This is a genomic window from Varibaculum sp. GTC20041, assembly GCF_055387755.1.
Window position 1 is genome coordinate 1,441,790 of the sequence record NZ_AP041144.1, and the last position, 115,343, is coordinate 1,557,132.

Genomic DNA, 115,343 nt, shown 5'->3' on the forward strand with positions numbered 1-115,343 from the left:
AGATTTCGTGGCAATCGGTTTGAGCGATGTTAACACTAATCTTCCCTTGATACAGTCGTGGCGTAACAACGGAACCAAGGTAATTGCCGACATTGGTTGGCAAGATACCCAGAACCCGGAACTATGCACCCGAGTGGGAGACGTTGATATCTTCGTCCCTAATGCCGAAGAAGCTTGTCTTCTTAGCGGCTGCCCTAACCCGGCTCTGGCAGCGAAAAAGCTGGCTAGCGCGGGAACGGACGTACTGGTTACCTTGGGGAATGAAGGAGCTTATGCCCACCTGAGTAATGGCAATACTTTTAGTGTGCCTGCCCCCCAGGTCACCGTGAAAGACACCACCGGAGCTGGCGATACTTTTACTGCTGGACTTATCTGTGCTCTAAGCGCAAATCTGGATCTACTTCCGGCGACGATCCTCGCTACTCATGCTGCTAGTTTGCAAGCAAGTAGGGCAGGATCTTCCGTTGCCACGCCCACTTTCCAAGAACTAAAAATCTTCTACCAAAAAATGACCCAATAATAAAATAGAAATTGAAAGGAAATGCAATGAAGCATTGGCAACGAACTGTAGCAATAACTGCGATGGCAGCACTCAGTATTGGAGCCCTTGGCGGCTGCGCTCCCCAAAAGAGTAGCGAATCTAGTGATCAGAAGACTACCGAAATAGTCACTGATATATCCAAGCTACCTGAGCAAACTTTGACAGTCTGGGATCAAGAAAGCCGCGGCGGACAAAATGAACAAATAGAAAAACTCAATAAAGAATTCCAAGAAAAGTATCCAAATATCAAAATTAAGCGAGTATCAAAATCATACGATGATCTGACTACTACACTTGCTCTTGCGCTATCGGGTGAAGATGGCCCGGACGTTGCGCAAACAGATAATGCCCGTTCAATGATGGGTAAGTTCGTTAGCGCAAAACAATTAGTCTCCCTAGAACCCTGGGAAAAAGCCTATGAATGGGATAAGAATTATTCCAAAGATATCTTGAACTACGCTCGATACTCTGCCGATGGCAAAGACTTCGGCACGGGAAATCTATACGGCCTGCCCCAGGTAGGAGAATCTGTCGGCATCTACTACGCACCCTCTGAACTTAAAAAATACGGTTTAGACACGCCCAAAACCTGGGAGGAATTCACCGAAGATTTACAGACCATTAAAGACAAAGGTGGTACTCCCCTCATGTTGGGCAACGTGGAACAATGGCCTGGAATTCATGTCTGGGGAGTTGTTCAAGGAGCCAATGAAAACGCCGACACCGTCCGCACGCTAGGATTTGGAAACCAAGGAACAAGCTGGAAGAGTGAAGGAAACAAAAAGGCTGCTGAAACTTTGGAGACCTGGGCAAAGAATGGCTATTTCAACGAAGGATTCAACGGCTTAGATTATGACTCAGTTTGGCAGTCTTTCAGCAAAAAAGAGGGAGTATTCCTGATCGCAGGTTCCTGGCTAGCTCCTGACCTACAGGCTGCTATGAAAGACGATGTGAAGTTCATGCTTCCACCCATGAGCAAAAACCTGGACAAGGTACAGACCACAGGAGGAACTGGTCTACCTTTCACTATCTCTAGCAAGGCAAAAGATAAGAACGTGGCTGCTGCCTATATAGATTTCATTACCAACAAAGATGCTATGAAGATATTGGCAGAAACCGGTAACGTCCCCATCAATGACACTGCCAGTTATGTTGGCAACAAAACCGATGTTACCGCGGATGTCCTTACTGCTTTTGAGGAGCTAACCACCAAGGGAAATGTTCTTCCCTATATGAACTATGCCTCCCCCACTATGGATAAAGATCTAGGAGCAGCTTTACAACGCCTGCTAGCTGGCGAAAGCAACCCGGACAAATTCATTGAAACTATGGAGGGGCACTACACCAAAGCCATACAACGCTAAATTCGTTTATTAGGCTCGGGAGCCGCGACCTACCGGCTCCCGAGCATGATATCCCTCTAGGAGATGATTTCCAGTGAAGCAATATCACCGGGAGAAAAGACGAGCAAGACGCAGAACAGGTTTGAGCGCCTGGGCACTTTTAGCTGCTCCGATTATTCTCTATAGCCTTTTCATGCTCTACCCCATATTCCGGGTATTCGGGTTTTCTCTTTATGAATGGGATGGCCTTTCCGATCCGCATTGGGCAGGTTTCGGCAATTATCGCACCTTGTTTTCTAACCCCGTACTACTATCTTCCTTTGGGCACGCGGTGGTATTAATTATCTTCTACGCCATAATCCCCTTGGCTCTTGGAATGGTACTAGCAGCTCTATTAATCCGAGCAAAAGCTCCAGGTACCGGTTTTTTCCGAACCGTTGTGTTCTTGCCACAAGTGATAGCTATGGTGGTTCTAGCCATAGCCTGGCGCCAACTCTATGCGCCAAACGGACTTATCAACTCCGCCTTACGCCTAATAGGCTTAGGGAGCATTACTCGCGGTTGGCTCGGTGATTTTAATACTGCTCTGATTGCTGTAGGTTTTATTGGCACCTGGGTATCCACTGGACTAGTTACAGTACTGCTAATGTCGGGGATGACGCGGATCCCAGAAGACTATTACGAGGCCGCCCGTATTGATGGCGCTGGCCCTATTCGCCAGTTCTTTTATATAACGCTTCCGGGAATACGCGCAGAAATCGTTGTCTCTCTAACGTTGACAATTATCGCAGCTTTAAAGACCTTCGACCTCGTGTACATCACAACTTCAGGCGGTCCAGGTTCTTCTACCTCTGTCCCCTCTTATGAGGTTTACAACCACGCCTTCCGGTTAGGAGAAGTAGGAGTAGCTTCTTCTCTAGCTGTTGTATTGACCCTTATTATTTTCTTGATCAACCTAGGTGTAAACCTTATTGGAGAGCGAGAATAACTATGCGTTCTACGAAACAAAGAGTAATCGCCTTCGCGTTGCTGTTGCAAGCAACCGTGTTGACCCTAACCCCCATCCTCTATGTCGTATACCTCGCTTTATCAGCCGAAAAAGTAGGAGATACTACCTGGTTCCATCCTGAGAACTTTGTAAGCGCCTGGCACCGCGGTCATTTCTCCGAATACATGTGGAATTCATTCCGGATTGCTGTGGTAGTTGTTTTTATCGCATTAGTTCTGTCAATAATGAGTGGTTATGCCCTAGCCATTTTGAAACCTCGTGGGGAAAAAATCATCTTCTTTGTATTCCTACTAGGACTGATGATTCCTACAGAAGCCATTGTTTTGCCGTTATATTATGATTTTCGTTCGCTTGGATTGACCGATACCATTTGGGCGATCGCTTTGCCACAAATCGCGCAGTCGCTTGCTTTTGGAACTTTTTGGATGCGGGCATTCTTTCGAAACTTCAATCCGGGAATAATAGAGGCAGCACGTATCGACGGCGCTGGGAATCTACGTATCTTGCGTTCCATTCTGGTTCCTTTAGCAGTACCACCTTTAATTACGTTGATCCTTCTTACCTTCATGTGGACTTGGAACGACTTCTTGATCCCCTTAATAATGTCACCGTCAGGACAAGTGATGACGGCTCCCCTGGGACTAGCGTTCTTCCAAGGACAGTACACCCAAGGATCTACCCTTCTAGCAGCAGGTGCAGTCTGGGTAGCACTACCGATGGTAATTTTGTATTTCTGTCTCCAGCGGTTCTTCATATCCGGGATGACTGAAGGAGCAGTTAAAGGCTAACTTTTCACTCTTCTGCATCGAGAGTTATATAAAAGCGACAGGATCTAGGTAGGTTTTTTGATCTCGAGATCTATCTAATCAACCGATGGATGCAGGTTGAGTACAGTGCGCCAAAAAGATCCGGCTTGTTGCGCCAAAAAGATTGGACTACCCGAAGAATCCGTTAAAGCATATATGTTTCCTGGTGAAGAGATTTTCTCGAGATTAATACCAAGATCGTGCGCAAGCTGAGAGTCAATTCTCGGGCGCTGGCCATAGCCTAAAGCGGTGATAACTTCGGGGGTTACCTGGCAACAGGGGAACAGATGCTGGCAGATCTGATCCAGGCTCACTACCGGCAGTTCCCCGCCTGCCGTTACCAACCCAGATAACTCAGCCAGGCTATAAGCGTTAAAAGGCGCATCGGATCTGGCAGCGCCGCTAACGCTAAAGGAGCCAACTTTAAGACGCCGCAGCGCCACCAAATGCGCCCCTACCCCCAATTGGTTTCCCAGATCCCTTCCGAGGGCGCGAACATAGGTACCTGCCGAACAGGTAACTTCCAGGTCCTGATAAACCACCGGTGTACCTGCCAGTTCACCCGCTTTCGGCTCGCCCAGGCTAAGTAGTTCATAGATAGTAATCGGGCGGGGCTCCATCCGGACTTCTTCCCCGGCGCGGACTCGATCCGCTGCCCGTTTACCGCGGATCTTCAGAGCAGAAAAAGCGCTCGGCACCTGCATAACTTGTCCCCGCCAAGAGGAAAGCGCGCTTTCCAGATTGTCCAGATCCGCTAGAGTAGCTCCCCGGGTCGCGGTAATGGTACCTTCGGCGTCCTCGCTATCGGTTTCTACCCCGAAGCACACCCGGGTAACATAAGTTTTCTTTTGCCCTTGCAGGTATTGCAAGAGTTTGGTTCCCCGCCCAATCCCGGCCACTAATACTCCCGAGGCCGCCGGATCTAGGGTTCCGGCATGTCCCACCTTGCGAGTTCCCGCCAAGCGGCGCAGGCGCGCCACTACATCATGACTGGTAACCCCCAGGGGTTTATCAACCGCAATTACCCCGGCAGGGGCAGCATTATCGGCACGCGGAACTTGCAGATCTGCGCCGGCGGGAGCAAAACCTGGAGCCTGATTAAGCACGTCTAGCACCTGGGTTTACTTAACTTTCTAAGTCGGAATCTTCTGGGAAATCTTTAGTCCCGTTATCCGGATATTCCGCAGCCTCAGCGGTTGTTTCTCCCGCAGCTGCGTCCTCATCGCCAAGCGTAAACTCGGTGAAAGTAGGCACCGGTGATTCCGGTTCGTAAACTTTCTTCTGCCGTGGCTTGCGATAAGGGTCAGCTTCCCCGGCATAGGAGGCCGTCTGAGAAGTTCCCCGCAGCTGCTGGTCAGACTGCAAGGCACTAGCCAGTTTCTCCTCGAAACTAGCAGCTTGTTCCGGCAGCGCGTCAAGGGCGAATTCAATAGTGGGGGTAAGCCGAATCCCCAGCGCCTTACCTACCTCCGAGCGGATCAAGCCTTTCGCGCTATTTAACGCACGCGCGGTTTTCTTACGGTCGTCCTCGTCTCCGAAAACCGTATAAAAAACGGTGGCATGTTGCAGATCCCCGGTGACTTTACAATCCGTGATGGTAATGAAACCGATGCGTGGATCTTTGATACGCCGCTCTAAAAGCCGCGCCACCGTATTTTGAATCCGCTCTTCTACTTTGCGTCTGCGAGCCTGATCAGCCATGAAAACTCCTTTACCTAATGCGGTTTTCCGGACGCCCCATCCCGGCGTCCGGAAAACCGACCAGTAATGCTAATCGCGCGGTTTCTCCACCATTTCCCAGGTTTCGATTTGATCTCCGACCTTGATTTCTTTGAATCCGAGCGAAATACCACATTCGAAGCCTTCGCGAACTTCGGTGACATCGTCTTTTTCGCGCCGCAAAGAAGAAATCTGCAGTTCCGGTTCCACTACCACGCCGTCACGCACCAAGCGAGCTTTCGCGCCGCGCTTGATCAGACCCTCACGCACCACCGAACCGGCGATATTACCGAACTTGGAAGAGCGGAACACTTGCAAGATTTCTGCCATACCCATCTGCTTTTCCTCATAAATGGGTTTGAGCATACCTTTCATAGCGCTCTCGACATCTTCAATCGCCTGGTAAATAACGTTGTAGAACCGCATATCAACGCCTTCAGAATCAGCGTATTCGGCTACGCGCTGTGCCGGGCGAACGTTGAAGCCGATAACTACCGCGTTGTCCACGCTGGCCAGGTTGATATCGTTTTGGGTGATAGCGCCCACGCCGCGGTGAATAATCCGCAACTGCACTTCCTCGCCCACATCGATCTTGAGCAGCGAGTCTTCCAAAGCTTCGACCGCACCAGAGACATCGCCCTTCAAAATCAGGTTCAAAGTATCTACCTTGCCCTGCTCCAAAGCAGCATTGAAATCTTCCAGCGAAATCCGCTTGCGGCGTTTGCCCAGTTGAGCAGCACGTTGCTGTGCCTGACGTTTATCGGCAATCTGGCGGGCAGTACGTTCATCTTCGGCTACCAGCAGGGAGTCGCCTGCTCCCGGAACGCTGGTAAGTCCCAGTACTGCCGTGGGGAAGGACGGGCCGGCTTCCTCGACTTGGTTACCGTATTCGTCGAGCATAGCGCGCACGCGTCCATGAGACGAGCCCACCACGATCGAATCGCCCACGCGCAGGGTACCACGCTGCACCAAAATGGTGGCCACCGCGCCGCGTCCTTTATCCAGGCGAGTTTCGATCGCTACCCCGCGTGCCGCGGCATCCGGATTAGCTTTCAGCTCTAAAGCAGCATCGGCAGTCAGCAGCACCGCTTCTAACAATTCGTGGATGCCTTTACGCTGTTTAGCTGAAACATCCACGAACATTACGTCGCCGCCGTATTCCTCAGACACCAAACCGTATTCGGTCAGTTGTCCCCGGACTTTATCCGGGTTGGCTTCCGGCTTATCAACCTTGTTGACCGCGACCACAATCGGCACATTCGCGGCCTGAGCGTGGTTGATTGCCTCCACTGTCTGAGGCATTACCCCGTCATCCGCAGCTACCACCAAAATCGCGATATCGGTCACTTCCGCCCCGCGCGCACGCATAGCGGTGAACGCTTCGTGACCGGGGGTGTCGATGAAGGTAATCGCGCGGCGAGTATCATCCATATCAATGTTTACCTGGTAAGCACCAATATGCTGAGTGATCCCGCCGTGCTCTCCGCCCACCACGTCGGTATCGCGAATCGCGTCCAAAAGCTTGGTTTTACCGTGGTCAACGTGACCCATAACCGTAACCACCGGAGGACGCGGCAAGGCGTCCTCTTCATCGCTTTGCTCTTCTTCTTTCAGGTCAATATCAAAGGATTCCAGCAGTTCGCGGTCTTCGTCCTCGGGGGAAACTACCTGTACTTGATAGCCCAGTTCCGAACCGAGGGTCATCAAAGTATCCTCGTCCAAAGACTGGTTAGAGGTAGCCATCTCCCCCAAGGTCATCAGCACGGTAACCAAGGATGCGGGATCACAATCGATCCGATCGGCCATATCCGCTAGTGAAGCCCCCGAACGCAGACGCAAAGGCGTAGAGCCATCCCCGTGAGGAACCTGCACGCCGCCAATCTTGGGAGCGGTTTGTTGCTCGTACTCGGCGCGTTTCGCGCGTTTGGACTTACGGCGTTTAGCTTTCGAGGATCCGCCGCGACCGAATGCCCCTTGAGTTGCACCGAAACCGCCGCGACCACGGTTATTCATCTTGTGACCGCCGGGACGACCTGGACCGCCCGAACCACCAGGACCGCCTTGCCCGCCTCCGCCGCGGCGCTGACCACGGGAGGGAGCCGGTTGATCCATCATCGGAGCCGTCGCGGAATGCGCCGGCATCACATTCGGAGTGGCACTGGAGCCACGCCGATTTCCCCGCCCGGGACGACCCCGACCAGCGTTCTTCCGTTGCCCAGAGCTGCCGCCGGGACGCGGCATTCCCTGTGAAGAGGCGAAAGGATTATTGCCTGGGCGCGGACCGCCCGGTCGTGGCATTCCTTGCGCTGAAGCAAAAGGATTATTACCCGGGCGCGGACCGCCCGGACGCGGAGCTGGTTTAGGACCAGGTTTAGCGCCTGTCTTACCGGGTTTAGGCCCGGGACGCGCCGACTTCTCTGATGCCTTCACCTTGGCTGGTTTCGCAGCCGGCTTAGCGGCCGGCTTCGGCCCTGGTTTAGGCGCCGCGCTAGTGGCAGGTTTTTTAGCAGGTGCAGGCGCTTCCGTCTTATTCTCCGGCTGTGCCTTATCCGCCTCACTTTCCGGCTCGACCCGATCCGCCGGTTTGGGGGCAGCTGGTTTCGCATCCTTTGCCGCCCGCGCCTTCGCGACTTTGGTTTTAGCGGCGGAACTAGCGACTTTCTTCTTTGCCGCTTTCACCTTGGGTGCTGCCGTTTCGACCTCTTCCGCTAGCTTGGCAAAATGCTCTCGCATTTTCCGCGCCACCGGAGCCTCAATAGTCGAGGACGCGCTTTTAACGAACTCCCCCGACTCTTTTAGTGCCTGCAGCACAATTTTCGAAGTGGTTCCGAGCTCTTTCGCTAACTCATGAACTCTAAGTTTTGCCACAATTCTCCTTGCTGGCCTGCCCAGCATGGAGCAGGCTATTGCTTAAATTGGCAGATCATCGCTGGTTGCTCATCGGGTGACCATCAGCTTCCAACCCTGCTTTCCTGTATCGGGCATCCACTGGGGGTAGATGCCGGTAACCTTACTTAAACGACCCTAGCCTAGCCACAAGAAAGCACCGGTCAGGCAAGGCCTAGAACCGGTGCGTCCATTGCAACCAAAGTTAGGTTCCGATATCTATACTAGCGCCTTGACTGCAATAAGCCGAAGCCACCTACAGTAGGGCGAGCACATAGAAATCGGCTATTGCACTTCCTCACTGGCGGTTTCAAGATCCATATCAGACCTAATATCAATCTTCGCTCCCGTTAAACGAGCAGCTAGACGCGCGTTTTGTCCTTCTTTGCCGATAGCTAAAGATAGCTGGAAATCTGGAACCACCACATGTGCCAATACATGCTCGGCAGGTTCTACCGTGACAGACGTAACATGCGCAGGTGAGAGCGCATTAGCGACGAAAGTAGCCACGTCCTCGGAATAGTCGACAATGTCGATTTTTTCGTGGTTAAGCTCATTCATCACGGCTCGTACCCGCCGTCCCATCGGCCCGATACAAGCCCCTTTAGCATTGATATTAGGACGAGTAGAACGCACCGCAATCTTGGTACGGTAGCCAGCTTCTCGCGCCACCGACTCGATCACCACATCACCCGAGGTAATCTCGGGGACTTCCCGAGAAAATAGCCCCCGCACCAGATCCGGGTGGCGACGCGAAACCTCGATCCGTGCCCCTTTTTCACCCATCATAGTTTTTACTACTACTGCCCGGATCCACTGCCCGTGGCGATATTGCTCGCCTGGAACCTGCTCGGCTTTCGGCAAAACCGCCTCGAATTCGCCAACTTTTACCACCACGATATCTTTATCTCGGCTCTGCTGGATAATCCCGGAAACCACTTCGCCCTTTTTATCCCTAAAAGAGCCCAGTACCTGCTCGTCCTCGGCTTCCCGCAGCCGCTGCATAATAATGGAGCGGGCAGTGGTAGTAGCGATCCGTCCGAACCCCGAAGGAGTGTCATCGAATTCGCCGATCTTATTGCCGTCTTCATCGATTTCCGCTGCCATCACCATTACATGGCCATTTTTGCGATCGACTTCTACTCGCGCGTCCTCAAGTGCTCCCGGGGCATTGTGGTACGCCTTTAGTAAAGCGTCTTCGATAGCAGCCATAAGGGTATCGAGACTGACGCCCTTCTCCGCCTCTACCATCCGTAAAGCGGCCATATCAATATCCATGATGCTCCTTACGAGCCTTAGAACTGCACCACCATTTGGGCGTGCGTAATATCTGTTAGAGCGATAGTGCGCCGGCCAGTGGCAGTTTCCAATTCGATGTCTTCAGTTGTTGTATCCACCAGCTTACCCTCTTCGCGGGTACCATCACATATTTTCACTTTTACCCGATGTCCAATTGCCCTAGAAAATTGGCGTTCCTCCTTTAAGGGCCGCTCGATTCCCGGGGTAGAGACCTCCAGGTTATAGGTTCCTTTAATCGGGTCAACTTCATCTAAATGCCGGGAAATCTCCAAAGTTACTTGTGATAGCTGTTCTTCATTCACCGCGCCCGATCCGCGCGGTAAATCTACCGTTACCACCAGGCGGGTGTATTTCCCGGCGCGCTTTAACGATACTTCCTCTAGGTAAAGGCCGACCGCTTCGCAATCTGGGCGCAGCAGATCAACAAGTTTATTTTCCAACTTGGTTCTAGGTTTCGTCATTTTTCCTCGTCTCTTGTTCGCCTTACCGTTTTATCATTTCAAAAAACATGTTACCCGTGGCAAACTTAACTTTGATGAAGAAAACCTGGATTATTCCCCTTACTGGGCTATTAGTTGCTTCGCTGAGCCTTTCTGGCTGCGGGGTGCGGATTGATGATGGTTCCAGCGACGCAGTGAACGCAAGCCTAACCCAGATGGCACGCTATCGTGCCAGTTACTGTCAAGAAGCGATTGCTAGTGGCATCGAAACTGTTTTTGGCTCTGACCCAAAGTTAGCGGCTTTTAAAAATCACTTCACAGCCCGCAGTAAAGTCCTGGGGCAACGCTGGCCCACCCAGGAAGTGAAACTTTCGGGCAGAGAAAAACCAGAGACCCTGCCAGAGCCTGCCGACTATCGCGTCCCCGGAAATGGGCAAGCTTTAGTCCATAAACTGGCTAATTGCCAGGCTGATATCTTAAATGACGCCGGGGCACTTACTTTACTGTCGCGCCAGCAGCTAGCAGCTAGTGAGGGCGACAAGGAGGATACCGCGCGTGCTAAGGAAACCGAGGACTTAGCAAAAGTGCTATTCGCTACCGGGGTGGCGATGGAGCGAGAAAATAAGCAGATCGCGGCAGCTTCTTCTCTTACGCTACCGCCTGCCAAAACCACCCCGCTGGAGGCGAAAAGCTACCGGGAAGGAAAGTGGCACCGCGCCACACCAGCCGCCAAAACCCCACAGAAGCGGGCCAATACACCCTTAAGTCAGCAGGAAAAAAACCAGATTTCCCGCAGTATTAAACAACTAGATTCCCTGCGATTTAATATCGAGAAAAACGTTGCGCATAGCCAGGATGTGCAGTTAAAAAACCTGGTTTCTAACGTGGTCACTCCCCTGCTGCTGCGCCAGATACAACAACTAGTTGCCCAGTTAGATTCTGATCCGCGTGAAGCGGCTTATCAGCCCTACTCCGGTTTTAGCGGTGCCGATAAGTCCGCAATTGCGAAAGGGTTAGGGCTTGCCTGCCAGGTGCAGATGGGTTTACTTCCCCTGGTTCCGGATGTGCAAGAAGCTCTACTATCTCCCACCCTGGCTAGTTTGGTTGATTTACAAGCCCAATTAGGGCATGATGCGGGGCCGCTGCCGGGCTTGGACGCGAAAGAAGCGAAGGTAAAGATCAGCCCGGCCTCAGCCGGTAACTAGGTTAGCTGCCTATTTAACGGTACTAAATAGCGTGAGAGTTCACACGCTGCTGCGCCCGGACAAAACCCTGGGTCACCACTTCGGTTATCGCTTGTCCAGCGCGCTCTAAAGCCTCGTTAAGGGATCCTTGTTCCCCGCGGGGAAAACGGGAAAGCACATAGTCAGCGGGATCTTGCCTCGGATGAGGACGACCGATCCCGATCCGCAGGCGTGCATAGTCTTTAGTTCCCAGGTTCTGACTGATGGAGCGCAGACCGTTGTGTCCGCCTTCACCTCCTCCGCGTTTAAGCCGTAAATCGTAAGCCACTAAATCGAGTTCATCGTGGACTACCAGCAGATTTTGGGTAGGATCGATTCCAAAAAAATTCACCAGTTTAGCGGTGGGAATTCCTGAGGTATTCATATAGGAATCCAGCTTCGCCAGATGCACCGTAGGTCCAGGACTGCCTGGTATGCCCAGATGTAAGCTTGCTACCTGGCAACCAGTTTTATGGCGTCGTAGCTGTTCTCCTTGGGATTGCGTCAAGTGGTCAATCGTCAGATGACCGGCATTATGGCGGGTTCCCGCGTATTTTTCTCCTGGATTACCCAGGCCAATCACCAGCCAAGATGACTCCATTTCAACCCCCAAATTAACGTCCTACCCCACTAAATTGGTTTCGGGGAGGGCTACCGCCCTCCCCGAACCATAAAAGCAGTGGTTACTCTTCGGATTCTTCCTTAGCTTCTTCCTCAGCAGCCTCTTCGCCTTCTTCGCCCGCTTCCGCAGCCGGCTCCTCCGGCATTTCTTCGGGCAGAGTAATCGAGAGTACGTCGTGATCGTCGTCCAACGTGGTGACTACGTCTGCAGGCAGCTCTAGCTCGCCAGCGCGTAGTACGTGGCCTTCTTCCCAGCCTTCGACGTTGATAACGATTTCTTCGGGAATCTCCAGCGGAGATACCTGTACCGGCAGGTCGAAGATTTCCAGGTTGACCACGGTGCCCGGGGCGGGCTCGCCCGTAACCGTAACCGGAACTTCCACTTCCACTTTTTCGTCGCGGCTTACCGCTAGCAGGTCAATGTGCAGAATATCGCGGCGTACCGGGTGACGCTGGATTTCCTTTAACAGTACCAGGTGTTTTTCCCCGTCAATGTCTAGGTTAATAATCGCGTTCGGGTTATCTTTTACGATCAGGAAAGTGTCGTGTCCCGGCAGGTTAAGGTGCAGGTTTTCTTCTACGGTGTGCCCATAGAGTACCGCCGGAATCTGGCCGGCGCGACGAGCACGACGCGCTGCGCCTTTACCGGTTTCATTACGTAGTTGTGCAGATAGCTCTGAAGCCATATTTACGCTCCTCCTTAGGATTACAGATATTTGCGGAACCCCGGAGGACGTGGGTTTCCCCACGGCCACGTCGATAACGGCGCAGATGCGCCCTCGCCGAGGCAACCTAGCTTTAGGATATAGTCCACAACCGGTCAGGTAAACTCGGAGGCTCTAAAGGTTTGGCAACTCACATTTATTGCCAAAGGATTTCTATTCTTGATCGAAGAGGGCGGTTACGGAGCCATCATCGAACACGGTGCGAATCGCGCTAGCTAACAGGGGCGCGATTGGCAGGATCGTTAGCTGCGGGAAACGCTTATCTGCTGAAATCGGCAGGGTGTCGGTAACAATAATTTCACGAGCCCCACAGGTAGAAAGACGCTCGGCAGCGGGCGGAGAAAGTACCCCGTGAGTGGCCGCTACAATCACGTCTTTCGCCCCGGAATGCAGTAACACTTTCACTGCTTCCGCGATAGTACCGCCGGTATCAATCAGGTCATCAACCAGAACGCAGGTGCGACCCTCAACCGTACCTACCACCCGGTGGGCGACTGCCACATTGGGACGGGTGGTATCCCGAGTCTTATGTACGAAAGCTAGTTCGCAGCCTCCGAGTTTATTTGCCCATTTTTCTGCCACCCGAATTCGGCCGGCATCGGGGGAAACAATCGTCAAATTGGTTTGGTCTACCCGCCTTTTTACATAATCAATCAGTACCGGCTGCGCATAAAGGTGATCCCAGGGGCCGTCAAAGAATCCCTGTTCCTGGGCGGCGTGCAGGTCGACACTCATCAACCGATCAGCACCAGCAGTTTTAAACAGATCGGCGATTAGACGAGCAGAGATCGGTTCACGCCCCTGGTGTTTTTTATCTTGCCGCGCGTAGGGGAAGAAGGGCGCTACTACAGTGATGCGCGCTGCCGATGCCCGTTTGAGGGCATCCACCATAATCATCTGTTCCATTACCCACTTGTTCAAAGGTGCAGTATGGGATTGCACCACGTAGCAGTCCGCCCCCCGGACTGACTCCGAGAAGCGTACGTAAATCTCGCCATTGGCAAAGTCATAGGCAACGGTCGGTAGCACTTCAGTATGGAGCTCTTCAGCAATTCCTTGGGCAAGTTCGGGGTATGCCCGTCCCGGCACAATCAAAAGGTGTTTTTGACCTGCAGATTTAATCCCCGTCATTGCGTGTTACCTTTCATTTTCGGCTAAAATCGCCATACCGTTATTTTGATTGTACAAGTCCTCATGCGTCTTAGAGATTGGTTTCGCATGTGTGGTTGGAACCGCTGGCAAGATTTACCGTCCGTAAATCGCACCTACGCACCCGCGCGCCCTCCCCAACTTTTACATCGGTGAGGGAAGTAAACGGCCCAATCTCCGCTCCGGGAGCAATCACCGTGTTTCCATGCAAATCGCATCCGGGCAAAACCAGGGCATCGGCAGCAATCTTGACGCTTTTTTCAATCCAAGTGGTTTCGGGGTCAACGATGCTCACCCCCGCTTTCATCAGTTGGCCCAGGATCCGCCGGTTATATTCGCGGTGCAATCCTGCGAGCTGAGCCCGGTCATTACAACCCTCGGCCTGCATATAGTCAGTGATCAGATAGGCTCCCGCCCGCCCGTTACTAGCCGCCAGGGCGATGGTGTCAGTCAGGTACACCTCGCCCTGATCATTATCGGTACCGAGGCCAGAAAGTGCCTGGTTTAAGAATTGGGCGTCAAAGGCATAGATCCCGGCATTAATTTCTCGGATACTGCGTTGGTCTTCATTGCAGTCACGATCCTCGATAATGGCGGTTACTGCGCCCGAATCGGAACGGATTACCCTCCCGTATCCGCTGGGGTCTGGTACCTGGGTGGTTAGCACCGTCACCTGATTACCGGATAGCTGGTGGCTTTCCAGCAATTTTTCCAGGGTAGAACTTTCTAGCAGGGGCACATCACCCGAAGTGATAACCACGGTACCTGTTAGTTCACCCTGCTGCGCCAGTTTATCGATAGCGCATTGCACCGCCCGTCCGGTTCCCGGAATTTCATCTTGATCAGCTAAGACTGCCTGTGGATAATACTGGTTAACATACTGGGCAACTGCTTGCCGTTCATGGCGGATTACAACACATAATGAGGTGGGATCCAAGGCAGCAACTGCATCCAAAGCATGCCCCAATAGTGCTTTACCTGCCAAGGGGTGCAAAACTTTAGGACGAGCAGATTTCATCCGAGTACCTTTACCAGCTGCTAAAACAATCGCTGCAGACGGCGTATTTTCCACGATTTGACCCCTTACAGGTAGCCGGATTGGAAATAGTAGGCACTCGAAATGCCAGTTCCGCCCCCAGGATTCGAACCCGGCTCTCAAGGCACCAAAAGCCCGCGTGTTACCTATACACCAGGGCGGAATACTTCCTCTATCTTACACATTCGAAAAAGTTTCCTAAAACCGCGCCCCTTCCCCTGCAGTTGTTCCGAATTATTTTGCCGACCTTTCTGCCACCCCAGTTCCGGGAAGTAACTCCACGCCAACAGGAAAAGCGAGAGCTAACCGGCATTAGAACCCCAGGGAGTAAAAATAAAAAATACGACAAAAGCACACATTTTCTGTGTCCAGATCCATATTTTAGGTAAACCTAACTTCGTGACCATATTCATGACAATCAGACATAGACCATTGTCTCGACTTCAAGTAAACTTAGCTTGTGATTTCACAGAATAATTCCTCCGATGCCACTGACGAAGTCGACCGTATCGTCCTTGCTTGGCAGATTGAACGTCCCGATCTGGATGTATCTCCTATGGAGGTTTATTCGCGAGTTGCGCGTTTGGCTCGCCACTTGGATTTGGCGCGTAAAGAAGCCTTCAATACTCAAGGTATGGAACCGTGGGAGTTCGATGTTTTGTCGGTGCTGCGCCGCGCCGCCGCCCCCTATTCTTTAACCCCGGGCACCTTGTTGCAGGAACTCTTGGTTTCTTCCGGCACGATGACTAACCGGATTGACCGCTTAGAAAAAAAGGGGCTAGTCAAACGCACCCCTTCCCCGCATGATCGCCGGGCAGTGCTGGTAACTCTTACCGAAGAGGGGGTTACGCGGGTCGATTCGGCGCTCAAGGAACTGCTGCAGCGCGAGTCAGAGTTAGTAGCTCCTTTGGACGAGGACGAAAGAAAAGAATTATCTAGCCTGTTGCGGCGATTATTGCTACCTTTCGAGGGCACCCCGGTGCGCCCTCTGCGCTAAGCCGGCGACTTTTCAACTACCTCTCCCCCTACGGGCTGTTTTTAGCTACCAGCCGGGGCACCCGGGACAACCCCGGCTTATTCCAAAGTTTCTGACAGGCGCAACCAGGCCTCTTCCAGCTCTTCGGCTTCGCTGACCAATTGGCCGCGGCGCTGATTAAGTTTTTGCAGGTGCGCTAATCCCTCCGGGGAAGTATCGGCTGCCCCTTCGCTTAACTCATGATCTAATTGTTGGAGCTGTTGTTGCAGCTTATCCAGTTTCTTTTCAATCGCCGAAAGCTCTTTGCGTACCCGATAAATCTCAGCCCCGCTTTTTTGCGCCTGCTTGTTAGTTGTCTCGCTATCCTGACCGCTGGTCTTATTGGCGTTAGTCCCCTTACCTGCGCCTGCGGTTTTCTGGGCGGTGGCTCGCAGCTGCAAATACTGTTCCACCCCGCCGGGCAGCGCCGCTAAAGTACCGTCTGCCAGCAGCGCCACTTGGGAATCGGTCAACCTCTGCAGCAGGTAGCGATCGTGGCTAACCACCACCAGGGTGCCGGGGAAAGAATCGAGCAGATCCTCTAGCTGCGCCAAAGTATCGGTATCCAGGTCGTTAGTGGGCTCATCCAGGATTAGTACATTAGGTTCTGCCAGCAGCTGGGAAGCAATCTGCAACCGCCGCATTTCCCCACCGGAGAGATCACTTACCCGCGTCCAGGCGCGCTCTTTACTAAACCCTAGTTTTTCTACCAGTTTGGCGGCAGTTATTTCTTGTTCCCCCCACTGGATTCGCTCTTTAATCTGGGAAATTGCTTCCACTACTCGTAAATCGGGATTCATACCAGGGATTTCGGGAGTTTGCTCTAAGGTGGCCAACTGTACGGTTTTTCCGCGTTTAACCTTGCCGGCGCTAGGGGTAAGTTCTCCGCTCATTATCCCCAGCAAAGTGGATTTACCCGCGCCGTTAACCCCGATTACGCCTACTCGCCCTCCGGGATTTAGTCGCCAAGTAACTTGATTCAAGATTTTTCGCTTTGATCCGGGATAGGAAAAAGATACGTCCTCTAGTTCGATCACTCGCTTACCCAAGCGTGCGGAGGCCAAGCGCACTAACTCTACGCTGTCACGCAAAGGGGGAACATCGCTAATCAAGGCTTCAGCAGCGTCAATGCGAAACTTCGGTTTCGAGGTACGCGCCGGGGCTCCCCGCCGCAACCAGGCAAGTTCCTTGCGCAACTGGTTTTGGCGTTTTTCTTCCGCCACTTGGGCTTGTCTTGCCCGTTCCATTCGGGCAAGCACATAGGCAGCATAGGAGCCTTCATATTCCTCCACGTGGCCGGGAATCTGCTCCCGGCCATATCCGGGATCAACTCCGGGAACTACCTCCCAAATCCGGTTACAAACTGCATCCAAGAACCACCGGTCGTGGGTAACCACCACTAGTGCCCCGTTTGCGGATCCGACCCGGTTATTGAGGTAGTCAGCTAGCCAAGCTACCCCCTCTACATCTAAATGGTTAGTGGGTTCATCTAAAGCCAAAATGAGGGCATCTTTGCCCAGGGTACGTGCCAAGGCTACCCGGCGTTCTTGTCCCCCAGACAATTCCCCACATTTGGTCTCCAGATCTATATCCGGCAGGATTCCCTCATCGATTTGCCGCAAATGCGGCTTAGATGCCCACTGGTAGTCGGGTATATTGCCGTGAACTGCTTGTTTCACTGTAAGAGCGGGATCGAGCCTCTGCTGTTGAGAAAGGCTCGCAAAACTTACCTCAGGGGCATAGGTAACACTGCCACTATCGGGTTCTTGAGTTCCGCTAAGCAGACGCAATAGCGTCGATTTTCCCGCTCCATTAGGGCCTAGAATCCCGATGCGATCCCCGGGAGACAAGCTGACAGTTATTCCCTCCAGGAGACGTCGCGGTCCGGCGAGGGCGCCGGCTTCATGGGTTCCGGCTAGAAAAACGCTCACGCTAACCACTGCTTTCCAGCTATATCGGGGTCACCAGCGCTAAAAGCCAGCGGCAAGGCATAGGCAACCTGCTCTAGCTGCGCCAGTGAGGTCGCCAATTTAGTTGCCTGATCTGCGGTTTCTACCAGACAGGCCACGCTGGGGCCGGAACCAGAGATAAAGGGCAACGCCCCTTGCTCTTTCGCCGCCTCTAAAGTTGCGGTTAACTCGGGAAGCAGTTTCAACGCCGGCAGTTGCAGATCGTTGAAAACTAACTCGCTTAAAGCCGCAAAGTCCCCGGTATAAACTGCCGTTAGCAGCGCAGCTAAATCCGCTAGTTTTGGAAGCGAAGCGCGCGCCGCTTCCTGCTGGTCAAATTGTTTAAAAACTTGCGGGGTAGGCAGAGTTTGTGGGGAAACCGCGACCACTAGGTGTAAGGGTTTTGCGGGCGGCAAGGGGGTAATCCGATCCCCATGACGATCCCCAAAACAAGTTCCCCCATAAAGACCAAAGGGCACGTCCGCTCCCAGGCTTGCTCCTAGTTCGGCTAATTCCTTTCGGTTAAGTCCGGCTTGCAGTACCTGGTTAGCGGCCAGCAATGCCGCTGCCCCATCAGCAGATCCGCCCGCCATACCGGCTGCTACCGGTACCTGTTTTGTCACCTGGATTCGAGCTCCCCCTTGGTAACCACAACGGGAGGCTACCAGCAAAAACGCCCGGGTTGCGAGATTGTTAAGCGGATCTAAGTCCGCAAGCGCCTCTTGATCACGAGCACTGTCATAACCCACCGCCCCAGGGGGCGCGCTAAAAAACGTCTGCAACTCAATATCGCGGGGCCGCAAAGTAATCTTCACGGTTTCTCGCAGGTTCACCGCTTGGAATACCGTTGCGAGGTCGTGGTAGCCATCTAGAGACTTGCCGCAAGCCAAAGCCAGATTGATTTTACCGTTCGCGCTGGCAATGCCGGTTTTCCCTTTGGCGTTAGCGTCGCAATTAGGCGTGTCATCAGGCGCGGTTACTGCTTCTGTAGGGATTTGCTCGCCGGGAGTTGCCACGCTCTCCGCTAGATTTTCAAAACCTGCAAGTAGCGCCTTCCGCAGCCGGGCAAGTGCCGCAAAATCCTTGATCTCCAGGTTTTCTGCGCGCTGGGTAGGATCGATTCCCCCGGCTTTTAGCAGGGGAACCGCCGCTAAAGGCTGAGCCCAAGTTTTGAGTCCTGCCCGCAGCATCTTGCGCCGGGAGGCAAATGCCTGGTCAATCAGATTGAAAACTGGTTCCCGCTCAGTTGCTTGTGGCGCTGTTGCCCCCGCCTGTGTCCCTAATGCTGCCTCACTTGACACGTCCTCGGTCTTATTCACTCCTGGGGAGGGCAAGCCGGGTTGGGTTTTTCGAGTAATTTCTACCAGCGCCGAATCCACGTTCGGTTGCGGATAAAAAACGCGCCGAGAAATATCGGATCCCATCCGTGCCCTACCGTACCAGGCGATTTTCACGCTCGGCACCCCGTAGATCTTTGTGCCGGGGCGGGCACAAAGACGCTGGGCTACCTCTTTTTGCACCATCACTAAAGCGCGTTCAATGCTGGGGAAAGACGCAAATAAATGCAGCAATACGGGCACTGCTACGTTATAGGGCAGATTAGATACCAAAACCTGCGGGGAAAAATCTCTACTTGCGGTGGAGGATGCAACCGAGATGCTGTCCCCGTCCTCATTCCCAGCCTCCTCAGCGTCCTCGGCAATACTAGCTAATCCCGCTAAATCTGCCGGGACTAGTTTTAATGCATCTTTTTGAATCAAGTACAGGTTATTGGCAGCGCCCGCGGCGTGAGCGCGAATAGTTGCCGGTAAAAAACTGGCGAGCCGCGAATCGATCTCGCAGGCCACTACCTGGGCTTCGGCTTCTAGCAGACCTAAAGTTAGCGATCCTAACCCCGGGCCAACTTCCAGCACCTGGTCGCCAGGCTGGATGCCCGCTTCCCGCACGATCTTACGGATAGCGCTAGGCTCAGTAACAAAGTTTTGTCCCAGCTGTTTGGTTGGACGGATATTAAGCTTGTGGCACAGCTGATGGATCACGCTGGCGGTCAGCAAGTTAACTGGGAGGTTTTTTTCCACTCCTCTAGCTTACTAGTACCAGTTGACCCGTTCTGAATGCTGCCAGGCACCGCAGGGGTCACCGTAGCGTCCCGCGATATAACCTAGTCCCCACTCGATCTGGGTGGCGGCGTTCGTACGCCAATCGGCACCGGCAGAAGCCATTTTGCCCGCTGGCAGAGCCTGGGGAATCCCATAGGCACCGGAACTGGGATTTCGCGCGGCCGCATTCCATCCCGATTCCCGGTTCCATAGCTTAACTAGGCAGGTAAACTGCCCTTCAGACCATCCGCGAGCAATTACCTTTTCATGGGCGATCTCTTGTGCCTGACCTGCAGGTACTACCGGTCCATAGTCAGCTTCTTCTGAGGTAGAAGTATCTGCCGGCCCCACCCGCACGATCTTCGGTTCGGCTTTAACCAGGGTAGTTACTTGCTCTGGCGATTGGAAAGCCACCGCACCATCAACTTTTTCGACAAAAGTACTTTTCGAAGTGACTTCTTCTTTGCCTTCATCCTCTACGATTTTGGTTCCGGGCGCTAAGGTTTCATCTGCTACTTCTTTAACGGGAGGAGCTGAAACCTTTTCCTGCTTAGTGATCCCGCGCTCCACGCGAGAAACCTTGATAGTGGCTGCATCAGAGCGGGTTTCCTCCACGACTACCCGATCCAGAGCGGCTAATTCAATCCCGGCGGCCTGCGCTGCTACCCGCGGATCTGCGCCCTCTTGGTAGGTACCGTTAACTTCCTTGCCGTCAACCCGGAAAGTTGCCTTTAGCTTGGGAGCATCGTGGTCGTCTACTCCCCAATCAATCTTCGCGTCCTTGGTTCCTTGTAACACCACCGGACGAGCATGGACAATTTTGATCTTTTGGTTACGAGACATCTGAGTATCGAGGGCGGGTACCACCTGGTCGTATTGACCAACTTTGATTCCCATATCCGAAACCACCTGTTCCACAGTCCGATTCATGGTTTGTACTTGGCGGCTAGCCCCATCAACCGTAACCGTGACCGTCTTGTATTCGCTGGCCACGGCGACACCCCCACCCAAGACGATGACGGCGGCGATACCAGCAAAGATCGCCGTCATTTTCGCGCTGGTGCGTCGATGTTTCCTGCTCACGTGGTTCCTCACTGTGTCGCTGGTACCGAGGACTCGGTAATATCTCTAACTTCCCTCTAACTGTAACCTGATCGTTATAAAATTACTACCTGTTTGTGACCTACAGCTATCGGAATACCAGCACTTATTTTAATACCTAAACCCAGGTTTGTGAAGATGCTTTAATCGTCCCCTAATCAGCGAAATCCGTGACCGCCCCTCCATAAACCTCGCGGGTATTATTTAGCAGCTGCTGTGCCATATCGATTTCCGTAGAACCAGTGATTTCTGCCAATTTGCGCACCGTCCACACCGTCATATAGGAGGCATTCGGCTGCCCGCGATGCGGATGGGGCGTTAAATAGGGAGCATCGGTTTCTACCAGCAAAAGCGAAGAAGGCATCGCCCGCGCCGCCTCGCGCAGCCACTCATTGGCGTTATAGGTAACCGGTCCGGCAATCGAGGCATACCAACCATTGTCCGCTAGCACCTGCGCCATCTCACTATCTCCGCTAAAGCAGTGAAACACCGTCCGTTCCGGGGCGCCTTCCTCGAGCAGAATCCGAATAGTATCCGCGTGCGCCTCCCGGTCATGAATCTGCAAGGGCAATCCCAGTTCTTTCGCTAAAGAAATATGCATTCGAAAACCCTGTTGTTGCGCCTGCCTGCCCTGCGGGGAAGTACGGAAATAATCTAGCCCGCTCTCCCCTATAGCTACCGTTTTAGTTGAAGAAGTTGCGGCCTCATATACCTGCTCAACCGCTTCTTCAAGGGAATATTGTTCGTGCCAAGGCTGCAGCTGATAAGTTTGCCCATCGGGGGCGGTAGCTACCACCTCCGCATGTAAAGCCGCCTCATTAGGGTGAATTGCCAAGGCGCAAAACACCTGGGGATGATCCTGACTCACCCGAATGGTAGGAGCTAGCTCATCTACCTGACAGCCTGAGGTGATCAGGGCGCTTACCCCAACTTTTTGCGCCCGCTCCAGTTGTTCTGCCAGACTCAGCCGCACCCCCTCTACCAGGGGAATCTGCTCTTCCCACAGGGGCAAATGGGTGTGGTTATCTACAACTTTGCCCGCCAAAGGCGCGGGCAGCTGGGGCCAGCCCCGTCGTTTACGTGATTTTCCCATCTAATTAACCGCCTCCTGAACTAGGGCGTGGATATGAACCTGGGTACCTTGTTCGGGACAACTCCACTCAATAGTGCCTTTCAAATTACCGCGCACCAAAGTGCGTACAATCGACGTCCCAAGTCCGTTTAGAGGCTCATCCCCCAGACCGCATCCATCATCTCGCACCCACGCATCCAGTTGGTTTCCATCTCGTTTAGCCTCCAAGGTTACTTTGCCACCGCGCTGGCCTAAGCCGTGTTCTACCGCGTTGGCCACCAACTCGGAAATCACCACCGCTAACGCCGAGGCCGCATCGGCATCCACCATCCCAAAACTGCCGGTAAAAGCAGTTTCCACTGCTTGGTCGGTAGTCGCCATGGCGGCCGCCATCCGCAACAGTCGAGAGATCATATTGTCAAACTCGACGGTTTCATCCACGGTTTGCGATAGTTCTTCATGTACGCGGGCAATCGCCGCCACCCGCCGTTCAGCCTCCCCCAGTGCAGCTTGCACCTCTGAGGATTCCGAACGTCTAATCTGCATACGCAAAAGTGCAGAAACCGTCTGGAGATTATTCTTGACGCGATGATGAATCTCGCGAATAGTGGCATCCTTAGTCATCAACTCACGTTCGCGGCGACGCATCTCCGTTACGTCCCGACACAGCAATAGTGCGCCGATCCGTTTACCATCCTGTTCTAGCGGCAACGCCCGAAAAGAGATAATCCCGGAAAAAGATTCTACTTCTGATACCCAAGACGCTTTCCCCATAACCACCACGGGTAGAGCCTCATCTACCTCAGTCTGCTCTTGAATCACTTCGGTGATTAGTTCCGCCAGAACCGCCCCATTAACCTCTTCACGTACCCCCAGGCGGCGCAGACAGGATCGGGCATTCGGGGTAAGATCCAGCACCCGCCCTTCAGCATCCAAATTAATGGCACCATCGATTAAGCGTGGCATCCCGTGAGTCGTAGCCGGCGGAATAGCAGTGTTAGGGAAAACTCCATCAGAAATCATTTCACACAAGAGATTCGCGGTTCTGTGAAACCACTGTTCTTGCTGTTCAAAAACCCGCAAAGATTGAATGTTTACCTCTTGAGTAAGTGCCGCCACCACTCGCCCGTTATGGCGTACCGGAAGGGCGCTGGCAATCACCGAATAGGATCCCGCCCACCGAACTTCGGGCACCGTTGGCCCAGAATTAGGGGCAAAAGCTGCAGCTAGCATCGCTGAACGTTTCGGAGAAGCTGATAGCCCCACCACATCATCAAGATGGATAGTAAACCCCGATCCGGGTCGAGCATGTGCAATCGCTACAAAACGCCCCTGGTCATCAGGTATCCATAAAATCAGGTCAGCACTGCCAATGTCAGAGAGTACCTGCCAGTCCCCAACCAACATATGTAGATGGTCGATATCGCTTTCTGATAGATCCTTACCGTATTGGCGGATCAATTCTCGCATCCCACTCACGACTACCAGTCTATGCTAGGTGCCCGCTTACGGAATCCGGGAGCTATTTGTTAAGCCTTTAAGCTGACTGAAAGCCTCTTAGCCAGCGTTATTAGCCAGCCAAAGTCGCGCAGCTGCTTCTTCTCCCCCAGAAAAAATTTGCAGATGCGACAGAAGTTCCCGTTCGACTTTCCCCCCGATAAGCGGCATATTCACCTGGAGCGTTCCGGAAATCTTTCGCAAGGTTTTCTCCGCCTCCTGCGGGGAAGCCTCCAGAAGACTCTTGGCTTTTACCTGCACCGGAACCTTGCCGAAGCGCACTTCAAAGTCGCCGTGAGCAATACGGTCGGGGCAGGGGCTGCTAAGCCAGTTCTCCACCACTTCGATCTCTAGCTGGTCGGGAAGTAACCGCGCGTAGGCAGCTGGAGTTTTTAGCTCCGCCAGGTCAACTTTTGCTCGGGACACAAAAGTTTCACTACCGGCCTGTTCCACCTGGACTTCACATTTAACCTGCGAGATTTGCCTCCAGCGAAACTCCAAGAACTGCGGATCAGTGAGCATTTGACAAACCCTTGCTGGCGAGGCCGGATACTCAACTTCTAGCTCGAAATCCCGCAAGCGTTCTTCCTTTCTACGGTACCTAATTTGCATTCAGGCTCGCCACGTCCCTCACAGGCGACTACCCTAAATAACCATAAGCTATTTCAATCGTATCCGCTTCAACTACTAAGTTATCCAGGAGAACCCCTAGATGTTTGATTTTAAAACTCCCCAGTTTTTTCGCTCCGAGAATCGCGTCTCCCAAAAACAGCTGGCGGCGGCGCTGCGCGAGTCGGTGACCAAAGTTCGTCACGCCTCTAGTTTTGGGGAAGTAGTGGATGCAGTCCTCGACATTCCTGGTGAACATGTTGACCACAAATTGTTACAACTAGCCAAGGCTAATCCGCAGGCAGATGCCGGTGATCTGGAAAAGATATTAACGAAGCAATACATTAAACGCACCGCCTACGCTTCCTCTGCAGTGGGAGCAGGAGCGGCTCTGCCGGGGGGTGGCACCGGGGTGGCGTTGGGGCTTACTGCCGGGGAACTAGCGGCCTACGCCGTGCAGACCACCATCTATATTTTGGGGGTCTCCCGCCTGCACGGAGTGCGTCCTGCCGATCGGGAACAACGCCGAGCCCTAGTGCTATCTAGCCTGCTAGGTGAAGAGGGCGCCGCGATTGTTTCCGATCAGTTGGGACTCAGCACTCTAGCTTGGGCACGCACCTCCCTGAAGAACCTCTCCTCCCCCACCTTGGGGCAGGTAAACAAAGCCCTGATGAAATACGCATCTAAGAAACTATACCGGCGCACTGCCGGCCGGATCGCCGGACGCCTAATTCCTTTCGGGATTGGTGCCGGGGTAGGTTATCTGTCCGGCAAGGCGGTAGCGCGGCGAACTGCCGAGGGTCTGAAGGCCGCCTTAGGACCGGTACGCGATATATCCGCCCAGGATCTAATGGTAGAGCTGGCACCGGTGATAGATCTAACTTCAGATCCTGCTACTTCCTCCAGTAAAAAAATAGATTTCTTCGCTGATTAAAGCGGTATTGTCTTAGGGATTGCCTGTTCGCCTCGTTCCCGCCTCCCAATAGCCCTAGCGCGAGATTGCCTAGTAACCGGCTAGAATATGGACAAACAACTAGCGAAAGGTAAGGGCGTGGCAGATAGACAATACGAGGACTTACTGGCCAAAATCCTAGATTCTGGCAACGAGAAAGCAGATCGCACCGGAACTGGCACCCGCTCACTTTTCGGAGCCCAGCTGCGCTACAACTTGGCGGATTCCTTCCCCCTGATTACCACTAAAAGGGTATTTATGCGCGGAGTTGCGGAGGAACTGTTCTGGTTCTTATCCGGAACTTCTAATGTCCGTCCTCTGCAGGAAAAAAAGGTTCACATCTGGGATGATTGGGCGGATGCCGAGGGCGAGCTAGGGCCAGTTTACGGAGTGCAGTGGCGTTCTTGGCCCAGCCCGAAAGGCAATATCGACCAGATCGAAAACCTGCTTTCTACCATTAAGAACGACCCGTCCTCGCGCCGGTTGCTGGTATCTGCTTGGAATGTTTCTGAGCTGGACAAAATGGCATTAGCCCCCTGCCACCTGCTATTCCAAGCCTACGTAGCCGGCGGACGCCTGTCCTTGCAGGTATATCAGCGGTCCTGCGATATGTTCCTGGGGGTTCCCTTTAATATCGCTTCCTATTCTTTACTCACCCATATGCTCGCTCAACAAAGCGGGCTGGAAGTCGGGGATCTGATTTGGACGGGCGGGGATTGCCATATTTACAACAATCATATGGAGCAGGTGCGCGAGCAGCTATCCCGTGAGCCCTACCCCTTCCCCACTTTACATTTGCGTCCGGCCGACAATCTTTATGCCTATAAGTGGGAAGATGTCGAGATTGAGAACTACCGCCACCACCCGACTATTAAAGCGCCAATCGCGGTTTAGGAGGCAAAATGAAGATCGGCATGATCTGGGCGCAGGCCGCGCACCGCGTAATCGGCAATGGTAAGGAAATGCTCTGGCACGTTCCGGCTGACTTTAAACATTTCAAAGCCACCACTATCGGAAGCCCGATTATTATGGGGCGCCGCTCCTTTGAGGCTTTAGGGAAACGAGCCCTGCCGGGGCGATTAAACATTGTGCTAACTAGCCGCGAGAATTACCAGGCCAGCGGAGCAAAAACTGCGACCTCTATTCCGCAAGCACTCGCCCTCTCCCAAGCAACGGGCGCACAAAAATGTTGGATCACCGGGGGCGCTCGCCTCTATGAGGAAGGAATGGAGATAGCTGACGAGCTAGTCGTCACCTACCTGGATTTAGATGTGGGAGACGACCCCAGCTACGCCCATGCCCCCATTATTTCTCCGCAGCTATGGGCAGTAGATCCAGATCGTTCCGATAGTCAGTTCCGTCCTATTTCCGGGGACTGTCGCTGGAAGGTTATTTACTATCAGAAAACCGAAAATACCGATAGTTAACGCCGCAAGCACGCCAACATATCGTAAGTGGTCAGATAAAAGGTGAGTCCAGAAAAATCGGAGGCACAATGGGGAAGAAATACCGTTGGAACACTCTTTCCAACATAGTGGTGATTCTCGGTATCCTGGTGATCCCGTTGATGTATTCCGGCCTGTTTACCTGGGCATACGAGGATCCAATGCAGCGGGTCAACCTGCTGAAAGCCGCAGTGGTAAACCTGGATCAACCAGCCGACGCCATCGGCGCTAATGGGGACAAAACTCTGAAACTGGGTGAAAGCCTAGAAAAAGAACTCTATAAAGATGATGCTCCCGGCTTCGACTGGACCAAAGCATCTCTGCCGCAAGCTAAATCCGGGCTAAAGGATGGCACCTATAAGGCGCTACTGCTCATCCCCAATAATCTTTCTAGTACTTATGCAAAACTCGCTGACCCCGAAAATAAAGTCCCCGCAAAAAAGGCTCAATTAGAGCTGCGAACCGATGACTCGGTGAACTATTTGCAAGGCACGATGGCCACCTCGGCAGCATTAGCTCTCCAAGCGGCGCTATCTAATGAGGGCGCTGCCGGATATATCGATCAGCTGTTGCTTTCTACCGGTTCGCTTAAAGAGGGGTTCCTCGATGCGGCCTCTGGCGCCGGGCAACTTAGCGAGGGCGGAGATCAGTTAGGGAGTGGTGCCGATACCCTGGTAGTGGGACTAGGAGAACTAGCTGATGGCAGCGTTAAAATTCGTAACGGTTCCCTGAAACTAAGGGATGGAATCACCGCCTATACTGGCGGAGTTTCCAGCCTCAATTCCGGTTTGGGGCAGCTAAATCACAATATGCCGAAGCTAGCTGCCGGAGCCAAACAAGTTGACGGCGGAGTAGCCCAGATTCACCAGCAGATAGCCGCTATGCAACCGGAAGTTAGCAAACTGGCTAAAAGCGGAAACGACCTGGTTGACCTGTTAACCCCGCTTTCGCAAGCCAATATCGACACCGCCAAAATCAATGAGTTGTTGAATGAATTAAAGCAGGCGGCGGACAAATGCGCACAGGTTCCCCCGGCGGCGCTTCCTACCTTCCCCCAATGCCAGCTGCTCAGTGAACTGGCCAAGAAACAAGGCATATCCCTTAAAGAACTGTCCGAAAATATCAGCAAAGGTCAAGGCCTACTGACCATGGCGGACAAACTTTCCCAGGTTGATCCGCAAGAGTTAAAGCACAAATTGAACGCCGCTGACCAGGGAGTAAAGGAACTGAGTAGGCAAACGGCTCTGACTACAAAAACGAAGAGCGGACAGCAAAAGCCTACCTTACGAGATGGTACATTCGCCCTCGCCAACGGATTAGAACAGGCACAACAAGGGATACAAAAGCTTTCTGCCGGAGCCGCTACCCTAGACAAAAACTCCGCGCAGCTGCGTACGGGAGTCAACGCTCTCAGCGGCGGATTGGATTCCCTAACCGCCGGAGCTGGAAAAGCCGCCGATGGCGGAAAACAGTTAGCGGGCGGAATCGACCAGTTAACCACCGGTGCTTCTAACCTAAAAGAGGGATTACGCGATGGTGCCGAGCAAGTACCCACCGTAGACCAGACACAGGCTAAAAAAGTCTCTGAAGCGGCAAGCGGAGTTGCTGATGTGGAATCGGTACGGCAAAACCCGGTACGCCATAACGGTGCCGGATTCGCCCCCTTCTTTATGGCGCTATGTCTGTGGATCGGCGGGATCGCCATCTTCTTGATCTTCCCCGCCCTAGATTTGCGGCGCCACCCCGAAGAAAGCTTCTGGAGTTGCGGTTTCCGCTCCATGTCCATAGGGACACTCTTCGGTACTCTGCAAGCGATTACGGTAGTAACTGGCATGCAACTATTCCTAAAGCTAGATGCCCAAAATTTCGGGGCATTATTGCTAATAGCAGTATTAGCCTCTATCGGATTCGTAGCGATCAACCAAGCCTGCGTAGCCGCTCTCGGATATCGAGGACGCGCCCTTTCAGTAATCCTGCTGTGCCTGCAAATCACCTCCACCGGTGCAACTTTCCCGGTAGAAACCGCTCCGAAGTTCTTCCAGTTCCTCAGCCCCCTGCTGCCCATGACCCATGTGGCACGCACTATCCGCGCCGCGATTGCCGGCGGAGAACTACATTTCGGCAAAGCATTACTGGTGCTAGCGATCTGGACGCTCCTGGCCTGGGTGGCAACCGTCATTTCCACCGCGCGCCGCAAAGGCCAGCGCCCCATGCCCTACGATCCGGCCTTGACTTTCAAGAAGGTTCCCCTGGTTTCCTCCCCGTTGGGGGGAAATTCTGTCAACAGCGTGGAGGATTACGACCAACGCACTCGCCAAGCCAAAGAAAACCTGCCTAGCTGATTGTGCGGCGGCGCGGGGCTGGACGTGGGGAGCCTAGCAGGGCGCGGGGAGCCTGGGTTTTTCCTCCCGCCCAAGAAATTCGGAAAACGTAGCGGCGTTTTCCGAATTCTTATGCCCACCGCACCCACTCGGATAAAACCCAGCCTCCCCGCGATGTTACCGCCAGTGCCCAGCCGCACCCCGCTCCCACCTGGCACATCATCTCGCTTCAGCTATACCTTTCACACGGTTCTATAGCTAGCCGAGCGCGCTGGGCGCGTAGGTATTAAGCGGGACAAAATACCGGTTCCTGTACAACTTGCCCACCCCACCCCTATGCGCGGGAATAAGTTTTATCCGAGTCGGCTAGGCGGGCGTTAAATCCGAAAAGGCAATGCCTTTTCGGATTTTGGGCGGGAGGAAAAACTTATTCCCGCGCTGGACTTAGGGAGGAAAAATCTAGCCTGCCCGCTCACTCAACTTTGGCTACATGACTTTCGTTTTTTCAATCTTCTGGGCGGTTTCGTGGATCCGTCCGGCAATCGTATGCCGCGAAACCACCCCGAGAGCCAGGTTTGGAACTAGGAATATCAGGATTATCAGCAGGTTATAGGCAAAGTCCCCTGCATAAATCCCAGCGATAGCCGAACGCATCAGGTTAATCGCATAAGTGGCGGGCAGCAAGGGGCTGATGTTTTGAAACCATTGCGGCAAAAGTTCCAGCGGATAGGCTCCGCCAGCCGCAGAAATCTGTAGTACCAACAGTAAGACTGCTAAGGCTTTACCGGCATTGGCAAGTGCTACCACCAGGGTATAAACGATATTGGTAAAGACGGTAGAAATTACCCATCCCGCCATAATCAGCAGGAAGGGGTGCGCTGGTTCGATTTCCACGAATACAATCAGCCCGAGCATAAGCAATGTGGATTGAGCCATCCCAATCATCCAGAACATAAAGTAACGTCCCAAGTACTCTTGAGCTCCGGTGAATAGAGGTTTTCTTGCGGTGGCTTTCGTGGTCGCTTTCGCACCCGAAGTCGGTTCTGGTTCGTCAGGTTTCGTGTCTGCCTCTTCTGAGCGAGACGATTCGCCCTCATCCGTTTCTGGATCATCGGAAGTATCTGCAGGTTTTCGGGCTGCAGTCGTGTCCAGGTAGCGTTTACCTACATTCGTAGAAACGTCAGTGCGCAGAAAAACCCCGGCTAGGAGCGCCCCAACCCACAGGGCGATCACGGTAAAGAGTGGAGTCATACCCACCCCAAAAGTGGCGACTGGGAACACCGCCTTACGTTCTAGCGCTACGGGGGAAGAAATCAAACGGGCAAAACCTTCCGGGTCAGCTCCCAAGGTGGTGGCTATTTGGTTCAAGCCTCCTTTTGCCTGGGCGGACGTAATCTGCTCATGCGCTTGGTTCAAGCGACTGGCACCGTCCCGCATCTTTTTAGCGGTATTGTCCAAGGTTTTTTGGGAGCGGCGCATAGTCTCGATCATCCCGTCTGAACTTTCCGACAGGTCGGCTTGCACCGCCTGCAGATGCGAACGGAAAACCTCCACATTCTCTCCGGCAGATTCTAGGTTCTCCCGTAGGCTTTTTATTTTTGGCTGCAAGTTTTTCTCATAATTGGATCGAGCGGTGTCAATAGCCTGTTTTGCTTCTGCTATGGAACGTTTAGCCGTCTGCCTCAGCTCCCAATCACGAGTTCCTCCTCGACGCAGGTCAGCGGCTATAGCGCCCAGCTGTTCCGAAAGTACTTGTTGGCGCGCAATCGCCGCGTCCATATCTGCCAGCAACCGGTCAACCGCAGGCTTGTCCCCCTGCCAATCTGCCCCTCCTGGCCTCAGTACCTGCTCAAGGGCGTCCCGCGTACGTTGGAAGCCAGCGATTTGTTTATCTAGCAGAGTCTGCAACTCTTCGATGGTGGCAGCACTGCTTTGGGTGGTGCTATTGGCGGAATCCAGCAATTTATCCAACTGTTTTTGCAGGTTGGCAAGATTACTTCCTGCCAACTTCACCGCATCATCCAGCTCAGAGGAGATGGCCGCGAAGGGATTGGCGCTGCCCTGGGCACTTTTGCCCCCGGAATCGAGGGTGGATCCTATTGCCCCCTCGAAAGAGTCTTGTACCCCCGCAGCCAGTTGTTTGGCTCCGGTAGCTAGCGGCACTGCCGAACCTATCAAGGTGGACAAAGAACTGAATGTGTTCGCCCCCGAATTTAACTGTGCAGAAAGGGTTTCGAGGTGGTTGCTCAACCGATCCAGAGCTACCTGAGTGTCGGCAGTCTCTAGGTAATCGGACACGTCCTCAGCGATTCCTACGGTTACTTCAGCCAAGGTTTGCGAAAAAGTTGTGTTAATTTTCGCGGTGACGCCTTGCGCGCCTTGGTTGGTGAGATTTGCTGAAAGCGGGTTCTTCTTTTCGTTGGTGTACAGCGTGATATTTGCGGGGGCAGCCCCACCGGCATAGAACGTGAACATGGAGTGAGAAAAATCCTTGGGCAATACAATTGCCGCGTAATACTCCCCCGAGCGTGCCCCTTCCAATGCCTTATCTTCGCTGGTTAATACCCAATCAAACTGGTCATTTACCGCCAGTTCCTTGAGGACGGTGTCTCCCACATTGACTTTTACGTTCAGGATTTTGCTGGTGTAACCCTCATCGGTGCTGGCAACGGCAATCTGCAATCTTCCCGAGTTTGAGAAGGGATTCCAGGTGGCTAGCACGTTGAACCAGGTGAAGAACAAAGGCACGGTAATCAATAGAACTATGGAAATCCGAACCATGATACTGCTGCGAATCTGACGGAAGTCGTCACGAATGATAAAAAATATTTCGTTCATCGTGTCTCCTCGCTACTTGCCGAGGCATCGGTTTCGCTCGCCGACCTGTCTCCGCTTTGATCCGTCGTTTCTGCCGCTGGTGTTGCTCTTATGAGGCGATGTTCCCCGCTACCCCAGTTTTTTCCGCCGCTCAGACCCTTGGAGCTACCCGCAGTTTTGCTTGCGTTTACTTGTCGCTGGCGAGCCAGAGATTCGAACAGTTCATCTTGCGTCAAATGCGACAGCCTCTCTGCTCGTTCTAGGGAGCTTTTCAGCACGGCTATGCCAACTAAGGTTCCAATAATAGCGACTCCCCAAATAGCTAGTATTCCCAGGAGCACGGACTTACTGGCGGAGGTTATCCAGGAAATCATACCTAGTACTACCAGTCCTAATATCCCCACGATACTCAGCCCATTAATCAAAGCGGGATAACGGGCATTGAACCCCTCTTGACGCAGCTTAATCCGGGTGGAAAACTCTTTCCGGTTAGCCAGAAGTGCAATGATGTTACTCAAACGGTAACCGCGACTTTGCAGCTGAACGTCTTCATTCACTACCAGTTCAGTGCGAGCCAAATCGTCGTAGAACAATTGGGTGAAGTAACCGAAACGCCGCCTGCCCAAATACCCCAAGAGGAACATCGTGACGCTCATGAGTAATAGAACGGATATAACATGCCAGTAACGCCCGTGATAGAACCCGCCGATAGTTTCTCGGATTGCATCAATGCCGTAAGAAAATGGGAGTATCGGGGAAAGCTGGCGGAAGAATCTGGGCATGAGCTCGATCGGATAAATACCCGAGGCACCGGGAATCTGCAACACTACCAGCAAGATTGCCAGCGCTCGCCCCACGTGACTGAATGCAGCGGCCAAGGCATAGATAATTGCCAAATAACACGGCCCAATCAGCATGGAGGTAGCAATGAAAGCGGGAGCGCTGGCCGCTTTCACTCCCAACAGTAAACTGCCCACGCTAACAATCAACCCCTGCCCGATAGACAACGCACCGGAGAGCATAAATCGTCCCAGATAAGCCGAGCGCAAACTCAACCAGTCAAAGCCGTCTTTATCGACTTCTACTCGGAAAATAATGACCAGAATAAGTGCACCAATCCACATAGAAAGATTGATGAACATAGCTGCCATTCCCGAGCCATAAGAGTTGATGGGGAACAGTGTCTTTTGGTCGAATTTCACCGGCGCGGTCAGGTAGCGCCCAATATTAGTTGAATCCAGGCCGATAACTGTTTTCAAAGTGCCTGTCCGGAGGGCGGTTGCCAGCGCGGCCACATCGGTTTGCGCTCCGCGAGCCGTAGTAGACAACCCGTTTAGGTCCCCCTGCACCTGGTCAAGCACATTTTGCGTGTTAACAATCTGCTCATCAACGCCGCGGGTCAGCGCCGAAATCTCTCTAAGAGAAATCCGCGCAACACTCACCGCGGATTTAATGGCTCCCAGCTGTTGTGACAGCTGCGTCACCCGGGCATTTAGCGCAGAGGCGGCCTTAGCGGACTGTTCACGTAGACCAGTGGCGTTGCGTTGCGCATCGGATAGAGACTGGTCAAAGGATTTCATCAGCGTTTTTAAATCCTCGGCGGTCGTTGCCGCATCTGACCCGGTTTTCCCGACCACAGCGAGCAGATTCTCCATCTCATCCAGCTGGCTTTTCAGCTTGGTAGCAAGCTTTTGCGTCTGCGGGAATCTTTCCAAAACCGCAATCTGATCACGCATTTTCGTTATTGAATCATTCGCCCTCTTAATTCCTGACTGCAGCTGCGAATCCATTTCGGTGAGTTTATTCGCTGCATTAGACACCGCTGAATTAGCCGCCGCCGAGGACACAGTGAGCGCCTTTTGAGCGTTAATACTGGCTTGTCCCGCCTTTACAGCAAATTCGGAAGCATCGGATACCACCGTTCCTAGAATGCCTTGGGCATCCTGCAAAGCCGCCGAAACATCAGCCAATGCCGGATCAGCTGCAGAAAGCGCAGACCGGACTTTTTTCATAGTCTGTAAGGAACCCGCCAAAGAGGTATTGGCGGAGTCCAAGGCACCTTGCGCATCATTGAGATCCCGGTTGATACCGCCCAAGGCATCCAGAGTGCTTCCTTCAGCGCCAAGAATACTCGCGTCGATCTCTAAACCACCCTCACGCAGAGCCTGCGCAATGGCCTCGCCCACTTTTCCCCGGAAAGCTGAGGTGACTTGAATATCGAGTTCGTTTGCTCCGGCGTCGGTAATTTTGGGCGCAATAGCGCCTTTCTTTTCATTAACGCGGTATTCGACAGTCGGCTGCTTACGTTTGCCGCTAAAAATATCGACTAAGTCTTTGCTAAAGGTTTTCGGGATAACGAAAGTTGCATACACTTCCCCGGTTCTGATTTTGTGATCGGCAGTGTCTTGATCGGTAAATTGCCAGCCGAGCTGGTCATTGTCTGATAATTGTTCGACTACGAGGTCACCAACATTGAGCTTACCGGTCAGCGCAGAGGAGGCTCCCGCATCGTTATTCACTACCGCAATAGGCAGATTTCCCGTTTCCACATAGGGGTTCCAAAAAGCCAAAATGTTCAGCCAGGTATAAAGGGCTGGGGTAACCAAGATACCGAATACGATAATCAGGGAAAGCGGAACCGCAATAATCCGCTTCAAGTCCCGAGTGAACACCCGCCAACTATCTCTCACCGTCTAATCATAACCTCACGTTAGAATTCTGGCAGTTCCCGCTGCGCCCCTTAGTATTCGCCCCTGGAAGAATCCCGGTGCCACAGAGTTTTGCGCGTTCACCACCAGATTTAGGTCAGTAAACCTGCCCGATTTTAGAGTCCTAAAAACTCTTTGACCTTTGGGAGTTCACTTTGCATCTGCTGGTAGCCAGCGGAAAAATTCTCTTCCAGCTTGGCGGGATTATCTTCAAAATTCGCCACCCCCATATGCTGCGGATAAAACACATAAGCTTTACCTTCCGATTCCAACCTCTCTAGTTCGGCTCGGGTCCGGTTGTAATTGATAGGGCGTTCAATGACCGCCTTAGCAGCCTTCGGGTAACGAGTTAGCAAGCAGCGGTATGCCAAATCAGGTAAGCGGTTTTCTTTAACATATTCCCGCGGACGGGTCAGCAGAACCAGGAACTTTTCGTATCCATCTGCCTGCGCCACGTCCAAAGGAATTCCGCCACTGGGACCTATTGCCCCGTCCATGCAGGCCTCACCGGCAATATAAGTAACTCGGGTAGCTATAGGCATCGATCCCGAGGCCTTGCATACGTGGGTCAGCTTTTGCTCCGAATCCACCTGATTGCGTGAGAAATATAGTTCCTCTCCACGCTGCGCGTTATATACCCCTACCCGCCATTCGGCGGGATTTGCTGTAAAACGCCCGTAGTCCAGCTCGAGCATTCCCCCAGGTTCGGTCAGGTCGTAGTACATGTGGTGAGTGTCGAAAACCCCTTTACCTTTTATTGCTGTTTTCCATCCGCCAAAATCGGGGTCGGTGCTAATATCAATGAAGCAGCGTTTAGAACGCTGTGGAAGACGCGCCAAATAGTTCACCAAGTTGGTAGCACCTGCGGAAATTCCGGCGACATAATTCAAGTAGATTCCTGACTCCAAGAGCATATTTATTGCCCCCGCAGTGTAACTACCCCGCATTCCCCCACCTTCGAGCAGCAATGCAGTGTCAAAGACATTATTCTCAAACTGTTCCATACCGTCTCACCCCAATTTCAATCATACGGATTGACATAGTACTAGGCTCAGGTAACTTCAGCTCCCCAGTTTGCCTAAGTTTTATCTGAGCAGGTGCGATGGGCATAAGAATTCGGCAAACGGCACAAGGTTTCCCGAATTCTTGGGCAGGACGAAAAAAATTTCCGCGCTAGCAATGTCAGCAAGTAACGCTGCGGGCGCGGCCGATAAAAGATACGAGAGGGGCTTGACCTGCGTAGCAGGTCATGGGGTCCCCGGAGTGCTTTTATCGAGCCAGCCCGGCTCGTGGCAGTGACGCAATTACTGTCCTACGGGGCGGAGGGTTTGCAGCATGCGCTGCGCCCACTGGGCATTCGGCTCCACTTTAGAGCGCACTTTCGAGGCCGCCAGTTCATCACTGGCGAGCTGAGCTGCCACCTGTGCATCTAGGTGCTGAACCTTCATGGTGGCAGTGCCGGGTACCAAATCTAGGCGCACCCCTGCCAGTCCCAGATGCCGCTGCAGGGGACCGGCACTGGTAGTCACCGATTGTGCCCTTTCATGTGGGGCAAGGGTAACTTTGCGCCGTAGCCACCCATCGCGGTAGATTAGCACGGTGTCGGTGGCCGCGAAGGCGCGGCGAGTACGGGCAAAAGGATCTAGTATCTGGGCTTTTTTAGCAATGGCAGTGAAAAATCCAACCGCTTCCGAATCCGAGTTCGTACCGTCAAAAGCCTCCTGCAGCAGCTTTTCCCTTTCTGCGTCCTCGTTAATCCCTAGATCTCGAATCGCCATGTCTAAAATTATTTTTGCTTGCTCCAAAGTTCCTACTGGTAACAGCAGGTTATCGGCAGCTTGCTTCTTTTGGTCGCCACTGGTTTCCACCCCATGCCCGGCGAGGGTAACTTCGGCTTGCCACCAGCCGAAGGGTCGCCACAGTAGCGGTTGGATAAACCGGATGGCGTGAATCCGCCCCGGCGGCAAGGTCTGGGATTTGAGAGCGAGCAGACCCGAGGTGACCCGGATACCGTCGTGCGTAATATTGGCACTGAAATTGAAACCGGAGTTAAAACGCGACCAGGCATAAGACAGTATCATCAGGGGAATAATTCCAATGGAAATAATGGTGGGGATAATGCTTCCCGCGACTAGCCCCTGCACAGTTAGATCCGCCATGATGAACAGTACGATGGCGCCAACCGCCACGATCAGCGCCATTAGTAGCAACCAGACTGTTTGGGAAGTCAACAGCACAGAGGCGATCAGGCGTCCTGGGGAAACCCGATAAACTTCATACTCGTCCTGGTCTAGATGGTAATCGTCCTCGGCAAAAAGCGCAGTCCCCGCCAAACCTTGGCCACGCTGCTGTGGGGAATGCTCATTAGGGAGGGTGCGCCCCGCGATCCGGGCTACTACTTCCCGGCGTGCCCGATCTAAATATTTGTTCGCCAGGAACTGGATTTCTACCCGCGAGCCTTGCCCCCCTGCCGATTCTACACGCAGAGCTCCCAAGCCAAAAATGCGAGCAGCTAGCGGACGGTAGACGTCGACAGATTGCACGCGATCTAGGGGAATCTTCCGGTGCTTTTTAAAGAAAATCCCGCGGCGATACTGCACATCGGTAGCGGTTACTATCCAAGAGGTTGCTCGCCAGGCGAAATACAGGTAGATGATTAACAGCGCTAGCATCGCCAACGGCACCGTGATCACTAACAGCAATATTCCCGGATGCCCCGGCACGTTTTCCCGGAGGTTCTTGATCAGCATGATCACGTTATTAAGCGACTGGGTTAGGACGACTACCACTATGATCACCAAAGCCTGCCACACTTGCAGCAGCGGGGTGAGCCAGTGTACTCGCCGCCAAGCAGATTCTGCTACCCGAGCATCCCGGGCACTAACAGCATCGGCCACGGTCAGGGAATACTGTCTGTCAGCAGTTGTAGCAGCGGTCTCCTCGGAATATCCCGAAGAGTTTTCATTTGTTACTTCGTGGTATTGATCGCCCATCTAAATACCCTCAAGATTGGTTTCAGCAAGTTCCGAAATTTCTTCCCGCAATTGCGCGGCCTGTTCGCGAGGAATTCCCGGCAATTCTGCGTCCGTCGATGCGGAGGCAGTATGCAGTTTTACCTGTGCTATCCCGAAATGACGAGCAACCGGTCCTTCTTCTACGTCCACATATTGCAGCCTGCCCAAGGGAACCACAGTTAAGGACTTGAACATTATCCCCTTGCGAATCTGCAAGTCAGTTCCGGTAACTGCCCAGCCCATAGCGCGCACTTGTCGCGGAATTAGCCATAGCAGCCAAAGGGCTATTCCCAGCACCAGTGCGATCACCACCAGACCGATCCATTTTTCGGGGAGGGCTAAAAATAGAATTATCGCTACTGCTGCGAAGCAAAGTAGGAAGAATGCGACCGCTGCCAGACGTACCTTAATAAGTTCCAGGGAAACCGGACGAAACTTCACCCCTGCCGGTGCGAATGGATCTAACTGAGAGGAAACCATCTAATGTCCTTTTTTGCTTTTATCCTATCAGCACCATTCTCAGCACTCAGAGCGGGGGCATTAGTCTCTCCCATTGACACGGAGCCAGCGCCCCCTTTGACACTTGCCCTCGCAGAAGACCTATAGACAGCGACAGGCTATTGCCCATTTGTTAAGGACTACTGTCCTTTTTAGTGTCTGCTTATTTTGAACACATTTTTGGGCACAAAAAACCCCGGGCAGTTGAGGGATGCCCGGGGTTTTTTCAGGTAGTAAGAGGATCTACCCGATCATAAAGGAACGTGTAAGGCTGATAGCACCGGCTGCACCGATGCCACCCAAGATAACGATTCCGGCGAGGGAACCGGCGCCGCCCATGCGGTCAATCGCGGAGAGATTGTTGGCCGCATAAGCCGTAGCATCAACATCGTTAGCGGTTAGGTTGCCGCTAACTTCGGTCGTACGAGCCTGAATCTGAACGGTGGTCTGAACGCCCTCATTGGACAGCCCCTCGGCAGCCTGTGCGGTCAGCACGCCAGCAGGAATCAACGCTGCCGCAGCGATTCCGCAAGCGGCCATCTTCTTGATCGAAGTTCCCTTGTTCATTTCAGTCTCCCTCACGACCTGAATTCTTTCTTGTTGGTATTAATATTACCACCCGGTCAAATGAAAGCAAGCTAATTGCCCCCATTTATGCGTGATCTACGTCACGATTCGCAAAAACTTATGTAGTGGAAAGTAGGTCAGTTTTCGAATTAATGTTTCTACCAGCAGCTATAGACACTTTATGGATTGCAACAACCTGATAACGTCAATACTTACCATCCGGTAAATATTGACAATTTTCAGGGTTTCCTCCCTAAAAATCATTGAACTGTGACCTAGATTTAATAACTTTTTCATCACTTCAAATCTTTTAGTGCCCGCGCTCACATAAAGTGTTCTATGCACCTACCGCATTACTTCCACCAGAAGAGCTACCCCCGCCCAGGCTCCTAAGTACATCCTCTCGGGATTAGCTCTCTACGTATATATAGAGAGCGCAGAAAACCGAGCTTGCCCGGCTACTTCAACCCACAAGCGCGGCATAGTTGATAATCTAAAACCGTGAATGACATGGATAATTTCCTTCCCTTAGCTGCAATGGCCGCTGCCGCGCTACCCGAAACTGACTTCGTTTCGCTATGCTCGCCTCGATTTGAAACCGAAGATCTGCGCGTATGCGCAGTCAAAGATACCGCTGAACGCAAGTGGCTAGTAACCTGTCCTACCACTGAACACGCGGACAAGCAGCTACTAACCCAAACCCAGATTATGCAGGAGCTGTCCCACGACGGCGCGCGCCTGCCCTTCCACCTCCCCTGGCCATCCCACACAGTGCGAATAGTGGGAGGAAAACATGCCCTCGTCCATCCCGCTTTCTCCGGAAGGCCTGCTCGATCAGAAGATTTTACGGTTTCCGATAAACTCGCCGCCTCCCTAGGGGAAGCGCTAGCTGCGCTGCACGAGCTACCCGCCCGGGTTTTACAAGCCGCTGAGCGTCCCACCTTTTCTGCCGACCAGATTCGCCGGCGTTGGCTAAGCCTACTCGATGAAGCTGCCCCTACCCAGGCCGTACCGCCCCGGCTGTGGCAACGTTGGGAGGAACGCTTAGAAGATATTTCCCTCTGGCGTTTCGCTAGTGCCTTTATCCACGCAGATTTGCAAGAAAGCTACCTATATATAGATAAAGAAACTATCAGTGGCATCACCGGGTTCGGACAGGCTCGATTTGGTGATCCTGCCCGTGACTTAGCCTGGGTGGTTTCCTCATCCTCCGATGAGTTCGCCAAAGCAGTCCTAGAGCAGTATCGAAAACTCCGGCTTTACGAAGACCCGGAACTTAACACGCGAATTGAGCTTAATTCGGAGTTAGTACTCTTGGAATGGCTAATGCACGGGGTACACCAAAACAGTAAAGAAATCATCACTGATGCCCGCGAGTTAATTACCCAGTTAGCAGACACCCTAGATAGTACCGGGCTGCTACCCGCCCTCCGCGATGACTCTACCCAGAAGCATCATGACTCCCGCGAAGAAGGCGCCACCGCTAATCCGGGAGATTTCTCTGCCAGCGAGCCACTAGCGACTAGGGAAGAATCCGTAGCCGAGGACGAGGACGGGATAGTCACTGATAACTCAGTAGCTAACGAGGACGCGTAGGTATCGAAAGTACCTAGACCAGATGTGGGAATAGCTCTTCAAGTTTTTGGGGAAGGCTTAGGCGCTCACTCCATTCGTCCAGGTTGCATACTAAGTCATAGCGCACAAAATAAAGTGCCGCCTCTACCTCTTCCAAGTTCAGTCCCAGCGAATCGGCGTAAACCAGGCGATAAGTATTGATTTGGCGCATATAGTTCGCTACCGCATCTTCGTTTTCTGCGCTTATATTGCCGGAACTATCAAAGGTTAAGGCATCGGTTTTCCAGTCAATAATCGTAGGCTTGCCAGTAGCGGGATTGCGCATAATCGCATCGATGCGTGCCACTAATTTGGTCGCCATCGGCGCCGCGAATTCAATTTCGGACTCCAGATACTCCCAACCGCGATCAGGGTGCACGATTCCAGATTTCCATTTTTGCTGTAGTCTCTGCAGCGATTTAAGCAGCCCTTTATCTAGATCCTGAGGAACCGAATACACACAACCGCGCAGTTCTTGATCAACCCACTGGTGGAACAAGGTACCTACCGTAGCGCCTCCGGAAGGAAATGCTGGCAGTGGACGCCGTTGGCTCAACGCAAACCCCTCCGGATCCTCCTGTAATTTGCGCACCCGCGTAACCCCACTTGAAACCGGGAGCTCCACTTGACCCTGCTTTTCCTTTTCCACTTGTTCATCCCGAGTTAGCTGTACTGCTTGAAGCATCCAATCGGAATGTTTATCTGCGATAGTTAATAGTTCTTCGGGATCTTCGGCAGACAATAAACTATGGAGCCAGCGATCATCTTGCGCGCCTCCTATTAGCGTCCTCAGCTCATTTGCGGCACTGGAAAGTCGCGATAACTGTACAGATGGAGGCGTCGGCCAGAGGACTTCGCTGGGGACTGGCATCCAGTCATCCTCTTCCGCCGGTTCCCGGTTCCGCAATTCCCGCATTTTCCCACTGGAATCTATCTCCACTAAGAACTGGGAGGGTACCCGTTCAGTGCTGGTGGTAGCGGTGTGTGCGCTGCCGCCAATTAGTAGTTCTGACTCTGCGCGAGTAAAAGCCACATAGGCCAGGCGCCGGTCAGCTAACTGCGAGGTAAATCCCAAAGCACATTTATAGCTTTCTATAACTTTGGGATTATCGGAATAGGCCTGTTCTGCAAAGTCATAACCGCTTTTTTCCAGACCGCGCTCGATAGTTGGTAGTACTTCCTTATCTGGGCGTAAGTCATAGGGAATCATCGCGACATCGGTAATCCAAGATGATTCACTGCATTTACCGTTCCCCGCTTTAAAGGGAGCTTTGGGAAGGTTTCCCTGGTGGGTGCGGCTTTCATCTAGGCCCGGAATTGCGACCCAAGTCCATTCCAGGCCTTTGGCGGCGTGAATAGTCATTAGTTGAATAGCGTTGGGATCAGGCTCCTGTAAGGGCATGTCGAGGCCAGAGCCTTGTTCATCCGCGAGCCGGAGCCAGTCTAAAAAGCTGTGCAGATTCGCGCTGACTCCACTGGATTCATATTCGCGGGCGATTTTGACAAAGCTTTCTAGGCAACGCTCGGACACTCCCCCGTCTGGGCGGATTTTTACATCCAAGTCCAGGCGTAAAGCAAAAATCGTGCGTTGTACTAGCAAACCGAGGGGGTCATGGATATGACGACGCACAGTAGCCAACTGGGTGCGGAGAATACTCAGGCGCCGATGCGCTTCGGCGCTAAAGGCGCTGCCAGCTCCCGGGCACGTCCATCCCACTTCCGGGAGATTATCTAGCGCATCCATTAGGAAGGCTTGGGGATTAATATCGGGGTTTTCATCAGGATTGGCCAAATGCCTTGCCCATCTCCACAGCAGGTCAATATCTGCCGGGCTTATGCCGCACCCGGTAATTAGCCGCATCAGGTAATCCCCTTGTCCGGCATCTGCGGATACTTGCAGTGCCGCAATCACGTCGGCAACTGCCGGATCATAGATGAGTCCTGCCACCCCGGTGACCTCTACTGGAAGTCCCCGTCGGCGTAGCGCCTGAGTGATTAGCGGACCTTGGGAATGCTTGCGCAGTAACACTGCCCCCGTAGGCAGGCTTTCCTGCTTTTGCGGTGGAAGCTGCTTATTTTTGAGAGCTATCTCGTCGCGCTTCCTCCAGCGCTCAGCAAAAAAATCCGCCACCAGTTCGGCTTCTTCTTCGCAGTCTTTTGCAAAGTAGAGATGGACTTTTCCGGCCTCGTCCCGCTTTTGCGGACAGGTAAGGAGTTCTTTAGCTTTTACCGAGGACGCGGGAGCGGCAAAAACATCAGGAGCAGGAGCGGGATCTAGCTTATATTCCGGGTTAGGAACCTGAGTCAAGAAGCGGATTTGCTGCTCAACTTGCTGGGCGCTTTCTCCGTCCGCAAGTTTCTTTAAAGGCAGTACCACCTGATTTGCTACCTTTAAAACCTCTTCCCGGTTGCGATAGGTGACCGGCATATCCTGGATATGATTGGCCATTTCTTGAGGGGCAACCCCGAATTCGGTTAAGAAATTTTGCATTGAAAGCTCAGAGGCACCCCGCCAGTCGTAGATAGCCTGGTTAGGGTCACCTACTGCCATCGCGCCTTTACCAGTAAAAATAGTAGAAAATAGTTTTAGCTGCGCTACGGAAGTATCTTGAAACTCGTCCAGCAATATCACGTCATAGCGTTGGCGCAGCGCACCCCGTATATCGGGGAAACGGGAAACTAACATAGCCGCATAGTAGATTTGATCAGCATATTCGAGATAACCGTTTTCTTTTTTGTATTCCTCGTAGCTTTCAAAAATATTTAGTAGCTCACTGCGATGAGTTAATGAATCCAAGAATTCTTGCATCTTAGCATTCGGTTTCTGCGACCTTCCTTTCGGCTTGCCTAAGCTATAAAGTTCCCGCATCTGCTTTAACCCGGCTCGCACCTTTGCGATGTTTAATAGCTGGTCACGTACCTGGGAACCGATAGCTAAAGCCCTACCCGCCGTAGTGGCCACAGTTTTATCAGTAGTTAAATCTCCCGGCCAGGTACTGACAATTTCGTACATAATCTGCCAGCGACGCGCCTCATCTAATAGCATGCTTGCCGGAGAAATCCCCAAACGCGAACCATATTGGCGCACAATCTGGTTCGCAAAGGCATTATAGGTAGAGGTTACCGGCAGGATCGTCCCGCCGGTCTCCGGATCGGTTAATACCTCTGCTACCTCAGAAAAGTCGGGGTTAGCTGCTAAGACCTGCAGGTTATCTCGCAGGCGGCTAGCCAGTTCTGCATCCGCCTTATTTGAAAAGGTAAGCCCCAGCACCCGATCGGGAGCGACTAAGCCGTTGGCCACCAGATATACTACTCGAAACGCCATGGTGGCAGTTTTTCCGGCACCGGCACCAGCAATAGCCATCATTGGTTGATCAACAGGGGCAGTAATAACTTTTTCTTGATCTTCATTCGGCGAATACTGCCCAATGGCTGCCGCAATCTGCGCTGGAGAGTAGCGAATATTTGGGGTATCACTCATAGCACTTGTTCTCCTTCAGCCTTTAGGGGACAACTAGAACGCAGGGAGCAACGATCACATCGTGGGTTTTCCACCGCCCGAAATACCGACCCGGAAACCACTTTTGCCGCCTGGATAATATTGTCGAGCAATAATCCTTTTTGCTCATCAGTTAACGGCGATTGCACCATTTCTTTCGCGATTTCTTCATAGTCAGTTTCTCCCCTAGCTTTCCGTTTATGCTTGGAAAGATAGATCAAACTTGCGCTTTGAATCTGCTCTGGTGACCTGGCTAGCACTGGTGCCAGCATCTGGCGGGACCGGCTATCTCCACCTAGCAGCGCAGCTTCTAAAACCAATTGGTAGCAGGCAAGCTGCAAATGTTCCGCTAGCTCTTTTTCACTAGGAACCGTCTTGCCCGTCTTAAAATCGACTATTCTTATCCCGTCCTCGCCAGCTTCTAAACGATCTAGTCGGGCGGCCACCATCGCTGCGTCGGATACCACCGCATAGGAGCTAATTTCGGTTACCGCCGGCATTTTATGATCATCTAGATAGCGGCTGAGGCGGCGCACTATTTCTTCTCTTTTTTTCCCGTCTTGGCGCGAAAAGAAGGCTTCTGTTTCTTGTGGCCAGTGGGCGTAGAAGAACGCCAAACGCTCTGACAAGCTACTGTCTGTCATTTCTTCAGCAATCTGGTGCACGAGAGTTCCCCAAGCGGCGTGACCGGTAGCCTCGACTTTTTCCCCTCCCCGCCGCGAGAGCAGCCAGCGGAATTCGCATTCGTTCAGATTTTCTAAAGCAGAGGGCGATATTACTGCCCGGCTATCGGCAGATTTTAGTCCGGCGGGATTCGTCCACCAGTCACTATCTATTCCTACCTGACGCCAAGTATCAGGATTGGCGAACCGAGCTCCTTTAGAAGCTAGAAACGCTAAAGTTTCCACTGCTTTTTGGCGAGTTTCCCCATCCGTGTTACTGGCGAGTACTCCCCTTAGGTGTCCCACCAGGGAACGCAATGAAGGGAATAACTGATGATCACCGCGGTTTTCGGTTTGCAGATTCCCGCCGGCTCCCAGCTGTTGATCCCAATCACTGCCCAGGTATTGCGCGACAGAAAAATTGCTAGTTTCCAAGCGGGCATGCAGATTATCAAAAAATATTGAAGGGTTTTCCTCAGCGTCGCTGCGCACGGTAACCAACATTTTGCTGCGAGCTCGACTGAGGGCGGATCTTGCCAGGCATCGTTCCCTCTCTAAGGCACGACTGCGAGATTCCCCAGGAGCAAACTGTAGCTTTCCAGTGGGACTAAGCAGAGCGGTGGCATGGAGCAGATCCGAGATTTCCCCAGAGCGCAGCAGGGAACCGCGCTCGGAAATAGCTGGCCATTGCCCGTCCTGCATTCCAATGATTGCACAGGTATCCCAGGTGCGTCCGGCCGCAGAAAACACGGTTTCCAAAGCTACCGCCGCTCCTATCCCATGAGTGCCGGTTAGCACGTCCTCGGCTTGGGTTTGTCGCAAGAGCACCTGGCAGTATGCCCGCATATCGGCATTTAAGTGGCGCTGTGACCAAATCTCGGCGTGACGAACCAAGGCAATAACCGCATCTAAGGCTTGATCAGCAAACTCGTCGCCAGAAAGGGCGCGCTGACACCAAGAATCTTCAAGATTCAGCAAATCCCAAATTTTTTCTAGAACCACTAGCGGAGGCTCTTCCAACTTGGATAATGCTGCAGTTAAAACTTGGTGACAGAGAATAAAGATCTGTCCGCCCTCTACCATTTCCACCTGGGTAAGTGGGAAACGGGGGGTTCCGATGGTGGAATAAAAGTCTTCTATTTTTGCTTCTACAGCGATATCGGCGCCCACTAACGTGCGTTCCAAGCGCAGCATCTGCAGGGAATCCAAAGCGAAAAGCGGCGAGCGCAACAGGTGTCGAATTGCTTTACCTCGCGGAGAAACTAGCTTGTCATCAAGTAGATATTGCGAGGTGGTCCAAGAGATTTGCTCGGAGCTGGAAGGAGTGGGGTTATCTTTACTCCACTGTTTTGCGAGCTCGCTTTGTCCCGGCAAAGTAAACAGTGACAATATGGCGCCCGTAACTTGGTTCGCTTTGAAAAGTATCGGCCTTTGCCGCTCATTTACGGGAATCTCCAAGCCCCGTAAAAGCGAAACTATTTCGTCTAGCTGGGAGCGGTTCCGCGCAATAATCGCCATATCTGCCCACGGGACTTGCCGAATTAGGTGCTGATAGCGGAGATATTCCGCGATCGCCCGAGCTTGGGAGGAAACGGTAGAAAACTCCGCAAATTTTTGTTCGCGCTTACTATCGCAGTCCGCCTTAGCGCTGAGGGGATCTAAAAGCTGCAACCCTCCCGAAGTTTCCCGGAAAGACTCTTCTAGCGTGACCAGAGGGCATTTCAGCTGCTCGGCCAGGTAACTACCGCCGTGGGGGTAACCCCCACGGAAGGTTTCCACCGCCACCTCCGGATTGTAGAGGGCAAAAACTTTCGTGCCTCTCTTTCCCATTTCTGTTAGCAGACGCACAGTAGAGGCCGGGCAATCTTGCAGGTCGTCAACTACCACCCAGTCAGGAAGCTGGGGCGGTGATAGTAATGCGGCGTCGCGTTCCCAGCCGTTTAAGACTTGACCAGCGCGATCTTGCATCCGCGCCGCATCCCAGCTGTTGTCTTTATAAGAGGGCTCGTATTGACTAAGCAATACCGCCGCCGCCTGCCACTCGGCAACCGCGAGTTCGCTACCTAACTCATCTAGACGTTGCGCGCTGATTCCCCAATGGGCACAGGTGGCAAACAGGGCACGCATTTCTGAACAGAAATAATCAGTTTGCCTGACCTCAGGGGTGATATATTCCGGCCAAGGCGCATCTACCTGCTTTAATAGTTCCTGAATCCGGGCGTCTTCTTGTGATCCGGTCAGCAATACCGGTTCGGGGAGTTGTTCGCGCCGCGCGCTAGCAAAATCTGTAAGTACCTGGAAAGCCAAGGCAGTAGGGGTAATGAATGGACGAGAGATAGGAAGTTTTCGACTCGCCCGCGCGGTATTTAAGTATTCTGCTCTCGCGCGGGAAGGAGCTATTCCTATTATCTGTTTGTGGTGGCGGTGAAGTAACTCCATAGCTGCCAGAGCCAAAATGGTTTTCCCGCTGCCAGCTGGCCCCCGCACTATTAGCGAACTAGGCGATTGCAGCTGTTCGAGTAACTGTTTTTCCTTTTCTTCTAGCTTCGGAATCTCCAATTCGGCAGGGAAGGGAACGGCGTGCAGGCTAAAAGACATACAAATAATTATAGGAAAAACTTCAGTTCCGGTAGTGGTTTGGTTGCTCTGGCGCGATTTCCCGCTACCCGATTCGGATCCACTGCAGGTACCCCGGAAACTCGCCCTCAACTCCCAACACGCAGGCAGGATTTTGCGTAGTAGGTGGCAGCTAGGATTGGAAAACGTATCGAAAGCTTTAGCTATTAGCTAGCAAGCGGGCAGCGCCCGGTGGCAAGCAGGTAGGATAAGGCTAGACGATTGTAAAACGGAGGAAAACGTGAATATCTCACTGGGACTTAAAGGTGTAGCTAAAACTTTAGAGCTGGAAGTAGCTATGGATGCTGACCAGATTAAAACCACTTTACAGGCAGCTTTAGATAAGCCCGAAGAATTGCTATCGCTAACTAATAAGCAGGGTCAGCAGGTACTGATCAACCCGCGTCTAATCGCCTATTGCCAGATAAGCGAAGCGCAACCGCAGCGGGTGGGTTTCGGAATCGGCTAAACACCCGACCTGCCCGGGCGTTATATTTCTGCAGCTATCAAGCCTTCAGTCCGGTACGCTCCATCCGAGCCCGGTGATGTTCCTTGATCGCCTCGGGAATATCTTCCCCGTCCTCAGCCGTTAATTCGGGATAGCCCACAATGGCCTGACGGAAAGTAGAACGCACATCTCCGAGCACCCGCCGTCCCCACAGAGACAGCCTGGCCGGTACCGTCACCTGAGTAGCACACGCCTGAGTGATTACCGGCGCCGCCCAAGCTTCTTGCCCGCAGTCCCAGGAGACCTCGGAAAGCTCTGCTTGTGCTGGCGAAGAGAGTCCCGCAGTTAAGCTACGGTTAAAATCGGACATGGCTCCAATCGTTACGTAACTTTTGACGAGGCGTTCATACCAGTCAGTAGGACGCAAACGTTCCTCTAGCTGGACGGTCAGTCCCATATATTGCTTCATCTCTTCTGGTAGATCAACCCCGAGGTTTTGGCTAACCTGGGCTACTTTTTGATAGTTTTCCCAAGCCCGAGCCGACATGCCCCCTAAGGCGATTTCTTGATCCACCGTGGGGCATAGCGAAGCGTCTTTTGCTAGCCGCTGCTGCATAGCCAGGGTGAAGTATCCGATAAGTCCCAGTCTCTGTGCGTCACTCACCCTCTTAGACTAACGCGCCTTGGGGTTTGATTCTCGCTTTTGAACAGGCTCCAGTCGCTTCTAGCGTTCAAAGTTGCTTCTAAATAACTGTAAGTTGCGTTACCCATATTGTTTCCCCTCCCAGACGGTGGGTTAGGATGGAAGAGAAGAAGACGGGTTGACCGATCGTTTTCGTAAACGAAGTATTTTTAATAGGGAATCTCGCCCCGGCCTCTCATGTGCAGAGCTAAGATTTTTTGCGATCGGCTACCTCCATAGTTCCAGGGGACAATCCCCGTGAAAGGTATTCGATTGACAACTGAAGAAAATACACAAGCAACCAGTGGAATTGCTGACACTTCCGCAGCACACGAGCCACAGATTGAGCAGGCGCAAGCCGATGTGGTGGGCGATTCCTCTATGGATCTTTCCGAAAAAACTTTTGCTGATTTCGGGGTCTCTGCTCCGCAATGCCAGGCTCTTGAAGATGCCGGAATCATCCACCCCTTCCCGATTCAAGCCCTCACTTTGCCGGTGGCGCTCGAGCGCCACGATATTATCGGCCAAGCTAAGACCGGTACTGGTAAAACTTTGGGGTTTGCGCTCCCGGTTTTGGAGGACGTGGTGGCTCCAGATGAGGACGGTTACGAAGACCTGCTAGATCCTGGCCATCCGCAAGCCTTAATCGTCTTGCCCACCCGGGAGCTCGCCATCCAGGTAGCGAGGGAAACCGCGCAGGCAGCTGCCCGCCGCAAAGTGCGTATTTGCGAAATCTATGGGGGACGGGCTTTCGAGCCCCAAATCGCGGATCTGAAACGAGGAGTCGAAATTGTAGTCGGCACCCCCGGTCGCCTGATTGACCTCATGAAACAAGGGCATCTGAACTTGTCGTCAGTGCGCACTATGGTGCTAGATGAAGCCGATGAAATGCTAGATTTGGGATTCCTTCCCGACGTAGAGGTACTCCTTTCGCGCACCCCCGCCAATCGCCACACGATGCTGTTTTCCGCCACTATGCCCGGAGAAGTTGTGGCGCTAGCCCGCCGCTATATGGAGCATCCCACCCATATTCGGGCGCAAGATCCCGATGACCAGGGCGCCACGGTGAAAACCACTCGGCAAGTGATTTACCGTTGCCACGCCCTTAATAAAGTTGAGGTACTGGCACGGATTTTGCAGGCTCGCGAACGCGGCCTCACCATTATTTTCACGCGCACTAAACGCACTGCTGCCCGGGTAGCAGAAGATCTTGGCAAACGCGGCTTCGCAACCGCAGCCTTACATGGCGATTTAGGGCAAGGTGCTCGCGAACAGGCGCTGCGAGCTTTTAGACACGAGAAAGTCGATGTCCTGGTAGCCACCGATGTGGCAGCGCGCGGCATTGATGTTGATGATGTCACCCACGTAATCAACTATCAGTGCCCTGAGGACGCCAAGATTTATATTCACCGCATCGGGCGCACTGGACGCGCCGGGAATTCGGGAACCGCGATCACGTTCGTGGACTGGGATGACGTTCCCCGCTGGAAGCTGATCAACAAAGAGTTATCGCTGGGGGCAGAAGAACCGGTGGAAACCTATCACACCAGCCCGCACCTTTATACCGATTTGGATATTCCCGAGGATGCCGGCGGACGCTTACCGCGTTCGATGCGTAAACGCGCCGGACTGGCCGCCGAAAAACTTGAAGATCTCGGGGAAACCGGAGGTCGTGGGCGCGGTCGCGGACGTTCAGGGCGCGGAAGTAATTCTCGCGGACGCTCAGGAGGCGGACGGGGCAAAGGCTCTCGGGGCGGACGGGATCGGCGTCGGGAACACGATAGCCATCAGGGCGCCGGTACGCAGCGTCAGCCGCGTCCGCGGCGTGCGCGCCGGCGTCGTCGCAAAGGCAGTGAAGACTAAGATTTTTTAAACAACCACGAAGGAGAAATAGATGAGCCACGTGCAACGAGGTGATTGGGATCAGTGGTGGCGTAGTGCCGCCATCTATCAGATTTATCCCCGTTCTTTTTCCGATTCCAATGGGGATGGGATTGGCGATCTGGCCGGGGTCTTAGACAAAATCGACTACCTAGAAAAACTGGGAATCGATGCCGTCTGGTTTTCCCCTTTCTACCCTTCACCCCAGCACGATACCGGTTATGATGTAGCCGACTACCTGGATATTAATCCCGAATATGGCGACTTAGAGACTTTCGATAAAGTTCTCGCCGAGCTCCATTCCCGGGGAATGAAAGCCATCATCGATGTGGTTCCTAACCATTCCTCTTGGGATCATCCTCTGTTTAAGCAGGCGCTAGCCGCCCAGCCCGGGGATCCGGCACGCGATATGTACATGTTCCGCAAATGCGCGGATACCACTCCCAATAACTGGGGGTCTATGTTCGGCGGATCTGCCTGGTCAAAAGTCGAGCCTCTAAGTGGCAAAGCTAGCGACCGCGACTGGTGGTATCTACATATTTTCGACGCCTCCCAACCTGACTTCAACTGGGAAAACCCGAAAGTTCACGAATTTTTCCGCTCCTACCTGCGTTTTTGGTTAGATCGCGGGGTGGATGGTTTCCGGGTAGATGTGGCACACGGCCTGGTCAAGGATCCCGCGCTACCAGATGACTTGGTGGGACCGGATCGTCTTAACTATGAAGGCCCTAATAGTGACAATGGCCGCGCCCTCGATGTGGGACCGTTCTTTAACCAGCCGGGAGTCCACGATATTTATCGCGAATGGCGCCAGGTGTTAGATGAATACGGTCGTGACCGGATGCTAGTAGCCGAGGCCTGGGTGAATACCCCAGAACAAGAAGCTATGTATGTGCGCGAGGACGAAATGTCCCAGGCCTTCAATTTCTCGGTGGTCAACTGCCAGTGGGAGCCAGCCGCTCTGCGGAAAGTAATCCGCCGTACCCAGGAGGCCTCGGCCTCGGTAGGCGCTCCCCCCACTTGGGTGCTGTCAAACCACGATAAAGTTCGCCACGCCAGCCGTTTCGGTTACCCCAACGGGGCTAATACCGAAAACGGGATTGGGGCAAGTGACCCGCAACCAGATAGAGAAATCGGCCTGACCCGAGCCTTATCAGCAACCGCTTTCCTAGCGGGACTACCCGGCTCTATCTACCTGTATAACGGGGAAGAATTGGGACTACCCGATGCCACCAAGCTGCCAGATGAGGCACGACAAGATCCCACCTGGCAGCGTTCAGGATTTAGAGTACGAGGACGCGACGGCTGCCGGGTACCGCTCCCCTGGTCTAATGACTCCCGCTCTAACTTCGGTTTTTCCCCAGTGGACGCCAGCCCCGCCTGGCTGCCACAACCAGATAATTGGGGTGAAATCTCGGTTAAAACACAAGAGGCTGATCCCGACTCGCCGCTAAACTTTTACCGCAAAATGCTTGCCCTTCGCCGCGACCTCGGCCTGGGGATGGGCGAATCTACCTGGTTAGAAAGCGATCCGGAGGTACTGGCTTTACAGGTTACCGGAGCGAACGGGCGTCAAGTAGTGGTAGTAACCAACCTGGGGGCAGGTTCGCGTCCCTTACCGGAGGTCGCAGTAACAGATTCGGCAAAAACCCTCCTGTCAACCCCAGGAATCGGTTCCTCCCATAACTTGGGTGACAGTAGCGAAGATAAAATCGCGCCCGAACAAACTCTCTGGATCGAAATCTAAGGGTTTTCTGGACTTAACTGCGCCGACTCCCCCGAAAAGCTGGGAAAACCGGGTCATTTATCCGCATGAAACCGGTGTAACTAATGCCACTGCCAAATTAGTGGATTTAAGTCGGTCATTTTCCGTTTAACCGATAGCCTTGGAATCGTAAGCCTTGTAAGGAGATTGAATATGGCAGACAACCTTACCCATTCTTTAGGTTCATTTACCCGTTCTATTTCTGGTCGTCGCGCCGAAGACTCCACCCCTATGGAGTTTTGGACAGGAATGTCGCAAGCGGTTGTAGAACGTATCGCAGAAAACTGGGAAGCAACCACAAAAAAGTATGCCGCGGGACGCCAAGAGCATTACTTCTCGGCGGAGTTCCTAATGGGCAGAGCCCTGCTCAACAACCTGGATAACCTGGAACTGCTAGAACAGGCGAAAGATGCCACAAACGCCTTCGGTATGAATCTCACCGACGTGCTGGAAGCCGAACACGATGCCTCCCTCGGTAATGGAGGCTTGGGACGCCTAGCTGCCTGTTTCCTAGATTCTTGCGCCACTATGAACCTGCCAGTGCGCGGATACGGAATCTTGTACCGCTACGGTCTATTTAAGCAGGCCTTTGAAAACGGTAACCAGCGTGAGCATCCGGATCCCTGGATGGAGGAAGGCTACCCTTTCGTTATTCGCCGCGAGGAAGAGCCCCGCTTTATTAACTTCGCAGATATGCAAGTGCGGGCGATTCCCTACGATATGCCGATTACGGGCTACGGCACCGATAACGTAAATACTTTGCGTTTGTGGAAGTCAGAACCGATGGAAGAGTTCGACTATGAGGCTTTCAATTCTCAGCGGTTCACCGATGCGATTATTGAGCGGGAACGGGTGGCTGACCTGTGCCGGGTTCTGTATCCCAATGACACTACTTTCGAAGGCAAAGTGTTGCGGGTACGTCAACAGTACTTCTTTGTATCTGCCTCTCTGCAGGACATGGTAGAAAACTACATCAACCATCACGGTGATGACCTGCGTGATTTCGCGAAATACAATTGTATCCAGCTAAATGACACCCACCCGGTATTGGCGATTCCGGAATTGATGCGGATTCTGCTTGACGATCACGGGATGGATTGGGAAGATGCCTGGCAAATCGTACAGAACACTTTTGCCTACACCAACCACACGGTGCTCGCTGAAGCTCTAGAAACCTGGGAATACGCAATTTTCCAGCGCCTATTCCCCCGGATCCTGGAGATCGTAGCCGAGATTGACCGTCGTTTCCGAATGGAACTAGAGGCACTGGGCTTTGACGCTGCCCGGATTGACTATATGTCTCCGATTCATGGTGGCCGTATCCATATGGCTTGGATTGCCTGCTACGCAGCATTTTCGATTAACGGGGTGGCTGCCCTGCACACCGAAATCATTAAGCGGCAGACCTTGAAAGACTGGTACGAGATTTGGCCACAAAAGTTTAATAACAAGACTAATGGGGTTACGCCCCGGCGTTGGCTTAAGCAGTGTAATCCTCGTCTAGCTAACCTGCTTACTGAAAAGCTGGGTTCTACTGATTGGGTTACCGATATGGATCAGCTCAAGAGCCTACGTAAGCTGGCTGATGACTCGGATCTAATGGCGCAGCTACTGGGGGTAAAGGCCGATAATAAACGGGACTTTGCCCAGTGGCTGGAGCAACGCTCTGGACAAAAGATTGATCCGTCTGCGATTTTCGATGTGCAGATCAAGCGGTTGCACGAATATAAACGGCAGCTGTTAAACGCGTTATATATTTTAGATCTGTATTTCCGGATCAAAGATAATCCACAAAAGCCTTGGCCACATCGAGTATTCATTTTCGGGGCTAAGGCTGCTCCCGGATATGTGCGAGCCAAAGCGATTATTAAACTGATCAACACTATTGGGGAACTGGTCGCTAGTGACCCTGAGGTTTCTAAAGTTATCCAAGTAGTGTTTGTCGAAAACTACAATGTTTCCCCGGCGGAACATATTATTCCTGCTGCCGATATTCACGAACAGATTTCTACTGCTGGTAAAGAGGCATCGGGAACTTCCAATATGAAGTTCATGATGAACGGAGCACTTTGCCTGGGTACTCTAGACGGTGCGAATGTAGAGATCGTGGATTCAGTGGGGGAAGAAAACGCCTATATTTTCGGCGCCAAGGAAGAGGAACTACCGGAGCTGCGACGCACTTACGATCCGCGCAAGCTCTATGAAACCGTGCCGGGACTAAAACGGACTCTGGATGCGTTTGTTGATGGCACTTTAGATGATGGCGGTACCGGCCTGTTCCATGATCTTTTGGGTTCACTACTAGATTCCAACGGCTACGAACCTGCGGACGTCTACTACGTACTGGGTGATTTCGCTGATTACCGGGAAGTGCGTGATCGCGCCGCCCTCGAATACGCTGACCAAATTGAATGGGCGCGTAAATGCTGGATCAACATCTGTGAATCCGGACGCTTCAGCGCTGATCGTACCATAGCTGATTACGCTAAAGACGTTTGGAAGATACAGGCGCAAAACATCTAGTTTGACCGCTAGTGCTACCTCCTGATAGCTCGTACTAGCTGCGATGGCTAGATTCGCGATGATAGCTTCAAATGGACGGATTTCTAGTCTGCTCGGAAACGAAAACTAGCTGACGAAGCGGATTATTGGCGATAAGTCAATAGCTAATGGTCGCGGGGTGGAAGAAAGATTCTTCCACCCCGCGACTATTTTTCTATCCGGTTTTCCTAGGACAAATCCGCTGCCCTGCCACGCGGTTTCACCCTGGCATTCGGCTCCACTAACCCGCTAGGCAGGAGCTTGCACCAACCGATACAACAGCCCGGAATGTACGGTAGGCCATGCTGCCAAAACGGAACCTTTCTGGCGCACATCCATGCTGGTACCATCAAAGCGGGACACTATGCATCCACTTTCCCGACAGATTAAAGTCGCGGCCGCTATATCCCAGGGGGATACCCACAGATGAATGAATCCCCCTGCCCTACCGGCTGCTACTTCCACCATTTCTAATGCGGCAGAACCGTATCGGCGATGTCCCCGCGATTCCTCTAAAACTTGAGCTAAGCGAGGAAGCGCTCGGATTTCCTTTAAATCGGTTAGCAGAACTACCTGGCGGTAATCTATATCCGAATTCACCGCCTCTAAGGGAAGATCGTTGCAATAAGCCCCTCCCCCTAAAGTCGCGGTATAGGTCTTATCAGCCACCACATCTTGCACTACTGCCAGAACCGGGACTCCGTTTTCACATAATGCCAAGGAAATTGCGTAATCTCGCTTGGTTTCTATGTAATTCATCGTCCCATCAATGGGATCTACCAGCCATACCCGTCCCTCGAAAGAATCAACCTGGTGTCCTTCCTCTCCGAGCACTGGGTAGCCACTAAATTCCAGTAGTTGATTCGCAATAAATTGCTCTATTGCTTTATCAACATCGGTAACTAAATCATTACGGCTGCTTTTAGCGGTAATATTTAGTTCCATTCCCGGTTCAAGCGCCATAGCTGCGGCTTTTTTAACGGTAGCTACTGCATAATCCAATAGTTTCAGTAATTCCGGCTTTTCCATGTTCCTCACCTAGTTCTGGCAGTTACTTAGCCCAGCGTCTATCAAAGTTTGAGCAATCTCAGGGGTAAGATAGTCAAAAATTAGCACCTGCGCCCTTTGCTTGCATCTAGCTTCGCCCTTGGTATAAATATCTAAAATCCACGGATTTAGCTGAGCAGCATAGGCATCGGGGAATCCTAACTGTCCATTGGTAGCGCTAATATGATTCAAACGTAGCTCACCAGTTCCAGATTGTTCCCCTAGTTGCAAGATTGCCTGCTGTTTAGCTTCTAGACTGGGACCATCCCATAAGTCTTGTAGCCGTATTTTCTCGGCTTCATGCCAGGGATATGCCCAAACACAGTCTGGTAAATACGTCGATTCATACTGGCTGGGGGCACATTCCAATGCCAGGATTTTTCCGCGTAACTGCCCCAAAGTTAGCTCACTGATGGGAATCTGATTTTCTTTCTTCCATAGGAAGAATAAATCTCTGTTTTCGGCAATCAGTTTCGTAATTTGCTGGCAATACTGCGGAAAATCATCCTTATTTTCATTTGCGTTTTGGAATCTAACCAAGAGGAACTCTTGTGGATGATTCTTGAGAAACTCTCGGATAGTTTGCAATATCTCCGTAGCTTTAATCGTGCTTATCCACTCGCGGTGAGCTGCAACCAGGCTAGAGCGAATCCGCAAATCTAAAAACCTGACCCCTATATCTAATTGTTCTGCAAGCAGGAGAGTCTGAGTTTTATAGTATCTTTGCGGACAAGTTGCGGTCATAGAATCATGAGTTCCCGGGATAGTCAGGTTACCGATGGGAACTGACTCTGGATGATGAGCCATCCAATCTGCTTGTTTAACAGCTGCTTTCATTTTGCCCTCAGTTCATTTGTTTTTGGCGGCGCTGCATTTTCACCATGAGGTGTGACATTACCGCTGCAACCAGAGCTAAAGCTGCCAATCCTAAGAATGCAGACCCCAGTACATTAGTAGAAGTTAGCACTTCGGTTATTACTTTTCCGTTGCTATCAGTAATGGAGGGGGTAATCAGACCACCGAGCACGATGGGAGCTAATAACGCCGGGATATATCCGACAGTGATTGCGAAAGACATAGCAGCTGAAGAGTTTTTCTTGGCAATGCCGAACTCTCCGATGGGAGCGTAGTAGACACCTCGAATCATAAAGGTGGTGGCAGATGCCAAGAGCATCATCACGATTAGCGCCCAGAACATTCCACTAGAAATCAGGTTCCCCGGTACTTGACCAGCTGGATAAGAGCTGATAGCTGGGCTGTTGGTGAAGAAGATTACCGCAATCAGCGACAGTAGAACTACCAGAACTATCTCCATAGTTCTCATGAACTTTACCGTTGATTTAAATACTTTTTCTACCAGAATCGTTGAAACCAGTGGCAACATACGCAAGCCGATTACGGTAGTTGCAAACACGGCGGCAGCCACGGCCGAAGTTCCGTATCCGGCTTGTAAGAAGCGAGCAAAATAAGTTCCGGCAGCTACGAAAGTGCCATAGATACAAAAAACGTTGATACCGGTGAGCCAGACTATCGGCAGTTTAGCTACTTTCCCAACCCCTTTGATTGCCTCTACAGTGTTAGCTGCTTGGGTGTCTTCACTGCCGACTTTTTGCCCTTTTGGTACCGCCCAGAACACCATTAACCCGGCTACCAGGACGATTATCGAGGAAGTGTACATGATGGTTCGAGCACTGGCTCCCGATGCCAGCATCAAGGTCCAAAGCAAAGAAACCAGGAACGCGAGCAGACCGCGTCCAAACTCAAAAAAGCCAAATGCAGTGCCTTGATGTTCTTCAGTGGTTGAGAGACTAACTGCTTTGAAGTTGGCTGGTTTGAATAATACCTCGGTAAACAGCAGCATCAAGAAGAAGCATACGAGCAGCGTCCCCAGGGAGAGATTAGGTGAGAATACGGTGATGAATAGGGAAATCCCTCCCGCACCCAGAGAAGAAATCAGCATGATAGTACGAATCGCGAAACGATCGCCTACCCAGCCCAAGGCAATGGTTCCCAGGATAATAACTAAACCTTGCATTGAATATAGGTTCCCTGCCTGAGCGTCGGTTACCCCCATGGCGGTAGGAAAATCTTTGGGAATGGTGTTCCTAATGTCCCAAAAAGCATAAATTAACTGCGCATTTACTGTGATTAGCACCAGCGACAGGAATGAAGTCGCCGTGAATCCCAGGTTATTCAACTTTGAACGCATATTCGTAGCTCCTTTGCTGCAAATAATTCCTAGATGTGCTTTAGCACATAGCCCTACAATAAAATATCCCTCACATTAAGTCAAACGTTTGAATGCGTGTTATCAGGAATCTTAATTTCCAAAGGAGTACAAAAGCGCTATTTTTAGATTTTTTTGCTTTAACGTTTTAACATCTTTTCCCCTCCTAGTTCTGCAGGAAGAAAGCTGTACCGGTAGAGCGCCTAATTACCAAAGAACTCTCCACAGTGAGCTCTTGTGCCGCTACCACCTGACCGGAAGCTCTTCTAATCGCCAGCGAAGTCACGTGCTCAGCAACTTTCGCCGTCCCCCTATCCACAGTGGTTAAATTAAAAGCCAGGGAGGACGCCCCCAGAGAGTTATCGAACCCGCTCACCGAAATATCAGCGGGAATAGAAAAACCAGCTCGATATAAAGCCACCATAGCCCCCTGCGCCACCTGATCGTTATAACAAGCCAGCGCGGTGACCCCCAATAAAGCAACCCGGGTTAAATCATTACGAGATTTTTGGCAACTCCAAGAATCAGTCAAAAGTTGCTGCACGACTTTAAAGCCATCATCGACAGTGTTACCTGCCAAAATCGGATGGACTTTTAAGCCCGCTTCCTCGCCAGCTCGCATTAATGCCTGGCGACGAATTTTAGATGAATAGCTTTTTGGACCATCCAAGTAAGTTATTTCTGCATGACCTAAAGATTTTAAATGCAAAACCAGTTCATGCAGCCCGCTATAGTTGGAAGAACGCACCAAGTCAGCGCCCGCCAGAGCGCTTTGCCCCACCACTACTGCGGGAGTTAAGTTTGCCGGGAGTTCCTCGCCGCTAAAAACAGGATTAATCGCTACACAAGTGTTAATCCGCAGCTGAGACAGAGCCTCTAATCCCTGCCGATAATCATTAAATAGGGAAGCGTTTTGAGTGATCGTACGATAGCCAGCTTCTTGGGCGCAACGGTTAATATTCTCGACATATTTGTTATGTAACTCTTGATCTAGCTGGGCAACTATTCCAATTATCTTAGGTTTAGAACTGCGAAGCATCGCCCCCGACAAATCCACTTGATACCCCAAACGGTGGGCAACTTCCTTAACCCGTTCACGCACCGGTTCGGAGATTCGCGAGTCATTGCGCAACGCAAGCGAAACTGAAGATATTGATAACTCAGTTTCTCGTGCAACATCTTTTAACGTAACTCTTTTGCGCTGCGCCATTTCGTCCTCCTACTAGCGTCTAACCCTATTTTCTCACGTTCAACCTCGGTAACGGGAAAACCGGAAATCTTAACCTTAGCCGCTAGCAATCCTTTCCGAGTTAGCAGGTGTGAAATAATGGAAGGGACTTTATCTAGCCAACGATGGAAAAGTCCTACCAAAGGAGATCTACATGCATATTGCGATTACCCCCACCCCCGAAGATGCCTCTAAGCTAGCGGCAAAAATTATTATTCCCCAAGTAAAATCGGGATTTAGGTTGGGGGTAGCAACTGGCTCTACCCCGGAAGGACTATACGCTGAGCTACGCGCCGCCCACGCGCAAGGACAATTTAGCCTGGAAGAATGCACCGCCTGGGCTTTAGATGAATATGTCGGAATCGCTCCCGAACATCCCGAACGCTACCGTAACGTATTGCGCCGCGAACTGGTTGGAAGCGAAAAGACCGGGCTAAAGGACGAAAATTTACACACCCCGGCTGGTACTGGTTCCGAGCCTCACCAGGCTGCACGCACCTACGAGGAAGAAATAGCTCCCGGAGTTGATTTACAGATTCTAGGTATCGGCGCCGATGGACATATTGGTTTTAATGAACCGACCGGCTGTCTGGCTAACCCCACAACTGTGGTGACCTTGACTGCCCAAACTATTGCCGACAATGCGCGTTTCTTTGATAACGATGAAGCTAAAGTCCCCAAGCAGGCAGTCACGCAGGGGCTATCCACCATCATGAAATCACGCCAAGCGGTTTTGTTGGCTTTCGGCACCCAAAAAGCCGATGCCATCGCCGCAACGGTAGAGGGTCCGGTCAGCGCTTTCTGGCCCGCCTCCATTTTGCAGTACCACCTAAATGCGATCATCATTGCTGATGAAGCTGCCGCCAGCAAATTGCAACTTACCGATTACTATCGGCAAACTTGGCAAGCTGAATACCCGGATTTGCCGCTCAGCTACTAAGCGACATACCTAACTGCCGTCCTGCCCAAAACCTAGACACTTCCCTGTCTAGGTTTTGGGCAGTTTTCACATCTAACAGGGTGCAACTTGTAGTATCTGGCTATGACTATAAAAGTGGCAATTAATGGATATGGCAATCTAGGACGCGCGGTTGAAAGAGCAGTTAATACCGCTGAAGATATGCAGGCGGTGGCGGTATTTACTCGCCGAGATCCTAAAGATTTAGAAACTGCCGGCACCCCGGTTTATTCTGTCTCGCAGATGGCGGATTTTTCTGGAGAAGTTGATGTGTGCATTTGTTGTGGAGGCAGCGCCACGGATTTGCGCACCCAAGGACCGGCAGCGGTTAAATACTTTAACACTGTTGATTCTTTTGATACTCACGCCGATATTCCCGCCTATTTTGCCGATATGGACGCTGCCGCCAAGGAAGCGGGACATTCTGCCCTGATTTCTACCGGCTGGGATCCGGGTCTGTTCTCGATTGCGCGCACCCTCACCGAGGCGGTGCTCCCGGCGGGCTATACCCAAACTTTCTGGGGGCGCGGAGTATCTCAAGGACACTCGGACGCGATTCGCCGGATCGAAGGGGTCGAGGGCGCAGTGCAATACACTGTCCCCAACCAAGCGGCAATCAAGGCGGTAGAAAGCGGAGAAAACCCCCAGCTGAGCACGGCAGATAAGCACTCGCGCCTGTGCTATGTTGTTGCCGCTGAAGGCGCCGATAAAGAGCGGATTACCCGCGAAATTAAAGAAATGCCGAAATATTTTGCGGACTATGAAACCACCGTCAACTTTATTTCTGCCCAGGAACTGGCACGCGATCACGCCGGCATGCCCCACGGAGGGCAAGTCCTCCGTCTCGGTCACACTCAAGAGGGCGTTAAACATCTAGTGCGCTTCCAGCTGCAACTGGACTCTAACCCCGATTTCACCGGGTCTATGGTGGCTGCTAGTGCCCGCGCGCTAGTTCGCCTACACCAGCATGGACATCGCGGAGCTGCCAGCGTCCTGGATCTTCCTCCCGCTTGGTATTCCCCGTCCTCCCCTGAGGACTTGCGTGCCCAATTGTTGTAGATTCAGGCAGCAAATTATTTGCAGTCAGCTTTGCGGGCAGCACTGTTAAGTGGTGCTGCCCGCCGCGATACCACATCACTTCCGCTGCGGGCAGGAGCCGGCTGCTAGTTTTGGGTTAACTGGCGACGGCGATTTTCTAAGCTCATTAATTCGGCAAAAAACTGTTGATAGCGCTCATCTTGAGGATCACAGCGTTGTAGTCGCGCCTTAATATCGGCAATTTGGCGGGCAAGATCACCGCGAATCATCGCCCCCCACACCCCGCGGGCATAGTCATTTAGACGTGCCGCGTCATCTTGCGGAAGAGGCGAAACTACCAGCGCTGACACCAAACTTTTTAGTTGCGCAGAGACATTCGATCCTACAAGCTCCACCCACCGTTTATTGGCAAGCAAGATCGCCCGTTGCCCTTTGAGCCCCAATTCGTCCTCGGCACCCCGCCAAAGCTCCGCATATTGGTCTAATCCACCCAAGGAAGAAAGCGCCGAAAACAGGGCGCTAAACATGGGTACTCGAAAAGCAGCAGGAGACACCGTTTCTACCCCGAGCCCAAAAAGGCTGGCTGGCAGTTGTAATAAGCACTCCAGAGCTTGTCTTTCCAGATTGGCAACTGGATCAGAGCTGTCCGGCAAGCCAATTACCCCGGGCACACCGGGGGCGACAGAGTCGCCGCCCGCTCCCGATCTGGCGGCTCCGCTGACCCCATAGGGGCTGGCAGCAGCGCCATTTCCTGCTCCTTGAGGGCTTCTAGGTTGAGCCCGGGAAGCATTATGCACAATCTGGCGCACCTCATTCTCTGGCATCCCCACCCACCCAGCTAGGCGGCGAGTATATTCCGACCGCAATGCCACATCCCGGATCCGTCCCACTATCGGGGCTGCCGCCCGCAAACCGGCCACTCGCCCTTCAGAAGTATCCAAGTTATGGGCTTTCAAAGTGGTGCGCAAAACAAACTCAAAAAGGGGACGCCGCGAATCCACCAGGGCTCGCACCGCACCGGCTCCCTGTGCTTGCCACAAATCGCAAGGATCTTTCCCCGAAGGTTCAATCGCCACGAAAGTTTGGGAAGCGAAAGCCTGGTCTTCCCCAAACGCATGCAGAGCCGCTTTTTGCCCCGCCTCATCACCATCGAAAGTAAAAATCACTTCCCCGCCGCGTGCCTTGCCCGAAGACAGCAACACCCCGGCTGCCGGATCAGCATTATCTCCTAGCAGGCGGCGCACAATCTGCACATGATCAGAGCTAAAAGCAGTACCACAGGTCGCAACCGCGCATTCGACTCCCGCGAGGTGAGCAGCCATCACATCGGTGTAGCCTTCGACCACCACAATCCGGCGCTGCTTGCTGATTGCTTTCTTTGCTCTATCGATCCCGTACAGCACTTTCGATTTCTTATAGACCGCAGTTTCGGGAGTATTCAGATACTTCGGTCCTTTATCGTCCTCACCTAGCCGACGCGCCCCAAAACCTACTACTTCGCCCGTCAGATTGGAGATAGGCCAGATCAACCGACCGCGAAAACGATCATAGGGGCCGCGCTGTCCCCTAGAAAATAGTCCCGATGCCGCCAATTCGGGCTCGGTGAAACCCCGTTTACGCAAAAAAGATAGCAGCGCATCCCAGGAGGCGGGCGCGTATCCCAACGAGAACCTGGCTGCTACGTCGGCATCGAAACCGCGGGCACTCAAAAACTTTTGTGCTCCGACTGCCTCTTCACTACCCAGCTGGGAACGGAAAAACTGGGCGGCGTTACGATTGGCTTCCAATATCCGCGAGCGCGAAACCCGGTTCGGATCCTTCTTTTCTGCAGCTCCGGTGTCTTCGTAATGCAAGGTGACGCCGGTTTTATCTGCCAGGTACTGCACCGCTTCGGTGAAAGAAAGGTGATGAACATCTTCAACGAACTTAATCACGTCCCCACCTTGACCGCATCCAAAGCAGTGATAGTACCCCTGGGCGGGGCGCACATGAAAAGAGGGGGTGCGTTCATCATGGAACGGGCAAAGCCCCTTTAGGGCGCCGACCCCGGCGGGGCGCAATGCTACCTGTTCGCCCACGATTTCATCAATGCGGGCACGCTCGCGCACCTGATCGATATCTTCGCGTCGAATTAACCCAGCCATGTCTTAATCATAGGCGAGGGCGGCGCGGTCGGGATACGGGTTCCGAATCTTACAGCGAACGGAACATGCCGCACAGGCGGGCATGCCACTGGTTAGCAGTAGTGTCGGTCAAAGAAGCGATTTGATCAACTAGCGCTCGCAACCGGCCGTCATCTCCCGAGGCTTCCCGCCAAGTACTGCGATGTGGTTCTTCCAGCTCCTCTGGGCGTTCCCAGAGGGCGTCGGCAAGTTCATAGATAGTGGTACGTTGCGCTAGATAAATAGGTTCGGTTTCTCGCGGCGCCATCATGTAGGCGGCAGCTATCCCCTTCAAAAGTTTAATTTCGGCGAGGGTCGCATCCGGAATAACTAAATCAGCATCATAGCGGCGCAAGGGACCGGTTCCTGCCGCTTGCAAAGTAGCGGACGAAACCGCAGAACAGAAACGCCCGATCAATTGGGACGTCATATTCTTTAGCCGCGCCATATCCCGATAGGAACCATCGAAACTAGCTAGCCACTGGGGCAGGGAACGAATCCGTTCCCAGGCGTCTTGAAGCTCATTGCCCGGGGCATCTCCGTACCAGTTAACTGTAGTTTCAAACACCAGCTCTAAAGATTTATTTTCCCCCAAGGTGGCCGGATCTAGCTCTCCGGTTTGGACACCGTCCTCGATGTCATGCACGGAATAAGCGATGTCATCGGAAATATCCATGATTTGTGCCTCTAGGCAGCGTTGATGCGGGGGAGAAAATTTGCGCATCCAGTTAAAGACCGGGGCATCTTCGCGGTAGCAATTGTATTTTTTACGCGAATATTCACTGTTCGCGCCCTGTCCTTTTAGCCAGGGATATTTACACACCGCATCCAAAGTGGCACGGGTCAGATTTAGTCCCAGAGGGCGCCCCTCGGTGCTCATAACTTTAGGTTCTAAGCGGGTCAGCAACCGGAAGGTTTGGGCGTTCCCCTCGAAACCGCCAATATCTTGGGCAACTTCATCGAGGGCGCGCTCCCCGTTATGCCCAAAAGGGGGATGCCCCAGATCATGGGCTTGACAAGCGGCATCTACAATATCGGGGTCACATCCCATTTCTTGCGCGATTGACCTGCCTACCTGGGAAACCTCTATCGAATGGGTCAGGCGGGTACGAATAAAAGAATCGGTGGCCGGCCCGAGCACCTGGGTTTTAGCCCCCAGACGCCGCAGCGCCGAAGAATACATTATCCGGGCGCGATCCCGAGCAAATTCGGTGCGATGCGATGATTTGGGCGGCTCTTCCTGACAGCGTTCGCGGTCACGGGGAGAATAGGGCGCGGTTTTCATATATTTCACTCTAGCCTGTGCGCAGGTATTTGCGTTTAATATCCGCCCTGATCTAGAGAAGTATCGAGCTTGGCTGCCTGGAGGACGCGGGCAGCCGCCGCATCTACCTCTCGGGTAGCTAACCACCCTTCCGGCAAATGAGTTTTGCGGGGGTTACCTCGCCGCCCGCGTTTGCCCTCGGCGGCCGGGGGGTAAGGCAAAGACGGATCCAGGGTAGAAAACAATTGGTCTAGCTCTTGCAGACTATTAGCACTGGTGAGGGCGCGGCGGAAGTCACCTCCGACAGCGAAGCCTCTAAAATACCAACCCAAGTGTTTACGCATATCCCGTAGGGCACGTTCTTGGTTACCCATCCAAGAACTAAGCATCTGCGTGTGCCGCAGCGCCATTTCACATACCTGTCCCAGGTTAGGGCGAGCGCGATTAGCTGAGCCGTTAAGCGCACTGGCCAGGTCATAGAATAGCCACGGCCTCCCTTGGCAACCACGCCCAATCTCTACCCCCGCACAATCGGTTTGCGCCAGCATTGCTAGGGCGTCCTCGGCAGAAAAAATATCTCCGTTACCCCAAACCGGGATTTCTAAATCTTGTCGCAACTGGGCAATGGCTTGCCAATTGGCGCTGCCCGAATAGTATTGGTTAGCGCTGCGACCATGCAGCACCACGGCACTCGCCCCCACTTTTTGCGCCAGTTTGCCGGCTTCCCGATAGGTTTCGTGTTCGGCGTCGATCCCGATGCGGATCTTGGCGGTCACCGGCACAGGGGTATCGCGCGGAGAATCTTTTTCGCCGGCCTCAGCTCCAGCGACCACTGCCGCCACTATCTGTCCAAAACGCTCTATTTTCCAAGGTAGCGCCGCCCCGGCACCTTTGCGGGTCACTTTAGGCACCGGACACCCGAAGTTAATATCCAAGTGATCTGCCAGGCTCTGACGCACCAACATCCGGGCACCTTGATACATAGTTTCCGGGTCTACCCCGTGCAGCTGAACCGAACGAAAGGTCTCTTCCGGGTCTGGTTTGATCAAATCTAGAGTGCGCGAATTGCCTTCCACCAGGGCGCGGGCTGTAATCATTTCGCAAACATAGAGCCCACTGGCTGCTCCGCTCGTGGGGGTGATCCTTAAGTCCTTTAACGCCTGAACGGCCTGCTCACGACACAGGCGCCGAAAGGGAGCGTTAGTTACCCCCGCCATCGGCGCCAGGGCGATGGGGGTGCCAACCGTTACTTCCCCTAGTTTAGTTGGCATCCCGACCGCCTCCTTTAAGCGTTGTTGTTATCGTATCCTCCTCTACTAGATGCGCACCTACCTGCTCATCTAACTTTAGATTTTCCGCGGAAGCAGAGTGAGACCCCAGGGACGGGGAGGAAGTCCGCACAAATTTTACGAGGAAGGTCCCCACCGCCGTAGTGGCGGGAATCGCCAACACTAATCCGATCGAGGCCACCAGAGTGCGCACGATTTCCTCGGCAATCTGGGAAACTGTTAGCAGCTCCAGGAAAGGACGCTGCGATAACATCGCCAAAATCAAAGTTGGTAGCGCCGTGCCCACATAGGCGAAAGCCAGAGTGTAAACCGTAGACGCAATATGGTCACGCCCAATCCGCATCGCCCGTGAAAACAGTTTTCTTCGCGGCATTTGCGGATCAGTCTCATCAAGTTCCCAAACGGCAGAAGCCTGCGTAATGGTCACATCATTTAAAGCCCCCAAACCGGCTACCACGATCCCGCAAATAAATAACGAGGGCAGCCCCAGGGCGGGTAGCTGGGTACCCAAAATCAGGGCATCCTCGTCACTAGCTCCGCTTAGCCCAGCTGCCCGAGTACCGGCATAGGCGAGTAACACCGTCACTATCAGCCCTAAAAGCGTGCCCAAAAGCGCGGTAGTCGTGCGGATAGTAATCCCATGCGCTAAGTAGACCGAGAGGAACATTATCGCCCCTACCCCCACTAAGGTCACCAACATGGGCGGTTTTCCGGCCATTAGGGATGGGAGGATAAAGAATACGATTACCAGTGTCGAGGCCGCCAGCCCCAATAGCGCTAGGAAGCCACGTTTGCCTGCCACCGCTACCACGATGATCACATAGAGCAGCCCCATAATAGCTAAGGCGTTCCCCCGTTTTATATCGGTAAACAAGAACGGGGTACCAGTAGCCATGGCATCGGTGTCATAGATCATCCACACCGCGGTGCCGATTCGGATCGCAGATCTAGACTCTTCGGGAACTCTAACGGGGACAACCTTGCCCTTCCACTGTCCTTCCAGCACTTTTACGCACACCAAAGGTTGGCGTTCTGGTAAGCCATTAGTGGGATCAGCAGACCCTTTGGGCATTTTCAGTCCCGCAATCAGACATTTTTCCCCGTTCAAGCCCGTCACCTGACCGCTCAAACGGTTAGGTGCTTGCTCAGACCAATCCTGCTGGGCATCCCCTATAGGTTTCGGGCTGTAAAGAGCGAAAATACCGATAATAATCGCCAGAAAAACTGGTACTATCAGCGCGGTTAAAATGCGTCTAGCCCGACGTAGGGCTCGCGAGTCCGGGCGAGCTCTACGCGAAGAACTTAGGTGCTGATGCAAACGCGTCCTGCCTTAGCAGCCCACCAAGCGGGTCGCCAAGTAGGAGGTTAGCTCGCTGATCTTTACCCGTTCTTGCTCCATCGAGTCCCGTTCACGCACAGTCACGCACTGGTCATCACCGGATTGGAAGTCATAGGTGATACAGAACGGCGTGCCGATTTCATCCTGACGGCGATATCTGCGGCCAACCTGTCCTGCCTGGTCATACTCGATATTCCAGTTCGCCCGCAGTTCTTGGGCAATTTCTTGCGCCGGGCCGGTCAGTTCGTCTTTACGTGAAAGTGGCAACACCGCAGCCTTAACGGGAGCGAGGCGCGGATCTAGGCGCAGTACCGTCCGCTTGTCGACTCCTCCCTTGGCGTTGGGAGCTTCGTCCTCGTTATAGGCCTCTACCATGAAGGCCATTAGCGAGCGAGTAAGTCCCGCAGAGGGCTCTACCACGTAGGGCGTCCAGCGCTCACCTTTTGATTGATCAAAGTAATCCAAATTCTTGCCCGAAGCCTGCTGGTGAACACCCAGGTCATAGTCGGTACGGTTAGCGATCCCCTCAAGTTCGCCCCACTTCGATCCCTGGAAGCCGAAGGCATACTCGATATCGACAGTGCGCTTGGAGTAATGAGAAAGCTTTTCTTGCGGATGCTCATATAGGCGCAGGTTATCTTCGCTTATCCCCAAGTCCTGATACCAAGCTAGGCGTTCATCAATCCAGTACTGGTGCCATTGTTCATCGGTTCCCGGTTCTACGAAGAACTCTAGTTCCATCTGTTCGAACTCGCGGGTACGGAAAATAAAGTTTCCGGGGGTGATTTCGTTACGGAAAGATTTCCCGATCTGTCCGATCCCGAAGGGCGGTTTCATCCGGGCAGAGGACATCACATTCGCGAAGTTGATGAAAATACCTTGCGCGGTTTCTGGACGCAGGAAGTGCAATCCTTTTTCATCATCGACTGGCCCTAAGAAAGTCTTGAGTAGCCCGGAGAAGGCGCGCGGCTCCGTCCACTGTCCGCGTTTGCCGCAAGCCGGACAAGGAACATCCTCCATGGATACCTCATCAGCGGAGGGTAATTGATGTTTTTCCGCGTACGCTTCCTGCAGGTCATCTTCACGGTGACGGGTATGGCAAGCGGTGCATTCGATCAACGGGTCAGTAAAAGCCTTCAGATGCCCGGAGGCTTCCCAGACTTTTGGCGGCAAGATGACCGAAGAATCCAGGCCGACCACGTCGGAGCGTGAGCGCACTACCCGGTTCCACCACTGCCGTTTAATGTTTTCTTTCAGCTCTACCCCTAACGGGCCGTAATCCCAGGCAGAACGGGTTCCACCGTAGATTTCCCCACAGGGGTAAACAAAGCCGCGTCGCTTTGCTAGATTGATGACACTATCCAACTTCGAGGGCGTTTCAGCCACTGTATTTCTCCTTAAGCTCAACTTGCTGCGCCAAGGCGCTACCACCCCAGATTCTACCGGGTTGCCTACACTTTCCAGAACCGGAGCGCTAGAGCGTGACTTACAACTCTAAAAGCTAGATTAATCCGCCGAAAAATCCCAGAAATTTGCTTTTACCTGGAGTTTTTAGCACTCTAGGCTATCTTCGCGCACCTTGGTCTTGAGAACGGTTATCGTTTATATTATGAGCTATGCAGCAAAGAATGAAAAAAATAGTTTGCGCCGCAGCGATTGCCGCTCTAGCTCTGGGCGGATGTTCCACGAGCGCAAAAAGCGGGAAAGAGGACGGCGGGAAAGTCGAGGCCGTAGCCTCCTTTTACCCCCTGGCTTACGTAACCAGCCAAGTTGGTGGAGAGCAAGTGGACGTAACCAACCTGACGCCCTCGGGTGAAGCCCACGAAGTAGAGCTATCCGCGAAAGACCTCACCACCATCTCGCAGGCGGATGCCCTAATCTACCTATCGGGATTCCAAGCCGCCGTTGACGACGCGGTAAAGGAAGCAGCCCCGAAGAACACTTTGGATGTAGCCAAGGCCGCCAAGCTGAAGAAACTATCTGCCGAAGAAGCGGCGGAACACGAAGCAGAACACGAAGCAGAACACGATCACGAGGGCGAACATAAAGAAGCCGCTCACGACCATCATCACGGCGGTTTCGACCCTCACTTCTGGCTAGATCCTCAGCGGCTATCCCAAGTGGTACCGCAAGTAGTTGCCACCCTTACTCAGGCCGATCCGGATCATGGCGACACTTTCCAGAAAAACGGGAAAGCGCTGCAAGACAAACTAGCTGACCTGGATAAAAAATATCGCGCTGGCCTGAATAAATGCGCCACCCCTACCGCAGTTACCGCTCACGAAGCCTACGGCTATCTGGCAGATCGCTACGGATTCGAACAAGTAGGGGTAAAAGGGGTGGATCCGGAAGCGGAAACCTCGCTGACTCGCCTACAGGAAGTGGCAAATATTGCCAAGGACAAGAAAGTCAACGTATTGTTTTCGGAGAGCGCCCTCGGAGATAAAGACACTAAGACTTTAGCCGAGCAACTCGGGATCAAATCTGAAGTACTCGACCCCTTGGAAATCCAAGTAGATAAGAACCGAGATTACCTGCAGGCAATGCAGGATAACCTGGAAAAATTGAGCAAAGCGATGAAATGTCAGTAACTGAGACCAATACATCTCTACCTTTTAGGGCGACGGATTTATCCGTCGCCCTACAGGGCAATTTGATCCTGGAAAATATCAATTTGCAGATCACCCCCGGCACTACCGTGGCGCTGTGCGGGGAAAACGGCTCCGGAAAATCCACTTTGGTGCGCGCCGCAGTGGGACTGAATCCAGTCAGCTCGGGGAGCTTAGAGATTTTTGGTGCCCGAGTGGGCGATAAAAACTATGCGAAAGCCCTCGCAAAAGTGGGGTACGTTCCTCAACGCAAAAGCGCCCTCGGTACCGTTCCGGCTACTGCCCTAGAAGTAGTCCGCTCCGGGCTATTGCGAAAAGGACGAGTAGGCCCCAAACGCTCCGACCGGGAACGCGCCCGCCAGGCGCTAGCAAAAGTGGGGTTAGCCGGATCGGAGAACAAAAAGTTTCAGTTTATGTCGGGCGGCCAGCAGCAACGGGTTTTAATTGCCCGCGCCCTAGTGCGCGATCCGGAGTTTTTAATTATGGATGAGCCCTTGGCCGGGATTGACCGGCAAAGTGCAAAGAGTCTAGCTGCAACCATTGCGGAGGCAAAAACAGCCGGGAAGACTATGTTGATTGTGCTGCATGAACATGGATCCTTAGCTCCCTTGATCGACCGCACCATAACTTTAGTTTCCGGACAGATCGCCAGCGATAACCCCAGAGAGGCTCTGTCTCCGCTTCCGGGAGCAGAGGGGAACGAAGAATGATTACTGCCACCACCAGTATTTCTTACCCGGCTCTAGCTACCTCCAGCCTGCAACTTAGTTTCGCGCCCTCCCCTAGCCAGCTTGCGTCCTCCGCTAGCCGCGGCGCTCTCGCGCCCTTACCGAGCTTTGAAGCCGATTGGGCAAGTCTATTGGCCTCTCCTTTCTTTCTCCGTTCCCTAATCGTGGCCGTACTGGTGGGACTGAGCGCCCCCATTATCGGCACCTACCTGGTGCAACGCCGCCTGTCACTACTGGGAGATGGAATCGGACACGTAGCTCTTACCGGAGTGGCGCTAGGTTGGGTAGTTGGTAATCTAACGGAAATTGCGGGCGGAGATACTTTAGCGATCCCGGGGGCAGTTATCGCCTCAATCGCAGGCGCGGTGATTATTGAATTGGTACGTGCCAAAGGTGGAGCCAGCGGAGACGTGGCGATGGCTTTACTTTTTTATGGAGGGATCGCTTCCGGGGTGCTGGTCATTTCCCTGGCCGGGGGCACCACCAATCAACTAAATTCCTACCTATTTGGCTCAATCGCCGCCGTTTCTTGGTCAGACGTTTACCTGACGATCGCCCTGTCGCTGCTGATCCTAGTGTTTGGCCTGGGGATGCGCCGAGAACTTTTCTCTATCTGCAACGATGAGGAGTTCGCCCTCGCTTCCGGGATTCCGGTAAGGCTGCTGACCATCTGCTTAGCGGTAGTTAGCGCCCTGACGGTATCGACTGCGATGCGGGTAGTGGGAGTGCTCCTAGTTTCCGCGCTAATGATTGTGCCCGTAGCCATCACCCAAATTTATGCTCGCTCTTTCAGCGCCACTATGGGATGGGCAATGCTGCTGGGGGTAGTGATGTGTATTGCGGGGTTAGTCTTTTCTTACTTCACGGCCGCCGCCTCTGGATCGGCGATCGTGATGGGGCTGATAATCCTGTACGCACTGGCGGCAGCGCTGCGTCCCCTGGTATATCGCCGCCATCTTCAAACCCCGCAAGAACCCGCTGACTGTGGACATCATTAGTCCTGCCAGGTCAATACCTGGGATCTAAACTAGTTTCCACCTTGAGCCGGCACCGGAGTTACTTCCAATAAATCCGCTGCGGCCTCTAAAACATCTAAAGAATTTATTCCTGTTTGCAGCGCTTGAAAAGCTGCCACCAGCCCCGGGCGATTAGGGTCTACTGCTAGCAATAGTCGATCTGGCCCAGCGATTTGCGGAATAATTTCCCAATCGGCTCCCGGCAGCACCTGCCCGATTACCCGGGAGATTCCAGCCAGTAAAGCGGGATTCTCCCAGCTGGGAACCCAGGTATCTGCACAGGCCAAAGCATTTAGCAGTGGGCGCGGTAACAGGTAAGTTTCATCTAGCAGCATTCTTCCGGGAGAATCAAGCGCAGCAATAGCGAGGGCGCGGGCGCCCACTGGTAGCGGTCGTGGCAGATTCTCCGCGCCCGCCGAGGGGTCGAGTTTGCTCCCCAAACCCGCAGCCACGGCCTCATTCATAGCTGCAAGCGACGAATAAACGGGAACTGCCAGCGCAGCGGAGGTACCTTTTAGGTGAATCTGGGGCAGCTGCCCGCTGGGGCAATCGCCCTCCGAAGAGGCTGTATGGGGTAATACTGGCAAGATTACGCGTCCATCCCCTAAAGCCGCCGCTATTGCTACCAGGCGCTGCCTTAGACCGCTAAGCTTCAAAGCCGCGGCCATAGCCGGTTCTATCTCGCCTTTATCGGCGGAATTATTATTACGAGCCAGGGCACGTAAAATCGCGTTTTCTTGTTTGGCGGGCAGAGATTTGCTGCCGCTAGATTCCGCGTTGGCGCGGCCTGTAAGCTCCAAGCTAGGCTCTCCCGCTAGCAACCGCCAGGGCTTGTTCTATGGTGAACTGCCCGGAATAAAGCGCTTTGCCTACAATCGCGCCCTCCACCCCGATACCGGTGAGCTCGCGCAAAGTACGTAAATCATCCAGGGTGCTCACTCCCCCACTGGCTACCACTTTCGCGGAAGTTGCCTCGCACACTTCGCGCAGCAATTGGGTATTCGGGCCGGTCAAGGTGCCATCGCGCATTACATCGGTGACTACGTAGCGGGTGCAACCAGCCTCATCTAGCCGCGCAATCATGTCAAAGAGGTCACCGGCGTCTTTGGTCCAGCCATGAGTCGACAGCGTATGTCCGCGCACATCCAGCCCCACCGCAATCTGGTCACCGTATTTGGAGATCACCTGACAGGTCCACTCGGGGTTTTCAATCGCGGCGGTTCCTAGATTTACCCGGCGGGCTCCCGCCGAAAGTACCCGTTCTAAGGACTCGTCGTCACGGATCCCCCCGGATACTTCTACCTGCAGATTTACCTGTTCAACGATTTCTTGCACCACTTGGGTGTTATTCCCCCGCCCAAAGGCAGCGTCTAAATCCACCAGGTGTAGCCAGCGGGCTCCGGCCTCTTCGAATGTGCGGGCAGCTTCTAAGGGCACCCCATAAACTTTTTCGCTACCCGCTTTGCCTTGATGCAGGCGTACGGCTTGGCCAGAAACTATATCTACTGCCGGTAAAAGTTCTAGCATTTTTCTCCCCTTAGAAGCTTTGTGTCCAGTTACGAAGCAGTTCCATGCCGGCGTCGCCGGATTTTTCGGGATGGAACTGAGTAGCCGAAAGAGGACCGTTTTCAACCGCGGCGATAAAAGGGGTTCCGTGGGTGCCCCAAGAAAAAATCGGGGGTTTCATCCGCGAGGATTGCCGATAATGCCCGGAAGGATCAGCCGTTACCCCGTAGGAGTGCACGAAGTAAAAACGCTCATCTGCGATCCCGGAAAAAAGCTGCGAACCCTGCCCTACCTGGATTTTAGACCAGCCCATATGAGGCAGAATCGGGGCGCGTAGTTTTTCTACGATTCCTGGCCATTCCCCCATCCCGGCGGTGTCTTCGCCGTGCTCAAGGCCGCGTTCAAATAGTATTTGCATCCCCACACAGATTCCGAGCACCGGACGCCCGCCCGCTAAGCGCCGGTCAATTAGGGTGTCACCGCGGCGAGCATGCAGATCCTTCATCACTGCCGCAAATGCCCCTACCCCGGGAACCAGTAGCCCATCAGCTTCCAGACAGGTGGAAAAGTCACTGGTCAGTTCGACGTCGACCCCGACGCGTTTTAAGGCGTTAACCGCCGAGCGCACATTACCGGAGCCGTAGTCGAACACCGCTACCTGTTTAGTCACCGCCCTTAGCCTCCCGCTTATCGGGGTCTTCCCCGCGATTAGTGTCTTCTTGCAGTCCCCGTAATTGTCGCAACAAAATCCCCGGTAAATCGCGCAGGCGGGGAGGGCGAATCTCGGGATAATCTTCGGGGGAAGTTCGCCCGAGTAGCAGATCTTCTACCCGCTCATCAGCGCAAGAAACTAGCGGGCCGGCTGGAATAGTACGGTCAAACCGTCCGTCATAGTACACGCGCGCGGTAATCTGCCCCTGTACCCCCGGGTCATCATCGCGATCCGAACGCAAAGTAGAAACAAACAGCACTGCCCCATAGGGGGTAATTTTTGAAACCGCGAAGGCGAGTTCCTCCGCCTCTGGGCAAACTGGCCGCTCCTCCCCTAGGAGCGCTTCTAACTCATCATCGGGAGTAGGAGTCAGGCGTTTCCACACTACACACCCGGATTCGGTTTCCACGATCCGGGCATCAATCTCGTGAGCGGCCATCATCGTGGCTAGCGGTACTGCCTCTAGCAGGTTGGTGAGCACCAGCGCCACATCTCCGGCCTCCGGAGGGAGCGCCTCTAAATGCTGCCAGGCCTGCAGATCCTGGTCAACTTCTTCGCTGAACCCATCGAGCTCTTCCCCACTAATGCCCGATTGCGCGATTACCTGGTCAAAGTAATCCTCTGGCTTAGAGGAGGATTCATTATCGCCCGCCAAGTTTTCCTCGCGGGGTTCTTTATCGCGCGGATCCTCCTGATCGGGAAAGTTCGCGGCGTTCACAGCGCACCCTTAGTGGAAGGAATACCGCTAACCCGCGGATCGGTTTCTACCGCGCCTCGCAGTGCCCGCGCTACAGCTTTGAACTGTGCTTCTACAATATGGTGCGGGTCGCGCCCCGCAAGTACCTCCACATGTAGACAGATGCCGGCGTTATAGGCAAAAGACTCCCACACATGCCGGGTCATCGAACCGGTGAAATGTCCGCCAATCAGGTGATATTCCTGGCCAGCTGGCTCTCCGCGGTGCACACAGTAAGGGCGTCCCGCCACGTCAACCACTGCCCGCGCTAGCGCTTCATCCAGCGGTACGGTGGCATCAGCGAAACGGCGAATCCCCGCTTTATCCCCCAGAGCCTCGCGCAGAGCTATTCCCAGGCAAATAGCGGTATCTTCCACCGTGTGATGCACATCCACCTCAATATCGCCGCGAGCAGCAATATTCATATCGATCAAGGAATGCTTGGAAAGCGCGGTGAGCATATGGTCATAGAAAGGCACGCCGGTACTAATCTGACTTTTTCCAGTGCCATCTAGTTTTATTTCTACCGTGATATCTGATTCCGCGGTTTTCCGGGTGACTTTCCCGCTGCGGCTCATTTGGTTACCTCCTCGAATGCTTCACGAAATGCTTGATCTTCTGTGGCGGTGCCAATACTTACCCGCAAGAATCCTGCCGGACCTACCTCGCGGATCAACACCCCGCGCTCCAATAAATCACTGAACACTTGATGTCGATCCGGGAAGGGACCAAATAGCACAAAGTTAGCCTGGGTTTTAGGTACCGTGTAGCCTTTACCCTCTAGCCAGGACGCCAAGTTATCGCGGCGCTCACGCAACTGTGCTAACTGTTGGAGCTGTTCTTCGGCATGCCCCAAGGCCGCAATCGCCGCCGCCTGAGTAAGCGCAGACAGGTGATAGGGCAAACGCACCCGCATAATATCGGCGATTACTTCCTTGGCCGCCACCAGGTAGCCTAGGCGCAGCCCCGCCATCCCGAAGGATTTCGACATAGTACGGGATACCGCCAGGTGTGGGAATTTTTCTAAGAGGGCGAGGGCGCTGGGCTGATCCGGATCCCGGAACTCCCCGTAGGCCTCGTCAATTACCACCACGGTAGCAGTGGATCTACCGGAAATCACCGGCCCGGTTTCTTTAGCTTGCTGCAAAATCTGCACTAGTTCAGCTTGGCTACTGGCAGTCCCGGTCGGATTATTGGGATTCGCCAGCAGTAATACGCTAGGACGGACTTCTCGCAGTCCCTGAAACAGGGCAGCAACATCAATATTCCAATCACTTTGCCGGGGAACCGTCACATATTTCGAGTGTGCACCCCGCACATATTCCGGATACATCGAGTAGGAATAATCGGTTCCCAACACTGTGCGCCCAGGCCCCGCATAGGCTCCCAGCAGCTGCGACATCACTTCATTGGAGCCATTAGCAGCCCAGATTTGCTCTACCGGAAAATCCAGACCAGATTCGCGCTTTACATAGCCGCCTAGAGCTTTCCGCAGGGCAGTGAAATCCCGATCGGGGTAACGGTTGAGACCCGTCGCCGCTTCGCTAACCGCGCGAGAAATATCGGCGATCATCTTAGAACTGGGAGGATAGGGATTTTCGTTTACGTTTAACCGGGCAGCCACATCCAATTGCGGCGCCCCATACGGGGTTACCTGCACAAGTTCTTCCCGCAGCGGCAGCAAGGGAGCCTGTTCCATAAATAATCGTTCCTTTCTGGCTCCCATTCTAAAGGCAATACCCAGATAATGCTTTGCCCTCGCCGATTAGCTGATTTCGTTTTCTAAGGACGAAACCGACCAAAAACGGCGAGGGCAACATAGACACTTACTTAGTCAGAGGCCGAAACCATGGTTTCGGCGGTGGCCATGGCTTTACCTTTTTCATTACCCAGCGAGCCGCCCGCCAGCCTATTCACCACTATGGCGATCGCGCCATCCCCGGTCACGTTAGTGGCAGTACCGATCGAGTCAATTGCCACGTACAGCGCAACCATCAGCGAATACAGTTCGGGAGAGAATCCCAAGAAGCCCATTAAAACGCCTTGCGCAGCCGCGATTGCGCCGCCGGGAACCCCCGGTGCCGCCACCATGGTAATCCCCAAGATAATGATGGCCATTGCCATTTTGCCGAAGGAAATAGGCTGCCCCGTCATCTGCATAACTGCCAGAGCAAAAGCGGTGATTTTAACCGTGGAACCACCCAGGTGGATGGTGGCGCACAGCGGAATCGTGAAACCAGCGATTTCTTCGGAGACCCCGTTGTTGCGGGCACACTGATAGGTCACCGGAATAGTGGCTGCCGAAGAGGCAGTACCCAGCGCGGTGAAATAGGCTTTCGCCATCCTACCTAGCGCCGTAAAGGGGTTAATCTTCGCAATCGCACCTGCTATCGCATATTGGATTAGCAGTAGCACCACGGTCAGAATCACCGACACCAGAATCACTTTGATCATCACTTTGATAACCAAGGCAATCTGCCCCGAATAGGACATGTTTAGGAAGGTGCCGAAAATAAATAGTGGTAGCAGCGGAACAATCGCCCGTTTAATCATCAACATGGTAATGTCCCGGAACTCCGCGTAGGCGCGATGCAAAGTGGGAGTGTTCAGAGCCGCCATGCAAATACCAAGAATAAACGCCAAAATCAACGCACCGGTAACGTCTAGCACCGGGGTAATGTTCAGGTTATCGCCTAGCAGGGATCCTACCGCGTTCTTAGGTTCTTTTAGTTCAGGAGCCGATTCGGTCAGGATCCGCGGGAAAACCACCGACGCAATCCCGTAGGTGCCGAACCCCGCAAAAAGAGTTGAGCCGTAGGCGATCGCGACTGTGGCCAGCAGCCATTTACCGGCTCCCCGCCCCAGGTCTGCTAAAGCCGGCCCCACCAGCCCCAAAATGATCAAAGGAATACAAAAACTCAAGAATTTACCAAAAATATCGTTAAAAGTGGCGAAAGGAGAAATAAATCCTTTAGGAAGTCCCGGGATCAGACCGATCAACGCCCCGGCCACGATCGCCACCAACACCCAAAACAGCAGTTGTTTAAACACGCTGGGGATACGTTCTTTAGAGTCAGCCATACTTGTTCCTATCTTTTTTAACTAAATCGGCAGTTCACAGCTTCTTCGTGTGCCGGAAGATCTTCGGCGTCCGCAAAGGCAGTCAAGGGACGTGCCATGGTTTCTAGCGCGGCGCGCTGGTATTCAATTTGTTGCACCGGCTTGAGATACGCCATTACTGACAATCCACCCTCATAACGGGCAGTACCTCCGGTGGGGAGTACGTGATTGGAGCCTGCCAGGTAGTCTCCGAGGGGAACCGGGGTATAGGGACCGACAAAAATCGCGCCGGCGTTACGGATTTTTTCCGCTACTACCTTTGCTTCTACAGTATGAATCTCTAGATGTTCAGGCGCATAGGCATTGACTGCGGCAATCGCGCTATCGATATCGGCTACCAGCACGATTCCCGATTGGGATCCGCTTAGGGCTTGGCAAACCCGCTGCGAATGTTTAGTCCGCTGCGCGGCCGGAATAATCTCTTTTTCTACGGCACTAGCCAGCTGGGGCGAGTCAGTAAACAGCACGGAAGCAGCGTTAGGATCATGCTCGGCCTGCGAAATCATATCTGCCGCCACCAAGGTAGCATTGGCGCTTTGATCGGCGATAATTCCGATCTCCGTGGGGCCGGCTTCGGCATCTATTCCGCAAACTGCGCGCACTAGTCGTTTCGCAGCCGCCACATAAATATTCCCCGGTCCGGTAATCACATCTACTGGCTGGCAAAGCGGATCGGGATCTACGCCCTCTTCCCCGCTAGCCCCATAGGCAAACATGGCGATCGCTTGCGCCCCGCCCACCGCGTAAACCTCTTTAACTCCTAGCAGCTGACAGGCAGCTAAAATAGTGGGATGTACCTTACCCCCGAAACGAGTTTGCGGCGGGGAAGCTACTGCAATCTGGCTTACTCCGGCCTCCTGGGCGGTTACTACATTCATTATTACCGAGGACGGATAGACAGCTAACCCGCCAGGAACGTAAAGACCTACCCGCTCAACTGGGATCCAACGCTGCCTAACGATCCCGCCAGGCATTATTTCGGTCACTCGCTCACTGGGAACCTGAGCGCGATGACCGGCGCGATTGTGGGCGATAGAAATATCCATCGCTTCACGTACGGCAGGATCTAGCTGTTCCAACGCTTGGGCGAGCTCTTCTGCTGGCACGCGCAGATTCTTTGGCCTAACCCCATCGAACTGTTCAGAAAGCTCCCGCAGGGCAGCGGCTCCGCGCGTTTTCACGGCCTGCATAACGGGACGAATCTTTTCTGCCGCGTCCTCAATATTCATTTGGGCGCGAGGTAGCGCCTGCCGCAGTTCCATCCCGGTAGGCATGGTCGTGCGGAAATCAGTAATTGACAGCATGGGGATATGTTATTAGTTTTGCGAAAATAAACCGCAGACTAGTCCAGTAAATAAAACCTATTGACTTATATAATGAAATTACTTCCGGTGCTTCTTCTGCAAGTTACCCATTACCCAATCCCGGAAACCGCGATAGGTCAAGTACAGGAGTACCGCACTGACCAGCCACAGCACCCAGGGATACCAGCCAGGAATCGGGGACACCAGATATAGGGAGGCAGCTACCACGATCAGCCCAGCTAAGAAGCCACAAACCACCCCCAGCAGGGTGCTGGTAAGGAAGGCGTTCGACTTTTCTTGGGCGTCCCCTTGATACCAAGTCACCAGAATCAGGGCGATCACCATCGCGATCAGCGAACCGATCCGCAGCCACATCGACATTCCGAAACCGTTGAAAACCATTACTCCGGCCAAGGACAAGGCCATCAAGGCATCCAACCACCACGGTGTCAAGGCCTGCTGCTGCAAAGATTGCTGAATCTCTGCAGCAGAGACCCGGGAATCATCTTCCGCACTTACGCTTCCCGCACCGGTTTTAACCGGCACGGCGTCCTCATTCGCGGACGCGGGAAGCGGATTCTCACTGGCAGCCTGCGGAACCGTTGCCTCTTCAGAAAGCGGAGCTGTTTGCGCCTGCACAGGTTGCACCGGTGCTGCCGCCTGCGGGAACTGCTGATTATATTGGGGAACCTCTGGCGCCTTGGGTGCACTAGGAGCCGGGAAAGCCGGTTGCGGCTGGGATCCAACCGGCTGGCCGACCGGTTGTGCCTGCTCAGATCTTAGAAAAGGCCAGTTTGCTCCGCTTTGCTGGTCTCCTTGCGGGAATCCGTGCGGTTCGGGGTTGCTCATCTAGCTCCTCCAACGTGCGTCAATAAAGTCATACTGCTAACAGTTTAGTATCATTTATCGCGTGGCAGATAATAACAGCGTGTCTTTACCGACGATTCCAGTGCGAGGAACCATAAAGCTAGGACAGTTCCTGAAACTAGCGAACCTGGTAGAGGACGGCGCCGAGGCGCGCATGCTCATCCAAGCCGGTGAAGTAACGGTCAATGGCGAGGTAGAAACCCGACGTGGCAGTGCCCTCTCCCCTGGTGATATCGTGCAAATAGATCTGCCCACCGGTACTACCGGAGCCCAAGTCTCCCGTTAATCTTCCCCGCAGATGTCGGGTTGTGGCCGGTAAAAGCGCTCGGGGGACCCCAGTGAGCCTTGCTTCGCTCGGCTCAAGCCCCCTCTCGCATCTTTTACCGCCCCCAACCCGTAAGCGGGAGCCATTTCCGCATCACCTTGAAAAAAGACTATTCAGTGGGTCACCTGTTTGGTGAGTATCCGATGCTCTCAGTTATGAGTTCTTGTTTCTCCTTCAGCACAAATCCGCCCCTGCACGCTCAGTACGTACCTTACGGGACTCTGGTACCAGCTGTACCCCTTTGCGTGAGGGAGAAGTTTTATCCGAGCAGGTTAGGTGGGGATCTGGCGGTTCTTGTCCCCGCTGAGGTGTTTACGCAGATGATACCAGCGAGCGGGGAGGCTGGGTTTTATCCGAGTAGGTACGGTGGGCATAAGAATTCGGGAAACGTCGCTACGTTTTCCGAATTCTTGGGCGGGAGGAAAAACCCAGGATCCGCGCGGGAACCACAGGAAAAACTTCTCCCCCGCGCCCGCCCGCGCAAACGGAAGTTATTTGCGCTTTTCTAGGCAGTGCAGGCCGAGCAGGGTTTTTAGCTGCCCTGCCAAACCGGATCCGCGATTCACCCGCAAATCATCACCCAGCTGCACGATAGTTATGCCCTTGGGGCCGCGCAGATGCATCCGAACTTCGCTTTGTCCCGGACTGGAACCCAGGATGTCTCGCAATTGCTCCGCTATATCTTCGGTAAGGCGATTGGCAGCGATATAGATATTTAACGGTCCGTTGGAGACTTGGCTGATATCGGGCAGCGTCATTTCTTGCGCATAGAGGGAAGCTTCTTCGTCACGAATTCGCACCCGCCCGCGCACACTCACGATTTCATCCGTCACCAAATCTTGGGAATACTTCTGGTAGGTCTGCGGGAAAAAGAGCACATCGGTGGAACCAGAAATATCTTCGATAGTGGCGATCGCCCACAGGTTCCCGTCTCGCTTGGTGGTTTTACTTTGCACCGCAGTAATCAGGCCACATATTTGAATCTGTTGGCCATCCCGTACCCCATCTTCGGTAGAAAGATCCACGATTTCAGTGTCGCTATTGTGGGCAAGAATCGTCTCCATCCCCTGCAAGGGGTGGTCAGAAACATAAAGCCCCAACATGTCGCGTTCAAATTTTAGTTTTTGTTGTTTATCCCATTCGGGAAGATCGGGGATTTGCACGGTGAAAGTAACTCCTTCATCGGCATCCATCATCCCGAAGAGGTCTTCTTGCCCCATGGCAGCGTTGCGTTTCACGTCAATTACGGAGTCTACGGCCTCGATATGGATAGCTTCGAGCGGACGGCGAGCGTGCCCTAAGGAATCGAAAGCTCCGGCTTTAATCAAGGATTCCACTACCCGTTTATTGCAAACCTCGATGGGTACTTTGTCCAGGAAATCGTGGAAGGAAGTGTAGTCACCTTTTTCTTTACGGGTTTTCACGATTTCAGCTACCACGTTGATACCGACGTTGCGCACCGCTGATAGACCGAAACGGATTGATTCGCCAACCGCAGTGAAATCTGAGGCGGAGGCATTTACGTCCGGCGGGAGGACTGCAATATTCATGCGGCGACATTCCCGCAGATACAGGGCTAGTTTATCTTTATTGTCTTTGGTGGAAGTCAGCAGCGCCGCCATATATTCGGTGGGATAGTTGGCTTTTAGATACGCCGTCCAATAGGAGACTAACCCGTAGGCAGCCGAGTGCGATTTATTGAACGCGTAGGAGGAGAATGGCACCAGGATTTCCCATAGTTTACTGACCGCGTCCTCGGGGTATCCGCGCTCGATCATCCCATCGTGGAAGCGCGAATATTGTTTATCCATCTCCTTTTTCTTTTTCTTCCCCATGGCGCGGCGCAAAATATCTGCCTGTCCCAGGGAATATCCGGCGACTTTTTGGGCGATTGCCATTACCTGTTCTTGGTAGACGATGAGGCCGTAGGTTTCGTCCAAAATATCGGCGAGGGCTTCGGAGAGGGCGGGGTGAATAGGCTCGATTTCTTGGCGGCCATTTTTTCGCAAAGCATAGTTGGTGTGTGAGTTCGCCCCCATAGGGCCAGGCCGGTAGAGGGCGCCGACCGCGGAAATATCGGAGAACTCGGTGGGTTTCATCAGCCGCATCAGCGACCGCATCCCCGCAGAATCCAGTTGGAATACCCCCAGGGTTTCTGCCCGGGAAAGCAGCTCGTAAGTGGGGCGGTTATCCAGGGGAACTTGCTCTAAATCCAGGGGTTCTTTCCCATTATCCACGATATTGTCGAGGGCGTCCGAGATGACGGTCAGGTTACGCAGCCCCAGGAAATCCATTTTCAACAGTCCCAAGGTTTCGCAGGTGGGATAGTCAAATTGGGTGATGATTGCCCCGTCAGCCAGGCGTTTCATCATCGGCACGATATCGGTTAAATCATGACTGGACATGATCACCGCGCAGGCATGCACTCCCCATTGCCGGGTGATACCCTCTAGGCCTTGCGCCATTTTGATAACTGGCTTTACTTCGCCTGCGTTATCGGAAACGTATTGACGAAATTCACTGGCTTCCCCGTAGCGTGGATGCTTCTCATCGTAGATTCCCGAGAGCGGAATGTCTTTACCCATAATCGCGGGCGGCATTTTCTTGGTGAGCTGATCTCCTAGCGCATAGGGTTTATCCATGATCCGGCAGGAGTCTTTTAGCGCCTGCTTAGCTTTGATTTTGCCGTAGGTGACTACCTGTGCGACCCGGTCTTTCCCGTATTTTTCGGTCACGTAATCGATGACTTCTCCGCGCCGGCGCTCATCGAAGTCCACGTCAATATCGGGCATAGATACCCGCTCGGGGTTGAGGAAACGTTCGAACATTAACCCATGTTCGAGGGGGTCGAGTTCGGTTATCCCCATCGCGTAGGCCACGATAGATCCGGCTCCCGATCCGCGCCCTGGCCCTACCCGGATTCCTTGCGCTTTCGCCCAGTTAATATAGTCGGCTACTACCAGGAAATATCCGGGAAATCCCATCTGGGTGATGATCCCGCATTCGTAGTCGGCTTGTTTTTGGGATTTTTCGGGGATGCCTTGCGGGTAGCGCCGGTGCAGGCCGCGTTGGACTTCTTTTACGAACCAGCTGGTGGTATCCTCTCCGGCCGGTACTTCAAACTGGGGCATATAGTCGGCGCCCTCGGCGGTGGTTTTGAAATGAACTTCGCACATTTCTGCGATTTTCAGGGTGTTATCGCAGGCTTCAGGGAATTCGGAGAAGAGCTCCCGCATTTGCTCTGCCGTTTTCAGGTAATATCCGGATCCTTCGAAACGGAAACGGTCAGCATCATTTAGACGTGACCCCGAGTTGATACACAGCAGAGCATCTTGGGTGGGTTGGTCACTTTCGAGAACATAGTGGGAGTCGTTGGTAGCTACCAGGGGGGCATCGATAACTTTTGCTAGTTTAAGTAGCTCGTTGCGCACCCGCCGTTCGATTCGCAGTCCATGATCCATCAGTTCGATAAAGAAGTTTTCTTTACCGAAAATGTCTTGTAGTTCCCCAGCGGCTTTTTTGGCTTCTTCCCATTGCCCTAGGCGCAGACGGGTTTGGATTTCTCCCGAGGGGCAGCCGCTGGTGCCAATCAGTCCGGTGGAGTATCGTTCCAACAGATCTCGGTCGGCTCGTGGCCATTTTTGCATCTGTCCATCGATGGAGGCTAGCGAGCCTAGGCGAAACAGGTTATGCATACCCTCGGTAGTGCGCGATAGCAGGGTCATATGGGTGTAGGCGCCGCGTGCCGATACGTCATCTGCCCGCTGGCTTTCTTCTCCCCAACGTTGCCGAGTTTGATCAAAGCGGGAGGTTCCGGGGGTTATATAGGCTTCGAGGCCAACTATGGGTTTAATGCCAGCGTCGGTGGCGGCTTTATAGAACTCGTATGCACCGAACAGGTAGCCATGGTCGGTGATCGCTACGGCTGGTTGACCGATTTCTACCGCTCGCTCCACTAGTTTTCCGATCCGGGCGGCCCCATCCAACATGGAATAGTCAGTGTGAACATGAAGATGAACAAAATCATTCGCTGGCGCCATGTCCCCCAGTTTAGCTTGGCGCCAACTTTGTTTCTTCCACGTGTGAAACTGCTCCCAATGCCGGTATTGGTTTCGCGAGGACGCACCTGGCGGGTTAGAGTTTATTCGTTGCGTTTAGCAGCGATGCGCCACTAGCTCAACTGGCTAGAGCATCTGACTCTTAATCAGAGGGTTCGGGGTTCGAGTCCCCGGTGGCGTACGAAAGTCATTTTGGCTTTTACCTGCGCCACTAGCTCAACTGGCTAGAGCATCTGACTCTTAATCAGAGGGTTCGGGGTTCGAGTCCCCGGTGGCGTACCACTAATCGATTCCCAGTTCTTTGCGCAACCGCGCCACATGCCCTTTGGCACGTACCCGATATTTCGCTAACACCACTTTTCCGTCTTTGCCTACTACTACGGTGGTGCGGATTACTCCTTTTACCAGGCGCCCGTAGGAGTTCTTTTCCCCGTAGGCGCCCCAGGCGCTCATTACTTCCCGTTCCGGATCAGAGGCTAAGGGAAAGTTTAGTTCTTGCTTGTCGCGAAACTTTTCTAGAGCCGGCATTTTATCGGGGCTGATTCCTACCACTGCGTATCCGGCTGACTTTAGCGAGTTCAAGGAGTCGCGGAAATCGCAGGCTTCGGTGGTGCATCCCGGGGTGGAAGCTTTGGGATAGAAATAAATAACTGCCCCTTTTTCGGATTCTTCCAAGAGTCCTTGCAAACTGACTTCCGAGCCTTGATCAGTGGGCAAGGTGAAATCTGGAGCCTTTTGACCTGCGGTTAACTCTGACATGGACACTCCCTCTTAAATAGTTAAACGTAGAGATACTAACGCCGAAGCGCAGTATTATTTTTAACTCTACCATTTTATTTAAGCTGGTCAGAGCTGCTATAGCTGGTACGCGAGGCGGGACTTGAACCCGCACGTCGTAAGACACTAGAACCTAAATCTAGCGCGTCTACCAATTCCGCCACTCGCGCTGGCTTGAATATATTAACCTAAGGAGCACCACCCTTTCCAGTCCCAGAATTGGCTACTGCCCCTTTTCCTGCCGAAACGCCTCTTCGATAGTTGCCTCACAGATTACGCGATCCCCGGAATAGACCACTAGGGATTGTCCGGAGGCGACCGCGCGGGTGGGGTTTAGCAGCTGGGCTCGCAAGGTGCCGTCTGCCTCTAGGTATACTTTCGCCGCTACTTCGCTGCCGTGGGCGCGATACTGCAAAGTTACTTCTGCCTGCCCGGATACTGCCGGATCATCTGGCTCGGTCAGTAATACTGCATCGGTGGCGGTGATTGCATCTACGTTCAGTAGTTCACTGACGCCGACTACTACCGTATTGGTTTTCATATCGGTACCGAGGACGTAGCGGGGACGACCGTCAGCGGCCGGTCGGCCCAGGTTTAGCCCTTTGCGTTGCCCGATAGTGTACTGATAGGCGCCCGAGTGGGTTCCCACTTCCTTACCGTCTGTGTCCACGATTTTTCCGGTTTTACTGCCCAGGTGGGAACGCAAAAATCCGCGAGTGTCCCCATCCGCGATAAAACAAATATCGTAGGAATCTGGTTTGGCAGACATGGGCAGGCCGCGCTGCTCGGCTTCTGCCCGCACCTGGCTTTTCGATTCATACTCCCCTAGCGGGAATATAACTTTCTCGAGAGCTTCCCGCCCCATTATCGCCAATACGTAGGATTGGTCTTTTTCAATGCATTTGGCGCGGTGTAGTTCTACTCCAGTAGGTCCGTTCAAAACGCGCGCGTAATGCCCGGTACAGACGGCATCGAATCCCAGAGCATCGGCGCGGGTAGCGAGTTCCTTAAATTTTACGAACTCGTTGCAGCGCACGCAGGGGTTAGGGGTGCGTCCCTTGCGGTATTCATTGAGGAAATCTTCTATTACGGTTTCTTCAAAGGTTTCCGCCATATCCCACACGTAAAACGGTATCCCCAGCATGGAGGCAGCCAGGCGGGCATCGGAGGCATCTTCTACTGTGCAGCATCCGCGCGAGCCGCAACGGTTTTGGGTCTGGTTAGCGCTTAGCGCCATATGTACGGCAGTAACGTCGTGTCCGGCCTCTTTAGCGAGGGCGGCGGCGACCGCGGAATCAACTCCACCAGAGAGCGCTGCTAATACTTTCATTTATTTCCTCTCCCGCTCTGCTAGTTTCCGGGAGGCACGTAGGGCTGGCGGTAGTGCCTGCAATAACCGGTCTACGTCCTCCGGGCGCGTGGACCAGCCAAAAGATATCCGTAAAGATCCGAGGGCGTCCTGTTCACTGTAGCCTTGCGCTAATAGTACCGGGGAGGGGCGGGCTACCCCGGTGTGGCAAGCCGACCCGGCCGAGGCACAGATTCCCGCCTGATCCAGGGCAAATAGCAACCCTTCGGCTTCCGCACCTTGCAGCACAAACTGGACGATGCCGGGTACTGCCGGGGCGTCGCTAGCTAGTTTTACTCCCGGTATCGCTAGCGCTCCTTGCAGTAGTTTTTCGCGTAACTGCTGGTGACGTCGGGTAGTTTCTGCTAATTCCTGCTGGGCCGCCGCGAATGCTGCCGCTGCCCCTACGGCGGCGATCACGTCTTGAGTGCCAGCTTTGAGCGCCCGTTCTTGTCCGCCGCCAAGCCGGTCACTAGCAAGGTTTACTTCCCGGCGCGCCAACAATACCCCTAGCGCTGCCGGCCCGCCCACTTTGTGGCAGGCCAACGAGACGGCATCTACCGGGGAGTCGGCAAAGTTTATTTCTTGGCGCCCGGCAGCGGCAATCGCATCGGTGTGAATAGCAAAACAGCTATCTGAGTCGCTCCCGATCCCTTTCCCGGCTGCAGTCTTATCGCCAGGATTATCCCGCGTATCTGCTGCTGCTTTTTCGCGCAGCATGTGGCACAGCTTGGTAACTGGCTGCACTACCCCGTTCTCGTTGCACACGCTCATCACGGATACTGCCGCTATTTGGGTGGTATCCAGGGCGGATACGGCTTCTAGATCGACTACCCCGCCGCTATCTACCGGTAGCACTTGCACCTGGAAGCCGGCCTCTTGTAGGTCGCGAGCATTAAGCCCAACCGCATCATGCTCTACCTGGCTGATTACCACTTGGCTGCGGCGGGGATCTTGGCGGCACGCTGCCCTAGCCAGGCCGCGCAAGGCAAGGGCACAAGAATCTGTGCCACCCCCGGTGAAAATAACTTCTGCCGGTTCGGCTCCCAGCGCCCTCGCTACCTGGGCGCGCGCAGTTTCTAATAGCGCGGCCGCTTTACGTCCAGCCGCATGTGCAGAAGACGGGTTAGCACCGATCCCGGAAAGCGTCGCCGCTGCCTCATTCATAGCCGCTAACGCTTCGGGGCGCAGCGGCTCGGAGGCCGCGTTATCGAGGTAGGTTAGCTGCACTATGCGTCCAGCGGTTTGATTCTAGAGAGGGCATCCGGGACTACGGTGAATAGGTCTCCAACTACCCCAAAGTCTGCCATTTCAAAGATCCTCGCCTCCGGATCATCACAGATGGCCACGATTTTCTTCGCACCGCGAATCCCGCATACATGGTGGTGGTCCCCGGAAATCCCCATCCCGATATAGAGGTTGGGGGCAACGCTAATCCCGGATTGTCCTATTTGAGCGGCACGGTCAATCCAGCCTTGCTCGCAAGCCACGCGGGTGGCACCGACCGAGCCTCCGAGCACCTCGGCCAGCTGTTCGGCCGGACCAAAATCGCCATTAACGCCACGACCGGCACATACTACTACTGGCGCTTCGGTTAGTCCCGCGTGTGAAGATCCGGTATCTTCCCTAGAAACTACTTGGATCCGTTTCGTGGAGTCGCGTAGCTGAACCGGCAGATTCTCGGTCTCTACTTCGCCGGCTTCAGCTGCCGGTACCGCAGAAAGGGCAGTAGTGCGCATGGCGACGATCGGGATACCCCGGCGAATGTAGTAGCTGGTTTCCCAGGTGCCATCGAGTACCGATTTACCGGCAACCAATTTCCCGTCAGCCACTTTTAGACTGGTGACGTCCACGCTGGCTCCGGAACCTAAAACGATGGCGCTCTGGGCAGCTCCGTCACGCCCCCAGGAGGTGGAAGGCAGCAGCACTGCCCCAAAATCTCCGGTACGAACCGCCGAAACCACCAGGTCAGCCAGGATTGCTCCGACTTGCCAGGTTCCGGTTTCTTCCGGATCAAAATAGCGCACTGCCGCTACCCCGACCTGGGAAAAATGGTGGGGAGAAATAGAGGAGGGCGCAAGCGCCACTACCTTGCCACTGGTGATTTCGCGCGCCAGGGTAATCAGACGCGCCGCCGCTACCGATAAATGTTGTGGCCGAGCCGCATCCGGGTGGGCAAAAACCAGGACGTCTTTTGCTATTTTTTCGCTCACGATTTCCTCCTACTTCTTCTGCGCAAATCCGGATTCGACTAGGTATTCGGCTAGTGCTTCGCCAGCGTTCGCCGAGTCGGTAACAATCGTTCCCTGGTTCTTTTCTTGGCTATAAAGCTGGGCATCCAATACTTCTGTGCCAGAATCAGCTGCCCCTACTTCTTTAGGGCTAAGTTCTAGCTGCGCTAAGTCCCATTGCTCTACCGGTTTCTTCTTCGCCGCCAACATTTCTTTAAATCCGGGATAGTGTGGCCGGTTGGCTTCGTCATTTACCGAAAGCACCAGGGGATATTCTGCCCGTAAAGTCAGAGCCGTACTTACCTGATAACTGGTGGCTTCCACGCCGTCGGCGCTGAAATCCACCTGCGAGGCATCGGTGATCACCGGTAACTGCAAGGTAGCTGCCAAAGCTCCCGGCAGCATCGAAGTCATCCCATCGAGGGAGGAGGTTCCGCAAATCACCAAATCTACGTCCTCAATTTTTTGGATTGCCCGCGCTAACACGCGGCCAGTCACGGTCACATCTGAACCCGCTAAGGCCGGATCGCACAGGTGATATGCCCGGTCTGCCCCCATTTGGAGGGCGCGCAGCAGGGCTTTCTTTGCCCCTTCCGGCCCCATAGTTAGGGCAATAATTTCGGCTTCCGGTACTGCCGCTTTCGCGCTGAGCGCCGCCTCGATGGCGTTTTCGTCCAGGTCGTTCAGAGTATCTTCTTCTCCGCGCACCACGTGACCGTTTTCGATTCGCCGCTCAGATTGCGGGTTGGGTACATGTTTTACAGTTACGACAATCCTCATACTTCTACCTTGCCACAAGCTTTCCCAGTGAAAAAGTAACCAGCACGTCCTCTTTGCTCACAGAGGAAGTTTTTCGCCATATGTTACTGCCGTCACGCATATACTTATTACATCCGTTCAAGTGATGCCTTTGGTAATCCGCCTAGATTGCTACTTCCGGTTAACACCCGGCTTTCCAATGAAAGGTTGCTTTTTGGTTATTGATAATCTTTCTTTCTCCTACCGCAAGCACCCCGTTTTTTCTAATGTCACCTTCGAGGTTGAAGAGGGCGTGACGGTGCTTTTAGGACCGAATGGTGCTGGAAAATCGACTCTTTTTAAGTGTATTACTGGCGCGCTGCGTCCAACTTCTGGCAACATACAAATACCTGAGCAATATAAAATCGGCTACGTCCCGCAATCTTCTGAAATGCCCGCGGGAGCTAAGGTAATTCAAGTCTTAAACTATGCCGCGTGGCTGTGCGGGAAAAATGGCGACTCCCAAGAGCAAAGCGTTAAGCAAGTTATCGATACCCTATCGTTAGAAAAACTACTGAAACGTCGGGTACGAACTCTCAGTGGCGGAGAACGACAACGAGTAGCCCTAGCGGTAGGAATAATCGACAATCCTCGGTTACTACTTCTTGATGAACCAACAGTAGGTTTAGATCCTTCGCACCGCTATCATTTGCGGCAGACAATCTCTGAACTATCAAAAAACCGTTGCATACTTTTAAGTACCCACTTAATTGAGGACGTTACCCAAATCGCCCAAAGAATTGTCTTACTCAGCGGAGGGACTTCATTTTTCGCTGGTTCAGTTAGCGATTTCGTCCACCGATTTACCGGCGAAAACAGTGTCACCAGTACCGCAATCGAGCGCGCCTATGACCAGGCAGTTAATGATTCTTTGAAAGCGTCAGTTGTATGAAGCTAAAACAGAATCTAACTTGGTGGCCAATCCCAAAAATTATTCTAGTTTTAGTATTCGTGATGATGGCTGCGGGAGCTTTCATCGCCTCCGTCTCTGCCCTCCAGGCAGATTATTTCCTTTGGTCAAAAACTAACCGTTTTCTTCACGATGCTTTGTGGATTCCTGGTTCTCTACTAGCAGGTGCAAGCAGTGCCATAGCTATTATGATTTGGCCTAGACAAGGAATTTTTCAGGTAAATAGTATCGGTAAAATGCGTTCTAAAGCCGCCATGTGACAACTGGGAATCATTGTGGCATTTGCTTTTACCGGGCATCTTCTTGGCTGCGCCCCACTGCTTTACTTCACTAGCCGTTACGGGAGTGGTGGAAGTCTATCGTGGGCGAGCTTACTCGTCGCTTTTTCTGGGGTTATAACCCTAGTCGCTATCGGTTTTTTCACTGGACTTGCCATAAAAAGAATCTTTATAGCACCCCTGGTATCGGTCGCTACTTTTGCTCTAATGGCAATAATTTCCGAGCCAATACTGCGTCCTTTGGCTCTGCTATTTCCGGTTCGGCAGGTATCGGATCGGCTCGTTTTGAAACCAATCCGGCAGTAGCAGTGTTCTCGCTGATATTTGCCTGCACGCTGCTTTTAGCAGGCTACAGCGCATTAAGTTTCCCGCTTACAGGTAATAACCCAGGTTCATCTGCGCACCAGAGAAATCTTCTACTCCCCCAAATAGTTTCCATAGCATGCGTCCTTGCGCTGGTCGGATGCGCTTTTGTATGGCGACCAGAATTGCTAACCGTTCACCGACCGGTGAAAACCACTTGCTTTAAGATTCAAGAGTTCCAGGTCTGCCTACATGAACAAAACCTGCCAGCACGCCCTTCGATACAAAAAAGTATCAACCGGCTGCAAAAGGTTGGAATCAGTTCTCTGCTAACCACCATTAGTGACGATGCCGCTGTTGAACGAGGTTTACCGAGAAACGGCGAGGCTTTCATCATTGTTGATTCCGGTCCTTATGATAGCGAAAACGTTGCTAATAGCCTGGAAGAAAGCATTGCTTGGCAGGTGGTGAGCGCGGCTACCACCGACCGTTGTATCGACAAGACGAAAACTATCGAAAGTCACGACCTCAATTCTGCAATCGCTCATGATCTGCTTAAGCGCGCCAAATACACCAATCTAGCCGAACATATTTCTCCGGAGGTAAACTCCACATTTGCGCATATGAACGAGAGGGAACTTAACTCATTCCTGCACACCCAAAATAAGCTCATCACCTCCTGCTCTCTGGAAAACAAAACGCTATGAACACCGTTAATGGATTCCTGCACGCCCGCAACGCCTACGTGGGTGCGTTGTTCCTGATTGCGTTATCCATACTTTCCCTATCTTTCCCCATGACCTACATCGGGGTTAGCGTGAAAGCCGGGTTTCCTGCCCGCGCAGTAGGTATCGCAGAGATATGCGCACTCATTGCTGCCAGTTTTCTCCCCACATTTACCAAGCCGCACTTCAATAAGGCTGAGCTTAAAGCTCCCCCAACCCGTCGGGCGATCCACAGCATTTTCACCGCTTTAGTGATCATTAGCCCTTGTGTGCCCGCTATCACCTGGTATTTACGCATCAAATGGAGCGAACTGGGCTATCAACTTCCCGGTATAATCGGTTTTCTCGGTACCCCTATCATTTTGGGTTCCCTGTCCATGCTCGCCCTCCTTTTAGCTGGTAGAGCAGTATCTATAGTTACACCCACGTTAGTTTTCTCTACTATCGTAGTGACGCAGCACCTGTTTCCCCTAGGAATTACCGCGCAAGTATTCGCTACCGCTAAAAATTGGCACACTTGTTGGCCGGTAGTAGGGATACTATTTTCTATTACCCTGTTGATTGCATACCGTAAAGGCTCGATACCTTCAGGCAAGTAGAAAAACTACCTGTTTGACGAAAACTTATTTAACTAGCGGAATAGCTCTATCGAACCCCAGCCGATAGGATTGGCTACGTGTCAAGACGAGTAATAGACGACTTTTTTAGGCCGTCCAGCCCCTATGTACATGACGGTGCCGCTGATCCGACCCGCCTGGGGGTACACCTAGAAGGCAACGGGGTGGATATCGCGGTGGTAGCCCCGAATGCCTCGGCAGTGGAAATCTGTTTTTTTACTTCCGCAGAACCAACCGCTCCCGAAACTCGTTATCGCCTCTTAGGCCCGGTGGATGGTATCTGGCACGGCCATGTTTCCGGGGTATTGGCCGGCACCTACTATGGTCTACGCACCTGGGGGGCTTGGAATCCGGAACGCGGGCATGTATTTAATCCCTATAAACTCGCCCTCGACCCCTATGCTCGCGCTATCAGTGGAAACGTACAGCTTTGCAGTCAAACCTACGCCCATAAAACCGATGATCAGCTCTATCCGTTACATCCTTTCGAGCTAGACCCCACCAACTCGGCTCCCTATACCGTGCGCGGAGTGGTCACCGGTAAAGAGTTTGACGTAGCGCCCGGCCCGGCCACTCCTTGGGAGAGTACCGTTATTTACGAGGCACATGTCAAAGGGCTTACCAAGCAACTGCCCGGAGTGCCCGAAGAGCTCCGTGGAACCTATGCGGGACTGGCACACCCGGCTACTATCGCCTACTTAAAAGATTTAGGGATCACTGCAGTCGAACTATTGCCGGTACACGCGAAACTTTCGGAAGCGTTCCTAAACGAGCGAGGTTTAAGTAACTATTGGGGGTACTCTACCCTGTCCTATTTCGCTCCCGAGCCCTCCTATGCCACTAAGAATGCCCGTATGCTCGGGCCAATGGCAGTATTGGATGAGTTCCGCGGCATGGTTTCGATCCTGCACCAAAACGGCATCGAACTGCTGCTAGACGTAGTTTATAACCATACTTGCGAGGGCGGAGGCGACGGTCAGGCACTTTCTTGGCGCGCCCTCGATAACGCTATGTATTATCGTCTGGATTCCCAAGGTGGCAATATCGATTATTCCGGTTGCGGCAATACTTTAGATACTGCCCATCCGCGAGTAATCCAAATGATCATGGATTCTTTACGGTATTGGGCAGGCGATGTAGGAGTCGACGGCTTCCGTTTTGACCTCGGCGTTACCTGCGGGAGAGGCAAGGAACATTTCACTCGTTTCCATCCTTTCTTCCAGGCCTGCCTAGATGATCCGGTTTTGCGGAACAAGAAAATGATCGCCGAGCCTTGGGATGTCGGGCCTGACGGTTGGCGTACCAGTGATTTTCCGTTGCCGTTCTCTACTTGGAATGATCGCTATCGCGACACTGTCCGCGGCTTTTGGATTGCCGATGGGCGCGCCCAGTCGCGGGGAGAATCTCGAGGTGCTCCCCCCTTTGAACTGGCTTCCCGGCTTTCTGGTTCCCAAGACATGTATGGGGTTGGGGATGTCCCGGCCGTGCGCCCTCCCCGCTGTTCGATTAACTTCGTAACCGCTCACGACGGCTTCACCCTGGGGGATTTGGTTAGCTTCGACCATAAACATAACGAGGAGAACCTGGAAAATAACCGGGACGGATCCCCCAATAACCTGTCTTGGAATCACGGTAGTGAAGGGCGCGCCTTCCAACTCGGTATCGAAAAGGAACTGGCTTTAGATGGCGACTCTCCACTGGCAGAACTGCTAAATGCCCGGGTGCGCTCTGCGCTTAACCTGTTTACCACCATTTTTATTTCTGCGGGTACCCCGATGATTTTGGCTGGTGACGAGTTTGCCCGCACGCAAGGCGGCAACAATAACGCCTATTGCCAAGACAATGAAACTACCTGGCTGAACTGGGAACTGGTGGATTGGCAAAAAGACTTTTATGTGGCAGTGCGAAAGCTGATTGCTTTGCGGCGCGAACACCCGGTTTTCCGGCCTAAAAACTACTTGAGCGGCCAGCGTCATCCGGGAGATAGCATCCCGGATCTTTCCTGGTATAACCAGGTGGGGCTGCTGATGGGCGATCGAGCCTGGCATGATCCGGCCAGCCGAGTTTTCCAGATGCTCCGTTCGGGACGCCCCTACGGGGATCAGGATTTGCTGGCGGTTTTCAATGGGACGCTTGATCCTAAGCATGTGCGCTTAGCTCCGGGACGAGGAACCGCCTATCAAGAAATTTGGGATTCTGCGGTTTCTGAACCGGAAGCGGAAGCTCCCCCGTTCAACCTCGCCGGTGACGATGTGTTCCTGGAGCCGTTATCAATCAAACTTTTCCTAGCCGACTCCAGCGGGGATTAACCCACATTTTCGAGTTAACCAGTGGAAAACTCTTTTTGCATTGCCCCGGCTATCCATAAATTTCGATAGTAAAAGCCGGCGGGAACCCTATAATTAGGGGGTTCCCGCCGGCTTTTGAGGAGTTTTATTTCTTATTCACGGTCCACAGGTCTTGCCAATCCTTAGCCTTGGCATAATCATCTCTTGTGGTCTTTGAGTTGTTCGCGAACATTTTGTCAAGATGCTTAGCAATACCTGAAGCCTCTTCGGGAGATACCTCGGCCTCTTTATTGGTAGAGATCTTTCCGTCGTCAAGCTGCGGCTGCATGCCTTCCTGGGTCATCATGAAATGCACGAATAGCTTTGCCGCATTCGGATGCTTGGTTCCACTAGCAATAACAGCTACCCGAGGAGTCAATTGTCCGATCCAAGGCTCCATTGAATCACAGAGACCAAGAGCAAAATTATCTTCTTTTGCATCCCGGAAAATAGATGTACTTACAAAACCGACGGGAGGATTTGCTTGGCCATCAGCACCAATGATCGGACCTGCATCGGTGTCACTTTTTACCACATTTGGGCTATTATTAGCTAATAGTTTTACCCATTCTTTAGTCGCGCTATCCCCGGTAAACTTCTTATGGAACTGGTCTTCATAAGCTGCCTTCATTTTATCTTCACCATAAGTGGAGATCTGATTAAACCAGAACATAGTCTCTTTTCGCAGTAATGGATCTGGCATTACAAATTTGCCTTTCCACTCTGGAGTAGTTAACGCCCACACATTTTTTACTGGACACTTGTCATATACTTTATTGTTGTACGCAAACACCCAGGGATTATTTTCAGTAATAGCCGGATTTTGGTATTCCTTGGGAATCACATTTTTCAAATCCGGGGGCATCCAAGATACACCTATGCCTTGGGGAATAATCTGACTGCTTACGTCAGGTAGATTACTCATATTAAAAACATCGCTCTGTACATTTTTAGCCCGGAATTCGCGAATGATAACTTCTTCTTGCTCCTGGGCTTTCATCTTTACCCCAACGGCCTTAATACCATATTTTGCGGTAAAGTTCTCAGCCATTTTCTCAATCTTACCCGTGGCATCTACTACCGTAATCGGGCCTTCCTTTTTAGCGGCGGCAACAAGTTTTTCCAGACTATAATCTTTATCTGATATCCCAATGTTAACCTGGGAAGCAGCTTTATCTCCGGCACTACCCGAGTTATCTTGACTAGCCGGGGCACAACCGGCAAGTAACATTGAAATTCCAATTATTCCTGCTCCCGTCATTGCGAGCATTTTCAGTTTATTCTTATTTGACATCCCCTTCATTCCTTTCATGTTTAAGTTTCAATGTATTAAAGACTATTTTTCATACTTGCGGTTCATAATCAGGACGAATGCGCTCTTTACGTCCGTCAAATAAATGTAAATTCTTTTTCTTTATTCTGAGATAAACCTGCTTATCGTCATGAAGTTGCGGAGTTCTACTAGTGATAGCAAAAATGCGTAAGCCTCCTGCCGAAAGCTGCAGAATCCAGCTACCGCCTGTGGGCAGAACACTCTCCAGCTTTGCTGCAATTTGAAAATCATCATTTGCGCTTTGCTGTGATTCGCTGGTGACTGTAATAGACTCCGGACGAATTCCCACCGAATCTGCCTTAGGTAGATCCGGAAGAACTCTCGCAAGATAATCTGATATCTTTTTTGCGAAGATTGTTTCACCTTGGGATATCTCCACGATGTTTATTGGGGAGGCTCCCAGGAACTCGGCTACAAAACGGTTTGTGGGATAGTCATAAATCTCAGTAGGTGTTCCTACCTGAAGCAATTTTCCTTCATTCATCACTGCGATAGTGGAGGCCAGTGTCATTGCCTCCCACTGATCGTGTGTAACAAACACAAAAGTGGATTGCCCTTCATTGTGAATTCTTTTCAACTCCGCTCGCATATCCAACCGAAGTTTGGCGTCCAAGTTACTTAATGGTTCATCTAGCAAAATCACGTCTGGATTCACAACCAGCATACGAGCCAATGCAACGCGCTGTTGTTGCCCACCTGATAATTCAGCAGGATACCTATTTGCATACTTGGAGATACCTAAAGCCTCCATTACCTCCAGACTTTTCTTCTTTCTGGTTTGCTTATCGACTTTTTTAAGACGCATGCCAAAGTCAACATTTTCAGCAATAGTCAGATGCGGCCACAAAGCGTAGCTTTGAAAGACTAGTCCGAGACCTCGTTTTTCTGGGGGAACAAAGATGCCCTTTTCAACCGAATCCACTACCTGATTTCCAATGGTTATAGATCCCGATGTTGGGTGCTCTAAACCTGCGATCATACGCAAAGTGGTGGTCTTGCCACACCCTGAAGGACCGAGCAAGCACAGAAATTCTCCGCTCTCAATCTCTAGGCTGAGATTAGAAACCGAAGGCGACACTGCCCTATCGTAGATTTTTTCTACTTGATTTAGTTTTATAGTTGCCATTTTTTGCCTCTTTCTAATTAGCCACCGAGACCGGCCGCAATACTAGTTTTTGTAAGTTTCTGCACCACGATGGTTCCCACCAGCGCAACGACACAAATCATCAAAGTTACAGCGTTCGCCGCCTGTTGATATCCATAGTCGAGCAAACGAATGGAATACGTGGTCATCAAATCTGTACCAGGTACCGCCAACAGCACCACCAGACTCAATCCTTTTATTCCGGAGATAAAAGGCATCAATATTCCCGCTACGATAGATCCTTTCTGAATAGGCACTAGCACACGAACCATTCGCTTTACCCATCCAGCTCCGGCAATTTGTGCTGCTTCTTCGGGATCCTTACCAAGCTGAATCATGGAGGCTATACCTGAACGAGTAGCGAAAGGCATTTCCGATGCGGTCATCGCAATCAGCAATATCCAAGGCGTACCGTATAGCGCTGGCACGGGTCCGCGCGGAACAGCGAATAGCGAAAGCACAGCTGCCGCAAAAACAATTTGAGGTACAAGATAAGGAAGGAAGGTGACGTGCCGTAAAAATGACCCCACGATTTTAACGGGGACCCGCATTACTACATAGCCCACCATCAATCCTAAAAATCCAGCCAAAATTGAGGTGATGCCTACCATCCACAACGTATTCCATACGGAAAGCCAAAAATCTTTTGTAAGTAGGATTCCATCTGGCATAACCGTAGTGGTGAGGTTATGCCCCACCCAGAAGTCCCAAGTAAAATTACTCCACGAGAAGTCTCCGGGATTACGCATAACCGTGGTCATGAATAGGATGAACATCGGGCAGATAGCGCATAGAACAAACACTAAAAGTACCAGGATACTTGCAGGAATTCGCATTTTACCCAGGGGACGTATCCTTGACATCGCACCCTTAGAGCCCACTGTTACATATCGTTTTGCCTGTTTTGCCATTCGGGCATCTATTAGAACGGAAGCTATTCCCAAAAGAATAATGCACAACGCTAATACGGCTGTTGCTCCAGTCTGTCGGGACGTCGAAGCACGGAATAGAGAGGTGGCGAGGACATCATAGTTGACTGGAACACCCAAGATATAGGTGACCCCGAAATCCCCTAGGCACCGCGCAAACACGAGGGTCAACGAAGACACCAGCGAGGGGCGCATTAAGGGCAGTATTACTAAGCGAACTACATGCCTTGGTGACGCTCCTAAAATTCGAGCGGAGTCTTCCAATTGCGAATCAAACCTAGTCAATGCATTGCCGAAAAGCATCAGCACAAAGGGCATGTAGTGAATTGTCAAAACAATGATGATTGGGACACTGCCATACGCCAACCAATCCGGGGGGCTGAAACCTGCGGCTTCTAACCAGCCGGGCTGTCCTCCTACCTTCCTATTTTTAAACAGAGATAACCATGCCAAAGCAAAAGTCCATGACGGCAGCATATAGGGGATAAGGAGACCGGTAGATAGCGACTTGCGTCCCCACAGGTTTGTTCGCGTGAGAACCCAGGCTAGCAGTCCTCCAATCAGTAACGAAAAGACTACTGTCACCAAGGAAATTGTCAGCGTATGTAGCAGGGGTCGCCAGAAAATCGCTTGCGAAACGGTGGAGCGAAATACCTGCCAAAAATAGTAGCTGGTAATAGAGCCTTCCGGTGCTCCCAAGCGCATACTGTCCTCGAACTGAAGCTTGGCGGAGTCCGTAAGCAAACTGATAACTGGCGCCAAAATAATGTACGAAAACAGAATGACCAGCATCAAACCGATGAGAGTAGTGGGTTCATTAATCGCTAACCGCAAATAATATTTAAAGTGTCGTTTCCGCTGTTCACCGGTTTTAGCACGACTTTTTTTCGTTATTGAGGTCTTCATAGTTTTACTCCCATGTAAACTCGCGCCGTAGCATGCCAGGCGCCCTCGACTGTCGATGCTTGAACAATGAAAAAAGAATAAATCAGATTTATTCTTGTGTCAAGGACTCTAGAGAGCTAATATTTTCTCAGGATCTTTTTCAGCGGAAACTGATTCTTAGAAGATTAGGGAATACATCATGCTAGGGGTATTTTTCACGAAATACTGCTTTCGGTGAGCGGTATACCAATATCTACCCCAACCAAAGAAGAGCAAAGGGGACATTCGTGGAAGCATCAGCAGCAGAGTCCATTCTCGCGGTCACGCGTACTTTAAAAGATCGCTTGGTAGAGACCCTCGGACTAAAAATAGTTCGCGGCCAGATTGCACCAGGTGAGATATTACAACTGGAGTCAGTAGCGCTTGAAGAATCAGTATCGCTTTCGGTGGTTCGCGAAGCTGTAGGGGTACTAACTTCTTTGGGGTTAGTGGAGTCACGAAAAAAACTTGGCACCGTAGTTCAGAAATCCGATTGCTGGAAACATGCCAGTCCCGAAGTAATCAGGTGGCGTTTGCTTGACCCCATGCAACGGTTAAAACAGCTCCACTGGCTAGTCGAGCTGCGCCATGCACTTGAACCCACCGCCTCTAGCTTAGCTGCGGCTCACCGTTCATCAGAAGCTGCAGCCCGGCTACTAGAGATTTCCTGTGAGTTAAGCAATTTCGTAAAAGACGACGATATGGAGGGATTTCTAAAAGCTGATGTCGAATTTCATGATCGGATTCTTCACGAATCCAACAATCCTCTCATAGCCAGCTTGTCCCACCACGTAAACACAATATTAAGCGTGCGACACATTTTTGGCCTCATGCCCTCAAAGCCAGATACGCAGGCTTTGAACTTTCACAAGATCTTGGCACAAGCAATTGATCAACAAGATGAAGAATTAGCTTTTTCTTCATCCTCCCAGATCGTTGAACAAGCTACTGAAGAGTTCATGCAAGCAGCGGAATTTTCCTACGGATCCCCTGAGGATCCTCCTAATTTTTCTTCCCTCAACGTTTCAGAACAAAGATAAACAAAGGAGTTTAACTATGACACAGCTAGCAGATGTGGGCGTTATAGGAATGGCAACTATGGGTTCCAATCTGGCGAGGAATCTGGCACGAAACGACTATAAGGTTGCCATTTATAATCGGGAATATGCGAAAACCCAAGCTGTGATGAAGAATCACAGTAAGGAAGGTGCTTTCATCCCCACGAAAAGCTTCAAAGAATTCGTTAATTCACTGTCCAAACCTCGTTGCGCGATCATTATGGTTAAAGCAGGGCTGCCCACAGACGAGGTAATTACCAAGCTTAGCGAGCTGATGGAACCGGGCGACATGATAGTTGACGGTGGTAACTCTCTGTTTTCCGACACTATAAGACGAGAAAAAGCGGCAGCGAGCAAAGAGTTAGAGTTCGTGGGATGCGGAATTTCAGGTGGCGAAGAAGGTGCTCTTAACGGACCGGCAATAATGCCAGGCGGTTCCATTGAGGCATATAAACGTATAGGCCCGATGCTGGAAAGAATCTCCGCTAAGTCCAGTGAAGACAATGAACCTTGCTGTACGCATGTGGGAGCTAATGGAGCCGGACATTTTGTAAAGATGGTTCACAACGCCATCGAATACGCTGACATGCAGGTCATTAGCGAAGCATACGACATTCTACGTAAATGCCTGCATCTTTCCGCTAGTGAAATCGCTGAAATTTTTGCTGATTGGAATAGCGGGGTTTTAAGTTCTTACCTGATTGAAATCACCGTTGATATTTTGCGCCACTGCGACCTAGAAACCCAAAAGCCTCTAGTTGACTTAGTTCTCGATCAAGCCCAACAGAAAGGTACTGGCAGCTGGACAGTACAGGTGGCTGCGGAAATGGGGGTACCCATATCCGGAATAGCCGAGGCAGTTTTTGCCCGCAGCCTCTCTTCTTCAGTTACGCAAAGGGAACTAGCGCAAGCAAAGTTAGGTACTCCCAATATCCATCAAGCAGATTCTGAGCTGGTTAACGATTCAGAATCATTCATTGAGGATGTCCGCCAAGCGCTATATGCTTCCAAAATAGTTGCCTACTCGCAAGGTTTAGGGGTTATTCAGGCTGGTGCTGACAAATATAACTGGAACATTGACTTAGGTAATATTGCTAAAATATGGCGAGCTGGTTGCATCATTAGAGCCAGTTTCCTAGATAAAGTGACCCAAGCCTATCGTCGTAATCCAGGCCTTTCCCTGCTACTTGCCGATGATTATTTCTTGAGACAAGTACAGAGGGCTGAAACTCACTGGCGTCGAGTGGTTTCTTTCGCGACCAATGCCGGTATTTCCATTCCGGTATTTTCGTCATCACTATCCTATTTTGATGCGATTCGTGATCCGCAGCTTCCAACCAATCTAATCCAGACCCAACGGGACTATTTCGGAGCACACACGTATCAACGCACGGATAAACCGGGAGTATTTCACACATTATGGTCCACTGCCGAACGTCAGGAAATAGAAGTATGAAGCTTCAAAACGCACTGTGGGATTTAGTGGTGCCTACTTCTGTTGGCGTGCGACTTACCCCCGAAAACCGGCAACAATTCGCCCATTCCTCCAGACTTTTTATGCAAGCTACCTCGGCAGAGACCAATGTAGCCTCGGTAATCTCTGGGTTGGGATTGCGCGCAAAAGTATTGACCAAGTTCGTGGAGGGATCCCCGGTAGCATCATTTATACGATCTGACCTACGCGCCCGCAGTCTAGATGTGGAAGGCTCCACAATTCCGCAAGGAGGCGCTTGGGGATACCGACACCAGTTCAACCTAGCTGATTGTGGATTTGGGGCGCGCGGACCCAGAGTTTGGAATGATCGTGCGGGAGAAGTCGGCACCTCTATGCAAGCGCAAGATTTTGATCTGGACAGAATCTTCGCGCAGGAACGAGTAAAAATCGTGCATATTTCTGGGCTGATCGCTGCGCTATCAGAAAAAACCGGGCAAATGTGTATCGATATTGTCAAATATGCGAAGGCTCATGACAGCATAATTTCTTTCGATTTAAATTACAGGCAATCCTTCTGGGACGGTCGCGAAGACGAACTTAGCACCGTGTTCCACGAGATTGCGGCCATGAGCGATATCCTTTTCGGCAATGAAGAAGATTTCCAGCTAGCCTTAGGTATCCCAGGGCCTGAAACAGGAGGTGGAAACCTGGAAGCAGAGGGGTTTCAACAGATGATAGGCCGAGTTAGAAATACTTACCCACAGGCTAAATACATCGCTACCACCCTCAGAAAAGTTCTGAGCGCAAATAGGCATCTTTGGGGCATGATGCTGTGGAGACACGAAGCAGCAGATATCTTGAACCCAAAAAATGGACAGTTTTTATTTGCAGATCCACGTGAAATTGAGGTTTTGGATCGGATAGGAGGTGGGGACGCTTCCATCGGAGGATTACTGTACGGGATCCTACGCGGATTTTCCCCCGAAGAATGTCTCAGATTCGCTTGGGGCTGTGGCGCTTTAGTCGCAGGAAATCTAACCGATTATCTTCTCCCAGCAGATGAAGATCAAGTTTGGAATGCTTGGAGCGGAAATGCCCGTGTTAGACGCTAGTTTCATCAGACAGGATGAACATGGTCAAAGTAGTTGACTCTGTGCCAATAGTGGTTCGGTTACCCGTAGATTTAGTGAAGCGTTATGACAATCTGGCTAAGACTACCGGCCGCAGTCGCGCCTACTTCTTCACAAAAGCAGTCGAAGAATCGATACCGCAGCTCGAATATCAATACGGGCTCCTAAAAAAAGTTGCGGACTACCGAGCAGGACGGTTAGAAACGGTATCGATTGACGAGTTAGAAAATCATCTCTGCTTGCTACAATAACTAGTTCATCAAAATGGAATAATCCGTTAAACATAGGGAAATTTCTACTGATGTGTATACCGCAGGGGCGAGACACGCTCCTCAATCCTTGACTTACGATATCGGAAACCTACTGTCTAGCCGATGCTGATACTTCTCATATCTTGCTTCTTATGCCCACCGCACCCACTCGGATAAAATCTCTCCCCCACGCAAACCTGTAAATGTCTGTCAGTGAAGTAGATCAGTGGCGGCAAGTTTATCGCTAGATGGTTACTAACTTTGTACGATAGAGGACGAGGCTGCGATTATCGGGAGGTTTACTTTGAAAGCTGCAACAGCGCAAACACCAAGCTCCAAAAGCGCCAGCAGCACCCCTAACACCGAGGTACCCGCATGAGCCACATAGAAGGTCTAATCTCCCACCACTGCCCTGATGGTGTGGAATTCATAGCACTGCAGGAACTATTCAATACTAGGAACGGCTATACGCCTTCAAGGAAGAATCCCGCGTATTGGGAAAACGGAACGATTCCCTGGTTTCGGTTGGCTGATATTAGAGGTGGCGACAGGATTCTCACTGAAGCGATTGAAAATGTATCTCCGTCTGCCGTAAAAAAGAGTGGTTTATTCCCCGCAGGCACCATAATTATTTCAACATTGGCTACCATTGGCGAACATGCATTAATGGAAGTACCTGGTTTGTGCAATCAACAGCTAACAGCACTAACTTTACGTGAAAAATATGCCGATCTTTTTAATATCAAGTTTTTGTTTTATTACACCTTTCTTCTAGCTGACTGGTGTAAGAAAAATACAATGAATTCCAGCTTTGCCTCTGTGGATATGAAGCAATTTAAACGTTTCAAATTCCCGGTGCCGCCACTGGAAGTGCAAGATGAAATCGTACGAGTTCTAGATTCCTTCACCAACCTAGAAGCGAATCTGCAAACGGAATTAGAAGCTCGTCGCCAGCAGTACGAATACTACCGCGCCTCGTTGTTTGATAGTGCGAAACTTCGCTCGACTTCTACCGAACTTGCTCTGGGAGAACTTGGCACCTGGAGTGGGGGTGGCACTCCCAGCAAATCTGTAAGTTCTTATTGGACCGAGGGCTATTTGTGGGTCTCTCCCAAAGATATGAAGCAGACGTATATTTTCCAAACAGAGGATCAGATCTCAGAAGAAGCAGTTAAATCTAGAGGGTTACGGATATATCCCCCTGAGACTATCCTGTTAGTTGCGCGTTCGGGAATCTTGAAACACTCGCTCCCGGTAGGAATATTAGAAAAGCAAGCTACGGTTAATCAGGATATTAAAGCCCTACGAGTAAACAATAGCGTGACGTCTAAGTACGCCTTGTACACTCTGCAAAACTACTCCCAGGACATTCTACGTAAATGTCATAAAGCTGGCGGATCAGTAGATTCTTTAGATATGAAAAAGCTCCTGGCATTCCAAATCCCCGTGCCGCCTTTGGCGGAGCAGGAAAGGATTGTGGGGATTTTGGATAAGTTTGATGCTTTGGTAAACGATCTTTCTTCTGGGTTACCGGCAGAAATCGAAGCTCGGCGTAAGCAGTACGAGTATTACCGCGACCAACTCCTAACTTTCACCCCCGTAAAGTAACTACGCGATTCGGGTCGCGGCCGGTAAAAGATACGAGAGGGACACACAAGTCGCCAGTATCTCTGCTAGTCGGAAACATAGCCATTAATCTCCTGTAGAAACTCCCTATCCTCGCCTAGACGAGGAAATCGAGGTCCCCGGAGTGCTTTTACCGAGCCAGACCCACAGCAGGTTGCCTGATAATCAAGCTTGGGTAGGAGGAAAAACTTTCCCTCGCGCGTAACTACTATCCGATTGCCAAGGCAACAGAAAATCAACTGCACTCGCAACTAACAGCCGACACACTCTGTTATTTAACTTCATTCCCGAAAACCCGGGTGCAACCCGACCTAGCAACTTCCAGGTATTGGGTAGGCGCGGGGGAAAAGTTTTATCCGAGTTAACCAAGGGGCGAGATTTTATCCGAGCAGGTGCGGTGGGCATAAGAATTCGGGAAACGTGGCCACGTTTTCCGAATTCTTGGGCAGGAGGAAAAATCTCGCCCCGGGTGATTAGCAGGAGGAAAAATCTCGCCCCCGCGCACAACCAACAACTAGAAAGACACTTATCAGTTGCACCCAGTTTTCCGGGAATATCCTTGGCACCGTAGACTGGGAACCATGAGCGATAGCGGCGAGAAACTAGAAAATTCCACTGATGCGGCTTCTTTGAAGCGGGCAGAGCTGAAATCTCAAGAGATTGAGGCAGCGATCGATAAGGATCCTTCCAAGTTCCGGGTACTCACTGGGGATCGCCCGACTGGCGCCCTGCATTTGGGGCATTATTTCGGGACGATTAAGAACCGGGTTACGATCCAGCGGCGCGGGGTGGAAACCTGGATTTTGATCGCTGACTATCAGGTGATTACGGATCGGGAGGGTACTGGTCCGATTCGCGAGCGCGTCCTCAATATGCTGGCTGACTATCTTGCTTGCGGACTGGATCCGGAAAAGACCACGATTTTCACCCATTCGTCGGTGCCGGCAGCTAACCAGTTAATGTTGCCTTTCCTCTCGCTAGTTACGGAGGCGGAGCTGCACCGCAACCCCACAGTGAAGGCAGAGTTGGAGGCTTCGGAGCGGCCTATGTCGGGATTGTTGCTGACTTACCCGGTGCATCAGGCGGCCGATATTTTGTTCTGTAAAGCGAACCTGGTGCCGGTGGGTAAGGATCAGCTTCCTCACTTGGAGCAGGCGCGGGTGATTTCGGATCGTTTCGAGCGGGTTTTCCGCCGTAAGTCTTCTTTGGAGCATCGGGTGTTCCCCCGTCCGGAGGGACTGCTATCTGGTGATGGTGCCCTGATTTTGGGGTTGGATGGCGAAAAAATGTCCAAGTCGCGGGGTAACACGGTCGAGCTGGGAATGACCAGTGATGAAACTGCGAAGCTGATTAAACGCGCGAAGACGGATGCGGAGCGCCAGATTACTTATGATCCGGAGAATCGCCCCGAGGTTTCTAACCTGTTACGGCTGGCCGGCCTAGCTAGCGGGCAGGATCCGCGTGCGTTGGCCGAAGAGATCGGAGATCAGGGTGCGGGCAAACTAAAACAGGTGCTCACGGAGGCTTTAGATGGCGCTCTGTCCCCGATTAGGGCGCGGCGCGCTGAACTATTGGCTGACCCTGGCTATCTGTGGCAGGTGCTAGAGCGCGGAAATCAACGCGCCAATGAGGTAGCTGACCAGACCTTGGCGGAGGTTCGCCAGGCAATGAACATGGTTTACTAGCCTTATGCGTGCTTTGCGGGGACTGATCCGGCTAGTGGTTACCCTGGTGGTGATTGCCGCTATTGTCGTGGCGGGAACTAACATTTATGTTTGGCAGAAAACCAAAGACCAGATAGTTTCGTTAACTGAGGCCAAGGACAAGAACGCCCAGGTGATCCTGGTTTTGGGAGCGGGGGTAAACCCGAACGGCTCGCCCTCGCCGATGCTTACCCACCGTCTGCAAACCGCTTTGAATCTGTATCAGGCGGGAGCGGCTAAGAAGATCTTGATTAGCGGTGACCACGGGCAGGTTCACTATGACGAGATCAAGGCGATGCGGCAGTGGTTGATTAACCATGGGGTTAGCGATCAGGTGATTTATGCTGATCATGCGGGTTTTTCTACCTATGAATCGGCTTATCGCGCAGAAGCGATTTTTTCGGTGCAACGCGCGATCGTAGTGACCCAGCCCTACCATCTGCCCCGCGCCCTCTATGATTGTCAAAGTCGCGGTATCGAGGTTTGGGGAGTAGGTGCGGCCGGTAATGCGTATCGGGGGCAAGTAGAACGTAACCTCCGCGAGTATTTGGCGCGCACCAAGGATGTTGCTTGGGTGCTTACCGAGCAAAAACCCACCTATCTCGGCCCTAAGATTTCCTTAGATGGCCCGGCTTCTGCTACCGATGGGTAAAACTGTTTTTGTCCAAAGTAGCGCCATTTTACGCTCACTTTTATCGCTAGCAGAGAGCGGAAAGGGCGCGAGGCGCACTGCTGCTTGTTAGGCTGGAGGGGAAGCAGTCCGTCTAATAAGGAGACACTATGGCCGGCGATACGCCTCGTTCCCGCAAAACTCGCTCAACTACTAGTTCAGCTGGTCAGAGGGCTAAATCTTCTAAGGTGAGCGCCACCAGTTCCCGTAAAACCGCGGTTCATGCCAAGGCCGCCACTACTACTCCCCCGGCGGGCGCTACCGCGAAAGCTAACGCAGCCTCCGCTAGTAAACCAAAGACTGCTACCAGCGTTCCTCGCCGGCGCGCCAGCCGGGCGAAAGTAGCCGCCCCCAAAGCGACTACCCTTAAACCTTTGAACCTTATTTCTCCCGAGGCTCGGCTGGCACGGATCCCGGTCACCGAAGTAGAACCGGTTTTCGAGGACGGTTTGTGGCCAGCCAAAGCAGTCGAGAATGAATCTTTCCCCGTGCGCGCCACGGTGTTTAGGGAAGGCCACGATGCTTTAGGGGCGGAAGTGGTATTGGTCGATCCGCAGGGTAAAGAAACGATGCGGGCGCGGATGTACGATGTCGCGCCCGGTTTAGATCGCCTGGAAGCCTGGATTAAGCCCACCGGCGTTGGGGACTGGAGTTTTAGGGTCGACACTTTCTGTGACCCCTATCAGACCTGGGCAAAGGAAGCCTCCATTAAGGTGCAGGCAGATCAAGATGTAGAGATGGAGTTCGAGTTAGGCGCCCGACTTTTTGAACGTGCCGCTAACGGGGAAGCCATAAATAATCCTGCCCAGCAAGCACCGGATCCCAAGAGCGCCGCTCGCCTCTTGGATGCCGCCAAAGCTATGCGGGATCAGTCGCGTCCGGTGCAAGAGCGTCTGTCGGTGGGGCTTCATTCTTCGATTCGAGGAATCTTCCGGGCTCATCCCCTCCGGGATCTGCTCGAGTCTTCTCGCACCTATCCTTTGCGGGTTGACCGCGAACGCGCCCTTTACGGTTCCTGGTACGAAATCTTCCCCCGTTCTATCGGTGCCTATAAAGATCAGGAAGGGCATTGGCATACGGGAACCTTGCGCACTGCCGCCGCTGATTTGCCGCGCATTGCCGCTATGGGGTTTGACGTCGCCTATTTAACTCCGGTTCACCCCATCGGAACTACTTTCCGTAAGGGACGTAATAATTCTTTGGAGGCTACCCCGGAAGATCCCGGCTCACCTTACGGCATTGGTAGCCCCGAGGGCGGCCATGACGCTATTCACCCTGATCTGGGCGATTTTGACGATTTTGATTACTTCGTTAAGAAAGCGAAAGGTCTAGGTCTAGAGGTAGCGCTGGATTTGGCGCTGCAATGCTCCCCGGATCATCCCTGGGTGAAGGATCATCCACAGTGGTTTAAGCACCGCCCGGATGGAACGATTGCCTACGCAGAGAATCCTCCCAAGAAATATCAAGATATTTATCCCCTGGTTTTTGATCAGGACTATCGCGGTTTGTATAACGCGGTGCGGGACGTGATTCAAAAGTGGATTGATCATGGAGTAACGATTTTCCGGGTGGATAATCCCCACACCAAGCCGGTACAGTTCTGGCAAGAGATTTTAGCGGAGTTCCGCAACAAGCATCCCGAAGTGTTGTTCCTGGCGGAAGCGTTTACCCGCCCCGCGATGATGCGCACTTTGGCGCAGGTAGGTTTCCATCAGTCCTACACCTATTTCACTTGGCGGAACACCCGTAAAGAGATTGAAGAATACTTCGACGAGGTGGCTTGGGAATCCAGCCCCTATATGCGGCCTTCTTTCTGGCCAACTACCCACGATATTTTGACCCAGGTCATGGTGGATGGCGGGATTCAGGCCTTCAAAATGCGGGCAGTTTTAGCTGCTACTGGTTCCCCTAACTGGGGTATTTATAGCGGATATGAACTGATTGAAAATGTGCAGCGTCCCGGCTTTGAGGAGCAAATCGATAACGAAAAATACGAGTACAAGCCGCGTGATTACTCCGGAGAAACCGCGCAAGAAATGATGGGTTTGCTCACTACTTTGAATGGGATTCGCCGCCGTCACCCGGCTTTGCAGCGCCTGCGGAATTTGAAGATTCATGAAACTACCCATCCGTCAGTAGTCTGTTTCTCCCGGCACCTGGATGCTTGGGAATCTCCGACCGGGGTGGCTGACACCGTGATCGTGGTAGTAAATCTGGATCCACACGATACCGCGATTGGCGCCATTCACCTGGATCTGTCGGCGCTGAAGATCAGTGGCTCGTCCTCGTCCTGCTTTAAGGTACGCGACGAGCTAGATGGGAAAGTCTACGATTGGGGCTCGGCTAACTATTTCGAGCTCAACCCCTACGATCGTCCTGCCCATATTATGTCCGTGGAAGCTTCCTAGACTAAAGCATTTAAGAGGAGTATTTGTTGAGCGAAGCCATAACCGAGGAACACGACAACCTGGGCAAACTATTGCTGCCGCGCCGGGATTGCCAGGCGGTTCCCTCCCCTGCGGAAACCCCGAACTGGTATCGCAGCGCCGTTTTCTACGAGGTGTTAATCCAGGCGTTTTCGGATTCTAATGGGGACGGCGTGGGGGATTTCCAGGGGCTGATTTCCCGTCTGGATTACCTGGCCTGGCTGGGAGTGGATTGCCTGTGGCTGCCCCCGTTTTATCCTTCGCCCATGCGCGATGGCGGCTACGATATTAGCGCTTACACCGATGTGAATCCGGCTTTCGGTTCGATGGAAGACTTCACTGTCTTAGTGGAGGCCGCTCACGAGCGCGGGATCCGCATCCTGGTCGATATTGTAGTCAACCACACCTCTGACCAGCATCCTTGGTTCGAGGCTTCCCGCAAGGATCCCGAGGGCGAATACGGGGATTTTTACGTTTGGCGAGACAGCGACCAGGACTACCAAGATGCCCGCATTATTTTTATCGACACCGAAACCTCTAACTGGACCTATGACGAGGTACGCGGACAGTACTATTGGCATCGTTTCTTTTCGCACCAACCGGATTTGAACTTTGAAAATCCGGCGGTGCAAGCGGCAGTAATGAACGTGGTGCGCTACTGGTGCCGCACCGGGGTGGATGGTTTCCGCCTGGACGCGATCCCCTACCTATTTGAAGAAAACGACACCAACTGCGAAAACCTCCCAAAAACTCACTGGTTTGTGAGCGAACTGCGCAAAATGGTGGACGCAGAGTTCCCGGGAACGTTAATGGTAGCCGAAGCCAATCAACCTCCCCTAGATGTGATTGACTATTTCGGCAGCGAAACCGAACCCGAATGCCATATTTGTTTCCACTTCCCCCTAATGCCTCGGCTGTTTGCGGCGCTGCGCACCGGCTCTTCCAAGGGGCTGCGGCAAATCCTTGCGGAGCTACCGGAGCTGCCGGCGGGTGCCCAATGGGGAACTTTCTTGCGTAACCACGATGAACTCACCCTGGAAATGGTCACTGACCAGGAACGTGAAAACATGTATTCCTGGTATGCGCCAGAATCGCGGATGCGGGCGAACGTGGGGATTCGCCGCCGCCTCGCGCCGCTTTTAGGGGGTTCTCGCCGCAAAATAGAACTCGCCCATGCCCTCTTGCTTTCTATGCCTGGCTCTCCCTTCCTCTACTACGGGGACGAAATCGGCATGGGCGACAATATTTGGCTCCCTGACCGTTTCGGGGTACGCACTCCCATGCAATGGGACACTTCGGCGACCGCTGGTTTTTCTTCCGCCGACCCCGAGTCTTTCCTGGTTCCTTTGATTGACTCTCCGGGTTGGGATAACCGCACCATCAATGTCCAAGAATCTCTGGGGCGTCCCACGTCTTTGCTGCACTGGTTGCGCGACGCCATCCATTTGCGCCGCCGCCTGACCTGCTTCGGGCAAGGCTCATTGTCACAGGTAGGTTCAGATCAAGACTCGGTATTGGCCTTTATTCGCCGTGACCAAAACTCCACAGTGCTTTGTATCTACAATCTGGGCGAGGGCGCGGTAGCGGCGCGGCTAACCTTGCCCGGGATGGCCACTTGGTGTTTGCGGGAAGCTTTCGATGGCGGCTGGTTCCCGGCAGTGGGCGCGGATGAAACCGTCACCGTAACCATGAATCGCCACGGTTTTTATTGGCTAGAACTTTTTGCTCCTGACCAGGCACAAGACCTGCAAGATAAAGAAAATGAACCGTCAACCACTACTACCTCTGTTCCGGTGATCGCCCATAGCGCCACCTCGGCTGCTGCCCCACAACCCGACACAGATGCCGAAACTACTGCCTATCGTTACCCGGCGCTAGATTTCTCGGTGTTAAAGGAGAACCAAGATGACCGCTGAGTCCCCCAATAGCCAGCTTAAATGGCCTGGCAGAGACGCTATTATCGACACTATCTGGGAGTATCTGATCCAGCGGCGTTGGTTTCCCTCTAACCTGGAGCGCTCCCAGGTGCGGGTTTTGGATTACCGCGAACTCGAGGATCCTGGTTTTCGACTCTTGATTTTGGAAGCGCAGGGCATCTGGTATCACCTGCCCCTGGCGTTGGTGGCAAATTGGAGTGGAGCAGGGATTGCTGGACGCACTTCCTACCCCAAGGAAAATCCCGGATACCTGGTCGACGGCCCCTACTGCCCAGCATACGTCCAGAATTGGATTCGCTCTACCCACCAGGCGGGCACTTTGCCCCTATTGCCAGAAGCTGACGATCTACTATCGAACCTGCTAGCTGCCAGTTTGGAAAGCAAAGTTTTATCCGGGGAACAATCTAATACTTCGGTGCTGTTGGGCGGAAAATACCCCACGATTATTAAGTTTTTCCGGGTGCTCGTAACCGGGTCAAACCCGGAGGTGACTGTCCCCCTAGAGTTGGCACGTACCGGCTGGCAAGGAGTGCCGCAGCCCCGCGGTTACTCCCAACTCAGTCTTTGGGATCAAGACGGCCAACCCCAAGAGGTCACTACCGCAAGTGCGGCGATCTGCCTAGATCAGGCTCAAGATGGTTTCAAGCTGATTTGTTCCCTGGCCGCGAGCGGCGAAGACCCCACGGAGCTAGCTCACCAGCTAGGAGCGTTTACCGCCGATATGCACCGCCACCTTTTGGAGGCTTTTGGGCAGGGCGAGGATCCGGCCTCGGGAACTATGCTCGCTACCCGTTTGCGCAACCAGTATCAGCAGGCGGAGACCGCTTATCCGCAACTGCGAGACCATTTAATCGGGGAGGAAGTCGCTCGCCTCGCTCAGGCACTGACTGGCCTGGGAGGATTGCCACCTACGCAGCGAGTACACGGAGACTATCACCTCGGACAGTGCCTGTATAGCTCGAAGAGTTGGTATGCGATCGATTTCGAGGGCGAACCTTTACGACCCTTAGAAGAACGTACCGCTCCTGACCAGGTAGAGCGGGATATTGCCGGGATGCTGCGTTCATTCGACTATGCCCGCGTAGAGGGCGGGGCGGATGGAGACTGGCTTAACCGTGCCCGCCTAGCCTTCCTGTCCGGATACTTTGGAGAAGAACAACTTCCCGGCCCCGCACTAGTGGTTTTAAGAGCCTTTGAAGTGGAAAAAGCTCTCTATGAAGTGCGCTACGAAGCCGAGCAGCGACCCGACTGGGTAACCATCCCCTTAGAAGCGTTGATGCTACTTCTACCACAATCGGTCTAACCAGCATAAACAATAAGTTTTTAAGGGCGAACTCACTAGCGGATCAACCTCAAATTCTGGTAGACTTGTTACAGAATTGTAATCTTTGTAACTTTGAGGAAACCAGCAGGAGTCCTGATGCGCAATCCCTTAGCTAAACGCCCCACGGCGCTAGTCCTCACCCTCTCCCTAATCGGATACATGATCGCCCTGATCGGCCCGGCTTTAGCGGTAGGTGTCGCTAACGCCGCCAACGGTAAGGTCATCAAATCCTGGAACCAGCTGGGTACCGTCCTCACCGAGGACATCGACCTCAGCGATTCTGCTTTGCCTGCCGACGCCTCAAAGCGCACCATCACTGTTGGGGGCAACGTCACCGTAACCGGCGCGACTAATAAGACTTTTAAGGGACTGTCTTTCCTGGTCACCGCAGGTCATACCCTGACGGTAAACAACCTCAATATCGATAACTCCTCCCACCCAGACTTGGCGATGGTCACCGCGGGGGACAACAATGCCAATAACCGCCTGGCTTTTAGCGGGACAAACACTTTCACCCGCCAGGACGCCTCCTCGGAAAATGCCACCAAGGAATACCCGGTTCCGCTCCCCTTGGTGCAGGTAAAGGCAGATACTACTTTGAATGTCGGCCAGGCGGGATCGGGTGTCTTGAACCTGAACAATCCCGGCTCTCCCCGCTCTCAAGCAGCCCTGATTGGAACCCAATACTTTTCAACCTTCGGCACCATTAACCTTGCTGGCGGCACCTTAAACCTCAAGGGATCTTCCGAAAGTGCTGCCCTGATTGGTTCCGGTGGTGCTTACTACGAGGTGAACCCGAACACTAACCCCAGCTGGCTCAACAACTACGATCAAACCCCCTGGAGCGCTGGGGGCACTATCAATGTCAAAGGCGGGTCTGTCAACCTGGCAAAAGTCGGCAACGGGTCGTACGGAGGGGCTTTCATCGGTACTGGTCGCGGTGCGGTTCAGCTTCCGGCAGGTGCACAAGCCGATTGGGCACAGAAAAACGCGACGGTAACTATCAACGTTAGCGGCGGACAGATTAACGCTACCGGGAACCACACCGCCCTGGGGGCAAGTAGTTTCACTACCCCCATGCAAGATTCTGAGGGACACATAAAGACTGCTTTCACCCAGCCGTACCCACGGGTAAATATTTCTGGCGGCCTTGTCCAGGTCAGCCCGGCTACTGCTGACACCGGAAATAGCGCGATGAATATTGGTTGCCGGGGGGTGGGCAACTGGAACGAAAACTTCGCTAGTCTCGGCTGGCCAAAGGCTCCTGGCTGTGAAGTAGCTATTAGCGGCGGCAAAGTCACAGTGGGCTCCGCGGACTCTAACCTCGATCAGGCCGGGGATATCGCGGCTATCGGGTCTGGTCCGGACAGCGCCAATGTAAATGTAAAAATCTCTGGCAATGCCCAGGTAACCGCCTATTCTAATGGTCGCGGCGCCGCGATTGGTGGGGGTTACGCCTCTGGAGCTACTAAGGTCACCATTTCTGATAGTGCCTATATTGAGGCTCTGGGGGTAGTAAGCGAATCTCCCGCTATCGGGGCGGGCGGTCTCCCTTCAGACGAGCTGTTTACCGGAAACTCCCGACTGAACGAGGATACGATTCGCGCCGCCGAGCAAAACCAGGTGGTTATTTCGGGGAATGCGCGAGTCAATGCCGAGACCGCCAGGGATTCCGCCGAAAAGTACACTGCGGTTAACGGAGCTATTGGCGCTGCCGCTAACCGTTCCGGACGGGTAAGCCTCACCGACCAGGCAAATGTGACTGCGAAAGTCTTTGGACGCCGTGATGGGGCGGTAATCGGTAGTGCCGGGTTTATCGATACCTACGTATCCGATCCCTTCCAGGTCAGCATTTCTGGCTCTCCCACCGTGCAAGTCGCCGTGCAGCCAGTATCGCAGCAAACTCAAAAGTTAGGTTACGGCTTCGGAGCAGCAATTGGCTCCGGGTATCGGAGTAAAGTTCCCGCTAGAATCACTCTTTCTGGCAGCCCTAATCTGGATTTGATTGGTGGACAGGCCGCCTCTGGAGTGGGGCTAGGTTTCCAAAGTTCCGGTGGGGGCAGCTCGGTAACCGCAAACTTGGACGCCGGCGCTAAGCTCCAAGTGACCTCGCCCGAAGGCTCTCCCCGCACTGATGGCAGCACGCAGCGTACCTACCCGCTTGCCGACCGGGAAAATATGCCGCTAGACACTAGCTCCGGCAAGGGACAGGTACTAAACTTGCGTTTTGCTGATGGCAAAGCGGACGGAGCCGGCAATCCGCAAACTTTGGGTCTGAGTACCGCGGTAGCTAAACTCACCCAAAATAAACAGTCAGTGCCTTTCTCCCTGGTCACTCCCGAGGGCGAAACTGTGCTTTCCTCCGCTCTGACCAGCACTCTTTACAATAATCTGGCACTGTCGGTTCCCAAGGCCGGTAACTATTACCTGCAATCGCGAGTGACCCCCTCACTGTTCGCCTATCACGGCGACAAGAACGCGGCGGATGCCTTTATCTTCCCAGTTAACGGCCAGATTTACACCCAGGACGGGTTGCTGTGGGCACAGGGGTACTCGTTGAAGTACCAGGTAGCTGGCGAGGGTGGCTCCCTCCCCCAGGCGTATACCACTGCGCGTTACCTGCCCCCGAATACTGTTATCGGATCGCTACCGGCAGTAACTTTACCCTCGGTTTCGGGTAAGACCTGCGCGGTGGATCATTGGGAACTCAATGACGCCCCGGTTGCGGAGGATCAGTTAACGCAGACCAAGCTGAGCGCCGATACCGTGGTGAAAGCGGTAACTAAGTGTGAGGACACGGTTACTCCCCCGGATCCCAAGCCGGAAAAAACCGCATTCACCTGGCAGCTGCAAGATGATAAGGGCCAGCCATTAACTGGCGGACAGTTTACTTTGACTGAAAAAGACGGCGCGGCAGTTACCGTTCCGGATTCTACTTCCGGTACTTTCACCGCCAATGACTTAGATCCGGCAAAGAGCTATGTGCTCACCCAAGCCGCTGCTCCAAAAGGCTACGACTTGCCGGAGCAGACCAGTCATACCGTTACTTTTGAAAAGACCTCCCAGGGCTACCAGGCAAAAGTAGATGGTAAGGCAGTAAGCAGGGAAGCGTTTGTTATTACTAACACCAAGACTCCGCTGCCTCCTCAGCCAGTAGCTTTCAACTGGAAACTACAAGATACCGCCAATGACCTGCTACCCGGCGGCAGCTTCAAACTGGTTTGCGGCTCTGAGGAGGTAACACTTCCTGCTGCAGGTAGCGCCTCCGGTACCTATAACGTTTCTTTAGATCCCACTAAGGACTCCTGCACCCTCACCCAGACTGCCGCCCCCGAAGGCTACAAGCTGGGTGACGCTACCTCCTATCAAATAAGTTTCGTAGAAAAAGATAACGCCAATGGGATTTGGGCTGCGGTGGTTGCCGGTAAGGAAACCAG

At 52.8% G+C, this 115,343-nt stretch carries 88 protein-coding genes and 4 tRNA genes (2 of these 92 running past the window's edge); 39 read left to right on the forward strand and 53 right to left on the reverse strand.

Annotation, left to right across the window (positions count from 1 at the left end; all coding sequences use genetic code 11):
• From ACZ5BI_RS06080 to ACZ5BI_RS06095, 4 genes are all read left to right on the forward strand, one after another.
• Positions 1–520, forward strand: the 3' portion of a protein-coding gene (locus ACZ5BI_RS06080; RefSeq protein WP_464895867.1) for a carbohydrate kinase family protein. It extends 413 nt beyond the left edge of the window; 520 of the gene's 933 nt are visible here — the last part of the coding sequence; the start codon falls outside the window, past its left edge; the stop codon is at positions 518–520.
• A gap of 26 nt (positions 521–546) precedes the next feature.
• Positions 547–1,905 (forward strand): ABC transporter substrate-binding protein, encoded by a 1,359-nt coding sequence (locus tag ACZ5BI_RS06085; RefSeq protein WP_464895868.1) that lies wholly within the window; start codon positions 547–549, stop codon positions 1,903–1,905.
• Between the two features lie 73 nt (positions 1,906–1,978).
• Positions 1,979–2,872 (forward strand): carbohydrate ABC transporter permease, encoded by an 894-nt coding sequence (locus ACZ5BI_RS06090; protein ID WP_024058494.1) that lies wholly within the window; start codon positions 1,979–1,981, stop codon positions 2,870–2,872.
• Positions 2,873–2,874: 2 nt separating this feature from the next.
• Positions 2,875–3,681: a carbohydrate ABC transporter permease gene (locus tag ACZ5BI_RS06095; RefSeq protein WP_464895869.1), complete on the forward strand. Its 807-nt coding sequence runs from the start codon at positions 2,875–2,877 to the stop codon at positions 3,679–3,681.
• 74 nt (positions 3,682–3,755) lie between these two features.
• Here the strand turns inward: ACZ5BI_RS06095 and truB are convergent, their stop codons facing one another.
• From truB to ACZ5BI_RS06120, 5 genes are all read right to left on the reverse strand, one after another.
• On the reverse strand, positions 3,756–4,805 hold the full coding sequence (truB, locus tag ACZ5BI_RS06100; RefSeq protein ID WP_278612937.1) for a tRNA pseudouridine(55) synthase TruB: 1,050 nt from the start codon (positions 4,803–4,805) through the stop codon (positions 3,756–3,758).
• Between the two features lie 19 nt (positions 4,806–4,824).
• Entirely contained in the window at positions 4,825–5,400 is a 576-nt protein-coding gene (gene rbfA / locus ACZ5BI_RS06105; RefSeq protein WP_278612940.1) for a 30S ribosome-binding factor RbfA, read from the reverse strand.
• Positions 5,401–5,469: 69 nt separating this feature from the next.
• Positions 5,470–8,286 carry a translation initiation factor IF-2 gene (gene infB / locus ACZ5BI_RS06110; protein WP_464895870.1) on the reverse strand — a complete coding sequence of 939 codons (2,817 nt, stop codon included), beginning with the start codon at positions 8,284–8,286 and terminating at the stop codon, positions 5,470–5,472.
• Positions 8,287–8,589: 303 nt separating this feature from the next.
• Positions 8,590–9,582 carry a transcription termination factor NusA gene (gene nusA / locus ACZ5BI_RS06115; protein WP_464895871.1) on the reverse strand — a complete coding sequence of 331 codons (993 nt, stop codon included), beginning with the start codon at positions 9,580–9,582 and terminating at the stop codon, positions 8,590–8,592.
• 17 nt (positions 9,583–9,599) lie between these two features.
• Entirely contained in the window at positions 9,600–10,064 is a 465-nt protein-coding gene (locus ACZ5BI_RS06120; protein ID WP_316087095.1) for a ribosome maturation factor RimP, read from the reverse strand.
• A 56-nt stretch (positions 10,065–10,120) separates the two neighbouring features.
• Here ACZ5BI_RS06120 and ACZ5BI_RS06125 point away from each other — a divergent pair, with 56 nt between their 5' ends.
• On the forward strand, positions 10,121–11,248 hold the full coding sequence (locus tag ACZ5BI_RS06125) for a hypothetical protein (RefSeq protein WP_412585351.1): 1,128 nt from the start codon (positions 10,121–10,123) through the stop codon (positions 11,246–11,248).
• Between the two features lie 22 nt (positions 11,249–11,270).
• Here the strand turns inward: ACZ5BI_RS06125 and pth are convergent, their stop codons facing one another.
• From pth to ACZ5BI_RS06150, 5 genes are all read right to left on the reverse strand, one after another.
• Positions 11,271–11,867 (reverse strand): aminoacyl-tRNA hydrolase, encoded by a 597-nt coding sequence (gene pth / locus ACZ5BI_RS06130; RefSeq protein ID WP_316087571.1) that lies wholly within the window; start codon positions 11,865–11,867, stop codon positions 11,271–11,273.
• A gap of 82 nt (positions 11,868–11,949) precedes the next feature.
• Positions 11,950–12,573, reverse strand: coding sequence for a 50S ribosomal protein L25/general stress protein Ctc (locus tag ACZ5BI_RS06135; RefSeq protein ID WP_316099416.1), 624 nt, complete (start codon positions 12,571–12,573; stop codon positions 11,950–11,952).
• A gap of 192 nt (positions 12,574–12,765) precedes the next feature.
• A complete protein-coding gene (locus tag ACZ5BI_RS06140) occupies positions 12,766–13,743 on the reverse strand; it encodes a ribose-phosphate diphosphokinase (RefSeq protein WP_101929165.1) in 978 nt (325 codons plus the stop codon).
• A 70-nt stretch (positions 13,744–13,813) separates the two neighbouring features.
• Positions 13,814–14,833: a bifunctional UDP-N-acetylglucosamine diphosphorylase/glucosamine-1-phosphate N-acetyltransferase GlmU gene (locus tag ACZ5BI_RS06145; RefSeq protein WP_316086919.1), complete on the reverse strand. Its 1,020-nt coding sequence runs from the start codon at positions 14,831–14,833 to the stop codon at positions 13,814–13,816.
• 55 nt (positions 14,834–14,888) lie between these two features.
• Positions 14,889–14,960: transfer RNA gene (locus ACZ5BI_RS06150), tRNA-Gln, on the reverse strand.
• Positions 14,961–15,257: 297 nt separating this feature from the next.
• Here ACZ5BI_RS06150 and ACZ5BI_RS06155 point away from each other — a divergent pair.
• Positions 15,258–15,794 (forward strand): MarR family winged helix-turn-helix transcriptional regulator, encoded by a 537-nt coding sequence (locus ACZ5BI_RS06155; protein ID WP_278610475.1) that lies wholly within the window; start codon positions 15,258–15,260, stop codon positions 15,792–15,794.
• Between the two features lie 77 nt (positions 15,795–15,871).
• On the opposite strand, the gene ACZ5BI_RS06160 is transcribed toward ACZ5BI_RS06155, so the two are convergent.
• From ACZ5BI_RS06160 to ACZ5BI_RS06185, 6 genes are all read right to left on the reverse strand, one after another.
• Entirely contained in the window at positions 15,872–17,743 is a 1,872-nt protein-coding gene (locus tag ACZ5BI_RS06160; RefSeq protein ID WP_316098768.1) for an ABC-F family ATP-binding cassette domain-containing protein, read from the reverse strand.
• Positions 17,740–19,839: a 16S rRNA (adenine(1518)-N(6)/adenine(1519)-N(6))-dimethyltransferase RsmA gene (gene rsmA, locus ACZ5BI_RS06165; protein ID WP_316098765.1), complete on the reverse strand. Its 2,100-nt coding sequence runs from the start codon at positions 19,837–19,839 to the stop codon at positions 17,740–17,742. Before rsmA ends, ACZ5BI_RS06160 begins: the two co-directional genes overlap by 4 nt.
• 12 nt (positions 19,840–19,851) lie before the next feature.
• Positions 19,852–20,943 carry an aggregation-promoting factor C-terminal-like domain-containing protein gene (locus tag ACZ5BI_RS06170; protein ID WP_412585413.1) on the reverse strand — a complete coding sequence of 364 codons (1,092 nt, stop codon included), beginning with the start codon at positions 20,941–20,943 and terminating at the stop codon, positions 19,852–19,854.
• A 172-nt stretch (positions 20,944–21,115) separates the two neighbouring features.
• On the reverse strand, positions 21,116–22,054 hold the full coding sequence (locus tag ACZ5BI_RS06175) for a TatD family hydrolase (protein ID WP_412585412.1): 939 nt from the start codon (positions 22,052–22,054) through the stop codon (positions 21,116–21,118).
• On the reverse strand, positions 22,055–23,503 hold the full coding sequence (locus ACZ5BI_RS06180) for a sensor histidine kinase (RefSeq protein ID WP_024058476.1): 1,449 nt from the start codon (positions 23,501–23,503) through the stop codon (positions 22,055–22,057).
• Between the two features lie 87 nt (positions 23,504–23,590).
• Positions 23,591–24,142, reverse strand: a complete 552-nt coding sequence (locus ACZ5BI_RS06185) for a DUF2505 domain-containing protein (RefSeq protein ID WP_464895872.1) — start codon at positions 24,140–24,142, stop codon at positions 23,591–23,593.
• A 100-nt stretch (positions 24,143–24,242) separates the two neighbouring features.
• Here ACZ5BI_RS06185 and ACZ5BI_RS06190 point away from each other — a divergent pair, with 100 nt between their 5' ends.
• The 4 genes from ACZ5BI_RS06190 (at position 24,243) to ACZ5BI_RS06205 (ending at position 28,878) form a co-directional block, all read left to right on the forward strand.
• Positions 24,243–25,073 carry a hypothetical protein gene (locus ACZ5BI_RS06190; RefSeq protein ID WP_316086830.1) on the forward strand — a complete coding sequence of 277 codons (831 nt, stop codon included), beginning with the start codon at positions 24,243–24,245 and terminating at the stop codon, positions 25,071–25,073.
• Positions 25,074–25,160: 87 nt separating this feature from the next.
• The gene (locus ACZ5BI_RS06195) at positions 25,161–25,985 is read left to right on the forward strand and encodes a thymidylate synthase (RefSeq protein WP_278610462.1); all 825 of its coding nucleotides are present in this window, start codon (positions 25,161–25,163) and stop codon (positions 25,983–25,985) included.
• Positions 25,986–25,993: 8 nt separating this feature from the next.
• A complete protein-coding gene (locus ACZ5BI_RS06200; protein ID WP_278610460.1) occupies positions 25,994–26,518 on the forward strand; it encodes a dihydrofolate reductase in 525 nt (174 codons plus the stop codon).
• A gap of 68 nt (positions 26,519–26,586) precedes the next feature.
• The gene (locus ACZ5BI_RS06205) at positions 26,587–28,878 is read left to right on the forward strand and encodes a YhgE/Pip family protein (RefSeq protein ID WP_278610458.1); all 2,292 of its coding nucleotides are present in this window, start codon (positions 26,587–26,589) and stop codon (positions 28,876–28,878) included.
• A gap of 465 nt (positions 28,879–29,343) precedes the next feature.
• Here ACZ5BI_RS06205 and ACZ5BI_RS06210 read toward each other — a convergent pair whose 3' ends face one another.
• The 6 genes from ACZ5BI_RS06210 to ACZ5BI_RS06235 all read right to left on the reverse strand — a co-directional run bounded on the left by ACZ5BI_RS06210 (position 29,344) and on the right by ACZ5BI_RS06235 (position 38,461).
• The gene (locus ACZ5BI_RS06210) at positions 29,344–31,695 is read right to left on the reverse strand and encodes a YhgE/Pip family protein (protein ID WP_464895873.1); all 2,352 of its coding nucleotides are present in this window, start codon (positions 31,693–31,695) and stop codon (positions 29,344–29,346) included.
• Positions 31,692–34,364 (reverse strand): YhgE/Pip family protein, encoded by a 2,673-nt coding sequence (locus ACZ5BI_RS06215; RefSeq protein ID WP_464895874.1) that lies wholly within the window; start codon positions 34,362–34,364, stop codon positions 31,692–31,694. The genes ACZ5BI_RS06210 and ACZ5BI_RS06215 overlap by 4 nt, the downstream gene beginning before the upstream one ends.
• 134 nt (positions 34,365–34,498) lie before the next feature.
• On the reverse strand, positions 34,499–35,386 hold the full coding sequence (locus ACZ5BI_RS06220; RefSeq protein WP_278608923.1) for a patatin-like phospholipase family protein: 888 nt from the start codon (positions 35,384–35,386) through the stop codon (positions 34,499–34,501).
• A gap of 300 nt (positions 35,387–35,686) precedes the next feature.
• Complete coding sequence (locus ACZ5BI_RS06225; protein ID WP_464895875.1) at positions 35,687–37,375, reverse strand: PH domain-containing protein; 1,689 nt, start codon at positions 37,373–37,375, stop codon at positions 35,687–35,689.
• Complete coding sequence (locus tag ACZ5BI_RS06230; protein ID WP_024058466.1) at positions 37,376–37,876, reverse strand: PH domain-containing protein; 501 nt, start codon at positions 37,874–37,876, stop codon at positions 37,376–37,378.
• A 261-nt stretch (positions 37,877–38,137) separates the two neighbouring features.
• Positions 38,138–38,461 carry a hypothetical protein gene (locus ACZ5BI_RS06235; protein WP_024058465.1) on the reverse strand — a complete coding sequence of 108 codons (324 nt, stop codon included), beginning with the start codon at positions 38,459–38,461 and terminating at the stop codon, positions 38,138–38,140.
• A 510-nt stretch (positions 38,462–38,971) separates the two neighbouring features.
• Between ACZ5BI_RS06235 and ACZ5BI_RS06240 the strand changes: the two genes are divergently transcribed.
• The gene (locus ACZ5BI_RS06240) at positions 38,972–40,057 is read left to right on the forward strand and encodes a phosphotransferase (RefSeq protein ID WP_278605803.1); all 1,086 of its coding nucleotides are present in this window, start codon (positions 38,972–38,974) and stop codon (positions 40,055–40,057) included.
• Between the two features lie 13 nt (positions 40,058–40,070).
• Here the strand turns inward: ACZ5BI_RS06240 and ACZ5BI_RS06245 are convergent, their stop codons facing one another.
• Both ACZ5BI_RS06245 and ACZ5BI_RS06250 read right to left on the reverse strand, forming a co-directional pair.
• Positions 40,071–43,556 (reverse strand): ATP-dependent DNA helicase, encoded by a 3,486-nt coding sequence (locus tag ACZ5BI_RS06245; protein ID WP_464895876.1) that lies wholly within the window; start codon positions 43,554–43,556, stop codon positions 40,071–40,073.
• Positions 43,553–46,834: a PD-(D/E)XK nuclease family protein gene (locus tag ACZ5BI_RS06250; protein WP_464895877.1), complete on the reverse strand. Its 3,282-nt coding sequence runs from the start codon at positions 46,832–46,834 to the stop codon at positions 43,553–43,555. The genes ACZ5BI_RS06245 and ACZ5BI_RS06250 overlap by 4 nt, the downstream gene beginning before the upstream one ends.
• A gap of 259 nt (positions 46,835–47,093) precedes the next feature.
• Between ACZ5BI_RS06250 and ACZ5BI_RS06255 the strand changes: the two genes are divergently transcribed.
• On the forward strand, positions 47,094–47,321 hold the full coding sequence (locus ACZ5BI_RS06255; protein WP_464895878.1) for a DUF3107 domain-containing protein: 228 nt from the start codon (positions 47,094–47,096) through the stop codon (positions 47,319–47,321).
• Between the two features lie 37 nt (positions 47,322–47,358).
• On the opposite strand, the gene ACZ5BI_RS06260 is transcribed toward ACZ5BI_RS06255, so the two are convergent.
• Complete coding sequence (locus tag ACZ5BI_RS06260; RefSeq protein WP_238128362.1) at positions 47,359–47,964, reverse strand: ferritin-like fold-containing protein; 606 nt, start codon at positions 47,962–47,964, stop codon at positions 47,359–47,361.
• Positions 47,965–48,255: 291 nt separating this feature from the next.
• Between ACZ5BI_RS06260 and ACZ5BI_RS06265 the strand changes: the two genes are divergently transcribed.
• From ACZ5BI_RS06265 to ACZ5BI_RS06275, 3 genes are all read left to right on the forward strand, one after another.
• Positions 48,256–49,845 carry a DEAD/DEAH box helicase gene (locus ACZ5BI_RS06265; protein WP_464895879.1) on the forward strand — a complete coding sequence of 530 codons (1,590 nt, stop codon included), beginning with the start codon at positions 48,256–48,258 and terminating at the stop codon, positions 49,843–49,845.
• Positions 49,846–49,876: 31 nt separating this feature from the next.
• Positions 49,877–51,610, forward strand: coding sequence for a glycoside hydrolase family 13 protein (locus ACZ5BI_RS06270; protein ID WP_464895880.1), 1,734 nt, complete (start codon positions 49,877–49,879; stop codon positions 51,608–51,610).
• 171 nt (positions 51,611–51,781) lie between these two features.
• Positions 51,782–54,151, forward strand: coding sequence for a glycogen/starch/alpha-glucan phosphorylase (locus ACZ5BI_RS06275; protein ID WP_464895881.1), 2,370 nt, complete (start codon positions 51,782–51,784; stop codon positions 54,149–54,151).
• Positions 54,152–54,418: 267 nt separating this feature from the next.
• Here ACZ5BI_RS06275 and ACZ5BI_RS06280 read toward each other — a convergent pair whose 3' ends face one another.
• From ACZ5BI_RS06280 to ACZ5BI_RS06295, 4 genes are all read right to left on the reverse strand, one after another.
• Entirely contained in the window at positions 54,419–55,198 is a 780-nt protein-coding gene (locus tag ACZ5BI_RS06280; RefSeq protein WP_278610443.1) for an inositol monophosphatase family protein, read from the reverse strand.
• A gap of 9 nt (positions 55,199–55,207) precedes the next feature.
• The gene (locus ACZ5BI_RS06285; RefSeq protein WP_464895882.1) at positions 55,208–56,053 is read right to left on the reverse strand and encodes a PI-PLC domain-containing protein; all 846 of its coding nucleotides are present in this window, start codon (positions 56,051–56,053) and stop codon (positions 55,208–55,210) included.
• A gap of 7 nt (positions 56,054–56,060) precedes the next feature.
• Positions 56,061–57,425 carry an MFS transporter gene (locus tag ACZ5BI_RS06290; RefSeq protein ID WP_278610439.1) on the reverse strand — a complete coding sequence of 455 codons (1,365 nt, stop codon included), beginning with the start codon at positions 57,423–57,425 and terminating at the stop codon, positions 56,061–56,063.
• Positions 57,426–57,609: 184 nt separating this feature from the next.
• A complete protein-coding gene (locus ACZ5BI_RS06295) occupies positions 57,610–58,653 on the reverse strand; it encodes a LacI family DNA-binding transcriptional regulator (protein ID WP_278610437.1) in 1,044 nt (347 codons plus the stop codon).
• A gap of 172 nt (positions 58,654–58,825) precedes the next feature.
• Here ACZ5BI_RS06295 and ACZ5BI_RS06300 point away from each other — a divergent pair, with 172 nt between their 5' ends.
• Positions 58,826–59,611, forward strand: a complete 786-nt coding sequence (locus tag ACZ5BI_RS06300) for a glucosamine-6-phosphate deaminase (protein ID WP_464895883.1) — start codon at positions 58,826–58,828, stop codon at positions 59,609–59,611.
• 102 nt (positions 59,612–59,713) lie between these two features.
• Positions 59,714–60,688 carry a diaminopimelate dehydrogenase gene (locus ACZ5BI_RS06305; RefSeq protein WP_316098328.1) on the forward strand — a complete coding sequence of 325 codons (975 nt, stop codon included), beginning with the start codon at positions 59,714–59,716 and terminating at the stop codon, positions 60,686–60,688.
• Between the two features lie 104 nt (positions 60,689–60,792).
• Here the strand turns inward: ACZ5BI_RS06305 and dnaG are convergent, their stop codons facing one another.
• The 5 genes from dnaG to ACZ5BI_RS06330 are packed head-to-tail and all read right to left on the reverse strand — an operon-like array spanning position 60,793 to position 68,107.
• Positions 60,793–62,811, reverse strand: a complete 2,019-nt coding sequence (gene dnaG, locus ACZ5BI_RS06310; protein WP_464895884.1) for a DNA primase — start codon at positions 62,809–62,811, stop codon at positions 60,793–60,795.
• A 49-nt stretch (positions 62,812–62,860) separates the two neighbouring features.
• Positions 62,861–64,114 (reverse strand): deoxyguanosinetriphosphate triphosphohydrolase, encoded by a 1,254-nt coding sequence (locus tag ACZ5BI_RS06315; protein WP_238128352.1) that lies wholly within the window; start codon positions 64,112–64,114, stop codon positions 62,861–62,863.
• A gap of 35 nt (positions 64,115–64,149) precedes the next feature.
• Complete coding sequence (gene dusB / locus ACZ5BI_RS06320; RefSeq protein WP_316086644.1) at positions 64,150–65,364, reverse strand: tRNA dihydrouridine synthase DusB; 1,215 nt, start codon at positions 65,362–65,364, stop codon at positions 64,150–64,152.
• Positions 65,354–66,700, reverse strand: a complete 1,347-nt coding sequence (locus ACZ5BI_RS06325) for a YibE/F family protein (RefSeq protein ID WP_464895885.1) — start codon at positions 66,698–66,700, stop codon at positions 65,354–65,356. Before ACZ5BI_RS06325 ends, dusB begins: the two co-directional genes overlap by 11 nt.
• Before the next feature lie 12 nt (positions 66,701–66,712).
• Entirely contained in the window at positions 66,713–68,107 is a 1,395-nt protein-coding gene (locus tag ACZ5BI_RS06330) for a glycine--tRNA ligase (RefSeq protein ID WP_464895886.1), read from the reverse strand.
• 242 nt (positions 68,108–68,349) lie between these two features.
• Between ACZ5BI_RS06330 and ACZ5BI_RS06335 the strand changes: the two genes are divergently transcribed.
• From ACZ5BI_RS06335 to ACZ5BI_RS06345, 3 genes are read left to right on the forward strand one after another with little or no spacing between them, the layout of a single operon-like run.
• Positions 68,350–69,312 carry a metal ABC transporter substrate-binding protein gene (locus tag ACZ5BI_RS06335; RefSeq protein WP_464895887.1) on the forward strand — a complete coding sequence of 321 codons (963 nt, stop codon included), beginning with the start codon at positions 68,350–68,352 and terminating at the stop codon, positions 69,310–69,312.
• Entirely contained in the window at positions 69,303–70,040 is a 738-nt protein-coding gene (locus tag ACZ5BI_RS06340) for a metal ABC transporter ATP-binding protein (RefSeq protein ID WP_464895888.1), read from the forward strand. The genes ACZ5BI_RS06335 and ACZ5BI_RS06340 overlap by 10 nt, the downstream gene beginning before the upstream one ends.
• Positions 70,037–71,056: a metal ABC transporter permease gene (locus tag ACZ5BI_RS06345; protein WP_278605649.1), complete on the forward strand. Its 1,020-nt coding sequence runs from the start codon at positions 70,037–70,039 to the stop codon at positions 71,054–71,056. Before ACZ5BI_RS06340 ends, ACZ5BI_RS06345 begins: the two co-directional genes overlap by 4 nt.
• A 29-nt stretch (positions 71,057–71,085) precedes the next feature.
• Here ACZ5BI_RS06345 and ACZ5BI_RS06350 read toward each other — a convergent pair whose 3' ends face one another.
• The 9 genes from ACZ5BI_RS06350 to ACZ5BI_RS06390 all read right to left on the reverse strand — a co-directional run bounded on the left by ACZ5BI_RS06350 (position 71,086) and on the right by ACZ5BI_RS06390 (position 79,301).
• A complete protein-coding gene (locus ACZ5BI_RS06350) occupies positions 71,086–71,874 on the reverse strand; it encodes a hypothetical protein (RefSeq protein WP_464895889.1) in 789 nt (262 codons plus the stop codon).
• A gap of 1 nt (position 71,875) precedes the next feature.
• Positions 71,876–72,601 carry a bifunctional 1-(5-phosphoribosyl)-5-((5-phosphoribosylamino)methylideneamino)imidazole-4-carboxamide isomerase/phosphoribosylanthranilate isomerase PriA gene (gene priA, locus ACZ5BI_RS06355; protein ID WP_316077383.1) on the reverse strand — a complete coding sequence of 242 codons (726 nt, stop codon included), beginning with the start codon at positions 72,599–72,601 and terminating at the stop codon, positions 71,876–71,878.
• A 10-nt stretch (positions 72,602–72,611) separates the two neighbouring features.
• The gene (gene hisH / locus ACZ5BI_RS06360; RefSeq protein ID WP_278605646.1) at positions 72,612–73,250 is read right to left on the reverse strand and encodes an imidazole glycerol phosphate synthase subunit HisH; all 639 of its coding nucleotides are present in this window, start codon (positions 73,248–73,250) and stop codon (positions 72,612–72,614) included.
• On the reverse strand, positions 73,243–74,010 hold the full coding sequence (locus ACZ5BI_RS06365) for a hypothetical protein (protein WP_278605645.1): 768 nt from the start codon (positions 74,008–74,010) through the stop codon (positions 73,243–73,245). Before ACZ5BI_RS06365 ends, hisH begins: the two co-directional genes overlap by 8 nt.
• Complete coding sequence (gene hisB, locus ACZ5BI_RS06370) at positions 74,007–74,606, reverse strand: imidazoleglycerol-phosphate dehydratase HisB (protein WP_278605644.1); 600 nt, start codon at positions 74,604–74,606, stop codon at positions 74,007–74,009. Before hisB ends, ACZ5BI_RS06365 begins: the two co-directional genes overlap by 4 nt.
• Positions 74,603–75,754: a histidinol-phosphate transaminase gene (locus ACZ5BI_RS06375; protein ID WP_464895890.1), complete on the reverse strand. Its 1,152-nt coding sequence runs from the start codon at positions 75,752–75,754 to the stop codon at positions 74,603–74,605. Before ACZ5BI_RS06375 ends, hisB begins: the two co-directional genes overlap by 4 nt.
• 104 nt (positions 75,755–75,858) lie before the next feature.
• Entirely contained in the window at positions 75,859–77,109 is a 1,251-nt protein-coding gene (locus ACZ5BI_RS06380; RefSeq protein ID WP_464895891.1) for a dicarboxylate/amino acid:cation symporter, read from the reverse strand.
• A 17-nt stretch (positions 77,110–77,126) separates the two neighbouring features.
• Positions 77,127–78,452 (reverse strand): histidinol dehydrogenase, encoded by a 1,326-nt coding sequence (gene hisD, locus ACZ5BI_RS06385; RefSeq protein WP_464895892.1) that lies wholly within the window; start codon positions 78,450–78,452, stop codon positions 77,127–77,129.
• 78 nt (positions 78,453–78,530) lie between these two features.
• Positions 78,531–79,301 carry a hypothetical protein gene (locus tag ACZ5BI_RS06390; RefSeq protein WP_316086629.1) on the reverse strand — a complete coding sequence of 257 codons (771 nt, stop codon included), beginning with the start codon at positions 79,299–79,301 and terminating at the stop codon, positions 78,531–78,533.
• A 79-nt stretch (positions 79,302–79,380) separates the two neighbouring features.
• On the opposite strand from ACZ5BI_RS06390, the gene ACZ5BI_RS06395 reads away from it, so the two are divergent.
• Positions 79,381–79,605 (forward strand): RNA-binding S4 domain-containing protein, encoded by a 225-nt coding sequence (locus ACZ5BI_RS06395; RefSeq protein ID WP_278605802.1) that lies wholly within the window; start codon positions 79,381–79,383, stop codon positions 79,603–79,605.
• 530 nt (positions 79,606–80,135) lie between these two features.
• Here ACZ5BI_RS06395 and dnaE read toward each other — a convergent pair.
• Positions 80,136–83,684: a DNA polymerase III subunit alpha gene (gene dnaE / locus ACZ5BI_RS06400; RefSeq protein ID WP_464895893.1), complete on the reverse strand. Its 3,549-nt coding sequence runs from the start codon at positions 83,682–83,684 to the stop codon at positions 80,136–80,138.
• Positions 83,685–83,809: 125 nt separating this feature from the next.
• On the opposite strand from dnaE, the gene ACZ5BI_RS06405 reads away from it, so the two are divergent.
• Positions 83,810–83,883 (forward strand) — tRNA-Lys (locus ACZ5BI_RS06405).
• A 24-nt stretch (positions 83,884–83,907) separates the two neighbouring features.
• A tRNA-Lys gene (locus ACZ5BI_RS06410) sits at positions 83,908–83,984 on the forward strand.
• On the opposite strand, the gene ACZ5BI_RS06415 is transcribed toward ACZ5BI_RS06410, so the two are convergent.
• The 6 genes from ACZ5BI_RS06415 to ACZ5BI_RS06440 form a co-directional block, all read right to left on the reverse strand.
• On the reverse strand, positions 83,985–84,461 hold the full coding sequence (locus ACZ5BI_RS06415; RefSeq protein ID WP_316694537.1) for a peroxiredoxin: 477 nt from the start codon (positions 84,459–84,461) through the stop codon (positions 83,985–83,987). It lies immediately after the preceding tRNA gene.
• Positions 84,462–84,564: 103 nt separating this feature from the next.
• Positions 84,565–84,649 (reverse strand) — tRNA-Leu (locus ACZ5BI_RS06420).
• Positions 84,650–84,702: 53 nt separating this feature from the next.
• Entirely contained in the window at positions 84,703–85,809 is a 1,107-nt protein-coding gene (gene mnmA / locus ACZ5BI_RS06425) for a tRNA 2-thiouridine(34) synthase MnmA (protein WP_464895894.1), read from the reverse strand.
• Positions 85,810–87,057: a cysteine desulfurase family protein gene (locus ACZ5BI_RS06430; RefSeq protein ID WP_464895895.1), complete on the reverse strand. Its 1,248-nt coding sequence runs from the start codon at positions 87,055–87,057 to the stop codon at positions 85,810–85,812.
• Complete coding sequence (locus ACZ5BI_RS06435) at positions 87,057–88,040, reverse strand: electron transfer flavoprotein subunit alpha/FixB family protein (protein WP_464895896.1); 984 nt, start codon at positions 88,038–88,040, stop codon at positions 87,057–87,059. Before ACZ5BI_RS06435 ends, ACZ5BI_RS06430 begins: the two co-directional genes overlap by 1 nt.
• A gap of 9 nt (positions 88,041–88,049) precedes the next feature.
• The gene (locus ACZ5BI_RS06440) at positions 88,050–88,838 is read right to left on the reverse strand and encodes an electron transfer flavoprotein subunit beta/FixA family protein (RefSeq protein WP_464895897.1); all 789 of its coding nucleotides are present in this window, start codon (positions 88,836–88,838) and stop codon (positions 88,050–88,052) included.
• 193 nt (positions 88,839–89,031) lie between these two features.
• Here ACZ5BI_RS06440 and ACZ5BI_RS06445 point away from each other — a divergent pair, with 193 nt between their 5' ends.
• From ACZ5BI_RS06445 to glgX, 5 genes are all read left to right on the forward strand, one after another.
• Positions 89,032–89,748: an ABC transporter ATP-binding protein gene (locus ACZ5BI_RS06445; RefSeq protein WP_464895898.1), complete on the forward strand. Its 717-nt coding sequence runs from the start codon at positions 89,032–89,034 to the stop codon at positions 89,746–89,748.
• Positions 89,745–90,026 (forward strand): hypothetical protein, encoded by a 282-nt coding sequence (locus ACZ5BI_RS06450; RefSeq protein ID WP_464895899.1) that lies wholly within the window; start codon positions 89,745–89,747, stop codon positions 90,024–90,026. The genes ACZ5BI_RS06445 and ACZ5BI_RS06450 overlap by 4 nt, the downstream gene beginning before the upstream one ends.
• 527 nt (positions 90,027–90,553) lie before the next feature.
• Entirely contained in the window at positions 90,554–91,054 is a 501-nt protein-coding gene (locus ACZ5BI_RS06455) for a hypothetical protein (RefSeq protein WP_464895900.1), read from the forward strand.
• Complete coding sequence (locus ACZ5BI_RS06460) at positions 91,051–91,671, forward strand: hypothetical protein (RefSeq protein WP_464895901.1); 621 nt, start codon at positions 91,051–91,053, stop codon at positions 91,669–91,671. Before ACZ5BI_RS06455 ends, ACZ5BI_RS06460 begins: the two co-directional genes overlap by 4 nt.
• A 77-nt stretch (positions 91,672–91,748) precedes the next feature.
• The gene (gene glgX, locus ACZ5BI_RS06465) at positions 91,749–93,998 is read left to right on the forward strand and encodes a glycogen debranching protein GlgX (RefSeq protein WP_464895902.1); all 2,250 of its coding nucleotides are present in this window, start codon (positions 91,749–91,751) and stop codon (positions 93,996–93,998) included.
• A 124-nt stretch (positions 93,999–94,122) separates the two neighbouring features.
• Here glgX and ACZ5BI_RS06470 read toward each other — a convergent pair whose 3' ends face one another.
• Genes ACZ5BI_RS06470 through ACZ5BI_RS06480 form a run of 3 tightly spaced genes read right to left on the reverse strand, consistent with a single transcriptional unit; the run spans position 94,123 to position 98,328 of the window.
• Positions 94,123–95,310: an ABC transporter substrate-binding protein gene (locus ACZ5BI_RS06470; RefSeq protein ID WP_464895903.1), complete on the reverse strand. Its 1,188-nt coding sequence runs from the start codon at positions 95,308–95,310 to the stop codon at positions 94,123–94,125.
• 49 nt (positions 95,311–95,359) lie between these two features.
• On the reverse strand, positions 95,360–96,475 hold the full coding sequence (locus tag ACZ5BI_RS06475) for an ABC transporter ATP-binding protein (protein ID WP_464895904.1): 1,116 nt from the start codon (positions 96,473–96,475) through the stop codon (positions 95,360–95,362).
• Positions 96,476–96,492: 17 nt separating this feature from the next.
• A complete protein-coding gene (locus ACZ5BI_RS06480) occupies positions 96,493–98,328 on the reverse strand; it encodes an ABC transporter permease (RefSeq protein WP_464895905.1) in 1,836 nt (611 codons plus the stop codon).
• Between the two features lie 266 nt (positions 98,329–98,594).
• On the opposite strand from ACZ5BI_RS06480, the gene ACZ5BI_RS06485 reads away from it, so the two are divergent.
• From ACZ5BI_RS06485 to ACZ5BI_RS06535, 11 genes are all read left to right on the forward strand, one after another.
• Complete coding sequence (locus tag ACZ5BI_RS06485) at positions 98,595–99,386, forward strand: FadR/GntR family transcriptional regulator (protein WP_464895906.1); 792 nt, start codon at positions 98,595–98,597, stop codon at positions 99,384–99,386.
• Between the two features lie 16 nt (positions 99,387–99,402).
• Positions 99,403–100,860: an NADP-dependent phosphogluconate dehydrogenase gene (gene gndA, locus ACZ5BI_RS06490; protein WP_464895907.1), complete on the forward strand. Its 1,458-nt coding sequence runs from the start codon at positions 99,403–99,405 to the stop codon at positions 100,858–100,860.
• Positions 100,857–101,951, forward strand: coding sequence for a sugar kinase (locus tag ACZ5BI_RS06495; protein WP_464895908.1), 1,095 nt, complete (start codon positions 100,857–100,859; stop codon positions 101,949–101,951). Before gndA ends, ACZ5BI_RS06495 begins: the two co-directional genes overlap by 4 nt.
• A gap of 20 nt (positions 101,952–101,971) precedes the next feature.
• Positions 101,972–102,220, forward strand: coding sequence for a type II toxin-antitoxin system RelB family antitoxin (gene relB, locus ACZ5BI_RS06500; RefSeq protein ID WP_464895909.1), 249 nt, complete (start codon positions 101,972–101,974; stop codon positions 102,218–102,220).
• A gap of 375 nt (positions 102,221–102,595) precedes the next feature.
• Entirely contained in the window at positions 102,596–103,828 is a 1,233-nt protein-coding gene (locus ACZ5BI_RS06505; RefSeq protein WP_464895910.1) for a restriction endonuclease subunit S, read from the forward strand.
• A gap of 599 nt (positions 103,829–104,427) precedes the next feature.
• Complete coding sequence (gene trpS, locus ACZ5BI_RS06510) at positions 104,428–105,531, forward strand: tryptophan--tRNA ligase (RefSeq protein WP_464895911.1); 1,104 nt, start codon at positions 104,428–104,430, stop codon at positions 105,529–105,531.
• A gap of 4 nt (positions 105,532–105,535) precedes the next feature.
• Positions 105,536–106,201, forward strand: a complete 666-nt coding sequence (locus ACZ5BI_RS06515; RefSeq protein ID WP_464895912.1) for a SanA/YdcF family protein — start codon at positions 105,536–105,538, stop codon at positions 106,199–106,201.
• A 128-nt stretch (positions 106,202–106,329) separates the two neighbouring features.
• A complete protein-coding gene (locus ACZ5BI_RS06520) occupies positions 106,330–108,627 on the forward strand; it encodes an alpha-1,4-glucan--maltose-1-phosphate maltosyltransferase (protein WP_464895913.1) in 2,298 nt (765 codons plus the stop codon).
• Between the two features lie 26 nt (positions 108,628–108,653).
• On the forward strand, positions 108,654–110,561 hold the full coding sequence (gene treS / locus ACZ5BI_RS06525) for a maltose alpha-D-glucosyltransferase (protein ID WP_464895914.1): 1,908 nt from the start codon (positions 108,654–108,656) through the stop codon (positions 110,559–110,561).
• Positions 110,551–111,885, forward strand: a complete 1,335-nt coding sequence (locus ACZ5BI_RS06530; protein WP_464895915.1) for a phosphotransferase — start codon at positions 110,551–110,553, stop codon at positions 111,883–111,885. The genes treS and ACZ5BI_RS06530 overlap by 11 nt, the downstream gene beginning before the upstream one ends.
• A gap of 117 nt (positions 111,886–112,002) precedes the next feature.
• Positions 112,003–115,343, forward strand: the 5' portion of a protein-coding gene (locus ACZ5BI_RS06535) for a SpaA isopeptide-forming pilin-related protein (protein WP_464895916.1). It continues 1,828 nt past the right edge of the window; the window shows 3,341 of its 5,169 coding nt (coding positions 1–3,341); it begins with the start codon at positions 112,003–112,005; its stop codon lies off the right edge, out of view.

Bases quoted from the DNA above. Each gene is read 5' to 3' on its own strand.
- ACZ5BI_RS06085 (WP_464895868.1), top strand. From the start codon at position 547: ATGAAGCATTGGCAACGAACTGTAGCAATAACTGCGATGGCAGCACTC.
- ACZ5BI_RS06095 (WP_464895869.1), top strand. From the start codon at position 2,875: ATGCGTTCTACGAAACAAAGAGTAATCGCCTTCGCGTTGCTGTTGCAA.
- rbfA (WP_278612940.1), bottom strand. From the start codon at position 5,400: ATGGCTGATCAGGCTCGCAGACGCAAAGTAGAAGAGCGGATTCAAAAT.
- nusA (WP_464895871.1), bottom strand. From the start codon at position 9,582: ATGGATATTGATATGGCCGCTTTACGGATGGTAGAGGCGGAGAAGGGC.
- ACZ5BI_RS06120 (WP_316087095.1), bottom strand. From the start codon at position 10,064: ATGACGAAACCTAGAACCAAGTTGGAAAATAAACTTGTTGATCTGCTG.
- pth (WP_316087571.1), bottom strand. From the start codon at position 11,867: ATGGAGTCATCTTGGCTGGTGATTGGCCTGGGTAATCCAGGAGAAAAA.
- ACZ5BI_RS06135 (WP_316099416.1), bottom strand. From the start codon at position 12,573: ATGGCTTCAGAGCTATCTGCACAACTACGTAATGAAACCGGTAAAGGC.
- ACZ5BI_RS06140 (WP_101929165.1), bottom strand. From the start codon at position 13,743: ATGACGGGGATTAAATCTGCAGGTCAAAAACACCTTTTGATTGTGCCG.
- ACZ5BI_RS06175 (WP_412585412.1), bottom strand. From the start codon at position 22,054: ATGGGAAAATCACGTAAACGACGGGGCTGGCCCCAGCTGCCCGCGCCT.
- ACZ5BI_RS06180 (WP_024058476.1), bottom strand. From the start codon at position 23,503: ATGCGAGAATTGATCCGCCAATACGGTAAGGATCTATCAGAAAGCGAT.
- ACZ5BI_RS06185 (WP_464895872.1), bottom strand. From the start codon at position 24,142: ATGCAAATTAGGTACCGTAGAAAGGAAGAACGCTTGCGGGATTTCGAG.
- ACZ5BI_RS06190 (WP_316086830.1), top strand. From the start codon at position 24,243: ATGTTTGATTTTAAAACTCCCCAGTTTTTTCGCTCCGAGAATCGCGTC.
- ACZ5BI_RS06195 (WP_278610462.1), top strand. From the start codon at position 25,161: ATGGACAAACAACTAGCGAAAGGTAAGGGCGTGGCAGATAGACAATAC.
- ACZ5BI_RS06200 (WP_278610460.1), top strand. From the start codon at position 25,994: ATGAAGATCGGCATGATCTGGGCGCAGGCCGCGCACCGCGTAATCGGC.
- ACZ5BI_RS06205 (WP_278610458.1), top strand. From the start codon at position 26,587: ATGGGGAAGAAATACCGTTGGAACACTCTTTCCAACATAGTGGTGATT.
- ACZ5BI_RS06210 (WP_464895873.1), bottom strand. From the start codon at position 31,695: ATGAACGAAATATTTTTTATCATTCGTGACGACTTCCGTCAGATTCGC.
- ACZ5BI_RS06220 (WP_278608923.1), bottom strand. From the start codon at position 35,386: ATGGAACAGTTTGAGAATAATGTCTTTGACACTGCATTGCTGCTCGAA.
- ACZ5BI_RS06225 (WP_464895875.1), bottom strand. From the start codon at position 37,375: ATGGGCGATCAATACCACGAAGTAACAAATGAAAACTCTTCGGGATAT.
- ACZ5BI_RS06230 (WP_024058466.1), bottom strand. From the start codon at position 37,876: ATGGTTTCCTCTCAGTTAGATCCATTCGCACCGGCAGGGGTGAAGTTT.
- ACZ5BI_RS06235 (WP_024058465.1), bottom strand. From the start codon at position 38,461: ATGAACAAGGGAACTTCGATCAAGAAGATGGCCGCTTGCGGAATCGCT.
- ACZ5BI_RS06240 (WP_278605803.1), top strand. From the start codon at position 38,972: ATGGATAATTTCCTTCCCTTAGCTGCAATGGCCGCTGCCGCGCTACCC.
- ACZ5BI_RS06245 (WP_464895876.1), bottom strand. From the start codon at position 43,556: ATGAGTGATACCCCAAATATTCGCTACTCTCCAGCGCAGATTGCGGCA.
- ACZ5BI_RS06250 (WP_464895877.1), bottom strand. From the start codon at position 46,834: ATGTCTTTTAGCCTGCACGCCGTTCCCTTCCCTGCCGAATTGGAGATT.
- ACZ5BI_RS06270 (WP_464895880.1), top strand. From the start codon at position 49,877: ATGAGCCACGTGCAACGAGGTGATTGGGATCAGTGGTGGCGTAGTGCC.
- ACZ5BI_RS06275 (WP_464895881.1), top strand. From the start codon at position 51,782: ATGGCAGACAACCTTACCCATTCTTTAGGTTCATTTACCCGTTCTATT.
- ACZ5BI_RS06280 (WP_278610443.1), bottom strand. From the start codon at position 55,198: ATGGAAAAGCCGGAATTACTGAAACTATTGGATTATGCAGTAGCTACC.
- ACZ5BI_RS06285 (WP_464895882.1), bottom strand. From the start codon at position 56,053: ATGAAAGCAGCTGTTAAACAAGCAGATTGGATGGCTCATCATCCAGAG.
- ACZ5BI_RS06290 (WP_278610439.1), bottom strand. From the start codon at position 57,425: ATGCGTTCAAAGTTGAATAACCTGGGATTCACGGCGACTTCATTCCTG.
- ACZ5BI_RS06295 (WP_278610437.1), bottom strand. From the start codon at position 58,653: ATGGCGCAGCGCAAAAGAGTTACGTTAAAAGATGTTGCACGAGAAACT.
- ACZ5BI_RS06300 (WP_464895883.1), top strand. From the start codon at position 58,826: ATGCATATTGCGATTACCCCCACCCCCGAAGATGCCTCTAAGCTAGCG.
- ACZ5BI_RS06305 (WP_316098328.1), top strand. From the start codon at position 59,714: ATGACTATAAAAGTGGCAATTAATGGATATGGCAATCTAGGACGCGCG.
- dnaG (WP_464895884.1), bottom strand. From the start codon at position 62,811: ATGGCTGGGTTAATTCGACGCGAAGATATCGATCAGGTGCGCGAGCGT.
- ACZ5BI_RS06315 (WP_238128352.1), bottom strand. From the start codon at position 64,114: ATGAAAACCGCGCCCTATTCTCCCCGTGACCGCGAACGCTGTCAGGAA.
- dusB (WP_316086644.1), bottom strand. From the start codon at position 65,364: ATGCCAACTAAACTAGGGGAAGTAACGGTTGGCACCCCCATCGCCCTG.
- ACZ5BI_RS06335 (WP_464895887.1), top strand. From the start codon at position 68,350: ATGAAAAAAATAGTTTGCGCCGCAGCGATTGCCGCTCTAGCTCTGGGC.
- ACZ5BI_RS06340 (WP_464895888.1), top strand. From the start codon at position 69,303: ATGTCAGTAACTGAGACCAATACATCTCTACCTTTTAGGGCGACGGAT.
- ACZ5BI_RS06345 (WP_278605649.1), top strand. From the start codon at position 70,037: ATGATTACTGCCACCACCAGTATTTCTTACCCGGCTCTAGCTACCTCC.
- priA (WP_316077383.1), bottom strand. From the start codon at position 72,601: ATGCTAGAACTTTTACCGGCAGTAGATATAGTTTCTGGCCAAGCCGTA.
- hisB (WP_278605644.1), bottom strand. From the start codon at position 74,606: ATGAGCCGCAGCGGGAAAGTCACCCGGAAAACCGCGGAATCAGATATC.
- ACZ5BI_RS06375 (WP_464895890.1), bottom strand. From the start codon at position 75,754: ATGGGAGCCAGAAAGGAACGATTATTTATGGAACAGGCTCCCTTGCTG.
- ACZ5BI_RS06380 (WP_464895891.1), bottom strand. From the start codon at position 77,109: ATGGCTGACTCTAAAGAACGTATCCCCAGCGTGTTTAAACAACTGCTG.
- hisD (WP_464895892.1), bottom strand. From the start codon at position 78,452: ATGCTGTCAATTACTGATTTCCGCACGACCATGCCTACCGGGATGGAA.
- ACZ5BI_RS06390 (WP_316086629.1), bottom strand. From the start codon at position 79,301: ATGAGCAACCCCGAACCGCACGGATTCCCGCAAGGAGACCAGCAAAGC.
- dnaE (WP_464895893.1), bottom strand. From the start codon at position 83,684: ATGGCGCCAGCGAATGATTTTGTTCATCTTCATGTTCACACTGACTAT.
- ACZ5BI_RS06415 (WP_316694537.1), bottom strand. From the start codon at position 84,461: ATGTCAGAGTTAACCGCAGGTCAAAAGGCTCCAGATTTCACCTTGCCC.
- mnmA (WP_464895894.1), bottom strand. From the start codon at position 85,809: ATGAAAGTATTAGCAGCGCTCTCTGGTGGAGTTGATTCCGCGGTCGCC.
- ACZ5BI_RS06440 (WP_464895897.1), bottom strand. From the start codon at position 88,838: ATGAGGATTGTCGTAACTGTAAAACATGTACCCAACCCGCAATCTGAG.
- ACZ5BI_RS06450 (WP_464895899.1), top strand. From the start codon at position 89,745: ATGAAGCTAAAACAGAATCTAACTTGGTGGCCAATCCCAAAAATTATT.
- ACZ5BI_RS06460 (WP_464895901.1), top strand. From the start codon at position 91,051: ATGAACACCGTTAATGGATTCCTGCACGCCCGCAACGCCTACGTGGGT.
- ACZ5BI_RS06470 (WP_464895903.1), bottom strand. From the start codon at position 95,310: ATGTCAAATAAGAATAAACTGAAAATGCTCGCAATGACGGGAGCAGGA.
- ACZ5BI_RS06475 (WP_464895904.1), bottom strand. From the start codon at position 96,475: ATGGCAACTATAAAACTAAATCAAGTAGAAAAAATCTACGATAGGGCA.
- ACZ5BI_RS06480 (WP_464895905.1), bottom strand. From the start codon at position 98,328: ATGAAGACCTCAATAACGAAAAAAAGTCGTGCTAAAACCGGTGAACAG.
- gndA (WP_464895907.1), top strand. From the start codon at position 99,403: ATGACACAGCTAGCAGATGTGGGCGTTATAGGAATGGCAACTATGGGT.
- ACZ5BI_RS06495 (WP_464895908.1), top strand. From the start codon at position 100,857: ATGAAGCTTCAAAACGCACTGTGGGATTTAGTGGTGCCTACTTCTGTT.
- relB (WP_464895909.1), top strand. From the start codon at position 101,972: ATGGTCAAAGTAGTTGACTCTGTGCCAATAGTGGTTCGGTTACCCGTA.
- ACZ5BI_RS06505 (WP_464895910.1), top strand. From the start codon at position 102,596: ATGAGCCACATAGAAGGTCTAATCTCCCACCACTGCCCTGATGGTGTG.
- trpS (WP_464895911.1), top strand. From the start codon at position 104,428: ATGAGCGATAGCGGCGAGAAACTAGAAAATTCCACTGATGCGGCTTCT.
- ACZ5BI_RS06515 (WP_464895912.1), top strand. From the start codon at position 105,536: ATGCGTGCTTTGCGGGGACTGATCCGGCTAGTGGTTACCCTGGTGGTG.
- ACZ5BI_RS06520 (WP_464895913.1), top strand. From the start codon at position 106,330: ATGGCCGGCGATACGCCTCGTTCCCGCAAAACTCGCTCAACTACTAGT.
- ACZ5BI_RS06530 (WP_464895915.1), top strand. From the start codon at position 110,551: ATGACCGCTGAGTCCCCCAATAGCCAGCTTAAATGGCCTGGCAGAGAC.